Origin of the sequence: Maribacter corallii, from assembly GCF_047345415.1 — a bacterium.
Classification (GTDB): domain Bacteria; phylum Bacteroidota; class Bacteroidia; order Flavobacteriales; family Flavobacteriaceae; genus Maribacter_C.
Map to the genome: position 1 here is coordinate 713,043 of NZ_JBLFEP010000001.1, position 115,343 is coordinate 828,385.

At 42.6% G+C, this 115,343-nt stretch carries 110 protein-coding genes (1 of these 110 only partly in view); 52 read left to right on the plus strand and 58 right to left on the minus strand.

Annotation, left to right across the window (positions count from 1 at the left end; genetic code table 11):
* Nucleotides 1–266 precede the first annotated feature (266 nt).
* Complete coding sequence (locus ACKWCA_RS03275) at nt 267–2,741, plus strand: hybrid sensor histidine kinase/response regulator (RefSeq protein ID WP_413976704.1); 2,475 nt, start codon at nt 267–269, stop codon at nt 2,739–2,741.
* Here ACKWCA_RS03275 and ACKWCA_RS03280 read toward each other — a convergent pair.
* From ACKWCA_RS03280 to ACKWCA_RS03315, 8 genes are all read right to left on the minus strand, one after another.
* The gene (locus tag ACKWCA_RS03280; protein WP_413976705.1) at nt 2,716–4,074 is read right to left on the minus strand and encodes a sigma-54-dependent transcriptional regulator; all 1,359 of its coding nucleotides are present in this window, start codon (nt 4,072–4,074) and stop codon (nt 2,716–2,718) included. The genes ACKWCA_RS03275 and ACKWCA_RS03280 overlap by 26 nt on opposite strands.
* Before the next feature lie 299 nt (nt 4,075–4,373).
* Nucleotides 4,374–4,679, minus strand: coding sequence for a hypothetical protein (locus ACKWCA_RS03285; protein ID WP_413976706.1), 306 nt, complete (start codon nt 4,677–4,679; stop codon nt 4,374–4,376).
* A gap of 309 nt (nt 4,680–4,988) precedes the next feature.
* Nucleotides 4,989–5,294, minus strand: coding sequence for a hypothetical protein (locus tag ACKWCA_RS03290; RefSeq protein ID WP_413976707.1), 306 nt, complete (start codon nt 5,292–5,294; stop codon nt 4,989–4,991).
* A 315-nt stretch (nt 5,295–5,609) separates the two neighbouring features.
* Complete coding sequence (locus ACKWCA_RS03295; RefSeq protein WP_413976708.1) at nt 5,610–7,151, minus strand: DUF4301 family protein; 1,542 nt, start codon at nt 7,149–7,151, stop codon at nt 5,610–5,612.
* Nucleotides 7,148–7,711, minus strand: a complete 564-nt coding sequence (locus tag ACKWCA_RS03300; RefSeq protein ID WP_413976709.1) for an AAA family ATPase — start codon at nt 7,709–7,711, stop codon at nt 7,148–7,150. The genes ACKWCA_RS03295 and ACKWCA_RS03300 overlap by 4 nt, the downstream gene beginning before the upstream one ends.
* Nucleotides 7,672–8,304 (minus strand): nicotinamide riboside transporter PnuC, encoded by a 633-nt coding sequence (pnuC, locus tag ACKWCA_RS03305; RefSeq protein WP_413976710.1) that lies wholly within the window; start codon nt 8,302–8,304, stop codon nt 7,672–7,674. The genes ACKWCA_RS03300 and pnuC overlap by 40 nt, the downstream gene beginning before the upstream one ends.
* Entirely contained in the window at nt 8,288–8,548 is a 261-nt protein-coding gene (locus ACKWCA_RS03310) for a hypothetical protein (protein WP_413976711.1), read from the minus strand. The genes pnuC and ACKWCA_RS03310 overlap by 17 nt, the downstream gene beginning before the upstream one ends.
* Nucleotides 8,549–8,627: 79 nt before the next feature.
* The gene (locus ACKWCA_RS03315; protein WP_413976712.1) at nt 8,628–9,260 is read right to left on the minus strand and encodes a 4'-phosphopantetheinyl transferase family protein; all 633 of its coding nucleotides are present in this window, start codon (nt 9,258–9,260) and stop codon (nt 8,628–8,630) included.
* Between the two features lie 85 nt (nt 9,261–9,345).
* On the opposite strand from ACKWCA_RS03315, the gene ahcY reads away from it, so the two are divergent.
* Nucleotides 9,346–10,662: an adenosylhomocysteinase gene (ahcY, locus tag ACKWCA_RS03320; protein ID WP_413976713.1), complete on the plus strand. Its 1,317-nt coding sequence runs from the start codon at nt 9,346–9,348 to the stop codon at nt 10,660–10,662.
* A 52-nt stretch (nt 10,663–10,714) separates the two neighbouring features.
* Here the strand turns inward: ahcY and ACKWCA_RS03325 are convergent, their stop codons facing one another.
* Complete coding sequence (locus ACKWCA_RS03325; protein WP_413976714.1) at nt 10,715–11,473, minus strand: LytR/AlgR family response regulator transcription factor; 759 nt, start codon at nt 11,471–11,473, stop codon at nt 10,715–10,717.
* Nucleotides 11,474–11,495: 22 nt separating this feature from the next.
* Entirely contained in the window at nt 11,496–12,581 is a 1,086-nt protein-coding gene (locus tag ACKWCA_RS03330) for a sensor histidine kinase (protein WP_413976715.1), read from the minus strand.
* A gap of 235 nt (nt 12,582–12,816) precedes the next feature.
* Between ACKWCA_RS03330 and ACKWCA_RS03335 the strand changes: the two genes are divergently transcribed.
* The 15 genes from ACKWCA_RS03335 to ACKWCA_RS03405 all read left to right on the plus strand — a co-directional run bounded on the left by ACKWCA_RS03335 (nt 12,817) and on the right by ACKWCA_RS03405 (nt 23,776).
* Nucleotides 12,817–15,204 (plus strand): TonB-dependent receptor, encoded by a 2,388-nt coding sequence (locus tag ACKWCA_RS03335; RefSeq protein WP_413976716.1) that lies wholly within the window; start codon nt 12,817–12,819, stop codon nt 15,202–15,204.
* Between the two features lie 13 nt (nt 15,205–15,217).
* On the plus strand, nt 15,218–15,349 hold the full coding sequence (locus ACKWCA_RS03340; protein ID WP_413976717.1) for a hypothetical protein: 132 nt from the start codon (nt 15,218–15,220) through the stop codon (nt 15,347–15,349).
* Between the two features lie 19 nt (nt 15,350–15,368).
* Nucleotides 15,369–15,605: a hypothetical protein gene (locus tag ACKWCA_RS03345; RefSeq protein ID WP_413976718.1), complete on the plus strand. Its 237-nt coding sequence runs from the start codon at nt 15,369–15,371 to the stop codon at nt 15,603–15,605.
* 172 nt (nt 15,606–15,777) lie between these two features.
* Complete coding sequence (locus ACKWCA_RS03350) at nt 15,778–15,948, plus strand: Lacal_2735 family protein (protein ID WP_413976719.1); 171 nt, start codon at nt 15,778–15,780, stop codon at nt 15,946–15,948.
* Between the two features lie 62 nt (nt 15,949–16,010).
* Nucleotides 16,011–16,232 carry a hypothetical protein gene (locus ACKWCA_RS03355; protein ID WP_413976720.1) on the plus strand — a complete coding sequence of 74 codons (222 nt, stop codon included), beginning with the start codon at nt 16,011–16,013 and terminating at the stop codon, nt 16,230–16,232.
* A gap of 52 nt (nt 16,233–16,284) precedes the next feature.
* The gene (locus ACKWCA_RS03360) at nt 16,285–16,824 is read left to right on the plus strand and encodes a glutathione peroxidase (protein ID WP_413976721.1); all 540 of its coding nucleotides are present in this window, start codon (nt 16,285–16,287) and stop codon (nt 16,822–16,824) included.
* A 15-nt stretch (nt 16,825–16,839) separates the two neighbouring features.
* Complete coding sequence (locus ACKWCA_RS03365) at nt 16,840–17,265, plus strand: DUF2452 domain-containing protein (protein WP_413976722.1); 426 nt, start codon at nt 16,840–16,842, stop codon at nt 17,263–17,265.
* Nucleotides 17,266–17,278: 13 nt separating this feature from the next.
* Nucleotides 17,279–17,548, plus strand: a complete 270-nt coding sequence (locus ACKWCA_RS03370) for a TIGR03643 family protein (protein WP_413976723.1) — start codon at nt 17,279–17,281, stop codon at nt 17,546–17,548.
* A complete protein-coding gene (locus ACKWCA_RS03375; protein ID WP_413976724.1) occupies nt 17,549–18,664 on the plus strand; it encodes an FAD-binding domain-containing protein in 1,116 nt (371 codons plus the stop codon).
* 1 nt (nt 18,665) lies between these two features.
* A complete protein-coding gene (locus tag ACKWCA_RS03380) occupies nt 18,666–19,301 on the plus strand; it encodes a flavin reductase family protein (protein ID WP_413976725.1) in 636 nt (211 codons plus the stop codon).
* Nucleotides 19,298–19,426, plus strand: a complete 129-nt coding sequence (locus tag ACKWCA_RS03385; RefSeq protein ID WP_413976726.1) for a DUF2256 domain-containing protein — start codon at nt 19,298–19,300, stop codon at nt 19,424–19,426. Before ACKWCA_RS03380 ends, ACKWCA_RS03385 begins: the two co-directional genes overlap by 4 nt.
* A complete protein-coding gene (locus ACKWCA_RS03390; protein WP_413976727.1) occupies nt 19,423–20,901 on the plus strand; it encodes a cryptochrome/photolyase family protein in 1,479 nt (492 codons plus the stop codon). Before ACKWCA_RS03385 ends, ACKWCA_RS03390 begins: the two co-directional genes overlap by 4 nt.
* A complete protein-coding gene (locus ACKWCA_RS03395; protein WP_413976728.1) occupies nt 20,898–21,311 on the plus strand; it encodes a hypothetical protein in 414 nt (137 codons plus the stop codon). The genes ACKWCA_RS03390 and ACKWCA_RS03395 overlap by 4 nt, the downstream gene beginning before the upstream one ends.
* Before the next feature lie 48 nt (nt 21,312–21,359).
* Nucleotides 21,360–22,463: an SDR family oxidoreductase gene (locus ACKWCA_RS03400; RefSeq protein ID WP_413976729.1), complete on the plus strand. Its 1,104-nt coding sequence runs from the start codon at nt 21,360–21,362 to the stop codon at nt 22,461–22,463.
* A gap of 32 nt (nt 22,464–22,495) precedes the next feature.
* Entirely contained in the window at nt 22,496–23,776 is a 1,281-nt protein-coding gene (locus ACKWCA_RS03405; RefSeq protein ID WP_413976730.1) for an FAD-dependent oxidoreductase, read from the plus strand.
* A 3-nt stretch (nt 23,777–23,779) separates the two neighbouring features.
* Here the strand turns inward: ACKWCA_RS03405 and ACKWCA_RS03410 are convergent, their stop codons facing one another.
* Complete coding sequence (locus tag ACKWCA_RS03410) at nt 23,780–24,157, minus strand: nuclear transport factor 2 family protein (RefSeq protein ID WP_413976731.1); 378 nt, start codon at nt 24,155–24,157, stop codon at nt 23,780–23,782.
* 143 nt (nt 24,158–24,300) lie between these two features.
* On the opposite strand from ACKWCA_RS03410, the gene ACKWCA_RS03415 reads away from it, so the two are divergent.
* From ACKWCA_RS03415 to ACKWCA_RS03450, 8 genes are all read left to right on the plus strand, one after another.
* Nucleotides 24,301–24,981 (plus strand): helix-turn-helix transcriptional regulator, encoded by a 681-nt coding sequence (locus ACKWCA_RS03415; RefSeq protein WP_413976732.1) that lies wholly within the window; start codon nt 24,301–24,303, stop codon nt 24,979–24,981.
* 242 nt (nt 24,982–25,223) lie between these two features.
* Nucleotides 25,224–25,856, plus strand: a complete 633-nt coding sequence (locus tag ACKWCA_RS03420) for a hypothetical protein (protein WP_413976733.1) — start codon at nt 25,224–25,226, stop codon at nt 25,854–25,856.
* Nucleotides 25,857–26,251: 395 nt separating this feature from the next.
* Nucleotides 26,252–27,970 (plus strand): purine-cytosine permease family protein, encoded by a 1,719-nt coding sequence (locus ACKWCA_RS03425; protein ID WP_413976734.1) that lies wholly within the window; start codon nt 26,252–26,254, stop codon nt 27,968–27,970.
* A gap of 2 nt (nt 27,971–27,972) precedes the next feature.
* The gene (locus tag ACKWCA_RS03430; RefSeq protein ID WP_413976735.1) at nt 27,973–29,451 is read left to right on the plus strand and encodes a mannitol dehydrogenase family protein; all 1,479 of its coding nucleotides are present in this window, start codon (nt 27,973–27,975) and stop codon (nt 29,449–29,451) included.
* A gap of 237 nt (nt 29,452–29,688) precedes the next feature.
* Nucleotides 29,689–30,267: a Crp/Fnr family transcriptional regulator gene (locus ACKWCA_RS03435; protein ID WP_413976736.1), complete on the plus strand. Its 579-nt coding sequence runs from the start codon at nt 29,689–29,691 to the stop codon at nt 30,265–30,267.
* Nucleotides 30,268–30,351: 84 nt separating this feature from the next.
* Entirely contained in the window at nt 30,352–30,798 is a 447-nt protein-coding gene (locus ACKWCA_RS03440) for a nuclear transport factor 2 family protein (RefSeq protein WP_413976737.1), read from the plus strand.
* Nucleotides 30,799–31,279: 481 nt separating this feature from the next.
* Complete coding sequence (locus tag ACKWCA_RS03445) at nt 31,280–31,519, plus strand: hypothetical protein (protein ID WP_413976738.1); 240 nt, start codon at nt 31,280–31,282, stop codon at nt 31,517–31,519.
* A 201-nt stretch (nt 31,520–31,720) separates the two neighbouring features.
* Complete coding sequence (locus ACKWCA_RS03450; RefSeq protein WP_413976739.1) at nt 31,721–32,242, plus strand: 5' nucleotidase, NT5C type; 522 nt, start codon at nt 31,721–31,723, stop codon at nt 32,240–32,242.
* 53 nt (nt 32,243–32,295) lie between these two features.
* Here the strand turns inward: ACKWCA_RS03450 and rpmA are convergent, their stop codons facing one another.
* The 3 genes from rpmA to ACKWCA_RS03465 all read right to left on the minus strand — a co-directional run bounded on the left by rpmA (nt 32,296) and on the right by ACKWCA_RS03465 (nt 33,861).
* Nucleotides 32,296–32,556: a 50S ribosomal protein L27 gene (gene rpmA / locus ACKWCA_RS03455; RefSeq protein ID WP_413976740.1), complete on the minus strand. Its 261-nt coding sequence runs from the start codon at nt 32,554–32,556 to the stop codon at nt 32,296–32,298.
* Between the two features lie 53 nt (nt 32,557–32,609).
* Complete coding sequence (gene rplU / locus ACKWCA_RS03460) at nt 32,610–33,311, minus strand: 50S ribosomal protein L21 (protein WP_413976741.1); 702 nt, start codon at nt 33,309–33,311, stop codon at nt 32,610–32,612.
* A gap of 94 nt (nt 33,312–33,405) precedes the next feature.
* Entirely contained in the window at nt 33,406–33,861 is a 456-nt protein-coding gene (locus tag ACKWCA_RS03465; protein WP_413976742.1) for a DUF4199 domain-containing protein, read from the minus strand.
* A gap of 177 nt (nt 33,862–34,038) precedes the next feature.
* Between ACKWCA_RS03465 and ACKWCA_RS03470 the strand changes: the two genes are divergently transcribed.
* The gene (locus ACKWCA_RS03470) at nt 34,039–35,364 is read left to right on the plus strand and encodes a M16 family metallopeptidase (RefSeq protein ID WP_413976743.1); all 1,326 of its coding nucleotides are present in this window, start codon (nt 34,039–34,041) and stop codon (nt 35,362–35,364) included.
* A 1-nt stretch (nt 35,365) separates the two neighbouring features.
* Complete coding sequence (locus ACKWCA_RS03475; RefSeq protein WP_413976744.1) at nt 35,366–37,429, plus strand: M16 family metallopeptidase; 2,064 nt, start codon at nt 35,366–35,368, stop codon at nt 37,427–37,429.
* Between the two features lie 67 nt (nt 37,430–37,496).
* Here the strand turns inward: ACKWCA_RS03475 and ACKWCA_RS03480 are convergent, their stop codons facing one another.
* Together ACKWCA_RS03480 and ACKWCA_RS03485 are read right to left on the minus strand one after the other, a co-directional pair.
* The gene (locus ACKWCA_RS03480) at nt 37,497–38,243 is read right to left on the minus strand and encodes a head GIN domain-containing protein (protein ID WP_413976745.1); all 747 of its coding nucleotides are present in this window, start codon (nt 38,241–38,243) and stop codon (nt 37,497–37,499) included.
* A gap of 66 nt (nt 38,244–38,309) precedes the next feature.
* The gene (locus ACKWCA_RS03485) at nt 38,310–39,227 is read right to left on the minus strand and encodes a DMT family transporter (RefSeq protein WP_413976746.1); all 918 of its coding nucleotides are present in this window, start codon (nt 39,225–39,227) and stop codon (nt 38,310–38,312) included.
* Nucleotides 39,228–39,281: 54 nt separating this feature from the next.
* Between ACKWCA_RS03485 and ACKWCA_RS03490 the strand changes: the two genes are divergently transcribed.
* The 3 genes from ACKWCA_RS03490 (at nt 39,282) to ACKWCA_RS03500 (ending at nt 41,386) form a co-directional block, all read left to right on the plus strand.
* Nucleotides 39,282–39,695, plus strand: a complete 414-nt coding sequence (locus tag ACKWCA_RS03490; RefSeq protein WP_413976747.1) for a hypothetical protein — start codon at nt 39,282–39,284, stop codon at nt 39,693–39,695.
* Between the two features lie 83 nt (nt 39,696–39,778).
* Nucleotides 39,779–40,801 (plus strand): transporter, encoded by a 1,023-nt coding sequence (locus tag ACKWCA_RS03495; RefSeq protein WP_413976748.1) that lies wholly within the window; start codon nt 39,779–39,781, stop codon nt 40,799–40,801.
* Nucleotides 40,802–40,954: 153 nt separating this feature from the next.
* A complete protein-coding gene (locus tag ACKWCA_RS03500; protein ID WP_413976749.1) occupies nt 40,955–41,386 on the plus strand; it encodes a hypothetical protein in 432 nt (143 codons plus the stop codon).
* 29 nt (nt 41,387–41,415) lie between these two features.
* Here ACKWCA_RS03500 and ACKWCA_RS03505 read toward each other — a convergent pair whose 3' ends face one another.
* The 11 genes from ACKWCA_RS03505 to mutY form a co-directional block, all read right to left on the minus strand.
* Nucleotides 41,416–42,351, minus strand: a complete 936-nt coding sequence (locus tag ACKWCA_RS03505; RefSeq protein WP_413976750.1) for a threonine/serine dehydratase — start codon at nt 42,349–42,351, stop codon at nt 41,416–41,418.
* A 70-nt stretch (nt 42,352–42,421) separates the two neighbouring features.
* Nucleotides 42,422–43,483 carry a hypothetical protein gene (locus ACKWCA_RS03510; RefSeq protein ID WP_413976751.1) on the minus strand — a complete coding sequence of 354 codons (1,062 nt, stop codon included), beginning with the start codon at nt 43,481–43,483 and terminating at the stop codon, nt 42,422–42,424.
* A gap of 96 nt (nt 43,484–43,579) precedes the next feature.
* Complete coding sequence (locus ACKWCA_RS03515; RefSeq protein WP_413976752.1) at nt 43,580–45,292, minus strand: serine hydrolase domain-containing protein; 1,713 nt, start codon at nt 45,290–45,292, stop codon at nt 43,580–43,582.
* 36 nt (nt 45,293–45,328) lie between these two features.
* Nucleotides 45,329–45,754 (minus strand): nuclear transport factor 2 family protein, encoded by a 426-nt coding sequence (locus ACKWCA_RS03520; protein ID WP_413976753.1) that lies wholly within the window; start codon nt 45,752–45,754, stop codon nt 45,329–45,331.
* Between the two features lie 151 nt (nt 45,755–45,905).
* Nucleotides 45,906–47,609, minus strand: a complete 1,704-nt coding sequence (locus ACKWCA_RS03525; RefSeq protein WP_413976754.1) for a serine hydrolase domain-containing protein — start codon at nt 47,607–47,609, stop codon at nt 45,906–45,908.
* A gap of 26 nt (nt 47,610–47,635) precedes the next feature.
* The gene (locus tag ACKWCA_RS03530; RefSeq protein ID WP_413976755.1) at nt 47,636–48,418 is read right to left on the minus strand and encodes a type 1 glutamine amidotransferase domain-containing protein; all 783 of its coding nucleotides are present in this window, start codon (nt 48,416–48,418) and stop codon (nt 47,636–47,638) included.
* 111 nt (nt 48,419–48,529) lie between these two features.
* Nucleotides 48,530–49,570 carry a helix-turn-helix domain-containing protein gene (locus ACKWCA_RS03535; protein WP_413976756.1) on the minus strand — a complete coding sequence of 347 codons (1,041 nt, stop codon included), beginning with the start codon at nt 49,568–49,570 and terminating at the stop codon, nt 48,530–48,532.
* 74 nt (nt 49,571–49,644) lie between these two features.
* Entirely contained in the window at nt 49,645–50,199 is a 555-nt protein-coding gene (gldD, locus tag ACKWCA_RS03540) for a gliding motility lipoprotein GldD (protein WP_413976757.1), read from the minus strand.
* Nucleotides 50,192–51,502, minus strand: a complete 1,311-nt coding sequence (locus tag ACKWCA_RS03545) for a gliding motility-associated protein GldE (protein ID WP_413976758.1) — start codon at nt 51,500–51,502, stop codon at nt 50,192–50,194. Before ACKWCA_RS03545 ends, gldD begins: the two co-directional genes overlap by 8 nt.
* A 26-nt stretch (nt 51,503–51,528) precedes the next feature.
* On the minus strand, nt 51,529–51,990 hold the full coding sequence (locus ACKWCA_RS03550; RefSeq protein WP_413976759.1) for a single-stranded DNA-binding protein: 462 nt from the start codon (nt 51,988–51,990) through the stop codon (nt 51,529–51,531).
* A 35-nt stretch (nt 51,991–52,025) separates the two neighbouring features.
* Nucleotides 52,026–53,072, minus strand: coding sequence for an A/G-specific adenine glycosylase (mutY, locus tag ACKWCA_RS03555; protein WP_413976760.1), 1,047 nt, complete (start codon nt 53,070–53,072; stop codon nt 52,026–52,028).
* A gap of 178 nt (nt 53,073–53,250) precedes the next feature.
* Between mutY and ACKWCA_RS03560 the strand changes: the two genes are divergently transcribed.
* From ACKWCA_RS03560 to ACKWCA_RS03575, 4 genes are all read left to right on the plus strand, one after another.
* A complete protein-coding gene (locus ACKWCA_RS03560) occupies nt 53,251–53,541 on the plus strand; it encodes an HU family DNA-binding protein (RefSeq protein WP_038236075.1) in 291 nt (96 codons plus the stop codon).
* Between the two features lie 267 nt (nt 53,542–53,808).
* A complete protein-coding gene (locus tag ACKWCA_RS03565) occupies nt 53,809–55,356 on the plus strand; it encodes an Rne/Rng family ribonuclease (protein ID WP_413976761.1) in 1,548 nt (515 codons plus the stop codon).
* A gap of 159 nt (nt 55,357–55,515) precedes the next feature.
* Nucleotides 55,516–57,915: an alpha-L-rhamnosidase-related protein gene (locus tag ACKWCA_RS03570; protein ID WP_413976762.1), complete on the plus strand. Its 2,400-nt coding sequence runs from the start codon at nt 55,516–55,518 to the stop codon at nt 57,913–57,915.
* Between the two features lie 32 nt (nt 57,916–57,947).
* Nucleotides 57,948–58,427 carry a regulatory protein RecX gene (locus ACKWCA_RS03575; RefSeq protein ID WP_413976763.1) on the plus strand — a complete coding sequence of 160 codons (480 nt, stop codon included), beginning with the start codon at nt 57,948–57,950 and terminating at the stop codon, nt 58,425–58,427.
* 6 nt (nt 58,428–58,433) lie between these two features.
* On the opposite strand, the gene ACKWCA_RS03580 is transcribed toward ACKWCA_RS03575, so the two are convergent.
* Complete coding sequence (locus ACKWCA_RS03580) at nt 58,434–59,291, minus strand: cupin-like domain-containing protein (RefSeq protein ID WP_413976764.1); 858 nt, start codon at nt 59,289–59,291, stop codon at nt 58,434–58,436.
* A 76-nt stretch (nt 59,292–59,367) separates the two neighbouring features.
* Nucleotides 59,368–60,459: a biotin synthase BioB gene (gene bioB, locus ACKWCA_RS03585; RefSeq protein ID WP_413976765.1), complete on the minus strand. Its 1,092-nt coding sequence runs from the start codon at nt 60,457–60,459 to the stop codon at nt 59,368–59,370.
* Between the two features lie 228 nt (nt 60,460–60,687).
* Here bioB and ACKWCA_RS03590 point away from each other — a divergent pair, with 228 nt between their 5' ends.
* A complete protein-coding gene (locus tag ACKWCA_RS03590) occupies nt 60,688–61,938 on the plus strand; it encodes a family 16 glycosylhydrolase (RefSeq protein ID WP_413976766.1) in 1,251 nt (416 codons plus the stop codon).
* 72 nt (nt 61,939–62,010) lie between these two features.
* On the opposite strand, the gene ACKWCA_RS03595 is transcribed toward ACKWCA_RS03590, so the two are convergent.
* The 3 genes from ACKWCA_RS03595 to ACKWCA_RS03605 are packed head-to-tail and all read right to left on the minus strand — an operon-like array spanning nt 62,011 to nt 65,294.
* Nucleotides 62,011–63,450, minus strand: coding sequence for a flotillin family protein (locus tag ACKWCA_RS03595; protein WP_413976767.1), 1,440 nt, complete (start codon nt 63,448–63,450; stop codon nt 62,011–62,013).
* 4 nt (nt 63,451–63,454) lie between these two features.
* Nucleotides 63,455–64,036, minus strand: coding sequence for a hypothetical protein (locus ACKWCA_RS03600; protein ID WP_413976768.1), 582 nt, complete (start codon nt 64,034–64,036; stop codon nt 63,455–63,457).
* A gap of 58 nt (nt 64,037–64,094) precedes the next feature.
* On the minus strand, nt 64,095–65,294 hold the full coding sequence (locus ACKWCA_RS03605) for a beta-ketoacyl synthase N-terminal-like domain-containing protein (RefSeq protein WP_413976769.1): 1,200 nt from the start codon (nt 65,292–65,294) through the stop codon (nt 64,095–64,097).
* Between the two features lie 64 nt (nt 65,295–65,358).
* Between ACKWCA_RS03605 and ACKWCA_RS03610 the strand changes: the two genes are divergently transcribed.
* On the plus strand, nt 65,359–65,787 hold the full coding sequence (locus ACKWCA_RS03610; protein WP_413976770.1) for a cytochrome c oxidase assembly factor Coa1 family protein: 429 nt from the start codon (nt 65,359–65,361) through the stop codon (nt 65,785–65,787).
* Here the strand turns inward: ACKWCA_RS03610 and bioA are convergent.
* Nucleotides 65,779–67,089: an adenosylmethionine--8-amino-7-oxononanoate transaminase gene (bioA, locus tag ACKWCA_RS03615; protein WP_413976771.1), complete on the minus strand. Its 1,311-nt coding sequence runs from the start codon at nt 67,087–67,089 to the stop codon at nt 65,779–65,781. The two genes, ACKWCA_RS03610 and bioA, sit on opposite strands and share 9 nt — an antisense overlap.
* Nucleotides 67,090–67,205: 116 nt before the next feature.
* On the opposite strand from bioA, the gene ACKWCA_RS03620 reads away from it, so the two are divergent.
* Nucleotides 67,206–68,696 (plus strand): ArnT family glycosyltransferase, encoded by a 1,491-nt coding sequence (locus tag ACKWCA_RS03620; RefSeq protein ID WP_413976772.1) that lies wholly within the window; start codon nt 67,206–67,208, stop codon nt 68,694–68,696.
* 1 nt (nt 68,697) lies between these two features.
* On the opposite strand, the gene bioD is transcribed toward ACKWCA_RS03620, so the two are convergent.
* From bioD to ACKWCA_RS03635, 3 genes are read right to left on the minus strand one after another with little or no spacing between them, the layout of a single operon-like run.
* Nucleotides 68,698–69,315: a dethiobiotin synthase gene (gene bioD / locus ACKWCA_RS03625; RefSeq protein ID WP_413976773.1), complete on the minus strand. Its 618-nt coding sequence runs from the start codon at nt 69,313–69,315 to the stop codon at nt 68,698–68,700.
* Nucleotide 69,316: 1 nt separating this feature from the next.
* On the minus strand, nt 69,317–69,700 hold the full coding sequence (locus tag ACKWCA_RS03630) for a putative signal transducing protein (protein WP_413976774.1): 384 nt from the start codon (nt 69,698–69,700) through the stop codon (nt 69,317–69,319).
* 3 nt (nt 69,701–69,703) lie between these two features.
* On the minus strand, nt 69,704–70,864 hold the full coding sequence (locus tag ACKWCA_RS03635; protein WP_413976775.1) for an aminotransferase class I/II-fold pyridoxal phosphate-dependent enzyme: 1,161 nt from the start codon (nt 70,862–70,864) through the stop codon (nt 69,704–69,706).
* A gap of 63 nt (nt 70,865–70,927) precedes the next feature.
* Between ACKWCA_RS03635 and ACKWCA_RS03640 the strand changes: the two genes are divergently transcribed.
* Nucleotides 70,928–72,736, plus strand: coding sequence for a M61 family metallopeptidase (locus ACKWCA_RS03640; protein WP_413976776.1), 1,809 nt, complete (start codon nt 70,928–70,930; stop codon nt 72,734–72,736).
* Between the two features lie 74 nt (nt 72,737–72,810).
* On the opposite strand, the gene ACKWCA_RS03645 is transcribed toward ACKWCA_RS03640, so the two are convergent.
* The 10 genes from ACKWCA_RS03645 to ACKWCA_RS03690 form a co-directional block, all read right to left on the minus strand.
* Nucleotides 72,811–73,371, minus strand: coding sequence for a hypothetical protein (locus ACKWCA_RS03645; RefSeq protein WP_413976777.1), 561 nt, complete (start codon nt 73,369–73,371; stop codon nt 72,811–72,813).
* Between the two features lie 11 nt (nt 73,372–73,382).
* A complete protein-coding gene (locus tag ACKWCA_RS03650; protein ID WP_413976778.1) occupies nt 73,383–73,988 on the minus strand; it encodes a DUF3575 domain-containing protein in 606 nt (201 codons plus the stop codon).
* Nucleotides 73,989–74,080: 92 nt separating this feature from the next.
* On the minus strand, nt 74,081–74,602 hold the full coding sequence (locus ACKWCA_RS03655) for a hypothetical protein (protein ID WP_413976779.1): 522 nt from the start codon (nt 74,600–74,602) through the stop codon (nt 74,081–74,083).
* Nucleotides 74,603–74,669: 67 nt separating this feature from the next.
* Nucleotides 74,670–74,945 carry a F0F1 ATP synthase subunit epsilon gene (locus ACKWCA_RS03660; RefSeq protein WP_413976780.1) on the minus strand — a complete coding sequence of 92 codons (276 nt, stop codon included), beginning with the start codon at nt 74,943–74,945 and terminating at the stop codon, nt 74,670–74,672.
* 73 nt (nt 74,946–75,018) lie between these two features.
* Entirely contained in the window at nt 75,019–76,527 is a 1,509-nt protein-coding gene (atpD, locus tag ACKWCA_RS03665) for a F0F1 ATP synthase subunit beta (protein WP_413976781.1), read from the minus strand.
* A 177-nt stretch (nt 76,528–76,704) separates the two neighbouring features.
* On the minus strand, nt 76,705–78,342 hold the full coding sequence (locus tag ACKWCA_RS03670; RefSeq protein WP_413976782.1) for an SGNH/GDSL hydrolase family protein: 1,638 nt from the start codon (nt 78,340–78,342) through the stop codon (nt 76,705–76,707).
* A 22-nt stretch (nt 78,343–78,364) separates the two neighbouring features.
* Nucleotides 78,365–81,169 (minus strand): TonB-dependent receptor, encoded by a 2,805-nt coding sequence (locus ACKWCA_RS03675; RefSeq protein WP_413976783.1) that lies wholly within the window; start codon nt 81,167–81,169, stop codon nt 78,365–78,367.
* 209 nt (nt 81,170–81,378) lie between these two features.
* On the minus strand, nt 81,379–83,226 hold the full coding sequence (gene glmS / locus ACKWCA_RS03680; protein WP_413976784.1) for a glutamine--fructose-6-phosphate transaminase (isomerizing): 1,848 nt from the start codon (nt 83,224–83,226) through the stop codon (nt 81,379–81,381).
* 177 nt (nt 83,227–83,403) lie between these two features.
* Complete coding sequence (locus ACKWCA_RS03685; protein ID WP_413976785.1) at nt 83,404–85,281, minus strand: DUF4270 family protein; 1,878 nt, start codon at nt 85,279–85,281, stop codon at nt 83,404–83,406.
* Nucleotides 85,282–85,286: 5 nt separating this feature from the next.
* Nucleotides 85,287–86,096 (minus strand): glycogen/starch synthase, encoded by an 810-nt coding sequence (locus ACKWCA_RS03690; RefSeq protein ID WP_413976786.1) that lies wholly within the window; start codon nt 86,094–86,096, stop codon nt 85,287–85,289.
* 102 nt (nt 86,097–86,198) lie between these two features.
* On the opposite strand from ACKWCA_RS03690, the gene panC reads away from it, so the two are divergent.
* From panC to radA, 5 genes are all read left to right on the plus strand, one after another.
* Nucleotides 86,199–87,044 (plus strand): pantoate--beta-alanine ligase, encoded by an 846-nt coding sequence (panC, locus tag ACKWCA_RS03695; RefSeq protein ID WP_413976787.1) that lies wholly within the window; start codon nt 86,199–86,201, stop codon nt 87,042–87,044.
* Nucleotides 87,045–87,057: 13 nt separating this feature from the next.
* Complete coding sequence (gene panD / locus ACKWCA_RS03700; RefSeq protein WP_138657260.1) at nt 87,058–87,408, plus strand: aspartate 1-decarboxylase; 351 nt, start codon at nt 87,058–87,060, stop codon at nt 87,406–87,408.
* Nucleotides 87,409–87,410: 2 nt separating this feature from the next.
* Nucleotides 87,411–88,376 (plus strand): lysylphosphatidylglycerol synthase transmembrane domain-containing protein, encoded by a 966-nt coding sequence (locus ACKWCA_RS03705; RefSeq protein WP_413976788.1) that lies wholly within the window; start codon nt 87,411–87,413, stop codon nt 88,374–88,376.
* Between the two features lie 32 nt (nt 88,377–88,408).
* Nucleotides 88,409–89,551, plus strand: a complete 1,143-nt coding sequence (locus ACKWCA_RS03710) for an alpha/beta hydrolase (RefSeq protein ID WP_413976789.1) — start codon at nt 88,409–88,411, stop codon at nt 89,549–89,551.
* Between the two features lie 115 nt (nt 89,552–89,666).
* Nucleotides 89,667–91,028 (plus strand): DNA repair protein RadA, encoded by a 1,362-nt coding sequence (gene radA, locus ACKWCA_RS03715; RefSeq protein ID WP_413976790.1) that lies wholly within the window; start codon nt 89,667–89,669, stop codon nt 91,026–91,028.
* A gap of 104 nt (nt 91,029–91,132) precedes the next feature.
* Here radA and ACKWCA_RS03720 read toward each other — a convergent pair whose 3' ends face one another.
* From ACKWCA_RS03720 to ACKWCA_RS03730, 3 genes are all read right to left on the minus strand, one after another.
* Nucleotides 91,133–92,173 carry an aldo/keto reductase gene (locus ACKWCA_RS03720; protein WP_413976791.1) on the minus strand — a complete coding sequence of 347 codons (1,041 nt, stop codon included), beginning with the start codon at nt 92,171–92,173 and terminating at the stop codon, nt 91,133–91,135.
* Nucleotides 92,174–92,224: 51 nt separating this feature from the next.
* Nucleotides 92,225–92,989 (minus strand): exodeoxyribonuclease III, encoded by a 765-nt coding sequence (locus ACKWCA_RS03725; protein ID WP_413976792.1) that lies wholly within the window; start codon nt 92,987–92,989, stop codon nt 92,225–92,227.
* 137 nt (nt 92,990–93,126) lie between these two features.
* Nucleotides 93,127–95,070: a glycoside hydrolase family 3 protein gene (locus tag ACKWCA_RS03730; protein ID WP_413976793.1), complete on the minus strand. Its 1,944-nt coding sequence runs from the start codon at nt 95,068–95,070 to the stop codon at nt 93,127–93,129.
* 75 nt (nt 95,071–95,145) lie between these two features.
* On the opposite strand from ACKWCA_RS03730, the gene ACKWCA_RS03735 reads away from it, so the two are divergent.
* Nucleotides 95,146–95,937, plus strand: a complete 792-nt coding sequence (locus ACKWCA_RS03735; RefSeq protein ID WP_413976794.1) for an NUDIX hydrolase — start codon at nt 95,146–95,148, stop codon at nt 95,935–95,937.
* Nucleotides 95,938–96,048: 111 nt separating this feature from the next.
* Nucleotides 96,049–98,124 (plus strand): TonB-dependent receptor family protein, encoded by a 2,076-nt coding sequence (locus tag ACKWCA_RS03740; RefSeq protein WP_413976795.1) that lies wholly within the window; start codon nt 96,049–96,051, stop codon nt 98,122–98,124.
* Here ACKWCA_RS03740 and ACKWCA_RS03745 read toward each other — a convergent pair.
* Both ACKWCA_RS03745 and ACKWCA_RS03750 read right to left on the minus strand, forming a co-directional pair.
* The gene (locus ACKWCA_RS03745; protein WP_413976796.1) at nt 98,121–99,668 is read right to left on the minus strand and encodes a glycine--tRNA ligase; all 1,548 of its coding nucleotides are present in this window, start codon (nt 99,666–99,668) and stop codon (nt 98,121–98,123) included. The two genes, ACKWCA_RS03740 and ACKWCA_RS03745, sit on opposite strands and share 4 nt — an antisense overlap.
* A gap of 94 nt (nt 99,669–99,762) precedes the next feature.
* Nucleotides 99,763–100,659 (minus strand): hypothetical protein, encoded by an 897-nt coding sequence (locus tag ACKWCA_RS03750; protein WP_413976797.1) that lies wholly within the window; start codon nt 100,657–100,659, stop codon nt 99,763–99,765.
* A 41-nt stretch (nt 100,660–100,700) separates the two neighbouring features.
* On the opposite strand from ACKWCA_RS03750, the gene ACKWCA_RS03755 reads away from it, so the two are divergent.
* Both ACKWCA_RS03755 and ACKWCA_RS03760 read left to right on the plus strand, forming a co-directional pair.
* Nucleotides 100,701–101,414, plus strand: a complete 714-nt coding sequence (locus tag ACKWCA_RS03755) for a ComF family protein (RefSeq protein ID WP_413976798.1) — start codon at nt 100,701–100,703, stop codon at nt 101,412–101,414.
* A 207-nt stretch (nt 101,415–101,621) separates the two neighbouring features.
* Nucleotides 101,622–103,235, plus strand: a complete 1,614-nt coding sequence (locus ACKWCA_RS03760) for an Ig-like domain-containing domain (protein ID WP_413976799.1) — start codon at nt 101,622–101,624, stop codon at nt 103,233–103,235.
* On the opposite strand, the gene ACKWCA_RS03765 is transcribed toward ACKWCA_RS03760, so the two are convergent.
* Nucleotides 103,219–103,995, minus strand: a complete 777-nt coding sequence (locus ACKWCA_RS03765; protein WP_413976800.1) for an amidohydrolase — start codon at nt 103,993–103,995, stop codon at nt 103,219–103,221. The two genes, ACKWCA_RS03760 and ACKWCA_RS03765, sit on opposite strands and share 17 nt — an antisense overlap.
* 11 nt (nt 103,996–104,006) lie before the next feature.
* Entirely contained in the window at nt 104,007–104,483 is a 477-nt protein-coding gene (locus ACKWCA_RS03770; protein WP_413976801.1) for an ankyrin repeat domain-containing protein, read from the minus strand.
* A gap of 186 nt (nt 104,484–104,669) precedes the next feature.
* Between ACKWCA_RS03770 and katG the strand changes: the two genes are divergently transcribed.
* From katG to ACKWCA_RS03790, 4 genes are all read left to right on the plus strand, one after another.
* Entirely contained in the window at nt 104,670–106,916 is a 2,247-nt protein-coding gene (gene katG, locus ACKWCA_RS03775) for a catalase/peroxidase HPI (protein WP_413976802.1), read from the plus strand.
* Between the two features lie 242 nt (nt 106,917–107,158).
* Nucleotides 107,159–107,608: a DinB family protein gene (locus ACKWCA_RS03780; RefSeq protein ID WP_413976803.1), complete on the plus strand. Its 450-nt coding sequence runs from the start codon at nt 107,159–107,161 to the stop codon at nt 107,606–107,608.
* Nucleotides 107,575–107,763 (plus strand): hypothetical protein, encoded by a 189-nt coding sequence (locus ACKWCA_RS03785; protein WP_413976804.1) that lies wholly within the window; start codon nt 107,575–107,577, stop codon nt 107,761–107,763. Before ACKWCA_RS03780 ends, ACKWCA_RS03785 begins: the two co-directional genes overlap by 34 nt.
* A 160-nt stretch (nt 107,764–107,923) precedes the next feature.
* Nucleotides 107,924–108,277: a hypothetical protein gene (locus tag ACKWCA_RS03790; RefSeq protein WP_413976805.1), complete on the plus strand. Its 354-nt coding sequence runs from the start codon at nt 107,924–107,926 to the stop codon at nt 108,275–108,277.
* Between the two features lie 11 nt (nt 108,278–108,288).
* Here the strand turns inward: ACKWCA_RS03790 and ACKWCA_RS03795 are convergent, their stop codons facing one another.
* Together ACKWCA_RS03795 and ACKWCA_RS03800 are read right to left on the minus strand one after the other, a co-directional pair.
* Nucleotides 108,289–109,662, minus strand: a complete 1,374-nt coding sequence (locus tag ACKWCA_RS03795; RefSeq protein WP_413976806.1) for a DUF5689 domain-containing protein — start codon at nt 109,660–109,662, stop codon at nt 108,289–108,291.
* Between the two features lie 3 nt (nt 109,663–109,665).
* A complete protein-coding gene (locus ACKWCA_RS03800) occupies nt 109,666–112,389 on the minus strand; it encodes a carboxypeptidase-like regulatory domain-containing protein (RefSeq protein ID WP_413976807.1) in 2,724 nt (907 codons plus the stop codon).
* Between the two features lie 118 nt (nt 112,390–112,507).
* Between ACKWCA_RS03800 and ACKWCA_RS03805 the strand changes: the two genes are divergently transcribed.
* Nucleotides 112,508–113,560, plus strand: coding sequence for an endonuclease/exonuclease/phosphatase family protein (locus ACKWCA_RS03805; RefSeq protein WP_413976808.1), 1,053 nt, complete (start codon nt 112,508–112,510; stop codon nt 113,558–113,560).
* A 68-nt stretch (nt 113,561–113,628) separates the two neighbouring features.
* Here the strand turns inward: ACKWCA_RS03805 and ACKWCA_RS03810 are convergent, their stop codons facing one another.
* The 3 genes from ACKWCA_RS03810 to ACKWCA_RS03820 form a co-directional block, all read right to left on the minus strand.
* Nucleotides 113,629–114,216 carry a 3-keto-disaccharide hydrolase gene (locus ACKWCA_RS03810; RefSeq protein WP_413976809.1) on the minus strand — a complete coding sequence of 196 codons (588 nt, stop codon included), beginning with the start codon at nt 114,214–114,216 and terminating at the stop codon, nt 113,629–113,631.
* A gap of 60 nt (nt 114,217–114,276) precedes the next feature.
* Nucleotides 114,277–114,714 (minus strand): hypothetical protein, encoded by a 438-nt coding sequence (locus tag ACKWCA_RS03815; protein WP_413976810.1) that lies wholly within the window; start codon nt 114,712–114,714, stop codon nt 114,277–114,279.
* A 91-nt stretch (nt 114,715–114,805) separates the two neighbouring features.
* Nucleotides 114,806–115,343, minus strand: the final stretch of a protein-coding gene (locus ACKWCA_RS03820; protein WP_413976811.1) for a TonB-dependent receptor. It continues 2,036 nt past the right edge of the window; 538 of the gene's 2,574 nt are visible here — the last part of the coding sequence; its start codon lies off the right edge, out of view; its stop codon occupies nt 114,806–114,808.

The window sequence follows — 115,343 nt, forward strand, 5'->3', positions numbered from 1 at the left end:
AAACTTTTTCAGCGCAACATTGTAGTACCTAACGGCTAAAATTGCCTCCCTTGGCAGCATTACCTGCCCAGGTTCATTGGGTATAATCTCAGCCTTTCTTTCTAACGTATTCCGTCATCTAAAAAAGCACCCCTTTGAGATGGTGTAAAGATACCACTAGATCTACTAATCCTCCCAAGAAAAACAACAAATAATTAACTTTCCTAAAAAGTCAAAACTTCTGGCATCTACGTATCTATATTATCGATATCTTTCAAGATCACCCCATGAATAACAAACCAAAGAACAAGTTTACGGTGAAAATCATTTTGAGCTATGCCGTTCTTGCCTTTTTAGCGGCTGTCTCAGGTTACTTTATTTATACCGAGATACGAACCTATACTTCATCGGAAACCGCCCTGGAAAATGACATCAAACTTTTGAAGACAGGCGCTTTTCTTACGGAACTGTATGAAGCGGAGGGCCTCTCAAAACTGGCACTTCAAACCAAAACAAGAACCAACTTTACCAGCTACACACAAAAAATCGATTCTATCTTTTTACAGATCGACACCCTGAAGCAGCTGACCTCAAGTGCGAATCAAAAAACCTTATTGGACAGTGTTCAGACATTACTTAACCAAAAGGTGGCCAACAGCAAAGATCTCATTTCGCTCAAGGTAAATACAGACCCCAATAGATCTATAGACAAGGCCTTGGAAGAGTTCAAGAAAATGCAGGCCTCCTATGGGAAACTCACGATAGAGAACTTTGAAAAAAATCCGGAACAGCTTACCCCGTACAAGAGAAAAGTACTGGCCGATTGGGTGGCCTATCTCAATGCCAATATTCCTGCCGATTCGGCCGCCGTGCCCGATGCCAAAACCATTGATTCCATAATCGACGCTTCAAAATCACTTTTGGCCCAAGCGAAGATCAACAATACCAAGACGCAACGATCACTTACCGAAAAGGAAATCGACCTCAGCCGGAATGATCTGGAACTTTCCAAACAGCTGCAGACCATTATCAGTGCGTTTGAACAAGAAGTCGTAGTCAATACCTATAACGACAATCAAAAGAAACAGGCTGCCCTAAAACGAAGCATTCGCTTAGCCGGATTCGCAGCCTTGTTAGGCTTGCTCATCGTATCGTTGTTCGCCTTTTTGATCAATCGTGATTTTTGGAAGATCCAGACCTATCGCCAAAAGTTGGAAAAGGAGAAAAAGTATTCCGAATCCCTGTTAAAAAGTCGCGAACAATTGATTTCAACGGTCAGTCACGATCTTCGTACTCCCTTGAATACTATAGGAGGATATACGGACCTACTTGAAAACACCGATCTTAACGACAAACAATTAGGATATGTGAAGCATGTCAAATCTGCATCGGGCTATGTGGGTAATTTGGTCAATGACCTTTTGGATTTTTCAAAATTGGATGCCGGAAAACTTAATATCGAACAGGTGCCCTTTGTCGCCGCCCATCTTATTCAAGAAACGGCAGAGAATATCGAAGCCTTGTATCGCGATAAAAAATTAAAACTACATCTTGAAATAGACTCTCAGCTCGACAAACCCGTTTTGGGCGACCCCTTTCGTATTCGCCAGGTACTCTCTAACCTTATTGGCAACGCATTTAAATTTACAGAGGAAGGTTTTGTAAAAATCAAGGCAAACGGAAAAAGTGGTAAAGGCAATGCCCTAGAACTAAAAATAACCATTGCCGATACCGGAATCGGTATTGCCAGCGACAAGCAAGAATTGATTTTTAAGGAATTCACCCAAGCGGAGACGGATACCGAAAAAAGATTCGGAGGGTACGGACTCGGACTAACGATATCCAAAAAGCTGGCCGAATTACTCCATGGCTCCCTTGAATTGACAAGTAAAGTTAACGAAGGAAGTACGTTCACGTTGACCCTTCCCCTGAAATTGAGTGAGAAGCCTGTGAGGCAAAAGGAAAAAGAGGCGCCCTATATGGCAAAAAAATTACGCCTTCTTATCATTGATGATGATACTTCGCTTTTGCAGATGTTGAAAGAATTGGCCGAGAGTATGGGTATTGTTGCGCATACGTTCACCAATTTCCTCAAAGTAGAGCACGACTCACATTTAGATTATGACCTGGTGCTCACCGATATTCAAATGCCCCAAGTGACTGGTTTTGAAGTACTGGACAAACTAAAATCAGGATTATACTCCCATTACAAATCACAACCGGTCATTGCAATGACCGGCCGAAGAGACCTTGAACCGGAAGCCTACATCTCTATCGGATTCGATCAGGTGCTGCAGAAACCGTTCTCTAAAGGCGAACTGGTCGCTGCCCTAAAGCTATTAGGTGTCAACACCGAACAAAAGGTGTTGCAAGAACAACCGGCCCGCCGGATAAACCATGAATCGGATATTTATAATCTTGACATTATCCATTCGTTTCTTGGGACCAACGAAGATGCGATATTCGATGTCTTACAGACCTTCTTGAGGGACACCCGAACCAATATGGAACTACTAAAAGAGGGTATTGCTATCGGCGATTATGCGCACATCAATCAAGTGGCCCATCGAATGCTACCGATGTTCAGACAATTGAAAGTAAATAGCTGTGTCCCTATTCTAGAAACTATGGAGCTAGCTAAAAAACAAACCTTAGGAGACCATGCGCTACAGCAATTACATAAGAAATTGATACGACATGTCGATGTACTGATTGCTGCTCTGGCAACGCGTTTGGCTACAAGTCCAAGTTATAGTGATTGATTCTGTTGTAGAGTGTTTTGCGGGTGACCTGAAGTAGTTTTGCGGCCTTCGATTTGTTGAAGTTCGTTTTTTTCAGCGCCTTGATAATCCGGTCTTTTTCAAACTCGGATTTCGAAAATCCCTCCAAGGTGTTGGGCTTGTTTACAGGATGAACCAATTCTTTAGGCAAGGCTTCCGATTGCACTTCATCAGAGGTAGTCAATAAAACCGCTCTTTTAATGACATTTTGAAGCTCCCGTAAATTTCCGGGCCAATGATACTGATTGAATATTTCCCAGACGACGTCTGAAAATCCGTGTACTTCCTTTTTAAGATCAGCGTTCGCTTTCTCAAGAAAGTAATCCGCAAAAAAAACAAGATCCTCCAAACGTTCTTCCAAGGAAGGTAAATGGATAGAGAACTCGTTTAGCCTATGATATAGGTCTTCACGAAAATCACCTTTTTCAACAGCTTCATGTAAATCTTCATTGGTCGCGGTGATGATACGTACATCGACTTCGATCTCTTTAGTACTGCCTATTCTTTTGATCTTTCTTTCTTGTAATGCCCGCAACAACTGTATTTGATTTTCATACGAGAGGTTACCTACCTCATCTAAAAATAAGGTTCCTCCATTTGCTGCCTCAAAGTTTCCTATCTTATCTTCAACCGCACCTGTAAAACTTCCTTTGAGGTGACCGAAGAATTCGCTCGTCGCCAATTCTTTAGGGATGGCACCACAGTCTACCGCAATAAAATTATACTTGCTTCGATGACTATTGTCGTGTATCGCTTTTGCAGTCACTTCCTTGCCAGTACCACTTTCCCCGGTGACCAGTACTGACATATCCGTAGGTGCGACCAACTTTATGTACTCATCCAATTTCTTTGATGCCTCACTGATTCCTGTGATTTTCGTATTGGTTTTGTTTTGTCCAGATTCCGAGGTCTTTGCCAGTGGGGATTTGACAACTTCTTTAATGGATGCTTTGGAGGGGGCATCGAGCGCTTTCTCGATTAATTGTACGATATCATCAGGGGTAAAGGGTTTCGATATATAGTCGAATGCACCTTTCTTCATAGCATCTACCGCTGAGGCTACCTCCGCATAACCCGTCATTAATATCACCTGGGTTTGAGGATTAACGGCTTTGATGTCTCCCAGTAACTGAATGCCGTCATAATCAGGCAAACGAAGGTCTGTCAAAACCAAATCGAAATTCGTATTCTTGAATTTTGATTTCGCCTCGGGCGCATTGAAGCTGGTTTGAACGTCGTATCCACGTTTGGTCAAGAAACGCTGCAACATCTGACAGAATGCTGCGTCATCCTCGATAATCAAGATGTTTGGCATAAAAACAAAGTAGTTTTATCTATCTACGTAAAATTAGGACATGAGAGCTATCTCGATTCTAAATTTATCATAAAAGATGTCGAAATCAACCTATTTTTCAACACCATCCAGGACCCGAATCTAGGCACATGTCAAAAGAAAAAGACCCCACTTTACGTAGGGTCTATTTGCACTGGCGAAGTAAATTCAAATGGTATGATTAGGGGTCAGATTGTTCGATACAAAAAAGAAAGGGAATGTTAAACATTCCCTTTCCGACCAAACCAACTTGATACAAAACAAATAACTCAAGTTTACTCTTATAATTCTATCCAGTTACCTTCAGCATCAGCATACAAAGTTCCTGAAGTACCATCTTCCAATGAAACTTCCAACTTGAACTGCTGGGCTTCGTTTACATAGGCCTTATCGATTGTAGCTGTTGGGTAGTTCTTCGCTACCGCCGCCGTTACCGCTTCCGGTAATTCAGCAACCGCCATCTCTGAAAATTCATCTTGGGTTGCGGCCGCTTCCGTTGCTACTTCTTCAACAGAAGTCTCGGCATCTTGTGCAAACGTGGTCAAACTTCCAAAAACTAATGCTACTACTACTATTATTTTTTTCATGATTTTAATTTTTACGTTCATAATTAAACTTGTCAATTCTATTGAAAATATGATACCAAAACCATTGATTTTTGTAACTCGCTGAATTTCAAAACATTATTTCCAAGCCTCATTTTTAGCGGTGTATAATTGTGTGTAGTCATCCCGCGAAACGTGTAAAAAGTAAACGAAAGGATCTAGCCAATTTTAAGAATATCCTTGATAGGATTATCTTGAATTCGGTATTTGAATTAACAAAAAAGCCCTACCAATGAAGGCGGGCTTTAAACAATCAAACTAACTCGTGTATACGTATACGCCGTATACTAACTACATTTCAATCCAGTTACCTTCGGCATCAGCGTAAAGCTCAACTGATTCACCATCTTCTTTGGCAACCTCTAATTTGTACTGTGCTGCTTCATTCACATAAGCTTTGGAAATTGTCGCACCGGGATGCGCGGCTTCCAATGCCGTGGTAATCGCCTCCGGTAATGCTTCAAGGGCGATTTCGGCAAAAGCTTCTTGCTCTTCCATTACTTCAGTTGCTACAGATTCTACCGCAGTTTCTTCTTCTTGTGCAAAAGCAGTCATTGTTCCCAAGGAAAATGCTGCCATTAATACTACTTTTTTCATCTTACAGTGTTTTAAAAAATTAGATTTTATTTGTTTTGAAAATCACTTAGATATATGGGAAAATGATGCCATGTGGGTTTCCTACCTCTCAAAACACTCAATTATCTGAATATCAGGTTATTAGAAAATAAATGTTTGTGAGCTAATTGTATAGCAGTGTGTAATTAAACAGAAAAGTGTGTAAGTCTTACACACTTTAATTTCGGCGAGGTATTGAGGGACAGGGAGTTATACTATAAACCCTATCTTCTCGGGCGGGTCTAAAATTGATTGGGATCGAACTCGATCAAATGCCTGAAGTTCGCTATGCCTGTTCTAGCTGACCTGATGAGAGAGCTTAAGTAAATCGTTCACGGTTTTTACAGGATTAAAAGTGGCTGAAGCTACCTCAACAAAAAGCGTGTTCCAAAAGGCCATTCCCCCATTCCAGAGCCCTGGAAGTTCAAGTGCCTTCAAATCTTTACCATCTTTCGTCTTTGCCGTAATGAAGCCTTGCTTATGATCGACGAAATTTAAAAGATTATACTTCTTTCCTTGAAAGTCGCGCACCCCACAAACCAAATCAACCGGATTAAAGTGCGTGGCGTTCTTTAAGATGCCCATTTGTGCGTCATCGGCCGTATCGATTTGGGCGGACTCGATAATCTGTAACGAAACATTTCCGTTGGCATCCTTAATCCAAAATGGCCCTCCACCGGGTTCTCCTTCATTTTTGACCATCCCACAAATTCGAATAGGACGATTGATTTTATCCTTTAATACCTTCACCTTGTTTTCAGTAGTCAAAGAATCATAGGTGTTCGAAAAACGAACGTTTAAATTCTCCTCTAGAAAGTCCTTGATTTCCCCCAAATGAGCGTCACTGACTTGATGGGCCTCCAATAACTTGGCATAGGCGAAGGTTTTTTTCTGCATTTTCATCAATAAGCCCGCCAACACTTTTTTACTGTGTGTAACCGCAGCCGTATTTTCAGGAACAACCACATTATCGATATTCTTGATAAAAATGATATCGGTATCCTGTTCATTGAGGTTTTCTATAAGGGCTCCATGGCCACCTGGTCGGAACAATAAGGAACCATCCTCGTTACGAAAGGGCGTATTATCCATATTCACGGCAATGGTATCCGTAGAAGCCTTTTGATAGGAATAGTCTACGTCAAAGGCTGTATCCGTTGCCGCTGACACACGTTCCCATACGGTATTATACTCGGTTGAAAATAGTTGCGTATGTTGCTCCGATATCGTGAAATGTAGCATTGCCCTACCGGCCGATTTCGCGTAATTGGCCCCTTCTTTCAAATGTTCTTCAAACGGCGTAGCGGTATGCTCTCCATACTTGTGAAAAGGCAACAATCCTTTGGGATAAAAACCATAGTTCAACGCATTATCGGAGAGCAGTTCCTTTACGAAAAGGTAGACCTCCTCGTCATCTGAATTCGCTTCACCCGAAATTCTATTTTGAACTAGATCATAGAAAGGGAAGTTTTGGCGGTGCTGCGAAAATTGTTTCATGGCGGAATCCCCTGTTCGGTCTATATAGGCAGCCATACTTTCTTCGGACGGGTCATAGGCATCCAAAAAGTTGAAAAGTGCTTTGAACATCCGGGATGCTGCCCCCGAGGCCGGAACAAATTTCAGTAGGGAAAGATTGTTTTTTGATTCCTCGAAAGTCTTGATCAAATCCGCTTCATCCGCAGAGGAAAACTTTGAAATTCCATCGCCAACAATGGCTGCTTTTTCCAAATCAACGAAGGGAATACCTTCTTTGAAGGTTTCAATTTGGGCATTGACTTTTTCACGTGATATGCCCTTTTGTTCCAATGTACGTAAGTCGTTTTCTGAAATTCCACTCATTTTTTCAATAGTTTATCAATGTGTTCCACTGCAGTTTCCAAGCGTTTCTTTTTCCCTCCTTTTACAAGTATATAATTACGATGGTACTTTTCCAAAGTATTTTTAAAATAGGCAAACATTTCTTGACGTTGATTGGGCTTGTCCCTCAAGTCATCGCCTTCCCAAGGCACATCGATATAGGTTAAAATGTACAGATCATAACGGTTTTCAAGAGCGAACTTCTCCAGAACAGGGTCGCAATGTCCAACGTAATAGGCTTCAGAGTATACTTTTGTCTCCAACAGATCCGTATCACAGATAAGCACATCCGTAGCTTTCTTTGTCAATTTATTTTCCAGAAGCATTTGTCCGGCAGCAATAGGTAGCAGATCATGGGGCTCACAGGTCTTCCGTTCGTTATTCCACTTATCCTGTAAATACTCACGCGCATATTCGGGAACCCATACGGTGTGATAATGTCGGGCGAGCTGTTCGGAAAGGGTCGTTTTTCCGGTCGATTCAGGGCCGAACAAAACCACTTTTACGATATCTGAAGGCTCTTGTCTATACTTTTTTTCCATGCAACATACGCCTGAATAGCGAGTACGGTAAAGATAACATATTGTAAGGACAGCATACCCCAACCACGATAGGCATATAAGGGTATGGTAATCAAATCGGCGATAATCCAAAGGGTCCAATTCTCCAACTTCTTCAAAGCCATATACCACATCGCGGTAAAGAAGAGGCCAGAGGTAAAAATATCGATATAGTTCGAAGGCGCAATTTCATAGCCAAATACGCGATATACTCCGAAGTTGATGGCCATGGTCGCCAAAAATAAACCTACGCCTATGCCTTTTTCCTTAGGGGTCGTTCTTGAAATTTGCACTACTTTTTGATTGTCTTTTTTCCGAGACCAGTTCCACCAGCCATATATACTCATGGCCGACCAATAGAAATTCATCATCATATCGCCCAATAGCCCGTCACGAAAAAAAAGGTATACGGTGATTACCGTGGCCACCAGCCCGGTCGGATATACTAAAATATTCTCCTTTTTCGCGTACCAGACACTCAAAATACCGGTAAAGAAAACAATGCCCTCGAGTATGATGATATAGGTTTCCTTTCCACGATACGCATCGAGGAAAAAATCAAAAATGTGGTTCATAATCGCTACGGTCGGTTTTTACGATCTTCATAAACAATAGCCCTTTATCCATTAATTCAAAGGCCGTTTTTATTTCGGCGTTCAACACACCCATTACGGTGTCGTAGTTACCATACACTTGAGTACTCAAGGGATTTTCCATCACGGTCAAGCCCGAACTTCTCAACTTTTTGATGAAAGCTATAATGTGATCTTCAAAATCATTTTGTAAAGGGGAGAATGTCAATTCTATTGAGATATTCATATATCAAGGTTCAAAAAAAGTGTTCAATATCAGTATGAAAAACAGGGCTCATTTGAATACGAATGGCCTTTGTCATTTCTTAGGTATTGTGTGCATATACTAAGGTAAACTCTTCAAATTCCATAAAGGAAATGACATATTCGGAGCGTTGCCCTTTATAGAGAATCTCTCCGCGCGTTCGGGTATCCGTCAATGAAAAATCGGTGATGCTGATATGGTGTAAAAAACTAAGTCCGGGTTCGGCATATATTTTATACAAAGCCTCCTTACAGCCCCAAACAATGGTCAATTTACGTATCAAAGCCTCGGTATTGGCAATAGTCCGGTATTCGGATATCGGAGTAAATTTATGGGCAATCCTGAGTATTTTGTCACGTTGTTTTTCAATATCGATGCCTACTTCATACATATCACTAACAATGATACCGGTAAAATGATTCGAGTGGGTAATCGATATTCGTTTGCCATCCTTTAAGTGTGGTTTACCATGATCATCATAGTACAGATCGGCGTCTACATAGCCAGCTTCGGCCATCAAATGACGAATACTGAGAAAGCCTCTGCGGTGCATCTCTGATTTCATCCCATGCATACGCTGCTGACAATGTTCAGTAAGCGTGACGTCTTTCGCAAGGGCAGCCTCCGTTTCTTCAATTTTCCAAAGGTACACCGTGGTACTTGGGCCAACCGTTAATGTATTGTAAAGCGGCATTTTGTTCTTCTATAGTTTTTGTACCTTTGCAAGCGCAAAAAGACCAGGAATCACTGGTACAACGAAAGTAAATATAAAAAAGAATATGAGCACGCAAACCCTTCCTTACGTACCGTATAAAGTAAAAGACATTTCCCTCGCTGACTGGGGACGGAAAGAAATCAATTTGGCCGAAGCCGAAATGCCAGGATTAATGGCGCTTCGTGAGGAGTACGGTTCCGAACAACCACTCAAAGGTACGCGCATTGCGGGATGCCTGCACATGACCATTCAAACAGCGGTTTTAATAGAGACCTTGGTAGCACTCGGCGCGGAGGTCACCTGGAGTTCTTGTAATATTTTCTCCACTCAAGACCACGCCGCGGCAGCCATTGCAGCAGCTGGAATTCCGGTATACGCTTGGAAAGGAATGAACGAGGAAGAATTCGATTGGTGTATCGAACAGACGTTGTTTTTTGGGGAAGAGCGCCAGCCTTTGAATATGATTCTGGATGATGGAGGTGATCTGACCAATATGGTTTTAGACACCTACCCTGAATTGGCTGCAGGAATCAAAGGGCTTTCAGAAGAAACCACTACAGGAGTTCACCGCTTATACGAACGCGTAAAAAACGGAACCCTGCCAATGCCGGCGATTAATGTAAACGATTCGGTAACCAAGTCTAAATTCGACAATAAATACGGTTGTCGTGAAAGCGCGGTAGATGCTATTCGAAGGGCAACGGATACCATGTTGGCGGGCAAACAAGTTGTGGTGGCAGGTTATGGAGATGTGGGTAAGGGTACCGCCGCTTCATTTCGAGGGGCCGGGGCCATCATCACCGTGACCGAAATCGATCCTATTTGTGCCCTACAGGCCTGTATGGATGGTTATGAGGTAAAACGATTAGAAAGCGTATTGCACAAGGCCGATGTGGTCATCACTACTACAGGAAACAAGGATATCATTCAAGGGGAGCACTTCAAAGCAATGAAAGACAAAGTCATTGTCTGTAATATCGGTCACTTCGATAATGAAATAGATATGGCCTGGTTGAATGAAAACTATGGCAGCACCAAAGACGAAATAAAACCACAGGTAGACAAATATACCATTGAAGGGAAAGACATCATTGTCTTGGCAGAAGGACGTCTGGTCAACTTAGGGTGCGCAACTGGCCACCCAAGTTTTGTGATGAGTAATTCCTTCACCAACCAGACCTTGGCGCAAATCGAACTATGGAAAAATAGTGACAACTATAAGAATGAGGTATACATGCTGCCAAAGCACTTAGATGAAAAGGTAGCCAAGTTACACCTATCTCGCCTTGGAGCAGAGCTTACCGAATTACGACAAGATCAAGCGGAATATATCGGGGTAACCGTAGAAGGGCCCTTCAAGCCTGAATATTACAGGTACTAGACAAGGCCTTATTAAGCTTCGAGACCCTCACCAATCGTGAGGGTTTTTTTAGCTACATATCGAGCCATTTTTTAAACTTCGTAGTCCGTTCTCGAGAGACGATTACCTGTTCTTCGACCTTGGGTAATATCTTGAGCTTCAATCGACTGTTGAAATAGGTGTGGATTTCCTCCACAGAATTGACCGAGACCATAAACTTACGGTTGATCCTAAAAAACTGAACAGGATTCAATATCTCCTCCAACTGATCTAGGGAATACTCAACAGGATAGGCCTGACCTGTAAACATATGAAGAAAAATCAACCCCTCATTCGATTTAAAATAGGCAATATCCGAAACGTTGAACGATTTGAACTGATTACCCACCTTCACCATAAAACGATGTTTGTACTCTTTTTGAAATAGGTTACGGATCTGTTCGAGATTTTGATTGTCCCATACTTTTGGCGAAGTCCCATTGGTCCTTCGAAACTTGGACAAGGCTGTGCGGAGATCGTTCTTGTCGATAGGCTTTAAGAGGTAATCCAATCCATTGTACTTAAAACCTCGAATCGCATACTCGTTATAAGCAGTCGTAAAAATGACAGGTGGATGCTCTTGCAACTGATCTAAAATATCAAACCCATAACCATCATTGAGTTGGATATCCAAGAAAATCAATTGCGGCAAAGGATTGTCCTTAAACCATGCTAAACCATTTTCCACGGAAGTAAGTTGCCCTACGATTTCAATTTCAGGCGCTAGCTCTGAGATCAGCTGGGCCAACCTTCTAGAGGCGATATGTTCGTCTTCAACGATAACAGCTTTCAAATCATAGGTCTTTTTAGTATATCTATCCAGAAACCGTTAATACGGGACTTTCCAAAACACTTCGATCCAATAAGGGCATGGTAACCCTAAAACAAGAATCATCTGACTCAACAGTGACCTGCTGGTTGGTATAGAACGAATATCTTTTTTGAATGTTCTTGATTCCCAATTGGGTCGATTCTTCTTTTAGTTCACGTTTTCTTAGGGTATTTTCTACCACAAGGGCGATTTTACCTACGGTATACACTTTGATATGCATCGGTTTTTCATTCGAAAAATAATTGTGCTTCATGGCATTTTCCACCAACATCTGTAATGACAGTGTCGGAATAGAATAATCCGAAGCCCCAACCCCGATCTTCGTCTCGATACGGATTGAATCGGTATGGCGTACGTTCATCATGAAGATAAAGGAATCGAGAAAACCCAATTCTTTCTCTAGGCTGACCACATCGGCTTCCTTATTATCCAAAATATAACGGTAACTGGAGGCCAAACGGGTTACAAAATCCGAGGCGATATCTCGGTCTTCGTACATCAAAGAAGTCAATGTATTCAAGCTATTGAACAAAAAATGCGGGCTGATCTGACTTTTCAACGATTTGTATTTTGACGTCATGATCTCTTTTTGAAGCTGATCCATCTTCAGCTCCAAGTCTTTTTTTTGTTTCGTAGCGAAATAGAAGCTATTGAAAACGATGATCGTAAGACCTAAGAGTAACGCCCGAATCCAGTCCACTCGAAACTGCAAGCCTTTATCAGCGGCATTGATCTGACAGATATGATCGAGTTCGTAAATACCTAGGTAATAGACAAAAGCAGAAACTGGAATCAAAAATACCATGGTCATCGCTAGAATTTTCAAACTGTTTTGAAAATCCAATCCTGTACGGGTCTTCAGCTGCCTTTTGATCAAGAAATCATTGATTTCCCAAGTGAAAAGGGTCAAAAAGAGCGCAGAAGAGAAGTAAAATAAGGAAGCCGGATTAAACAAGGCCTCCTCTTCACCATGGTTGATTGTCAGCTTGACCCCAAAAAAGATAACGAGCACCACTAAAAAGCGAAATCCGAATTTACGTATCGATTTGTTTTTAAATATTCGAAGCATAGTACCCTAAAAATAGGTATTCGTTGCAAAACCATCTCGCTGACCACGCTGTAATGTTGAATATCATTTTGAATTGTCATAAATACGCCTTGACCTGAGAAAGCGTATCCATATGAGAATTCATTGCAGGTCAAAAGCGATATTCAACAGTCCAACGCTTTAAATAACAACTACGGTTTCTTTATTAGGAATGCGAAAGTTCTGAGTACATATTTGGTCATCTTAAAAAAATGAAATGATGAAGAACTATCTATTTTTACTTGCAATTGGACTGGTCACAATGGGCAAAGCACAAACCGGAACCATCAAGGGTGTTGTCAACGACAAACAATCTGAAAGCCCGTTAATGGGCGCCACAATCGAACTATTGAATACTACCGATGCAAAAGGAGTCGTTACCGATGAGAATGGCCGCTTTAGCCTAAATGCTGTTCCCACTGGAAGGCAGGTCATCCGCATTAGCTATATCGGATACGAAAGTTATACCGTACCTAATATCGAAGTGACCACCGGCAAAGACGTTTTTCTCAATATCGGTCTCACCGAGGCTTTTGAACAGCTCGAAGAGGTAGTGCTCACCAGCAATACCAATAAAGACCAACCGTTGAATAAGATGTCGACGGTATCGACCCGGCAGTTCGGACTTGAAGAGGTCACCCGTTTTTCGGGTGGTAGAAGCGATGTCGGTCGCTTGGCCGCTAATTTCGCGGGGGTATCTTCCCCTGATGATAGCCGGAACGATATTGTGGTCAGAGGAAATTCTCCAACCGGTCTACTATGGCGTTTAGAAGGAATTCCTATTCCAAGTCCTAATCATTTTGGCACTGCAGGAACCACTGGCGGACCCGTGTCCGCCCTCAATCCGAACATGCTTAAAAACTCTGACTTTCTGACTTCGGCCTTTGCTGCTGAATATGGCAATGCCCTTGGAGGTGTTTTTGATCTGGGTTTTAGAAATGGAAATACCGATGATTATGAATACACCTTACAATCGGGCATCTTCACCGGTCTTGAGGCCATGGGTGAAGGTCCACTCGGAAAAAAGAACGGGTCTTTTTTGGTCGCGATTCGCTACTCGCTGATCGGATTACTTGGTGTAGGGGCGGGAGGTACATCGGCCGCTCCGAACTACACGGACCTTTCGTTCAATGTAAACTTTGGAAGAGGTAATCTAGGTATGCTCTCACTATTTGGTATCCTTGGGTCTTCGGATATCGATTTTTTAGGGGATGACATCGATCCCGATGACCTTTTCGCCGCAGAGGATGAAAATACCTTTGTCAAATCACGCTTTGGCGTAGTAGGTCTAAAACATCAAATCAATATTGGGGATAATTCGTATTTGAGGAGCATTGTCTCCACTTCATTTTCCGGAAATGATTTTAAGGTAGACCGTTTCGTCAACATCGATACTCCTCAAGAAAGCACCATCCGCTACACCTTGGCAGATGAGTCGGAAAATCGCTTGACGTTTTCCACACTCTTCAATTCAAAGTTGAATAATAAGAGTACGCTGCGTATGGGAGTACTAGCCGAGAATTTTAGCGTAGAAAGCCTGTTACAAGATCGCACGGAACAACCCGATACCGATGGTGATGGCAATCCTGACCTGTTCACTTTTAGGAATATCGATGAAAATGTGCTACTGGTACAACCCTTTGTTCAAGCACAATTCAGATTGACCGAAAACCTGACCCTGAACGCGGGACTACATTCGCAATACAGCAGTCTTAACGATCAGTTCGCTTTAGAACCCAGGGCGGCCATGACCTACCAAGTTGCGCCCAGCCACACCCTCAATCTGGGGTACGGCCTTCATCAACAACAGCTACCCTTGCCCATTCTGTTTCTAAACGAAAACGTCAATGGCAACTTGATTCAGACCAATAAAGAACTCGATTTCGTGCGGAGCAACCATTTTGTTCTTGGGTATGATGTGAAACTGGCCCAAAACTGGAGAGGGAAACTTGAAGTGTATTACCAAGATATTGATAAGGCAGGGGTAGAATCGTTTCCATCAAGCTATTCCACCTTGACCGAGGGAGCCGATTTCGGGTTCGATAACGATAGGGTTTCCCTTATCAATGAAGGTACGGGCTACAATCGTGGTATCGAGCTTACGCTAGAACGGTTCTTTAACAAGGGCTATTACGGACTCTTGACCGGATCATTTTTTCAAAGTAAGTATACGGGAAGTGATGGTGTTGAGCGCAACACGCCGTTCAATAACGAATATGTGGTCAATCTATTGGCAGGACGCGAATTCAAGGTGGGAAAGACCAGGAAGAACATCTTATTTCTTGACACAAGGTTAACCACGTCTGGGGGACGCTACTATACTCCTGTTAATTTACAGGCCTCACAACAATTCGGTTTTGAAGTTTTGGAAGACGGCTTAGCGTTCAGCGAACAATTCGACCCTTATTTTCGGTGGGATTTCAAGTTCGGTCTGAAAATCAATAGCTCTAAAAAGAAGCGATCACATCAATTCTACGTCGACTTACAAAACGTAACCGCCAACGAAAACATTTTCACCAGACGGTATAACCGCTTGACCAATCAGGTGGATCAAGTAAACCAAATCGGATTCTTTCCTGACTTTGGATACAAATTTCAATTTTAAATGTAACAACACTATGGAATCAAAGTCTAATAGCAAGATGAAGGTAGTGACCCTTTCCGACAGTAGAAGAAGAAGATTGTTGGAAAGCTTGCAAAAAACAATTTGGTGGAGCGGTAGCTTGTCCATTGAACGCAAAAAAGCATAACAAGTCAATTGAAAATGGCATGAAAAACACGGTCGTAGAAAATAAGGAAATATCAATCTTCAGAACTTCCGTAGTGGATACGGGCGATATTCAAAAAATCGAATACTTACTTAATACCATAGTAGGTAAAAGGAATTGGAACTTCGATCTAGAGGATAAGGACAACATTCTGCGCATCAATGCAAGCCTATCCGTCAATTCATTTTTGGCCCAAGAACTTCGCAAATCGGGCTTTGAATGTACGGAACTATGGTAAAAACCAACTCGTCCATAAGATCTACGACGGCCGGTGATTCCATTCTGTCCCGAACAGATCAGGCTTTCACAGCGTTAAAAATCTGTTATTTTGTTTAATAAAATATTTAAATCATTAAACGTTTTGTATATTTACACTTCTAGAGTAGGATTATTCTTGTAAATTTTTTACTATGCCGCTATTTAATCTTTTTAAGAAAAAATCGGAAAAAGAAGTACTTCAAGACAAGTACAAGAAATTGATGGGCGAAGCGCATAAGCTTTCGACCTCAAATAGAAGGTTAAGTGACGAAAAAGTAGCGGAGGCTGAAGAAGTTCTAAAACAAATGGAAAATTTAGCTTGAATTTGAAAAAAATTAGCTTTATTTAGCCTTAATTTAGAGTATTTACAAGAAAATAGTAGTATATGGATTTAATGGAAAGAGTGGCCGAATTTGAAGGACGCAAAATGTCCGGAATGACCACAAGTGATCGAGTTTCTTCCTCAAGGGAAGTAAAAGCTCTCATCTTAGAAATAAACGAGATTTATAAAGAGACCAAAGAGGTCGAATTGATGGATATCATGAAGCGTTTAACTGTTTTGAAGAAAAAAATAGAAAAGCGGCTGAAGGGTAATCCGACAATTTAAGCTGTAAAGTAGTGGCCGTGGTGATGCCACGGTCTTCTTCTATTTTTTTGATATGAAATTACTTGAAAAATTAAAAGTCCCATCTTCCCCCAACATATCAAAAACCGCGTCCCGACCAAAAGCTCATTTTTACCATATCGCACTTACCGACCTACAGGGCGAAGCCGTGCAACTATCCGATTTTAAGGGAAAGCATATCCTCATAGTCAATGTTGCTTCAGAATGTGGTTTCACGACGCAATACCGCGATTTACAAGAACTCAATGATACCTACAAAGACCAGCTCGTAGTAATCGGCGTTCCGTGCAATCAATTTGGCAAGCAAGAACCTGGATCGGCAAATCAAATACAATTTTTTTGTGAACGTAATTTTGGTGTTACTTTTTTATTGACGGAAAAAGTCGACGTAAAAGGACCCCAGCAACATCCACTTTACAAATGGTTGACCCAAAAAGAATTGAACGGCGTCAAAAACAGCTCGGTCAAATGGAACTTTCAAAAATATTTGATTGATGATAAAGGTAGCTTGATAGATTACTTCTACTCTATTACCAAACCCATGAGTTCGAAGATTACGAAACACTTCAGCTAGTTCTAAAATCCGTACATGTCTACCAAAAAGAAACCCGACAATGTCGTTTTTGACGAAATAACACAGCGTTACGATGCCTCACTCAAACCGTACGCTTCCGACGTGGGCGCCCCGGCGATCACCACTACCGATACCGTGGCCTGGAAAAACAGGAATATCCATGCGGTCAACAAGCAGATCAATGCCAAATACCTTGAGCTCAAACAAGAGTACGATGCATTGATCGAACGATTTGAATACAATAACCTGGTCTACAGCGCGAAATTCAATTTCGAGCCTGTTGTGGGCAACACCTACCACCTCTATAGAAATAAAAAGCAAGAGGCATTTTTATCGGTGATCGCACCTCAGGAGTGCAATTTTGACTACGTGGGCACCTTCAAATTAAATGCCGATAAATTATGGGATCGTATAGAAATTCAAGTTCAAACAGCGGAATAAGAGGTATTAACCTATGACAGAAAGAGAATTAGATCGAATAATCGAAATGGCCTGGGAAGATAGAACCCCATTTGAAGCCATTGCATATCAGTTCGATCTTCCTGAAAAGGAAGTCATCAAAGTGATGCGTAAGCATCTAAAACGCAGTAGTTTCAACCTCTGGCGAAAACGGGTAAACAGCGGTGTCAGCAAAAAGCATTTGAAAAAGCGTAATCCCGAAATCGATCGCTTCAAATGTTCGCGTCAAAAACTCATTTCAGGGAATAAAATCAGTAAGCGTTAAATGACCTTGTTCGAGAATGACATAGTCCATTTTCCGACCTCTTATGCAGAAATCGTTGAGCGTATTTCGCAAGTGGAGCCCATACCCTATGGCCGGTCGCGCAATTATATCGATGGTGCCGTCACCTATCTCTCCCCCTATATTTCTCGAGGGGTCATTTCAACAAAGCAAGTTTTTGCCTATGTGATGGAACAAGGATACCCGACAGCACAAATTGAAAAGTTTATTCAAGAACTGGCCTGGCGCGACTATTGGCAGCAAGTTTGGATTGCCAAAGGAGCTGTCATCGATACCGACTTAAAAAGGCCACAAGAACGGGTCTCCAATCACGGCATACCAAAAACTGTGGTGAATGCCAGCACTAAAGTTCAGGCGATAGACGCGGCCATATCCGAATTTTACGAGACTGGTTATGTACACAACCATGTACGTATGTATCTCGCCGCAATTTGCTGTAATATGGGGCAAAGTCATTGGCACTACCCCGCCCAATGGATGTACTATTACTTACTTGATGGTGATTGGGCCAGTAATGCCTTGAGCTGGCAATGGGTAGCGGGCACCAATAGTTCTAAAAAGTACGTAGCCAACCAAGACAACATCAACACGTACTGTCATACCCGGCAAAAGGGTACATTTCTCGATGTTGACTATGATCAATTTTCCGAAATGGAAATCCCGGAAGAACTAGAAGCGACCACTAAGGAAAAGTGGGTGACCCCACTTCCTCAAAAACTTGCCATTGAAGTTGATTCGGAGCTACCGACTTATATTTACAACTACTATAACCTTGATCCAAAATGGGATTCGGAAATCAAAGCCAATCGCATTCTACTTCTAGAACCCGCTGTCTTTGAACGTTACCCGATTTCAAAAAAAAGCGTTGACTTCATGCTTGAATTAGGAAAAAATATTCCTGGACTCCAAGTCTTCGTTGGGGAATTCGACTCTCTTGGCAAAGAATACAATTTAGGGGCCGTTCATTTCAAGGAGCATCCGTTAAACACCAATTACAAAGGGACTGAAACAGCACGCGATTGGATGTTCGATGTCGCAGGCTATTATCCGTCGTTCTTCGGGTTCTGGAAAAAATGCAAAAAACAACTGATCTATTGATATGCACTATACCAAAAAAGATATTGCAGAAATGGACCGCATTCAGCGGATAAAGTACATCAACTCCGTTTCGGGAATAAAACCTGCAAACCTCATCGGTACTATTTCAGAAGAAGGCGAGACCAACCTAGCCATTTTCAGTTCGGTATTTCACTTGGGCAGTGACCCGGCCCTACTGGGCTTTATTACCAGACCCACAGATGAGATCCCAAGACATACCTATGAAAATCTGATGCAAAATCGGCAGTATACCATCAATCATATACCCAGTAGTTTGGTAGCAAACGCACACTATACCTCGGCAAAACTGGAACGGGATCAATCGGAATTCGAGTCCTGCGGGTTCACGCCACAATTTCTACCCGATTTCAAGGCCCCTTTTGTTCAGGAAAGCGTTTTAAAATTAGGAATGTCGTTTCGGCAAACCATACCCATTGAACTTAACGGAACTATTTTGGTTATCGGTGAAATTGAACACCTTATATTACCAAATGCCGCAATCGATACCGAAAATGACATCAATCTTGCCCATATCAACGGTGTGGGCATCTCGGGTCTGAACACCTATTACGGTTTATCAAAAATCGGCCGCTTTCCGTATGCCCGACCTGATGAAATTCCGGATTTTAAAAAATGAAAAAGAACCAACTGCCCGAAAAGATATGCCCGGTTTGTGACAGACCCTTTTCGTGGCGTAAAAAATGGGAAAAAAACTGGACGGATGTTACCTATTGCAGTGAAAAATGTAGACGAAATAAATGAATGCCGTAAATCTGATATTTCCGCACCAACTATTCGAAAAGAGTGTATTGATCGATAATGGGTTACCTGTATATCTAGTCGAAGAGTTCCTCTACTTCAAGCAATATCCTTTTCATAAGCAAAAAATCGCCTTCCACAGGGCGACCATGAAGTATTATGAAGCTTACTTGATACAGAAAGGTATAAACGTCAATTATATAGAGGCCATAGAGTCGACTGCTGATATCCGACAATTAATTCCGGCCCTAGCCGAAAAAAAAATCGATCATATAACGTATATCGACCCAATCGATGATTGGTTGCAACGACGCATTCAAAAGGCCTGTGCAGCGCATGAAATGGAGATGACCAGCCACGAATCGCCGATGTTCTTGAATACCAATGAAGAGCTGTCCTCTTTTTTTAAACCGGAAAAAAAGAAATTCCACCAAACTAGTTTTTACACAGACCAGCGAAAAAAGCGCAACATCTTACTGTACGACGATGGGAAGCCTGAAGGTGGAAAATGGACCTTCGATACCGAAAACCGAAAGAAGTATCCAAAGAAAAAAACACCCCCTACAATACAATACCCCGATAACACATCTTACTTTGAAGAAGCCCAAATTTATGTAGCACAACATTTCGAGGAGCACTACGGCAAACTTAATGGGCAACCCCTGTATCCGGTTACCCATCAGCAAAGCCAAGATTGGTTAAGTCAGTTCTTGAAACAGCGTTTTGCAGAGTTCGGTGCCTATGAAGATGCCATAGTCGCCGAGCATACCATCTTGAATCACAGCGTACTGACGCCTATGTTGAATGTAGGCCTGTTGACACCAGAGGAAGTTGTTGAAAAGAGCCTCGTTTTTGCTTCGGAAAACGAAGTGCCTGTGAATTCAACGGAAGGTTTTATTCGTCAAATTATCGGATGGCGCGAATTTATCCGTGGCATTTATGTGACGAAAGGCCGCTATGAACGCACCAGGCACTTTTGGAACTTTACTAGAAAGATTCCCCCATCGTTTTATGACGGTACAACAGGGATTTATCCCATTGACAAAACCATCAAAAAAGTATTGAAAACAGGATATTGCCATCATATTGAACGCCTTATGGTGCTCGGCAATTTCATGGTACTCTGTGAATTTGACCCTGACGAAGTATATCAATGGTTCATGGAATTGTTTATCGACGCCTATGATTGGGTCATGGTACCCAATGTATACGGCATGAGCCAATTCGCCGATGGCGGACTGATGTCGACCAAGCCTTATATCAGTGGAAGCAACTATTTGATGAAAATGAGCGACTATGACAAGGGCGATTGGCAAGACATTTGGGACGGTCTTTTCTGGCGATTTATGCATACGCGTCGTGACTTCTTTTTGTCGAATCCGAGACTGGGAATGCTCGTACGTATGTATGATAAAATGTCAAACGAAAAAAAGCGCGAGCATATTGAAAATGCCGAAGTCTTCTTAAAAGAACTATGATGACACTATATCTCTTACGTCTCTTATTTGATTTCGGTTTGGTCGTACTTATTTGGGCGGTGCAGCTCATTATCTATCCGAGCTTTCAATATTATGGGGCAGCACAGTTGCTTCAGTGGCATCAAAAGTATACGGCAGCGATTTCCTTTATCGTGATCCCCCTGATGTTCGGGCAACTCATCACAGCTGCTTCACAATTGATTTCGGACCGAAATCTTTTTACCATTGGAAGTCTTATACTGATCGCTCTGGTTTGGCTGAGTACATTCACCCAATTCGTTCCGATACACGGAGCCATTTCATCAGGAAACGACTCTCCGGAACTACTAAAACAACTGGTTTCCAAAAACTGGATACGAACTGTTTTATGGACAGCGATTTTCTTGTGGACATTCCTCAGAACACGCTAAAATCATGTATCTTATGAGAGCTATGATAACGAACCTAAAATCGAATAAATGAAGCTTATCCTCACGGGAGCTACGGGGACCCTCGGCTCTCAAATTTTATTTTCATTGCTTGAGCAAAAATTTGAGCGTATTCAGAAGATTTACCTTCCTGTACGAAAAAAGGCCACGGCCCAGCCCCTACAACGCATTCAAAACATGTTGGGAAGCACGAATGTGCCCAAATTCATACGCGACCGGCAACATGCCATCCTAGAAAAAATCGAGGTTGTGGACGCGCAACGGATTCTTGAACCAGAAACATTTTTGAAGACCGAGCGTATCGATTATTTCATTCATTCGGCAGGCTATGTAAACCTGTCTACGAATCCCCAGGCTAGGGCAGCCGTTTTTAAGGAAAATTTTGACTTCACCAAGGCTATTTTTAATAGCTATAGCCATCTGATAAAAAAATTCGTTTATATCAGCACCGCATTTTCCTTCGGAGATGTGGGCGGAACACTCAAGAATGACCAAGACGAAAATCGTACCGGAAACTACCGCAACCACTACGAAGCCTCAAAACGGGCGTCCGAAGAGTTTTTGTTACAGCAAGGAAAGCTCAAAAATATCCCTATCCAAATTCTAAGGCCCAGTGTTTTAGGTGGGAACATTGAAGAGGCCCCTAATTTTTTCATCTCAAAATATATGGTCTTCTACCTCTTCGCGAAGTTCTTTTACAACAATTCCTCTAAAGATAAAATCCGAATTACCACCGATCGTAGCACAGGACTCAATATCGTTCCCACTGATTATGCGGCCAATGTCATCGTAAAAGTCTTGGAGAAGGATATTGAGCAACTGAATATCGTGCATACCCATGAGACGAACATGATCAAAGGGATTACCAGGGTATTGGATGCCGTCGGATTTTCAAACTTCACCTTTACGGAAGAGCGAATCACTAAGGCCACCGGGTTCACTTCAAAATTGGAGGAGTTCTACTATGAAACGATAGGGGTGCACCTTCACCCGTACCTGAATTCAAAGCCCAGTGAATGGGATACCGCTTTACTGGAAAGTATTCTGCCCATGCCCCATTATAATTTGGAAGAGTATCTATTGCAAACCGTGACCTTTGCCAAGGCCGCCAACTTCAAGAACCAAAAATGGTAACGGAGGCCTAAAGTCTTTTTAATTCGAATAGCGTGGACAAGACAGCATACAAAATTCATATCGTAGGAGGAGGTCTCAGCGGATTAATCGCTGCCAAAGTGCTGGAAGCGAATGGCTATCACCCTACGGTAATTGAAGCTTCCGGTCGCCTCGGTGGCCGTCTGAAAACGGATTTGATCGAAGGTTATCAACTCGACCACGGTTTTCAAGTGTTGCTTACGGACTATCCTGCAGCTAAAAAACATCTTGATTTCGAGGCCTTGAACTTGCAGCGGTTTTATTCAGGAGCGGTACTTTTCAACGGGGGAAAACCACAGACTATTGGCGACCCTTTACGGGATCCTTCTTTACTCTTTAAAACCCTTTGGGCCAATGTGGGAAGTGTTGCCGATAAATTGAAAATCTTGCGATTGAACCGTATGTTGAAGCAAAAACCGCTCGAAACCATCTTCAACACCAAGGAAACGACCACTTTGGACTATTTAAAGCAATTTGGTTTTTCCGATTCCATCATCCAATCGTTTTTCCGGCCCTTTTTTAGTGGGATTTTTCTAGAACCTCATTTAGCGACCTCGAGCAGAATGTTCGAGTTCGTTTACAAAATGTTCGGTTCAGGCCATGCCGCACTTCCCAAAAACGGTATTCAAGCGATTCCTGAACAATTGAAAACCGAACTAAAACACACCACTTTTAGGCTCAACACCCGCGTACATGCGGTGAAAGACGATAAAATCATTTTAGAAGATGGTAAGGAGCTCCCCTCCCATTTCACCATTGTAGCTACGGCCCCGGAGCAACTGATTTTCAACCTTAAAAGTCAAAAATTGGGGTGGAAAAGTTGTGAAACCTTCTATTTTGAGACCGAAAGTCGTGTAATATCCAAACCGTTGATCGGCTTGATTTCGAATACCGAAGCCCTTATCAACAACATCTTTTACCACACAAGTCTCAAGACTTCAGGCAGTGCGAAGAAAGAGTTGCTCTCCGTAACAGTTGTAAAAGATACCGACATGGATGATATTGGTTTGCGAAAACAGGTCGTTCAAGAATTGAAGGACCATTGTAAGATCGAGTCGGTTCGTTTTTTAAAACAGTATAGCATTCCTTATGCACTGCCCGACCTTAAGAATATCCAATATGACATTGCTCCAACCGAAACCAAGATAAAGGATACGATTTTCTTGGCCGGTGACCATTTGTTGAACGGCTCATTGAACGCAGCCATGTTATCGGGAGAACGCGCCGCACAAGGACTCATGGAAGTATTGGAAGAACGTCCGGATTTGGCCCACTTCACCTCCGATTCCCTATAGCAATCAATACATGGTATTTGCGTTGGCCGACTGTTCGGGTATTTGCTGAATCGCGTCCCAATGCTCACAGATCTTTCCGCCTTCGTTAAATCGAAAGAAGTCCATAGTCACGTATTGGTCATTGGCCGGCCACGTTTGATGCGTATGTAGGGCTACAAGATCCCCTTCACCGATACAGCGCACAAATTCAATGGATTTATCGGGATATTTGGTCTGCATCCGCTCGAAATAGTCAATAAAACCTTGAAGGCCATCCGCCACATCAGGGTTATGCTGAATATATTCATCGCCGACATATAGTGCTACGGCCTTTTTTGGGTTGCCTTCATACGCCATCCGGTAAAAGGCGATAGCGTTTTGTTTGTTTTGTTGTACGTTCATGGTTGTTATTTTAGATTGGCATGTACCGTCAAAGCATATAATTAAACGGATTTGTTTAAATTCTACTACATATCAAATATGGTGACTTATTACTATTTACGATCGTCAGGTAGAACTGAAGAAAACCGAGCAAAAGAAAATGAATGAATAGAATTGACCGACTTGTTGCTATCCTAACTACCTTACAATCAAAAAAAAAGGTAACAGCTAAATTTATTTCCGATAAATATAAAATTAGTGAAAGAACAGTTTATAGAGATTTAAAAGCACTTGGAGAGATTGGTGTCCCTATAAGTTTTGAACGCCATAGCGGATATTCAATCCTTCAAGGGTTCTTTTTACCTCCCATTTCATTGACAAGCGAAGAAGCGAATTCACTAATACTGATATCAAAGCTATCAGAGAAATTTACTGACAAGACCACCAAAACTCATATTGAAAATGCAATTGCAAAAATAACGGCGAGCTTAAGAGCCGATAAAAAGGAAAAAGCAAGTTTTCTACAATCACAAATCAAGATTTACAATCCTCCAAATACATTGGATATTTCCAATTACTTAACTGAAATACAAAATGCAATAATTACCAAACAAATTTTAAGTATAGCCTACATCAATACTAAAGAAGAAAAGAGTATTCGGGAAATAGAGCCAATAGGTTTAACCTTCTATTCCAACCAATGGCATTTAATTGCTTGGTGTTGGAATCGAAACGCGTACCGAGATTTTAAAATCAAAAAGATAAATCATCTAGAAAGTTTAAGAACCCCTTTTAGAAAAAAGGCGCATTTGGATGTAGATGACTATATAAAATTACTGGAGTAAAAATAAATTAAAAAGCACTGACATAGGGTTGTCAGTGAACTACTTCATCTTTGTGAAAATAAGTATTGTTGTAGCAATTTAAAACTGTCAGAGCTTCGAATTACCTCTGAAAAATTGTCAACCTATGGAAAGCGAACACTGATGGTGTACTTAGAAAATCCCTTTGTATTCATTGCTAAGAGAATGAGACTTATGATGTCCCTTTTTGTAAACTAGTCCGTTAAAAAAACGAATCTCAAACGATGGAAAAAAAAGTAAACATTATCGCAAATTTAGCCTCTTCACTTAATCGGAGAGATGAAGTGCCTAATCAGGAACTTGCCAAAGAAATTATGCTTTCAAAAAATAAAAAAGCTGTAAAAGAATTGGTTGAGAATCTATCCAACAAAAAAGCCATTCAAAACGACTGTATAAAAGTGCTTTATGAAATTGGAGCGCAAGAACCTAAACTCATTGCCGATTACATCAATGAATTTGTACTACAATTGCACAGTAAAAATAACCGACTGCAATGGGGCGCAATGATTGCTCTTGGTACAATCACAAATGAACGACCAAAACAAATTTATGCGATGCTTCCAACTATTCTTGAAGCTGCGGACAAAGGCTCGGTTATTACAAAAGACCATGCCGTAAACATTTTAATAAAATTGTGTGCTACAAAAAATTACGCCGATAGTGCTTTTACACTACTAATGGAACAGCTTTTGAAAAGTCATACGAACCAACTTCCTATGTATGCTGAAAGAGCAATCCCGGTAGTTAATGAAAAGAACAAAAATCTTTTTGTGAAAACCCTTTCCTCAAGACTAGACGACATTGAAAAAGAAACAAAAAGAAAACGTGTGGAAAAAGTTATAAAAAAATTCCGCTAGCAGAAAAGCCGAACCTAACAGCACATATAATTAATGAAAGGTTTATGGTAAAATTCGATGTTTATTGATTTAATAGCACTTTTCCAATATTCAAGAGCATACTAATCTGTATGCTTTTTATGTTTTAGACATCCATATAAGTATTCCTTCTTACAAGGACATCAGTTTAAAGAAAATCAAACTTAGGACATAAATAAAGAACAAAAACGGGTCATTTACGAAAACGTTCACAAACCTTTAAATAAATTTCGTAGAATTGTCCGAGCGATACGATTTATATCCAAAGTAATTGGAGTCGACCTAGTGAACTCGTCTTGGGTACATGTTTTAATAAAAAGAAAAATCAGACCGCAAAAAATTTGTACGAACCTAATTTCCAACGCCAACTTAAAAATATGAACACTACTGAAGATTTTAAACAGTTTGCAGCTCTGGACGAAGAACAATTACCGGTCGCTAAACATAAATTACATGATTGGACCCATTTTGCAGGACTCTACGCTGCGGAACACGTAGCAGCGACGGAGTTTGTCATCGGGGCAACCTTTGTGGCCCTTGGTGCCAAGACAATGGATATTATCCTCGGCCTTTTAATCGGTAATATTCTGGCTGTGCTAAGCTGGCGCTTCATCACCTCCCCGATTGCCGTTGATACACGCTTGAGCCTCTATACGTATCTGAACAAGATTGCGGGCGATTCGATGACCCAATTGTACAATTGGGCCAATGTCGTCATCTTTTCGGTAATCTCTGCCGCCATGATAACAGTCTCAGCAACAGCGGTCCGTTTTGCTTTTGATATTCCCGCGCAACTCAATTGGTACCCTACCAATGCCTGGTTTATTCTTATTGTTTTGGCCGTAGGCATCGTAGTGGTGTCCATTGCCCTCTATGGTTTTAATGCCGTTTCTGAATTCTCGGGCATCTGTGCACCTTGGTTATTTGTCATGTTTACCAGCGGCGCTATGGTGCTCCTCCCTGCGTTGTCGTTAGATGTTCTCGATAAAACCTTACCGGCAGGATGGGCCGATTTTATGACCCTCGGCGACCAGAGTATCTGGACGGGTATTAACAGCGATGGCGAACCGGGAATCGGATTGGTCGAAGTCATCGGCTTTGGTTGGGCTGCCAATACCATCACCCATTTCGGATTGATCGATATGGCCCTCCTGCGTTTTGCAAAAAAGAAGAACTATGGATATGCAACCAGTACCGGGATGATGTTCGGTCACTACGTCGCATGGATCGCTGCCGGAATCATGGGTGCCGGTGCTGCCGTTATCTTAGGAAAATCAATTGTAGAACTCGACCCGGGCGACGTGGCCTATTATGCCCTTGGTTGGTCAGGTTTTGTCATCGTGATTGTCGCAGGTTGGACAACCGCAATTACCAATCTGTATAGAGCAGGTTTGGCCGCACAAGCCATTTTCAATAAACACTCCCGAAAGAAAACGACCATTGTCGTCGGTTTCATCACCGTTGCCATTGCCTGTTTCCCCTTTGTGTTTTCACAGATACTGCCGCTACTGACCTATGCAGGGCTGTTGGTCGTTCCTGTGGGCGCCATTGTGTTTGCAGAACATCAGATTTTCCCTAGAATTGGCTATACACGCTACTGGTCCTCGTATCGTAAGCTGACCTTCAGCATGCCTGCCGTTGCCGCTTGGGGTTTGGGGCTCATCTTTGGTTTCGGACTGAATGCCTTGGATGTGATTTCCTTCTACTACCTGTTTATCCCTACCTGGTTTTTTACCATCGCGGTCTATACCCTATTTGCCTCCAGATATGGAGCGAAAGAGACCTACACCGAAGAAGCGGCGGCGGAAGAACTTCGGAATGAAACCATCGAACGTTTTCAAGAACAGCAGGCAAAAGAGGAGCCCGTGATTTCCAAAGATGTTTCTTTGTTCTCTAAGGGATTGAAATTCATAGCGATTTCGGCATTGGTAGCCACCTTGATTTTGGCCTGTAATGTGCTATTCGGGAGCGCTTCGGAAGCCAGTTACATCGAAAATCGGGAACTCTTTTATACCTATGGATTCCTTTGTACCCTCATTTATTTCGTGTTGGCCTATTGGGCGCTAAAACGCGGAAAATCAAATACCACAACCTAAACATGGCAACACCGATACAACTTAATCAAGCCAATTTACAAGAGGTGGGTAGCCAGATGCCCGTGCCTATATACGAACGTTCCGCGGACAAAACCGATATCGTACACATCGGGGTCGGAGGCTTTCACAGAGCCCACCTTGCCTACTACCTACACCTATTGAAAAAAGACGGCGAGGCCTCCTCGCTCTGTGGGATTGGTTTGCGTGAGGCGGATACCAAACTCCACGCTATTTTCAAAACCCAAGATCACTTGTATACGCTGATGGTCAAACACCCCAATGGAACAATCGAACCCGAAGTCATCGGATCCATCGTAGATTTTAAAATGGGCACTACGGACCCCAAGCCTGTCATCGAGCGCATGGCGCATGCAAGTACTACAATTGTGTCGCTGACGATTACCGAAGGAGGTTATAATTTTAACCCCACAACAGGGGAGTTCAATTTTGACAACCCAGACATACAACACGAGTTACGACACCCCCAAGATCCCATAACGGTTTATGGCTTTTTAACGGAGGCCTTAAAAAGACGTCGCGATGCGGGATTACCCGCTTTTACCATTTTGTCTTGTGATAATATCGAGCATAACGGTGATATGATGCGTAAGATGTTGGGCGCCTTTGCCGAGGCGCAAGACCCTGACTTGGCCGTATGGATCACACAAGAAGTCAGCTTTCCCAATAGCATGGTCGACCGTATTACGCCGGTAACCACGCAAGCGGATATCGAAACCCTAGCCCAAAACTATGACGTAGCGGATGCTTGGCCCGTCACCTGCGAACCTTTTATACAGTGGGTAGTAGAAGATAAATTCTCCAACGGAAGACCTGCCTTTGAAAAGGTCGGTGTGCAATTCGTACCCGATGTGGGGCCTTACGAGAAAATGAAATTGCGACTGCTCAATGCTGGGCATTCGGTCTTAGGGCTATTAGGTGCGCTTCATGGTCACCCCACCATCAATACCTGTGTAGAAGATAAGCTCTTCGCGACCTATTTGCGTGCCTTTTTAGACCAAGAGGCCACTCCCATTCTAGGAAACATTGAAGGCATTAATTTGGAGGACTACAAAAACAGCCTCCTTGAACGTTTTGCCAACCCCAATATCAAAGATAGTGTCAGCCGTATTTGCTCGGAAAGCTCGGCCAAACTGCCCAAATTTTTGATTCCGACGATACATGAAAATTTAGCGGCGGGTGGAAGCATTCAATTTGCCACCTTGGTCATTGCGGCTTGGTGTTATTATAGCGATAAAGAAGAGGACCAAAACAGACAGCCATTAGAAATTATCGATGCTTTGCGTGGTAAGCTACACGATGCAGCGAAAAAAACCGAGAAAGTGCCTTTGGCTTTTGTAAAGCAGGAAAGCTTGTTTGGTGCCCTTGCTGAAAATAGGCGTTTTGCGGAAATTTATACTTCGATGGTGCACAAACTGTATCAGGGTGTTCCTATTAAGAAGTTAATGCAGGACTTAGGTTAACAAAATCACAATTCAAAATTCATTGCTAGCAGATTTCCTAATCGGAAATCACGAGCAAAACGCTAACTTTGAGTTCGGCTGGATTGTCCTTCAGACGAACCGTTTGCCAGAATCATGACCATCAAGAAAAATCGTGCCCAAATCGAAATTCAGTGTACCCCATACAGATTGTGACGATAATCACAGAAATAGAAGTCGGAATTGAATAGTATTACAGTGAATCAAAACGGTAAGTAATTGTACTCAGAAAATGACATCATACTACGAAAAACATTAGACAAATTTAATGTCCTAAACGATACGGAGTTTTCAGATTTTTTGGATGTCTGCGAGTATAAGGAGTTTGCTAAAAAACAATACCTTTTGAAAGCTGGTAATTACAATCACGGAATTTACTTTCTAATTTCAGGGGCGGTCGGACTTTTCGAGCTAATTGACGGGAAGGAGATGTATCAAAATTTCTTTTTGGAAAATGAATTTGCCAATGAACTAAAAAGCCTGACCACCAAAACACCTTCTACGAAAAATCTTATTGCATTAAGTGACACTACCTTGTTCCACTTAAGCAGAAAAGAACTTCTCAAACTCTATGAAAAATCTGTTTCATTTGAGCGGTTAGGTCGCAAACTCTTGGAACATTTATTGAACGCTCAAAATGAAATATCATATGTTCTTCAATCTTTAAAACCCGAAGAGCGGTACGCATATTTAGAGAACAAAAGACCAAATCTCTTAAATACCATACCACTAACCTATTTGGCATCTTATTTAGGTCTGGCAAGAGAAACACTAAGCCGCATACGGGCAAAAAGATAACGTTTCAACCGATTGTGATTTTGGTCACAGATTTTCTTCATATCCAAAGATAATTTTGGTTCATAATTCAAACTCGAAAAAATTATGAAAAGATTATCAATGGTGCTACTTACAATGACCTGCTTTAGCTCAATGAGTTGTAACGCCCAAAAACCAAACAATTCAATGAAAATGGAAAAAGAGATAAAAAGAGTGATCGCAACTTTTGTTAAAGCTGGCGAAGAGCGAAATGTAGCATTGTACAACGATATTTTACACGAAAATTTTCGAGTGATTGCAAACAAATACCCAACGCCCGATAAAACATCGATAATTCCAGCAGAAGGCTATAAAGCACTAATTACCAAAGAAGTCATTGGTGGAACTAAATACGAGCTAGTCTTTAAGAGCATTGATATTGCAGAACATTCAGCCACGGTCAGAGCGGAACTGAAAGCGGAAAAAGGTGGACAGTCAGTTACGTTTCTCTTGGTTCAAAACAAGGAAAACGAATGGCAAATTATTGCCGATATGGCTACGCAGAGAAAATGATTGCAACGTTCAACAGCGGAAAAGGGCATTAAACAACAAGAGCTATACATACATTGCTTGCTGCCTGTCGGTAGGCAAGCAAGGTTAAATACTGGCGCATACAAGTACTAATAGGTACGCTGTCAAAAAACCAGTCTCTTCCTAAAATTTTAGTTTTTAAGCACCTTATGATATGTTTCGTAATCAGAAACTGAAAATATTTCACAGATGGCCCTCAACCTAATGGAACCATTATAAAAGGCACAGAATACCGGTAGTTTAAAAAAGTCGCTCTTTCCATAGTCATTACTAAAATGGCACTACGCATCCGACCAAAAGCACCTTTCCACCGGTCAACTGTTTTTAGGGTCGAATACCGTTATCGGTGCTTTTTTACACTTTATCCGAAGTTGGGTCGGTTAACGACTATTTTGTCTGGTTGGGCGAACGAAACCCCGATAAAATAGGGTCTGCGAGTTTTATATATATAAAACAAACAGTCATGAAAACTATCGCAACTTTAATCTTTGTTCTTTTTATCGGAGTTACTGCTCAAGCACAAACTAACACTGAGGAGGTTAAGGTCGAGACCATTGAAATGACTGTAGTAGATGCCACCGAAAACAACGAGACTACTTTAGAGACCGCTCAAGAAGTTGCTCGTTTGTACATGTACAGCAACGCACGTGTAAAGAAAGCCTTGTCTTTTACTACCAAGAGAAATAAGGCTAAAATGGCGTAATCGAGCTTCGCTCCGATACGCATTACAACACCACAACGGCATACACAATGTATTCTCCTAACATGATTGGGGCTGTCCCTATCCCAAGTGAATCTCAAGATGTTCCAAGGGGACTAGGGCCATGTTAATTTAAAGACATCTTTTGCCTTATCATTTCAGCCTTTTATCATATTTGACGTACTTCGCAGAAAATTGCTTCAGATGATTGTATTTATTGATATGGATGAGGTCATAGCGGACACCTACGGGGCGCATATCGAAATCTATAACAAAGACTTTAACGACCAGCTTACCGTTGCAATGTGCGAGGGTAGTGAGGTTTGGCAAAACGTGCCCGTTGAGCGACAGGCCAGTGTCCGAAAACACGCAACACTTCGCGGATTCTTCCGCAACCTTAAACCTATCGCAAACAGCCAAAGGGTGCTAAAGGAGCTCTCTGAAAAGCACGAGGTGTATATCGCTTCCGCCGCTATGCAGTTTCCGAATTCCCTAGAGGAAAAAAGCGATTGGTTGGATGAGCATTTTCCGTTTATACCATGGCAAAATAGGATACTCTGCGGACACAAACATATTTTATCCGGTGATCTTTTGATCGATGACCGTAGCTACAATTTAGAACACTTTGATGGCCGAACCCTTTTATTCACCTCTCCGCATAATGTGAATACCCAAGGCTTTGAACGTGTTGATTCTTGGGATCAAGTAGCCGAAAAACTATTGTAACAAAAAACCCTCTCCGGTGACGAAGAGGGTTGTGTTTTCTATAGCTAGTACGCCTATGCCTCAAATGGCTCGATGGAAACGAAAGACTTTCCACCTGATTTCTTGGTGAACTGTACAATACCATCAACCTTGGCATGCAATGTATGATCCTTACCAGCATATACATTCTCACCAGGATTGTGCCTGGTACCTCGTTGTCTAACGATGATGTTGCCTGCGATTGCCGCTTGGCCTCCAAAAATTTTCACACCTAAGCGTTTCGATTCCGATTCCCTACCGTTTTTAGAACTACCTACACCTTTTTTATGTGCCATGATATTTTAGTTTTACCCTGAACTCTGTTCAGGATCGGTTATACTTTAATTCCTTATGCCTTGCCGCCGTCAAGCTCGTCTTGCCATTTCTTCAACTCATCCCATTTTCCTTCGGCAGCCAATTTTGCTTGTGCTGGCCAAGTGTCCGTAACGTGATTTCCACGTACGTCGGCAATAATTTCGGAAATTTTAGCTGGTTTTGCTTTCGCCAAATCAGCAAAAGTAGCAATACCTGCATCTACAAGCGTTGAAGCGATCTTGGGTCCAATACCTTCGATTTTTTTCAAATCATCAGCTTTTGCCGGTTTTGCTTTGGGTGCAGCAGCTTTCTTAGGTGCTGCTTCCTTTTTAGGAGCGGCTTTCGCTTTTGGGGCTTCTACCTTTGGTGCAGCCTCCTTTTTCGGAGCTGCTTTCTTAGGCTCGGCCTTTGCTTTTTTCGCGCCCTTGGCAACGATACTTTCGATTACGATTTCAGTCAATGACTGACGGTGACCGTTCTTCTTGCGGTACCCTTTTCGTCTTTTCTTGTGAAAGACAATCACTTTGTCACCTCTAAGGTGCTTAACGACTTTCGCCTCAACAGCGGCTCCGTCTATAGCCGGGGCGCCAATAGTCACGTTCTTTCCGTCATCTAGAAGAAGTACGTTGTCAAAAACAACTTTCTTGCCTTCTTCGGTCTGTAAACGGTGAACATACACTTTTTGGTCTTTCGCAACTTTGAATTGCTGCCCTGCCATCTCTACAATTGCATACATAGCGTGTATATTAAATTTGGTTAACGCTCAATTTTGCTTAAGCGGATGCAAATATACATGTAAATGGGTAATTCACAAGGGTTTTGAGAAGATTTTAAGCCGATTTTTTCTTCAGATTGTTCGAAGCCTTGAAAAGTTGCATAAAGCTTAAGGTAAGTACCAAGGTGGTGGCCAATCCCATAATCGCTACGGTTACAAATACGATACCTTCAAAATTGCTATAATCCTTCGCATAGGCAGAAGAAAGTTCCCCTAAAAAAGCGGTATTCAACTCTGTGGAATACAGCGCAAAGAAAACAGTAAAAATCAAGGTGGCGACGCAGCCCGTAATCACTCCGGTTACAAAGCCTGTTCCATAGTTGAACCGCTCCGCGTTTCTAAGACGAAAATATTTGATAGCTTCATAAATTCCGAACCCGGTAATAATTCCATTGAACAAACTGTAAAAGACATCGGTATGCAACCCCAACAATGATAAGATCAAAAAGTAGGCTATGAGGCATCCACTTGTGGCAATACCAAATCGGATAGGTAGAGCATAGTTCTTCATAATAAACGCCGTGATTTTCCCTTTAAATTATTGAATCAAAACCAATTATGCCAATAAATGCTGTTAAAACATTGTTAGAGTTTCCTACAATTTGAACTAAAAATATATATTCGCCGTAACACAGACCCCATAAATGATACTAACGGATGATTGTACTACACTTTTAAACCTTTCAAAATGAAAAAACGATACTTAAGTGTTTCTCTTTGTCTTCTTGCTATAGGGTTTTCTTTCGGGCAGCAAGTTACCTTTGAGGAATACGATTTGGACAATGGACTACATGTCATACTCCATCAAGACAATGCTACTCCTATTGTTGTTACCTCCATCTCCTATCATGTTGGGGCAAAAGATGAAAATCCTGAGCGAACCGGCTTTGCCCATTTCTTTGAACACTTACTGTTCGAGGGCACCAAAAATATCGGTAGGGGCGAATGGGATAAAATAGTCTCATCCAAGGGAGGAACGAACAATGCCACGACCAATGACGACAGAACCTATTATTATGAGGTATTTCCCTCAAATGCATTGGAGACCGGCTTATGGTTGGAATCGGAACGCCTCTTACACCCCGTCATCGAACAAGTAGGGGTAGATACGCAAAATGAGGTGGTCAAGGAAGAAAAAAGACTACGGGTCGATAACCAGCCTTACGGCAACCTTCTGAGTGAAATCAAAAAGAACCTCTTTAAAGTGCATCCGTATCGTTGGTCTACCATAGGTTCTATGGAGCATTTAGATGCCGCAACACTTGAGGAATTTCAAGCTTTTAATAAAAAGTTCTATGTTCCCAATAATGCGACCTTGATCATTGCTGGGGATTTCGAACCCAAAGCAACCAAAAAAATGATCCAAGCGTATTTCGGGCCTATTCCAAAGGGCGAAGTATTCAAAAAAGACTTTCCTAAAGAAGAACCGATTACCGAAGAATTTAAGGCAACGGCCTACGATACCAATATTCAAATACCGGCCATCGTTGCCTGTTATCGTACCCCATCATTTAAAACCCGGGATGCGCGCGTGCTAGATATGATCTCTACCTATTTGAGCGACGGTAATAGCTCTAAACTATACAAGAAATTGGTAGACGACAAAAAAATGGCCCTCGCGGTACAAGCGGTCAACCTAAGCCAAGAAGATTACGGTATTTATGCCCTTTTCGCCTTGCCTTTAGGAGAAACCACCCTAGACGCCCTTGTCAAGGAATTCGACGAAGAAATCAAAAAGTTACAGACCGAGCTGATTTCCGAAAACGACCATCAAAAACTATTGAACCAATTTGAGAACCAATTTGTGAACGCGAATGCCACACTTGAAGGTATCGCATCATCTTTAGCCAATTACCATGTGCTTTATGGAGACACTGACTTGATCAACACGGAAATCGAATTGTACCGTTCGATCACAAGAGAGGAAATCATGGAAGTAGCTCAAAAATATCTGGGTTCGAATCAACGCTTGCTCATGGAATACTTACCCAAAAACAATTCAGAAAACCAGTAAGATGAAAAAGATAATCACGATACTATTTTTATTCGCACTGCTCGTTTCGAGTGCACAAATAGACCGAAGCAAAGAACCAAAAACAGGGCCTGTACCTGAACTGAATCTTGGAGTACCCCAGAGTTTCGAATTGAGCAATGGCCTAAAGGTCATTGTAGTAAAGAATACCAAGTTGCCCCGGGTTTCATTCACATTGACAATTGACAATCCCCCATCCGTAGAAGGTGATAAGGCCGGAGTAGGACAGTTAATGGGGAGTCTTTTAGGTAAGGGTTCCGCAACTATCGAAAAAGACGCCTTTAACGAAGAAGTTGACTATATGGGTGCCTTTATCAGTTTTAACGCTTCCGGCGGGTTCGCTAGAGGACTATCGAAATATTCCGGTCGCCTCTTGGAACTCATGGCTGATGCTGCGCTCAATCCGAATTTCACTGAAGAGGAATTTAAAAAGGAGCAAAACATTTTGTTGGACGGTTTGAAGTCCAACGAAAAAAGTGTCTCCACAGTTTCTGGGCGGGTATCCGCTGCACTCGCCTACGGCACTAACCATCCGTACGGCGAATTCGTATCTCAAGAAACCGTGAAGAACGTCACCTTAGCGGATGTTCAAAAGTATTATAGAAACTACTTTGTACCCAAAAATGCCTATTTGGCCGTTGTGGGCGATGTTGATTTCCTAAAGCTCAAACAAGAGATTACCACGACCTTCGAAGCTTGGAAAAAAGGGAGTCCACCTGTAGTTTCCTTGGCTATCCCAAGGGATGCGCAGTACACACAGATCAATTTTGTGGATATGCCCAACGCAGTGCAATCCGAAATCGATGTGCAGAATATCATGGATTTGAAAATGACGGATTCCGAATATTTTCCCGCCTTGTTGGCCAATAAGGTTTTGGGCGGAAGTTTTCGAAGCTACCTCAACGCCAGCCTTCGAGAGGATAAAGGGTATACCTATGGCGCCGGTTCGCGAATGCGTGCCGACCGTTATGCTTCCCGCTTCACCGCTTCTGCCAGCGTTAGAAATACGGTAACCGATAGTGCCGTTGTCGTTTTTATGGGTCAATTGGAACGTATTAAAAACGAGAAGGTAGATGCACAAGAATTGGCCATTGCCAAAGCGGAATACGTCGGTGAGTTTGTAATGGCACTAGAACGGCCAGAGACGATTGCACGGTATGCATTGAATATTCTGACCGAAGATCTTCCTGAAGACTTCTACACGACCTATTTAGAAAAAATCAATGCCGTGACCGTGGATGATGTGCAACAAGCGGCACAAAAATTCATCAATACGGACAAGGCGAAAATAGTAGTCGTCGGAAAAGGCAGCGAGGTATTGGAAAACTTAGAAAAGGTACGTTTTAAAGGGAAGACGATTCCGATCAAATATTATGATCCGTATGCCATTGCCACCGAAAAACCGGATTATAGTGCCGATTTGCCTGAAGGTACAACGCTCGAAGCCGTATTGAACAAATATATTGAAGCAATTGGAGGAAAGGATAAATTAGAAGGTGTCGAAGCCTATTCCATATTGGCGGAAGCTGAAATGCAAGGAATGAAATTGAACCTTGAAATGAAAAAAACATCCAAAAACCAATTCATGCAAGATGTAAAGGTCATGGGTAACTCAATGAGCAAGCAGGTCATTAACGACGGTGGCGGCTATATGGTCATGCAGGGCCAACGAAAAGATATGGAGGAAGAGGAATTGAAAAAGGCCCGGGAAGAATCAGCGCCCTTTCCTGAATTGAACTACCTGAACGGTGGTGTTACCTTGGAAGGAATTGAAACCATAGATGGCAAAAAGACCTACAAAGTGAAAGTGTCGGATGAGAAAACCTCCTTTTACGATATGGAAACGGGACTAAAAGTGCAGGACCTTACGAGTGGCGAAATGCAGGGACAACAAATGACCAGTACCATTACCTATACCAACTATCAAGAGGTATCTGGTATACTTTTTCCCTTCGCAATCGGCCAAACCATGGGACCTCAAATGCTAGAATTCATCGTAAAGGAAATAAAGGTCAACGAAGGAGTCTCTGACGCGGATTTTGAATAATACCATATGATACCATATAAAAAAACCTGCCTAATGGCAGGTTTTTCTGTTTACAAATAAATGAGGCCTATCCGATTTTTCTAATCTTTGCCTCACCGATCACAATGCCTTTATCTACATGGGCATCGCCTTTGTAATTCACGGTAGTCTCACCGTAGCAAGTAATCTTTAAACGGTCGGAAACATTGACCCTGAAATTACTTTCGCCATAGGCCGTAATCCTGGTAGATCGATTCTCCATTTCGGTAGTGTTCACTTCACTTTCCCCATAGGCGCGATAAACTTGACGATCGACGGAACCCGACTCTACTTCCAAATAACTCTCGCCATAAATAGAGACCGTTAATTCTTTTGTAGTTAGGGAATTGAAATATACTTTGGATTCACCGTAAATAGCTAATTTCAATTTATCTTGATCCATTGGGCTCAATGCCTTAACGATCTCTTCCCCTCGAATGGAAAGTGCCTTTAATTTTTTGTAGGTTATGGTCGCCCGCATCATAGTACCATTATAAATGGATTTTTTCCATTTGCCCTGACCATTTTCCACTTTTTCGGATTTCGTTATCGTTTTTGCACCATCCAGGTAAATCCTGAGGGTTTTTCCTTCTACTTCGATATTGATCTTATCTTCTGAAACCTTTGCATTCTCGATTTTGACCGACTCTTCATCTCCTGCAACAAGGTTGACCTCGATATGCGGACTGATGATGATCTTTTCAAAATTCTTTACGGAAACGGTCTTGTCTTGAGCAGTTGTTTTCACCGTTGCGGTAAGAAAAAGTAGTACGATTGGAAGAATTATTTTTTTCATGATTACATAGTTTTAATGCCAATGTTACTATTGACGAAATATATTGTTTTTTGATGAATTGCCGCTTTAAAGACTATTGCTTCTTTCCTTTGTTACAGTACGTGCCTTATTTCGCTTCTTTTTGTTTACCAGCCACACACCAAAAAGGATGATCCCACCACCCAGTAATTGATATAGGGTAATGCTCTCTCCATCCCAAAAGCCCCATAGAACAGCAACCAAGGGTATCGTATAAGTGACGGAGGCAGCAAACACCGGACTTGAAATATGAATTAATCTATTGAACAATATGTTTGCCCAAGCCGTACCCAAGACCGCCAGCGCCAATACGTACCATATGGTGTTGTGCATTTCAACATTGTGCAGTATCTCTCCAAAAAAGCCAGAAAAAATCACGATAATCACTGCAGGTATAAAAGCGACTCCAAAGCTTGCCGTTGTTATGGTCAAAGGGCCCAAGTGTGCCAAATGTCTTTTGATGATATTGATATTGAATGCGTAGCCCAAAGCGGAAAGAAATATAAAAACAGCATACCAATAATTCTGATCGGGAGTAAACTCCATACCGGTCAAAATCAAAACAGCGGTACCTATAAGACCGATAAAAACCCCTAAAACCTGTCTGCCGGTAATAATGGCCCCAAAAAGTGCGATGCCAACCAAAGTGGTCATGAGCGGTACTGTAGAGTTGAAAATGGACGTGATACCACTATCCAGTTCGGTCTGCGCTATAGCGAACAAAAAAGGAGGAAAAAAAGAACTTGTGAGTCCGGCAATGAACAACCACTTCCAATCGGCCCTTTGAATTTTCGACATGCTCCGAAACCCAAAAGCAAATAAAGTCAGTGATGCAAAAATAATACGCAGCCCCCCAAGCTGTATGGGTGAGAAGCCAACCAGGGCCTTTTTAATCAGAATAAAGGAAGACCCCCAAATAAGGGAAAGCAGTATAAGGTAAAACCACTTTTTTTGATAATCGCCCACAGCTAAATAATTTTCAGCAAATGTGGTATTTTTTTATGATTAATAACATACGTGATGGATCATTACACTGTAACTTTACAGAAATTTAGCGTCTTGAAATCACTTTCGGCGACATTCTTAGTACTGCTCTATATTTTGGCCATGTTACGGCCCGTAATTCCGCTATTCGAGTACGTGATTAATCAAGACTACATTGCTGAATTTCTTTGTATCAATACCGATAGACCCGAACTTGCCTGTAATGGAAAGTGCTACTTAATGCAGAAAATAGCGGAACAAAACGAGGAAAAGAGGCAAAACCTCCCTCGAATTGCCATGGAAGAATACCCCATCGGATTCGTCACCATTAGTTCTTTTGACACCTACGAAGCACTGGCGAACAAGACCTTCAACCTACTTGGTTATCACAATGATTACAGCTTTTTGTATTGTGATAGCAGTTTTCATCCACCCACACACACTTCATAGTTAGTATTTATGCTTATTTGAGCCTCATACTCGGAGGATATCGAATAGCAATCCAATTTATTTTAAATCTAAAGCACGCAACTATGAAAATACGATTCGCTGCCTTTTTTATAATGGCAGCAATGGCGCTATGCGCACAGGAAACAACGAACACAACAATAGACAAATGGTCTGCAGGAAGACCAGATGGCCATGCACCGATATCGGTCATGGGAGACCACATGCACAATCAAGGTGAATGGATGTTCAGCTACCGCTATATGTTTTTGAATATGGCCGACCTCAAACGAGAAAATGACGATGTTTCTTTCGATAATGCATTGGTCGACTACATGGTTACACCAACCGAAATGCCGATGCAAATGCATATGTTGGGAGGGATGTATGCCCCAAGTGATGCTATCACTATAATGGTCATGGCCAATTATGTGAACATGACCATGGACCATCTAACCCGAATGGGAGGAACGTTCACCACTGAGGTCTCAGGTCTTGGGGATGTTTCCGTATCAGGATTGTTTCGCCTTTTCAATCGGAACAAAAGTACCATGCATGGTCAGTTCGGGGTCTCTATTCCTACTGGAGGTGTCACTGAAATGGATGTGATTCCCGCATCGGCCCCGAACTCGGTCGTGCTTCCTTATCCAATGCAATTGGGCAGTGGAACCTTTGATGCGAATTTGGCCATGACCTATCTATGCCAGGGCGAACTGCTCTCTTATGGTGCTCAAGTACGCGGCGTAGTGCGGTTAGGAAAAAACGAACGCGATTTCAGGTATGGTAACCGATTGGGCTTGAACAATTGGCTCGGCCTGAAAGTAGCGAACTGGCTGAGTTTTTCAGCACGTTTAGAAGGCTTGTTGGCAGGAAAAATCAATGGTGTAGATCCCACTTTGAATCCCGATATGGTCATCACGGCAGATACTGAAAATTCTGGAGGCACCTACCTGAATTCAGGTCTAGGGTTTAATCTTTATGCCCCGAATGGAGCACTCAAGAACTTAAGGTTAGGTTTCGAATTCGCGTATCCTTTATACCAAAATTTGAATGGAGTTCAGTTGAAAAACGAAGAGACATTAACCCTCGGGTTGCAGTATTCCTTATAGCAAACTATAGGGGTTCCGAAAAACCGATTTGGAACCCCTATTTTGAATTCCGCTAATCTTAAAAACCAATTTTAACGTACATAAGGAAGAATGGGACAAAACTCCACATTCCGATAAGAATATTGATTAATTTCGAAAAAAAGTAAAATTCCAATGAAGAATATACTCGTTTTATCCATTGTGCTATCACTTTGTATGATAGGCTGCAAAGAAGAAAAAAAGACTGAAGCCGCACCAATGGTCAGTAATCAAATGAAAGAAGTCATGGCAATTCATGACGAGGTAATGCCAAAAATGGGAAAAGTAGGAAGACTGGTCGGAAAACTCAAGCCCATGGTGGATACCACAGCACAAGGCAAGCGCTATGAAAAAGCGATGAAGGACCTCCAAAACGCCAATACGTCGATGATGAAATGGATGCAAGATTTTGGTGATCAATTCGATTCAGATGAAATCATGAACGGCAAGGAACTCTCGGAACAAAAGAAGCTATTGTTGAATGTAGAAGAGGAGAACATCAAAGTGGTCAAGCAGCAAATAGAAAGCAGTATCACCAATGCAGAGGCATTGCTTGGCGAAAAATAGTCGCCCGATTACAAGGGAGCTATGGCACTCTAGAAGGGGAGATGGTCCAAATCCACATTACCCCCTGAAATGACGATACCGACTTTTTGATTCTGAAAGGCCGCTTTCTCACTGATAAGAGCGGCCAACGTCACGGCGCTTGAAGGTTCAATGATGATTTTCATGCGTTCCCAAACCAAACGCATCGCCGATATGATTTCCTCTTCGGTAACACGGGTAATCCCAGCCACGTACTCCTTGATTATTGGAAAGTTCACATCGCCTAAGGTCGTCTTGAGCCCATCAGCAATGGTATTTACGGTTTCGTTTCCTTCTATTTTTCCACTTTGTAGTGAGCGATAGGCATCATCGGCCTCATAAGGCTCTCCGCCATTCACTTTGCAATCGGTTGCAAAATACTGTGCTGCCAAAGCGGAACCGGCGATGAGTCCACCGCCGCCAACTGGACAGAACAAGGCATTCAAATCAGGATGGTCTTCAAAAAGCTCCATAGCCGCAGTACCTTGGCCCAATATGACTTCCCATTGATTTGAAGGGTGCAAAAAAACCGCCCCAGTTTCACGGGCGATACGATCGGCCATTTCTTGCCGAGCTTCCAATGTGGGCTCACATTCATAGATTCTGCCGTTGTATTGACGCACCCCTACCTTCTTTACTTTAGGTGCGGTGGTAGGCATTACGATATGAGCGGTTACACCTAAACTCTGGGCCGCTAAAGAAACAGCTTGTGCAAAATTTCCCGAGGAATGGGTCACTACCCCTTTGCTACGTTCTTGCTCACCGAGCTGCATTATGGCATTGGTCGCCCCACGCATTTTATAAGCGCCTCCACGTTGGAAATTTTCACATTTGAAAAAGACCTCCGCGCCGACATAAGCGTTGATCAATCTAGATGATAAGACCTCCGTTCTATGAATGTAAGGGGCGATTCTGGCGTGACAAGCCACTAATTCTTCTTTATGCATGATATGAGTTATCCATGCAAGATAAATGTTTTATCGAACCCTGATTCGGAGGTCTTAAAAAAATCGACCCTTATTTTCCATGGATCTTCAACCTGATATAATCCGATAGTTCATTTGAATCGTGTCCGTTAGCCTTAGCTCTTTTAATATAGTTTGCCGTCAAGCCATGGATCTTGGCCTTTTTAAATGTGGAAGCGTCAGGGTCGTTGATGCCAGTATCTCGAATGGACTTGATATACTTGGGGCTGATATCATGTATAGCAAAGTTTTTTAGCATATTCGGGTCAAGATTGGCAAAGCCTACTTCCGATAAACCATTGATATAGTCTAACGAAATGTCGTGAACGGCAAATTTCTTGATCATATTTGGATCTAGATTGCTATACCCTATATCGGTGAGACCTTTGATATAATCCACACTAATGTCATGAATAGCGAACTTTTTCAACATGTTGGCATCGATATCTCCGTACCCGACTTGCTCAAGGTCTTTGATATAATCGATCGTAATATCATGAATAGCGAACTTTATGAGCATGTCAAGTTCCAATCCTTCGTACTTTGTACCGTTCAAGGCATTGATATACCCTAAATCGACATCATGTATTCCGAGTTTACCCAACTGTTTTAGGGTAGGGCGATACCCGTGCCGCTTTATTCCAAGAACATATTCTTTTGAAACATCTCCCAAAAACAGTTTGAAATAATTATACCGGTCATCCCCGTCGGTGAGAATGCCCTCTTGCTCAAGAAAAGACTCGAAAGACTTGTTTTTCTCGAAGGTGAAATCACCTGTTGATTTGATATTCGGAAATTGCCCCTGAAACTTAATTGTTCCCGATGGTTTGATGAGTTCAAATCCCCCAGCATTTTGTGTGAACTCCTTTTCAGGAATGCAAAGGCTGATCATGAATGATGGATTGCTTCTATTCTCGGCATCCATAAGCTGTATACATACCTTGTTTTTTTGCAGGGTAGCAAACCAAATACCCTCTTTGATTTCGGACCGATGATTAAATGTGGTAAACGAAACACTGGTTTCTTCTTTCGCGTTCTGTTGCCCCAAGGCCCACTGAAATGATACCAAAAGCATCAAAAAGACACTTATTTTCCAATTGATAGTTGTTTTCATTCTGCTGTTTTTTAATGATGTATACTAGGATAACTCCTCCTTTGGAAAAAGGTTACAGCATAGGCTGAAAAAAATGTTAGTGTCTTCTACGAATTCTCATCTTGCCTCTGTGGTAGGTATTTTTTCAAAAACAAGATGGTGTACTCCATCGGTATCCATGGTAAAACCAACGATGGTATCCGATTTGTCCCGAAGAAATTCCAGTGCATTAAAAAAGGTTGACGTACTTGTAAATACATCTTTTTTTACAGGCCTAAACTTGATTTCTTGGTGATTTAAATTCGTTGCGATCAATTCACCGTTTTCAAGGCGAAACGAGAATAGTGTCGCATAGGGGGCGTTGTAATATGTTCCCTCGTATAGTCGTAAAGATTGATCCGAGTGATGCGCAGGTTCATATCTCTCCATAATATCAGCCTTGCTCTCGTTGAAAGTAAAGAAGAGCTTCATCCCTTCTCCATCTCTTTTAAACTTAAAAAGTCTGATATCTTCATTTGCTCCTACCTGCTGAAAAGTATCATCGGAAAGTGGAAGCAACTTTTGTGATCGCTCGCTAAAAATCCATCGAGACCGTAGGGTATCGTTTTCTACAAATAGCTGTGAGGCATACCCGCCTTTCTTAAACCAATAGTGGCCCTCCAAAGCCTTTAGCTTTTTAGTGCTCAATTTTTTGGTCTTTAGAGCACTATAATCAATAGCGGGCGGTTGCAGATATAGATCTGTAACAAATGGTTCTATGGCACCCATCGCCAAAGCCCCATTATACTGGTTGCTATTACCCAATGCGAAGGAAACAATGTTTTGATTAAGATAGCGAAATACATTGGTACCATACCCCCCTTGCAAACCAAAATTCCAAAATATGGGAAGCCCTCTTTCCGGGTGGGTAAATTCACGACCAATAGCCATTTCCCCCCAGTAATAACTAAACTTTTCACCAGTAGAAAGTTGAACAGGCCGATCTAACCTTCGAATCAATTGCCCAAGATTGCCTTTAGGGTCTGCGTAGTTCAAGTACCATTTCGCAAGATCTTCGGCCGAACAGTAGGCATTGATGGCACCTGTAACGCCACTGCGAACCTCAAGCTTCTTAAAGCCTCCACTTTCCATTTTTTGATAGGGTTGGGCTACTCCGGCCAGTATCGTATTACTGTCATCTCGAATTGTCGAGTTCTCCATTCCAAGAGGTTCGAAAATATGGGCCTTAACGAATTCCGCAAAAGACAAACCTGAACTCCTCGCCACAATTTCGGCCATTAGTACTGATTCGGTAACAGATTCATGAAAAGAAAAATCGGTTCCTGGCTCAAAAGAAAGTACTTTTTGAGAAGCAACTAATTTTAGTGCTTTTGCTTGGGTCGAGATAGTTGTGGTGCCCTCAATAACATTGTTTATCCGATTGATATCGTGAAGGCCGCTCGAATGGTTCAACAAATGTGCTATGGTAACAATATGGGCATACTCAGGTAATTCTGGCAAGTACTGGCGAATGTCTTCATTTAGGGCAATTTTTCCTTGTTCTTCTAAAAGCAAGATGGCCAGGGTGGTAAATTGCTTGGACATTTCCCCAAGTTGAAATTTCGTTTGGGGCGTTATTAATTCGTTGGTCGTCAAATTGGCCGTGCCGAATCCTTTCAGGTATAAAACTTTCCCGTCTTTTAGTATTGCTGCCGCTCCTCCCGGTTGATTTGAGGTATTCCACACCTTAAAAATCGAATCTGAATGCTTTTCTAGATGATGAGGAATTTGAGCAACGTTTACTGTACTTAATAGTAGTGTTATGAATACTAAGATCAGTGTCTTGTCCATTTTTAGAACTTCAGTTTTTGTGCTAAACATGATATACTACTCAGGATAATTAACATAGGTATACGACTTATGAATAATCGTCCACCGACCTTGATATTTTAATAACATGAGGTAGTCGGTATACACTCTTTTCGCATTCGGCATTAAAATTTCAATTTTCGCCATGGCTGCATCATTTTCGTAATCGATCGATACGATTCTGCCAATACGATTGCTTTTTTTGCCTTCTGAAATGCCTCCGGTATAGTCTTGACCGTACCATACATTCACACTATCGTTTCTGATACTATAGAGGTTCAATTCTGGGTGAAAAGCTCTTTTCACTCGATCCGGTTCCCCATTCGCTGTACCTTCGATATAATCCATTAGCGTACTTGTTATACCTTCTAGCTCTGTTTGTGCACTTATCAGCTGTAGACCTAAGACCAATAGCACAAGACATGCGATTCTTTTTTTCTTCATTTTTTCGGTTATTTGTTTCATTCGTAAGGTTTCTATTCGGTTGGCCCCTAAAGGCCCAAAGTGATGATCATATGTAGCAATAGCCTATCCTTTGGTATTGTTTATTGAAAACGACCTTCGTTGCCTACAATTACTTGCGGTCAAGTGGATCTCATTTGGTTTTCATTCCGTTTTCACGGGAAGTCGTTTCCTTTTGAAACCAGATATCGGCTATCCCATTGGTAGCTAAGTGAAATCCTAAGATGGTTCCGCTTGGACTTCTCTTGAAGGTCATGGAGTCAAAATGACGGCGGTCACCGGTAAAAACATCGGGTATTCTTGGGTCTAATTGTACGGGGTCTAACCTCCGATGGGTTAGGATGAGCTTTCCTTTATCAATGCGCAAAGAATAGGAGGTATCTAGTGATGAGGCATAATAATTTCCAGTGAAATCATTCAAGTTCTTTCCCCAACTTGCATTGGCATCATACGCTATGGAATGAAAGCTATTCTCCCCAACTGTTACAGACATGGTCTGTGGGACCGCCTTCGAATCAAAATGTACAATGACCTCTCCGGGGGCGATCATGCTAAAGCTGTTCTTAGTCAGGGGCAAAAGGGCACTTTCATTTCCCGGACCTCTAAAGTACCTAAGGGTGTCATTGACGATATGAATTTTTCGAGTGGAGTGATTGGAACTATCCCAATAGTCACCTACAAAGGTCGAAAGTTGTTTTTCGGACAGTTTTTTAAAGACCATATCTTCAGATTCGTTTGATATGGGCTCTAAAAAGTCTTCGATATATAAGGCGCTTGCCTGTGTTCCGGCATAACCGTTATAGGCGCCATCATTACCCATAATTACGACGGCAAGGTCATAGTCGGGATAGCGGATCAATTTACTGGCATAGCCGCCGGCTACTTCCGTATGATACAGTTTTTTGGTTCCTCGAAAATTCCAAAATCGATGAGCCCCCGTATACAGTGCCGTATTGGCTTCCTTTACGTTTTGCCCATTGACTATGGAAAGACTTTCAAATTTTTGGACCATTTTTTCGGTACCGACTTTAGGGTTTCTAAGTTCTTTGGCCCAGAGGCACATGTCACCGACCGTAGTATATACATCTGACAAAATCGTATGTGTATGGTTGACCGTAGTATTGGAAAACCCCTTATCCCCGGCAAAATATCCTTGTGCCTTTTTAGGGATTACATGGCCGTCATCGAACACTGAGTTTGTCATTCCCAATGGTTCAAAAATCTCCTCGGTCACAAAATCCGTATAGGTCATGTTCCCCACCTTGGCGATGAGATCTTCAAGTACCATAAAACCAGCATCTGAAAAACGTTGTACGACTCCGCTGTTCGTTTCTGATTGGGTTTGGTTCCGAATCATTGTATACGCTTGTTCCCTGGTATAAATATCTTCGGTTCTCCATCCGGCAAGAACCTTGGAAACCTCCTCGTTGTTTAATCCGCTCGTATGGTGCATCAATTGCATAATACTAATGGACTGCGGAAAGGACATCAATTTGGGCATATGCTTCCGAACATCGTCATTCAAAGAGAGTTGACCCCGCTGCTCTAAGAGCAAAAGGGCATAGACCGTGAACTCCTTAGCCAAATCCCCAATATGGAACCTGGTTTCCGGACTTATTGGTATCCGATGTTCCAAATTGGCCAAACCATAACCTTTCGTATACACGATTTCACCATCGTTAAGGATTCCCACGGCAATTCCAGGCCTATTCGGTGTATCCCATTGGGAAAAAACCGCATCTATCTGCGAAGGGGCAATTTGTCTTTTTTGAATGTCTTGTGAAAAAGTAGTGGTGGTGAGTACCAATACGGCTACTGTTGCGAATAAATTTTTCATTTCTTTGGATTTACCTAAGTATGCTATTATTGTTTCAAAGTTTCAATGACCTTTTCAGCGACCAGACCTGCAGCTGAGGGGTCTTGCCCGCTAATTAATCTTCCGTCCGATACGGTAAAACCATCCCACCCTTTTTCAGAAAACCGAAAATCACCTCCTCGTTGCACAATGGTCTCTTGAATCGAAAAAGGAAAGGTTTTATAATATTCCGCATCCATATTCTCAAAAGAATCAGGAAAACCGTTTACCTTTTTACCAGCAACCAAGTAGGTACCATCTTGAGTCTTAAGATTCACAATGCCCGCGGTACCATGGCAAATAGCGGATATAATCCCTTCATGTTCCTCATATAACTCCATGACTATTTTTTGAATGTCCCCATTTTCAGGCACTCCGAACATAGCGGCTCCGCCTCCTCCATAATACACCGCCTTATAATCCGATGGTATTACTTCATTCGGTTTTTTTGTCGTTTCGAGGATATCCATGAAATCGTTATCAAAGAGGTATTTCTTTTGAAGCGGATCTGAAGTACTGATATAACCGATCGGGATTGCCCCTCCTTCAGGACTTACAAAATCTATTTCATACCCTGCCCTACGAAATACATCATAAGCCTGAACTATTTCAGAAAAATGATTGGAGGCGTTGATATCTGAATTCCCATAAAAATGAGCATTCGAAACGATGAATAGAATACGTTCTGCTTGATTGGCAACCATGTTTTTGTTCGATGGTATTGCTGGCTTTTGTTTACATCCTACACCTAGGAAAAGGATTAGAACAAGGGAATACATAGTATACTTCATTAGGATTCTTTTGGTTTCTTGAACAATACTAAGTCGAATCGAAATGAAAGTAGGTTTTACTTATAAATCGGGAGTACTGATTTATAAATCAAGAAGGCATTTAAGGAATCTTTAGGAAATGCTCTCCTTATATTTTGCGGGAGTGGTATTGGTTATTCTTTTAAATGCGGAATAGAAAGTTGACTTCGAGTTAAAACCACAATCATACCCCACCGCTTCCAATTTAATTTGGTCATTAGATCGGATCAGGTTTTTGGCCTCTCGAACTCGGTATTCGTTTATTAAAGAAGTAAAACTCTTTCCCAAGTTGTCATTGATCAATTGGGAAAGCGTATGCGGCAAAATGTTCATTCTACTGGCAACATCGGACAGCTTAAGATCGGCATTGGTGTACATTTTCTCATTTTCCATCAGGTAGTTCAACTGTGTCGAGAGATTTTCAGCTTCCGTAGCTTCTATTTTTCTGTTAGAATACTTTGATGGATTACCAAAAATAGCCCCTTTGGTCCTTCTGAAATGAATCAATAAGAAAAGCAAGTAGAAGATGAAGGAAAAGGATAACGCCCCAACAATATACGAGGTATAAGAACACGTTTTGTAGGCGACCCAAATGATAGTGTTCCCTAGAAAAACACTTAAGACCCAGAAATCAAAGTCGGATAATTTCGCGGTACGCTTAAAAACTTTACCAATGGTATGCCTAATCATCCACCCGGCAGCAATGATATAGCCTAACCAAATCGTATAGATAATCGTCATCCAGCTAAGTCCTCTTACAATCCAAGGATCGTGTGTTTCCGGAAATAAAAAACCAATTAGGATCGATACGCCCAACCATAATACAAAGTGAAGTTTCCAAAAACGTATTTTGGAATCGGGTCGCACACAAGATTTGATATAAAAATAAAGCGCGGGTCCGATCAATATGCAGGCGGCCAGACCGACCTTGATAAAGATTTGAGCCAAATCGGAATTGAAATAATAGAGGACCGACTTGCCTACCCTAATGGCCAACATCAAAAGTAGAAACCCTAGAAAAAAGTTGGATATACTCTTGGGTTTTTTAGCAAAAAAAAAGTAAAAACTGATCAACAAGGCATTAAAAACACCCAGTGCACTAAAAAAGAAAAGGAGCTCATCAGAAATATTCATTGCCGATCATTCTTTTGTATGCCATTTTCAAAAATAAGTAAAATTAACAGGGGGCCGCAAATCAGCAATAAGTATTATTTCCACCGTAAGGTTTCCATAATATGCCCGATATCTTGCTGTAAATAGGCAGCGGCGGGGTAAATGGAATCATAGTTGGGCTTGACCGCAAAATAGAGTGACCCTGTAACAAAATGTGCTGTGCTATCGGTAACATAGAACTGCGCTTGTGATGCGGCATCACCTACCACCTCGAAAAAAGTACCATATACCCCCTCATCGGAATTTTCATAGACTCGGGCCCTGATATCATCCGCTTTTACCGCATGTTCATAACTCAGTCGTTCGGCATCGGTGATCAACTGCTGTAAATTGTCGCTTACCTTTTTGTAGCTAATAAATATCGCAGCCTTCATCTCAGGATACTCTAATCGTAAAGATGCACTATTCTGCTTTTTGACCTCAGCACTTTGATTGTAGTTAAATTTAAAATTCTCCATCTCGGCATCGGCCATGATAGGTCTGGAATACTCAAGGCGGAGCATCGCTTTCGGCTTGGGCAAGACACTTTCTTCACAACCCAGAAAGGCCATGAGCACACAAAATAGAATGAAAACACTTGCTTTATTCATGGGGTAACGTCACTTTGATTTGTTTCAACCGTTTTTTGTCCAAACTTTCCACTAAGAACTGATATTCTTTGAAAAACACGCGTTCTCCTTTTTTTGGAAAATTCCCTGCAATTTCAAGCACAAAACCGGCAATGGTCTCCGATTCGCCTTTTTGTTCTTCGAAATCTTCTTCGTCCTCTATTTTTACCACACGGTAAAAATCCTTAAGGGTGGTCTTACCTTCAAAGACGTAGTTGAAATCATCCAATTTGGAATACACCAAATCCTCATCATCGAACTCGTCGCTGATATCCCCAACGATTTCCTCAATGATATCTTCAAGGGTTACGATTCCAGACGTGCCTCCATATTCATCGACCACCACTGCCAAATGACTCTTCATCTCTTGAAACTCCATCAGCAAATCATCCAGTTTTTTATTCTCGGGCACAAAATAGGGCTCTCTTATCAGCGACATCCAATTAAAGGTCTTCCGATCGATATAAGGCAGTAAATCTTTAACATAAAGTACGCCCAGAACATTGTCCATGTTCTCCGAGAACACAGGAATACGTGAATAACCGTTTTTTTTGATCTCGGTCAACACTTCCGAAAATTTCATTTCTTCATCTAGGGCAAAGATGTCGATACGGGGTCTCATGACCTGTTTGGTATCCGTATTACCGAAAGAAACGATGCCTTCTAAAATCTTTTGCTCCTCTTTTGTGGTATCGCCCTCCGAGGTGAGCTCCAATGCCTGCGAAAGGTGGTCTACACTTAGGCTTGACTTCTCTTTACCCAACTTATCATAAAGAAAAATGGTGCCAGACCGCATCGGAAGACTTAAAGGGGAAAAAATAAAATCGAGCGCCTTAAGCGGGTAGGTCATAAATAGAGAAAAACTGATTCGATTTCTGTTGGCATATACTTTTGGCAGTATCTCACCGAACATTAAAATCAAAAAAGTGATGACTACCACTTCAAGCAAGAACCGAACCCAAGTTGTGGTGACATCTGAAAAAATGGTATTCCCGATAACATTAAATAAAAGTACCGTACCGATATTGATCGCATTATTGGCAATCAATATGGTCGCCAATAGTTTTTTAGGCCGTTCCAGTAACTTTACCACAATACCGCCACGAGTGGTTTTCTGTTGGTCTATTTCGTTAATGTCGGTAGGCGAAAGCCCAAAAAGGGCTACCTCGGCCCCTGAAATCAGGGCAGAACATAAAAGTAAAAGAAAAAGCATACCCACCTTTAGCAAAAACGCGACATTCATTGAGCTAACGTATGGGAGTAAACTAAGGGGGTCAGGATCCAATAGTCAAGATTTAGTTTTAGGTTGTTTTAGAAGGGCAAATCGTCTTCTTGATCGGGTTCGGAAACCTTATCGGCCGCATTAACTTGGTTCATAGTATCGGACATCTCTTGCGGTTGCGGTTGACTCGTCTGAGCATTTACCATACTTTCCTTTTTCGTGGAAAGAAAGGTAAAGTCTTGTACTTGAACCTCGGTCGAATAACGGGTATTGCCATCTTCGCCCTGCCATTGTCTATTTTTCAGCCGGCCCTCTACATAAATCTTGTCACCTTTGCTCAAGTATTTTTCACAAATTTCGGCCGCCTTATTGCGGACAACAATATTGTGCCAATCGGTATTACTGATACGTTCTCCCGTCTGTTTATTCGTGTAGGTTTCGTTGGTCGCTATCGGAAAGCGGCCGATGCAGTTGCCACCCTCGAAATAGTGCATCTTCACCTCATCTCCCAAATGTCCGATCAGCATCACTTTGTTTAGGGTTCCGCTCATATTTTCTTAATTTTTGTTTAGGTGAATTTCAATGGCTAAAAGTACAAATTTTTAACCGTTTTGATGAAATCGGCGATCAATACCGGTACAGGGTATTGGTCGATTTCCGTCCAGCTTATTCCGTCTTCTAGCTCAAAATCGCCCTTAGCGATCCAGAAATAGGAATGCAAGTGTTGATGTGAAAGTTTATGTACTATGGTCTTTTCGTTGAACCTGTAAAGTTCGGTCACATTTTTTAACCGCAGTACCTCTTTCAACTTCTTTTCTACCTCATTGATAGGCAACTCCTTATCGGATTCCAAAAGTGGAAATTCCCATAGGTTTTTCCAAATGCCCTTTCCAGTACGCTGCTTTAGGATGGTCTGATTGCTTGAATCAAGTACCACGAGATAGTTGAAATAGCGATTTCTCACTGTTGTCTTTTTCAATTTTACAGGTAATTGGGCAACAAGACCCTGTTGTAGGGCTTTGCAATCTGTATGAAGCGGACAATGTAGGCAATATGGTTTTTTCGGGGCACATTGAATAGCGCCGAATTCCATGATACCTTGGTTATAATCCCGAATATTATCAAGATGCATTATATCACGCGCCAAGTTCTTGAATTGTTTCACCCCTTCGGTACTATTGATCGGTGTATCGATACCGAAGTAACGTGCCAATACCCTATAAACATTACCATCAACCACAGGTTGCCGTTCATCAAAACATATCGATGAAATGGCGCTGGCCGTATAATCACCTATTCCTTTTAGCTTCAACAATTCTTTATAGGAATCGGGAAACTGTCCACCATATTCATCGACCACCATTTTGGCGGTCGTGTGCAAATTGCGTGCGCGTGAGTAGTAGCCCAGGCCTTGCCATAACTTCAAGACTTTTTCTTCTGGAGCCTTTGCCAAATCGTGTACAGTGGGAAAATTTTCGATAAACCTTACATAGTATGGCGTTCCTTGCGCAATACGTGTCTGCTGCAAAATGATTTCCGAAAGCCAAATATTATAAGGATTTCTAGTGGAACGCCAAGGCAGGTCTCGCTTATTTTCATCATACCATTCAAGAATCTTTTCCGAAAATGTCATTGTCGGTATTGCTTTTGCGCAAAAATAACCGATAAATAGTTCACGACTCAAAAAATTGCCGGAACTACAGTGTTTTTAAAGGAATGAATTCACTTAAAATTAGTTCTTTACAAGTAAAGAATGAATTTAATTTATATATTTGCAAGCCAAAAAAAACTAAAGAAAACCCAAATTAATAATGACGAAAGCAGAAATTGTATCGAAAATCTCAGACAAACTGGGAATTGAAAAAGGAGATGTTCAAGCGACGGTAGAATCTTTTATGGAGGAAGTGAAATCTTCTTTGGAAAGCGGAGATAATGTTTATCTGAGAGGTTTTGGAAGTTTCATCATCAAAACACGAGCTGAAAAGACCGGTAGGAACATTTCTAAGAACACGACCATAAAAATACCTGCGCACAATATCCCGGCATTTAAGCCTGCCAAGGTTTTTGTAGAAGGAGTAAAAAGCAACGTTCAAGTAAAATAATAATTTAAAAAGCACACTTTATGCCGAGTGGTAAAAAACGAAAAAGACATAAGGTAGCGACCCATAAGCGAAAAAAGCGCCGGAGAGCTAACCGACACAAGAAAAAGTAGTTTTAAAAACTACTTTTTCATTTTATACGTTCTTTGACATAGAAAATTCCAAGTGAATTTCGGCAGGTTTTCATAGGCCTGTTTATGACCAATGTTTAATCTATTTGTTCGGTGGCAGATTTATGCCGTGTCCGAGCAAGTATAAATATAAATTCAGGTGAATAGAGAATTAATCGTAAGATCTAGTTCTGATGCCGTTGATTTTGCCTTATTAAAGGATGGAAAACTCACTGAATTGCATAAAGAGGAGGACAATAATGATTTCTCTGTCGGCGATATATTTCTCGCCAAAGTGCGGAAACCGGTTACAGGGCTCAATGCCGCCTTCGTAAACGTGGGTTATGAAAAAGATGCCTTTTTGCATTATCATGACCTTGGGCCGCAGTTATCCACTATGCTCAAATTCATAAAACAAGTAATTTCAGGAAGACTACGTGAGTATTCCCTGAAGAACTTTCCAACCGAAAAAGATATTGACAAACATGGCGTGATTACCGATGTAATCAAGGCCAACCAAAGTTTGTTAGTGCAAATCGTTAAAGAACCCATATCCACCAAAGGACCTAGAATCAGCTCTGAGCTTTCATTGGCCGGTCGCTATTTGGTCATGGTCCCTTTTTCAAACCGTGTATCGGTCTCTCAAAAGATCAGTAGTAAAGAAGAAAAAGACCGGTTAAAAAGGCTCGTAAAGAGTATAAAACCAAAAGGATTCGGAGTCATCATTAGAACGGTTGCAGAGGACAAAAAAGTAGCGGAACTCGACAAAGATCTAGAGAACTTGTTGGCCAAATGGTCGGCAATGTGCAAGAAATTAAATAAAGCGCGTACCCCATCAAAAGTATTGGTAGAACTCAATAGAGCCAGTAGTATTTTAAGGGATGTATTCAATGATTCCTATACGGGAATTCATGTAGACAACGAAACGCTTTATAATCAAATTAAAGATTATGTGCTGGAAATTGCACCAGCTAAAGAATCCATAGTAAAACTGTATAAGTCTTCCGTTCCGATTTTCGAAAAATTCGGGATCGAAAGACAAATCAAAACTTCTTTTGGCCGCACTGCCTCTATGAGTAAAGGGGCGTACTTGATTATCGAACATACCGAGGCATTGCATGTAATAGATGTCAATAGCGGTAACCGTTCGAACAAGGCCAAAAATCAAGAAGACACCGCACTGGAAGTCAACCTCTTGGCCGCAACCGAAATTGCAAGACAATTGCGATTGCGCGATATGGGAGGAATAATAGTGGTGGATTTCATCGATATGGTAAAAGCGCCACATCGCAGGAAGCTTTTTGATCATCTCCGTGATGAGATGAAAGACGACCGTGCCAAACATAAAATACTACCTCCAAGTAAGTTTGGCCTTATACAGATTACAAGACAACGGGTTCGGCCCGAAGTGAACATTAAGACTACGGAAGAAAACCCAAATGGCTCAGGCCAGGAAGTTGAAGCTCCTATCGTCTTGATAGACAAAATAAACGCCGACCTCCAAAAACTTTTGAAAGGCCCGAAAGCCGGTGACGGAATTATTTTGAATATACATCCGTTTATCGCGGCATATATCACAAAGGGCTTCCCTTCCATTCGTTCCAAATGGTATATGGAGCATAAAAAATGGATAAAAGTACAACCACGAGATGCCTATACCTATCTCGAGTACCGTTTTAAAAATAAAGACGGTAAAACCATTTATTAAGCCACAATGGCTATTAAGAACTTAAGCGACCTTTCGGCAACGGAGGTCGCTTTTTTTATATCAAAAAATCAAATGTTCAGCGAATTTTCACGCAATCGTTTCTTTTAGTTCGACCATTTTTTATTTAGTAAATTCGGAGCAAATTCCAATGTCCATACCATGAAACCCAAATACCTTTTCTTCACCATCTTAATCTTCTTTTTTATAGGTTGTAGAGAGGACGTAAAAATAGGGGCCTTTGTAGATGTCTTATCGGAGACGACATCGATTACGGGCAAGCCGGACTATCTTGCATCCCCATTCGTCACCCCCGGAAATCGTGTGTATATGGTAGGCCACCAAGATGGGTCGTTCCCGGAAATCGGATGGCATATCAAAGGGGAAATGGGCGGCATATGGAACCACCCGATCAAACTGCTGGATGGGTTCAGCGCCGAACTTATTTGGCCAGACAACACCATATCATTAGATAGTGCGGATGAATTTACAAACTATTCCATGGCCAATTCGCATCGGTATACTCTTAAAGAGCAAAATATGACCGTTGTGCGTACCCAATTCGTTCCTATGAATAAACAAGGTATCGTTGTAGAATACCTTTTAGAAAATATGGGGCAGGGGCAACAGGAATTCCAATTTTCATTTACCGGACATGCTGATTTGAGACCAACTTGGTTGGGCGAGCGTACCCAAATGATCGATACGACAGATGTAGCAGAGTACCTAGTAGACAAGGATGCCTGGCTGGTAAAGGATGCCAAGAATGATTGGTTCGTCTTGTTCGGAGCAAATCTGCCGTCGGTCAATCAGAAAAAAATAACGTCTAAAGCCTATAGGGGCCATGGGGCTTCCGGTCGGCTAAATTATGCCATTTCCGTTCCCGCGCAGACGACAAAAACAATCCGCTTTACCATTGCCGGGTCTTATGCTTCAAGAACTGCCGTTATAGACAACTATCTGGATATCAGATCGAACACCATGGGTTATTTGAAGCAGAAAAAGGAACACTATCAAACGCTTGCGGCCCAATCTAAGTTAACGATACCGGACAAGGATATCGAGGAGGCTTTCGAATGGCTCAAATACAATTGTGATTGGCTCGTGCAAACCGTTCCCGAAATCGGAACAGGCATTACTGCAGGTATTCCCGATTATCCATGGTGGTTCGGCGTAGACAGTGAATATGCGTTAAAAGGATATATGGCCATCGGTCAAGAGGAAACGGTATACCGAACCATTCAATTGCTCGACAGTGTTTCGAATGCCGTAAATGGCAATGGCAAGATCATTCACGAAATGTCGACCAACGGAGCGGTTTTTAACCTAGGTAATATCAATGAAACCCCTCAGTTTGCCTCCTTGATTTGGGAAATCTACCGATGGAACGGGGATGAGGCCTTTCTTGAAAACTATTTTCCGACCATCCAGAAAGGGTTGAACTGGCTCATGGATGAAAACGACACCAATAAAAATCTCTTCCCAGATGGCTTCGGAATGATGGAAATACACGGGCTTGATAGTGAAATGATCGACGTGGCGGCCTACACCCAACGTGCTTTTTCAGATGCATCGAAAATTGCCCAAGTCTTGGGTAAGGATGCCCTTTCGAAAGAATACAAGAAAACGGCAGAGAAATTAAAGAACAAGATAAACGAGGCGTTCTGGTCTGAGGAATTCAATTCTTTTGCTGATTTTATCGGAACTGACGAACAAGCGCTCCACCTCATCGAAGATGCCATAATTAGAGCCGACACCTTGAATAAACCATGGGCCGTTGCGGAGCTAAAAGAAACGAAAAACAAAATTCTTTCGAACCCCTCGAAAAAGCCACGCCCTTTTGTTTTACATCATAACTGGGTCGTCAATACACCAATGGAAATGCAGATTCCCGATGCAACAAAAGCACTCAAAGCCTTGGAGACCGCCGAAAAATTCGTCAATCCGTTCGGGGTATTCGTCACCGGAATCGACCGTGATGATTCTGCCGGTTCTGATGACGGTTCCTTTAAAGGAAGTAAGGTGTTTTCCTATACCGGAGCCGTAATGACATTACCCACAGGGGTTCAAGTTGTTTCCGAAAATAACTATGGCCGCCCAGATAAGGCCTTGAATTATTTGAAAAGAATGACCCGGACCTTCAGCTACGCACTCCCAGGAAGCATCTATGAGGTTTCCCCTGACTATGGCATGATGACACAAGCCTGGAATATCTATAGTTATGCCGTACCGATAGTTCATCAATTCTTCGGTATTCAACCCGACGCAGCCCATAAAAAAGTAATCATACAACCTCAAATGCCAACGGAGTGGGATGTCGCTTCACTTGAAAATGTTTCCATTGATGGTAATTCGGTAGCCATTCATTACGATACTTCAGGGGGAGGCCTAAAATTGAAAGTAACCCAAACCCAACCAGATTGGACAGTTGAAGTAAGACTTCCTTATAAAGCTTCTGAAAGCTATGATCTCTCTGAAGGTATAGAACAAAGTAATGAAGAAGGGATTTCGATTTTTACCTCCAAAGAAAAACAAATCGAAATCGGAGTACTCCCAGATTAATTCCCACTATGTTTTCAATCTATTCGTAACCCATGCCATTTCAAAAAACCGAAACCTATACGCTAAAAGAAGCAACCCGAAAATTGGAAGGGTATTGCGCTTACCAAGAACGTTGCCATAAAGAAGTGGTTCAAAAATTAAAGGATATGGGTATGATACCACAGGCTATCGATGAAATCGTTTACCACTTGATCCGACAGAACTATTTAAACGAAGAACGCTTTGCAAGAAGCTATGCCCGTGGAAAATTCAATACCAAAAAATGGGGGCGCAATCGTATTGTTTCCGAATTAAGGCAACGTCAGATTTCAAGATTCAATATTGATACCGCACTCAAAGAAATCGATGACACCGCCTACATGGAGACACTTGACAGCCTGTCAAAAAAACGCCTTGCCCAAATCAAGGAGACCCATACACAAAAACGAAGAAAAAAGCTTGCGGATTATTTACTATACAGGGGTTGGGAGAGCCATTTAGTATATGGTAAACTCAAGGAATTGATTCCTTAGAAAGCACTAGGCCAGAACGCTATCCGTGCGCTTAATCGCCTTTTCATTCTTCCAGTCGATCCACTGTTGCCCTTTAAGTTTTCGCATGAGCACATCAAAATGACGCATGAACAGAATGTTATAGCTTGCTCTGGCCAAGTTTTTAGGGCTCCTTGCCAAGGCCCTTAGGCTCATTGAAAATCCAGGAGTAATGTATTTCATATGGTGCCAATAGCCCTCGGGCATAAATAACACCTCACCGTGCCTTAGACGGACCTTGTAACCGGTTGCCATTTTTAGTGCTGGCCATTGCGCATAATCCGGATTCGAAAAATCAATGCTCTCATGGGTAATCAACGAATGTGGGACTTTGTACAGATACTTTCTTTCCGATTGTGGGAATAAAATACATTCCTTTTCGCCCTGAAAATGAAAATGGAAGATATTGGCCAAATCAATATCGTAGTGCATAAACGTGTGCGAATCACGCCCACCAAAGAACAACATCGGCACATGCTTGAATAGGCGTATCCCAAAATCAGGGTATGTAAAGTCTTTTTGAAGTTCAGGTACCTCTTTGAGAATATTCCACAGAAAAATGCGATACTTGGTAGGCTCCCTTTCCAGCAAATCGATATACTCTGCCATGCGCATCTGGGCATGGGGCTCGTTAAAACCATCATCATGACGTACGGGGCGATCATCATATAAGGGAACGATCTTATCTCCGGCCACGGCTTTCATGTACTTCAAAGACCATTTGGAATGGGCAGGCCATGGCTCCTCGAGGCTTTCGATCACAACGGGCTTTTGAGGTTTCAAATAGTATTTTCGAAAGTCCTTTTTCGAGATAGACTTGACCCTTGGAACTTCAATTAACTTCAATGGTAGAGGGGTTGTTTATTGCCCAAATTTAAAAATCATAACAATAACTTTATCTTAAAATAAAATTAATGTAGTCTTATTCGCTAAGTCTGGCCGCTTTTGCAGCCTCATTGCGCTCAATGGTGTGCTCGGGGCGGCTCCATCTGGGTTTTTCCCCAAGTGGTTGTAGTTCAGAGTCCTTGGCCTCCACCGTCTTGGGTTGGGAAATTTTTGTAAAGGCTTTTTGCGGATTCAAACCCAATAATTTGAACATTTCCATATCCTCGTTCACATCGGGATTGGGCGTGGTCAATAATTTGTCGCCCGCGAAAATGGAATTTGCCCCGGCAAAGAAACACATGGCCTGCCCTTCGCGACTCATTTCGGTTCTACCTGCGGACAAGCGCACCTGGGTTTCGGGCAGTACAATTCGTGTGGTGGCTACCATCCGGATCATTTCCCAAATGGAGATCGGTTCCATCTCGGCCATCGGGGTTCCCTCAACAGCCACCAAGGCATTAATGGGAACCGATTCAGGTTGTGGGTTCAATGATGATAGCGCCACTAACATTCCGGCGCGATCTTCTAAAGCTTCACCCATGCCGATAATACCACCGCTACAGACAGTTACATTACTTTTTCGCACGTTTTCAATAGTTTCCAAACGATCTTCAAAAGCTCGGGTAGAAATGACATCTTTATAGTAATCTTCAGAAGTGTCCAGATTATGGTTATAGGCATATAGCCCGGCCTCGGCCAACCGTTTCGCTTGGTTTTCTGTCAACATCCCCAGCGTACAACAGACCTCCATGTCAAGCTTATTGATGGTTCGCACCATTTCGAGTACTTGATCGAATTCGGGGCCATCTTTTACATTGCGCCAAGCCGCACCCATACACACTCGAGAACTCCCCGAAGCTTTGGCCCGCAACGCCTGTGCCTTCACATGGGAAACGGTCATCAGGTCATTGCCTTCGATATCCGTATGATAACGGGCCGCTTGTGGACAGTAACCACAGTCTTCAGGACATCCTCCCGTTTTAATGGAAAGCAAGGTTGACACTTGAACCGTATTGGGATCATGATGTTCTCTATGTATGGTCGCCGCCTCATACAGCAGCTCCATCAAGGGTTTATTGTAAATATCCAGTATTTCCTGCTTGGTCCAGTTGTTTCTCACCTCACTCATATGCTCAGAATTCTTATGGGGTCAAAAATAGACCATTCAATCAAAAAAATCCAATATCCGGTCGTAATTATAGATCGAATCCGAAAGCTGTAGCATGAAATCACATATATCGGGTACATTTGATTTTCAGACCTTTTGGCATATAAAACACATTTGTGATAGATTTTGGGGCATTTAACCTCCCTAAGCGGTAAATGGATAGATACCTTGCGTCAGATACCTGATATTATGAAACTGATACTACTTGCTTTTCTATCCATAGTACCATCGATATACACAGTCAAAACGGATCCACCCGAACCGGAAATCGGAAAACGATGGGTCTTGAACCTGCAATATTCAGATGAATTTAACGGACAAGAACTGGATTCTAGAAAGTGGCGTAATAGTTATGTTGGTTGGGAGGGCAGGACACCTGGCTATTTTTCTCCGGATGCGGTTTCGGTAAACAAGGGAATGCTACAAATAAGAAATGGCGTCTTAGATTCAACTGTCAAAGAACATACAAAAGCGAAATACAGCATTAAAGGAGGCGCCGTGCAGTCGTTGGAAAAAACTGCTCATTTCGGGTATTACGAAGCGCGATTTAAGGCTTCCAGAATTCCCATGTCAACCACATTTTGGATGTCAAATGGAAAAGTACCGGTCGATTTTGCAACCAAAATCAGCAATGGTAATTGTGCCAAAGATGAATTCAGCCAAGAACTGGATATTGCCGAAAGTATTGGAGGGAATATCGGTATTGGGGATAAGTTCAAAAAAAATATGAATTTCAATACCCACTATCGCTACATTGACTGTGCCGGGGGGAAAGAAAAATTTTATTCGGCAGGAAACAATGCCATTGAGGGCAATGGACAACTGGTCAACGCAACCTTAAGTTCTGAATCTTGGGAAGATTTTCATACCTATGGTGCTTATTGGAAAAACCCTAATGAGGTAGCTTTCTATTCGGATGACCGATTCATCGGAGATGTTCAAGTACGAACCGATGTGGTCGACACCCCATTTCCGAGGCCTATGGGCATCAATATGGTAACGGAAACCTACGACTGGGCCAAGCCTTACCCGACCAATGAACAGCTCGTCAATAACGACATCAATACGTCATACTATGACTGGGTACGTTCGTATACATTGGTCGATATTGGGGAAACCGTACAGAACACTGAAAATTTCAACGGTCAAGGCAGCCAAATCTATACCGAAGAAATTCGTTTTTTTGAAGCCCCTCAAATTGCGAATGAAAAAGTAACTCTTCCCTATGTGTACAAGGCAAATACGAACAACCAAATAACGTTCAGCATGATGGATGAAACCGGCGCCGTAGTTTTCGAAACGTCGATTACCGTGCTAGCGGGCTATGGGAAAGATATCAAGACCTTAAATGTAGAAGGGATGAACTCTGAAAATCACACATTCAAAGCAGCCTTGACCAGTTTAGATGGAAAGACCATTTATGCCACTACCAAAGGTTAACCTCCAAAACAACACCCTCTGTATAAAAAGCCCAAGGCAACTTGTTTCTTGGGCTTTTAAAGCATCAAATCGTTATTTGTCCTCGCCTTTAGTCTTATTTTGAGTATCGCTCTTCGCTTTCTTTTTGTCTTCCTCAGAAGCGATATCTTTTCCTTTGAGGTATTCCGGCAATTGCATTCCGGCCATATTAAACATCTCTTGTAAGGGCGGTACCGATTTATACATCCCGGAAATAAAATTGGCGGTAGACCCTTTTCCATCCTCCGTTTTTGCACCGGAATCCCAAACTGTAACCTTGTCTATTTTAATATTCTTGATAGCCTCGGCCTGAGTTTTTACTAACTCGGGAAGCTTGTCGGCCACTAACAACAATACGGCATCCTTGGGATCGTTACCCGCAGCCTTTACTATCTCATCAAGACCTTGCGCTTGTTTGGTCAAGATCTCCAAAAGACCCTGTGCCTCGGCCTGTGCCTTAAAAAGAATCGCATCCGCCTCACCTTTAGCTTTTCTCCGTATTTGTTCGGCTTCTGCCTCCGCATCGATTTCAACTTTTCTTTTGTCGATTTCTGCCGGTACTACGATATCGGCCACTTGGGAACTGCGTACGCGCTCTGCCCTTGCGATTTCGGCATTTTTTTCAGCTGCATATGATTCTTCGAGCGCTTTCGCGGCCTGAACTTTTTCGGCTGCTATCGCCGTGCGTTCGGCTTCAGCTTCTCGCTGACGCCTTAAAGAGTCTGAATTGGCCACATCAATTTTTGCAATATTCTCACCTTCAACGGCTTGCGCGTTGGCAGCAGCAACCTGGGTCCGTTCATCTTGCAGGGCATTTGCTTCACCAATTGATCCGTCTCTGTTCTTTTCGGCCACCGATTTACGAGCGGCATTGATTGCATGGGCAGCGGCTTCTTTCCCCAAAGCTTCAATATAACCGGATTCATCAACGATATCCGTAATATTCACATTGATCAGCTTAAGTCCAACTTTTTTCAATTCGGATTCAACACTTTGAGAAATATTGGTAAGAAATTTGTCTCTATCGGAATTGATCTCTTCAATATCCATCGAAGCAACGACCAAACGCAATTGACCGAATATAATTTCCTGTGCCAGCTCTTGAATTTCATTTTGACCAAGCCCCAAAAGACGTTCCGCCGCATTCTGCATGATACCCGGTTCGGTAGAAACACCAATGGTAAACCTCGAAGGAACATTAACCCTGATATTTTGCTTACTTAAGGCATTGACCAAATTCACCTCTATGGAAATCGGGGTCAAGTCCAAAAATTGATAATCTTGGATTACAGGCCAGATAAATGCGGCACCACCATGTACACACTTGGCGGAATTACCACCTCCGACTTTACCATATACAACCAGAATACGATCCGACGGACACCGTTTGTACCTTCGTATGAAAGAAATAATAATGATGAAAAAGAAGAGTATTGCAAAGCCAATGGCCAATAATGAGGCGCTCCCGCCGAGTTGTAATGGAATCAAGATCATATGGTTATTTGTTTAATAGTTCAACAATTAATATTCCGTTATCGGTAATACTCTTGACACGGACAACATTGCCAAGAACAAGGTCTTTGTCTTCATCGGTAAGGGCTTCAAGCTCTCGCAAGGTACCCTGTACGGTAACACTCACCTTCCCGATACTTGCGCGATTGGCCCCTATGGTCAGGTAGACCTCGCCCACCTCGTTCAATGCATTTTTCAGTCTCAATGTACCACTACTCTGCAATTTTCCTAAGTAATAGAAGAGCGCAGCCATGACGAACATCATCAATAAGCCGCAAATAGTAGAAATCAAAACGGTCAAACCTGTAGACAAACCACTGTCAAGACAGGCGATACCAGACCATCCGAAAATGGTAAAAAAGCCCATAAGGTTCTTAAAGGACAAAAACTGAAATTCAATTCCCGTATCCCCATCAATATCGGCATCTACATCACCTCCGTCAAAATCTTCGGCATCACCACCAAGCAATGTCATGACGAGTAGAATCACAAATATTACGGATGAAATGAGAGCAATACCCCAATAGATTTTTTCAAATAGCGCCAACGCTGCGAACCATTCTTCCATAGCTAGTTTTTTAGTTTAAAATTGTAAGATAATACCTTTTACAGGAATACGTGTAAACTCAAATAGAAAGTAAAACACTTACCGCATTTCCGCCAAAACCGACGGCGTTGACCATCACTTTCTTAATCTTTGAAGGTGTTTGAAACTCATCGGTATAGGGAACCTTTATCACTTCTTGCTGTTGTAACATTAAAATGGCCATTTCAATACTCAACAACCCTGAGGCCCCAAAGGTGTGACCTACTTTCCACTTATTCGTAGTCAGAAAGGGAATTTTGTTACAAAAAACCTTTTGAATCGCAGTAAATTCAGAGCGATCACCCTTCACAGTGCCCGGCGCATGCATCACGACCACATCGATTTCCTCAGGCCTTAATTTCCCTAGGGCCATTGCCATAGATCGTTGAAAACACTTGGCATCGGTGGAAATAGAGACATTGTGCTCCAAGATTTCGGTAGCATACCCTAATCCTTCCACAACTGCCAGGGTTTTTTCTGAAACTCCCTTCTCCAAACAGGCCATGGAAGCGGCTTCCCCTAAAACCATAGCGTTTTGGGTTTTGCTAAAGTCCAGTGCACGGCAAGGGTAGCTTTGGCTGCGCTCCCCTACCTCAATATCTTGGTCGTTGAACGGAGCTGAGGGTACAGAAGAATAGATTTTCAATGCTCTCATCTGAGCAAGGGTAAAAGGGGTAAGCGGCGCCTCACTCCCTCCGACCAGAAATCGTTCTGCCATTCCGCTGCGAAGCCAGGCCACTCCGTTCAATAACGAATGTAAAGCCGTAGAGCACGTAATGGAGTGTGATATTTCAGGTCCTCTTGAATTCAGGTCGTGGGCCACCCAAGATGATATATTGCCCAAAGTAGTGGTCGGCGATGCCAATGTCGCTGCCTTCTTGTGAGTGATAAAGTCTTCGTGGTACTTTTCGAATAAGGTCGTTGCCCCTCTAGAGGAACCGATATTGATCCCAAAATCGTTTTCCGATTGCCAGTCCGCATCTATTATGGCCTTTCTAGCCGCGTAAATAGCAAAAAGAACACTATCGTCCAACATTTTATAATGGGCGGTCGACTGCTTCAATTGGGTCACTTCAGCCCTGATCTCTTCTGACAAAGGGGCCACCCACTCAAGATTTCCGTTGAACTCTTTTTGTCTGAAATGATGATCCGAAGTTCGATATGCCTTCCCTATTTCCTTTAAGGAAGCACCAAGTGGTGAAATCGAAGCGATACTGGTTATGGAAATCGGTGTTGACAATGCTGTACTATTTCCAGCAAAAATAAAGTTCTTATCTTCATCTAGCTAGTAAATGCATGAAACCATGAACAATGAATTGGTACCTCAACCGAGTTGGTGGAAAAGAAATTGGAAATGGGCGGTACCTGTTGGTGGTTGCCTCTCTATTCTGATTATCGGGGTTATTGCCATTGGTTCCATTTTCTATGGCGTAGCCAACGCGATAGAAGATTCGCAGCCCTATGAATATGCATTGGAAAAGATAAATACGGACGAAAATCTTATCAATGCCCTGGGATCACCCATAGAAAAAGAAGGTATGGTCAATGGAAGTTGGAATTATACCAACGGGCAAAAAGCGGCCAATATGAAAATTCCCATATCAGGCCCCAAAGGAAAAGGTACTTTATTCGTGGAGGCTACCGGTGAGGGCGATGACTGGACATATCAAGTTATTCGTGTGGAAATCAAAGACCAAGAACCTATCGATCTAAAAAACGATGTGCTAGAATAGCTCCAAAGCTTGCACTATCACATTGTAAATCTTTTGTAACTGTGCATCGGTAATTACATAAGGGGGAAGGGTGTAAATCGTATTGCCCAAAGGACGAAGGTTGACCCCTTCTTTCATAAAAAATGTGTAAAGTTCATCACGTAACGAACCATATCGATCACTTTTGATTTTTAAATCGACCGCGAGTATCACCCCGATCGAACGGGCGGATTCAACTTTGTCATGACCTTCTATTTTAGCGACGAACTCGCGGTGCGCCTCTTCAATATACTCACGGCGGTCAACAATTTCAGCGGCGTTTAAAAGTTCTAGGCTGGCTAGGGCGGCAGTGCATCCTAAGGGATGTGCACTGAAGGTATGGGCATGAAAAAAACCTTTTGACACCTCATCACTTAAAAATGCGTTATAGACCTGTAACGAACAACTGGTAATGCTCAGTGGAAACATACCCGCCGTCAAGGCCTTACTCAAACAAATAATGTCCGGTTTGTGATGCAAATGATCCGAGGCAAAGTTCTTGCCGGTTTTTCCAAATCCGGTCATGATTTCATCGGCAAGGGTCAGGATATCATTTTCACGGCACTTCTTTATGAGGGTATCAAGGCCTTTGGCCGAGTGGAACTTCATTCCTGCAGCACCTTGCACTAAAGGTTCGAACACAAAGGCAATACATGAATTTTCGGCAATAATCGTTTCAAGTGCTTGAATCACCTCATCAATGGTGTCTTCCTGGGGTACGGGTATCCGCTTTACCTGTAATAAAAAATCTTCGAAGGGTCCGTTGTAAGATGATAATCCCGAGGCACTCATCGCCGCAAAGGTATCCCCATGAAAACCGTTCTCAAAAGCGATCAAGGTGTTTCGCTTGATGCCCTTGTTATGATAGTACTGCATGGCCATCTTGATGCCAGCCTCAATAGCAGTAGAGCCATTATCATTGAAAAACAATTTTTCCTGATTTTTAGGAAGGAGTTCGATTAGTTTTTCCGACAAATCGATTGCGGGTTGATGTGTGAAGCCGCTGAACATTACAAAATCCAAGGTATTCATTTGCTTGGTTAGGGCATTCACGATATGCGGATGACAATGTCCGTACATCGCAGTATACCATGAGGCAATACCATCAATATATTCGTTACCCTCCTCATCCCAGATCAAAGCACCTTCAGCCTTGACGATTCCTAGACGTGGGGCAGCGGTTTGATGTTGTGTTAGCGGGTGCCAGATGTGTTTTTTATCACGTTCCGAAAGTTTTTTAAAGCCTGTATCACCCATGGAGTTTTCGATTTCTCTATCTTGCAAAGATGGGAATTCTTGCGGGAAGTTCGATGCTTGATGCTTGATATGCAAAAGCAAGAAACTAACCCAAAGAACACGATGTAATCGTATCGACCTAAATATCGTTTACCTTATTACCTATGCTTACTGATTTCATTGAAAAGCTTACCCTAAACTATGCCCGTCTTAAGCACAGCACTGTTTTTGGCATTCTCTTTTTGATTTCCTTCTTTATACGCCTGCCATTTTTCTTTCGAGATTATATCGATCGTGATGAGAGTACCTTTATCCTTATGGGACAATCTTGGGTAGAGGGTCACTTGCCCTATACCGAGCTTTGGGATCTGAAACCTCCTGTAACCTACCTGTTCTTTGCGGGCATTATTTATGTCTTTGGAAAAAGCTTCATCGCCATCCGTTTGGTGGGAGCCTTGGTTGTTGCCGTTACCGCATTTTACACGTACAAAATATCGCTGACCTGTACTACCAAAAAAGTGGGTCTTTGGGCCGCTATAGGCTCTGTCATGCTTTTGAGTATGTTCGGTAGCCTACAGGGGGTGATGTCAGAGCATATCTGTATGCTCTTTTTCATGCCTGCTTTGTACCTTCTGATGACCAAGAAAGGTGTCTTGTGGTATATCCTTTCGGGAATTCTAATGGGCCTATCCCTTATGACCAAGCTCAATTTGGCCTATGTAGTCGTAGCATTGGGGATGTATCTGCTGTTCGTCCATTTTAAAAATCAAAAGTATGGAACAGGCCTGTTAAAGGCTTTGTTTTTCAGCATTGGAATTGTTTTAGTGATCTTCTTGACCTTTTTACCATACTATCTCAGTCAGTACCCGGAGGTTTGGTGGAAATCGGTTGTGCTGGCTTCTCTGGAATATGCCGGCGCCCGCAGATACTCTATACTTGGGTTTCTACCCATCACTCTTATTATTGGCGCATTCCTCTATTTCTCGTGGAAACAGAATTACCTTGATTTCAAAAACCACAGTATCAAATGGCTGGTGCTGACCGTGGGAATCATCATTTTTTCCTTTATCAAAGGAGGTCGTATCAATGGACATTACCTGATTCAGTTCCATCCGATTTTCATGGTACTCTTTGCCATCTTCGTAAGTCGTATACCGCATCTAAAAAAATGGAACTATAGGCCCTATGCCTTTTTTCTCCTGCTACTAATGCCGGCGGAAAGTTATCTAGAATATGGCAATATCATCAAAACCAAAGTTACACGAGGTACCTTTTTCAATGGTGAGGGTATCACCGTACCCAATTATATCAGGGAAAAGCAAATCGACACCAAAAACATACTCTTCTTAGGGTATCATATCGGTTATTGGGGCCTTGATGCAAAACCTCCGGTTCAATCGGCAACCCATCCGAGCAATATCTGCAGAAACGAGCTTTTTCGTTTTTATGATAACCCTAGAAAGACCGCGGTCGAAGAATTGAAATATATTATGGAAGAAATACAACCCCGCACTGTAGTAATCCGAAAAAACCGTTCGATTTTCGACCCGCAACTTGTCGAAGAAAATGCATATATCAATGCCCGTTTAAAAAATGACTATGCTGCCCCGATTACTGTGGATATGGCAGAAATTTACGTTAAAAAAACACGGTGAATCAAAGCGTTTGAAGAATGGGCCTGAGTTTATCGGCATAGGCTTTGACCACCTTTTTATCAAAGACTTCTTCCTCATCGATTCTCCCAATCAAAGAAACTCCGGTTTTGTGCAAAATGATATTCTCGGTATGTGGATTTGGAGCCCCACTGAATAGAACGAAAACCTCATACCCTTTTTGTTTTAACCAATTGATCGTCAACAACGAGTGATTGATGCTACCTAAGTAGTGTCTTGAAACAACGATTACCTTATAATTGGGCATGATAATGTCCAATATGGTATCCTCTTCGTTCAATGGGACTAAAAGCCCCCCTGCACCCTCAATAACCAAATGATTTTCCGTTTTCGGTTCATGAATATGATGCCTGTCAATGCGAACACCGTCAATTTCCGCTGCGGCATGTGGACTCATGGGCGAAGTCAGTTCATAACTACTCGGATGGATTTTCGTTTTTGTATTCGACACCAGCTCAGCTACCTTATGACTATCGGTAGCGTCTAACTCCCCGGCCTGAACCGGTTTCCAATAATCGGCTTCAAGTGCTTCGGTGATGATGGCTGATGCTATGGTCTTGCCCACTTCCGTTGATATTCCGGTTACGAAAATTTGCTGCATACTATTCGGGTTTTGTAATGATTCCACAATTTAAGCATTTGTACTTTCGCTTTTCAAAAAATGGAAAAAGTTTATAAAATAGTCCTTTGCGCTCATAGTACGCTTCCGACCTTTGCGCTTTGCAATTTGGGCATATTATTGGTTCGCCATCATCCCCAACGGCGTAGGCTCTTATCTCATTATAGATTTGCAAGGCCCGATCTTTGTCTTTGGTATACACCTGTAATTTTACGCCACCTATGGCATCGCTGATGACAGGATCTGAATTTAGGGTATTCTCATCTTTCAAAAACACAGGTATGCCTTCAGATTCCAATTTTCCGCGAACAATTTGCACATCAGCTGGAAATTCAAATGCAGCAACGGTAAAAAACTTTTCTTCCATAAACTAATACAAGTGGTTCTTCAATAATTGCAACATAAACCCGATCTCTTCCTTTGTATTAAAACTGTGAAGACAGAATCGGAGCCTTTCTTTTCCCTCAGGTACAGTCGGTGAAAGAATGGCCTTTACGTCAAACCCATCATCGGACAGTCGTTTCGCAATGGATTTTACTTCATCGTTTCCTGAAATCACACAACTCTGAATTGCCGAATTGCTTGAAATGAAAATCGACCGTAGTCCCAGCTTTTCAATTTTCGAGTTAAAATAAGTAATATTCTCTTTTAGCGCCTTTTGTTGTTCGAGACCATTAGAAATACCCAGAAAGGTATACGCTGAAAAAATCGTCGCTATGGTATGGGGAGGAAGTCCTGTTGTATAGATAAAACTTCTTGCAAAGTTCAGCAAATAATCGATTAAGGCACCACTCCCTAAAACTGCAGCACCATGTGAACCCAGCGCCTTTCCGAATGTCACGATACGGGCAAAAACCTGTTCTTGAATTTTCAATTGCTGCACCAATCCGGTACCCTTTCTTCCGAAAACACCAACGGCATGGGCCTCATCGACCACCAAATAATATGCATTTTTCGAGCAATAGTCCGCAAGTGCCTCTAAATTTGGGGAATCCCCGTCCATTGAAAAAACGGATTCGGTTACAACATAAATATCCGCATCGGCCCCGGCTGTACTTTGATTACGTTCAATGGCGGCCTTCAAGTCTTCTATGTCATTATGATCGAACTTACAGCTTTTGGCATGGCCCATTTGAATTCCATCACGGATACTTGCATGAATCAACTCATCGTAGAAAACGAGATCCCCGCGTTGGGGAACGGCACTGAAGAACCCGATATTCACATCATACCCCGAGTTAAAGACCAAGGCTCGCTCTACCTGATGAAACGTAGCCAAGTAATTTTCTAAATCCGAATACAGTGAATGATTGCCCGAAATCAATCGAGACCCTGTCGCTCCATTATGCGAAATGCCCTTTCCCAAAAGATATTGAAAGGTATTGGCATAGATGTCCTCATTGGTTCCAAAACCTAAATAATCATTGCTTGAAAAGTCAATTTGGTTTTTGGGTTCAGGCAACGTTCTCAGCGCATTGGTCTTGGCTCTTTCTAAGAGCTTTTGTTCTAGTTTTTTGGGCAAATTAGGCATGCTACAAATGTAGCATATCCAGTAGTTATTTGTTTATATTCGTTTTATCAAACTCTCCTCATTATGAAATCTTTCTTCATCATTTTAACTCTTTTGGTTCTCAGCAGTAACATTCATGCTCAAACCAACTCCTACGAAATATCCTTTGAAAATGCCGTTCACCATGAGGCCGAAGTTGAAGCTGTTTTCCCTGATATCGAAACCGATACGTTGACCGTTCGAATGAGCAGAACTTCCCCAGGTCGCTATGCGTTACACGAATTTGCCAAGAACGTCTATAATTTCAAGGCTACAAATAGCCTAGGGCAGCCATTAAGGGTTCTAAGGCCAAATCCGTATGCATGGCAAATTGTAGGTCATGATGGCTCCGTAAAAGTAAGCTATACGCTCTTTGCAAATCGAGGTGATGGCACCTATTCACAAGTAGATGAAACCCATGCACATCTTAATATTCCCGCTACTTTTATGTACGCACCCGACCTTTCTAATCGAAAAGTAGAAGTGGATTTCAAGGTACGCGAAGACTTGAACTGGAAAGTGGCCACGCAGCTCCCTTTAGTTTCCGGTACGACCTATTTTGCCCCGAATCTTCAATATTTTATGGATTCTCCCACCGAAATAAGTAATTATGATCTACGTGAATTCGAAGTTGATTCCAACGGAAAGAAACAGCTGGTACAGTTGGCTCTACATCATAATGGTTCACAGGCCGAAACGGACACCTATTTTGAAAAAGTAAAAAAGGTCGTTCTGGAAGAAAAAGCGGTATTCGCAGAACTTCCTAATTTCGATTTCGACACCTACACATTTCTGGCCTGTTATATTCCCAATGCCTCGGGCGATGGTATGGAACATCGTAACTCGACTGTTTTGACCAGCACGAGAAGTTTGGCCGCCGGGGGAATGGATCGCAATATCGGAACGGTATCGCATGAATTTTTTCATGCTTGGAATGTTGAACGCATCCGCCCAAAATCATTGGAGCCCTTTGATTTCGAGGAAGCCAATATGAGCGGAGCCTTGTGGTTTGCCGAAGGGTTTACCAGCTATTACACCAATCTGATCTTATGTAGGGCCGGACTTATCAGCGCCGAAAAATATGTCGAGGGGTTAACGGGGACTTTCAATTATGTTTGGAACTCTCCGGCGCGACAGTTCTTCAACCCTATTGAAATGAGTTATCAGGCCCCTTTTGTGGATGCCGCGACCGCTGTTGACCCTGTCAATCGGACAAACACCTTCATCTCTTATTATTCCTATGGGAGCGTACTAGGCTTGGCTTTGGATTTATCGCTTCGTAAAAATGGGTTGAACTTGGACGACTACATGAAGTTGGTTTGGCAGTCTTACGGAAAAAACGAAAAGCCCTATCAAATCAAAGACCTTCAAGAACTATTAAACTCTTATGCAGGTGAAGAGTTTGGGAATGCTTTCTTCAATTCCTTTATCTACCAGAGCAAAATGCCCGATTACCAGTCCCTCTTACAATCGGTCGGTGTAAGCTTGAAGCAAAAATCGGGAACCCCTTATTCAGGATTTCGGGTGACCTATAATGACAAAAACCGAGCTGTCATAAGCGGAAATATCAAGATGGGTAGCCCGGCCTATAAAGCGGGTTTGAACAAGGGGGATATGATCATCGCCATCAATGACATCCCTATTACAGCGGATAAATCTTTTGACAGCTATCTTGAACCTCTTAAAATAGCCGATACCCTGGATATTACCTTCGAAAGGTATGGGAAGAAAAAATCCACAAGTTTGATTTTGGCCAAGAATCCGGAATATGCCATCTTTTTGAATGAAAAAGAGGGTGTAACACCTTCAAAAGCAGTATTGCGAATGCGAAAAAATTGGCTTAAAACCCAATAGTCATAACGTATGAAAATCGCTCTTCTCTTATGTTTTGGTAATCAAATAGATTTGGTTTTTCCCTAAAAAACACCTTACTCAGCAGACACTGTAAACTGAAAATTGGGTGGGGTACTTGAAAAATTATGAAGAATTTCAATTTCCACCTTATCCTCAAGATACGCGGTGCTGTACAAGTTGATAAATGTAAAATCCAGTTCAAAGGTACCCTCCTCGGCCAGTATAATCCCAATTCTTGATTCATATCGCGTTCGCTCGGGGTTCAGTTGTGCAGTGGCGGAGCCAAATCTGTCGGCCGTTCCCTTTTCTGCAAGGAGAAACTCTGGGGAGATTTCCACAGGTCGAAATCCCTCCGCTATATCAGAGTCCCTATTTAATCCGAAATCATAACGAAAGCTTTCCGCTCCGGAACTTTCGAAGATATCCAGTTTATTGGGATACCCCTCCTCATCGAGATACCGATCAAAATTTAACTCTACATAAATAGTATCCCTCAAAGTGTAGTTTTGATTGTTCTCGAAAATCACCGCATCTTGAATAGCTAGGGATATATACCTATTGGAGTCATCGTCTCTATAGCATGAAACCATTGCTATCAAAAGTAGCGTAAGTACTATAAAAGTTATTCTCTTCATCTTTCTACTGTTTAAAATCGATATCCTACTTTGATTCCGGTACGGACCAGTGTTCCATTTAGGATGATAAAATTGGGGTTGAAGTTGGTACGAACACCAAATTGCGCCTCTAGTACCAACCGGTTATCGAGAAATAAAAACCGATATCCATAGCCAAACCCTAGTCCACCAGCTGTATAATCGACTTCACCGCGTTCATATACCCCAAAGCCTTCCGAATTCGTATTCCGCTCAAATCGGCCCGATTCGGTCACCTGACTTAACGACCCAAAAAGTTCCAAAAAATGACTTTTGTTCTGCGCGCCTTGGAAATACACCCGAACAAAAGGCATCACTTCGTAATTGGTATCATACTTATTATTATAGGTGCCTTCGGTACTTAACTCTTGTATACGATCTCCATAAACGGCCCCTGCGATTCCGATTGCCCACTTATTAGCAATAGTGCGTTCGTAATTCACATCAAAGCTCTCGAAAATCGGCAGCATCAGATTGGTAGAAATTTGATTGCGATAAAGTGGCGGGGAGTTCTCATCTTGGGCAAGGAAAGAGTGGTGTATTATAAATACAAGTAAAAAGAGTACGAAAACGGAAATGGGATTTTTTGGTTCGGTCATCAAATGGTATTTAAACTTCTTTCAGTCGTAAGAATGACAACTAGCAAAGAAAAAACCCTTCCTCAACTCTATTTCATAACCTTTTCATAACATTAGTCTGGTGTTGCCCAGGTGAAATTGTGTGGATCAGTAGCATCTAGCAGCTTTACCTTTAATGCTTTTGCAATGTAGTGTCCCATTTCCCATGCAGGTGGTCTAGTGTCACTTTCGTACACATTGAAATGCTTGTTCTTGGAGTACCATAGATTGGCCTCAAAAACAAATTCTCCGTCTTGCTTGGGTTGCCTGAATACGGAAACATATTCTATTTTTGGTAATTTTTTCCATGTGCCAAACTTTAGGGGTCCAACGCGGTGCTGAATCTTGTACTTCTTGTTTTCCAAGTCAAAAAGTAGGTCTTTGACCATAGAAAAAGCCAAGGCACTGGGTAAGAGAAGTATGATTGCCTGAAGCAGATGAAAATTCCTTTTAATCGCTTTGGTCTCTGTGGTAAATTCCCATCCGGTAACAAAAAAGAATGCCAAGCAAATTATTGCCGTATAGTGTACGGAAGCAATTATCAATTGCCATAAAGGTCTGTTCCCCTCTGAAATGATCAATTTTCGGCTCTTCATCTATTATTTAAAACGAAAAAAGCCATACAAATTATTGTATGGCTAGCTTTTCATTTGATATTCTGGCTTAATCCGCTAGAACGATAATCTTATTGTCTTTCATCTCGATGGTACCGCTATTGATGGCCAAAATGGTTTTTCCGTCTTCCTTGGAAAATCGGCTTTCATAATCCTCTTCAATAGAAATATCCCCATCTATTTTGACTTTGCCCTCTTGAAGCAAGGAAACTATCGGAGCGTGATCTTTCAACATCTGAAACTCACCGTTGATTCCCGGTACGGTTATCGACTTCACTTCTCCAGCAAACAAAGTAGCTTCGGGCGATACGATTTCTAAATACATACGTTATCAGTTTGCAGTACACAGTATTCAGTCGGCAGTACAGAAAACCGCGACTGCTTGCTGCCTACTAGATTTATGCTTCGGCAAGCATTTTCTCACCTGCTTCTATTGCTTCCTCTATGGTTCCCTTAAGGTTGAAAGCAGATTCTGGAAGGTGATCCAATTCGCCATCCATTATCATATTGAACCCTTTGATCGTTTCCTTAATATCAACCAAAACTCCTGGGATACCTGTAAACTGTTCTGCTACATGGAAAGGCTGTGAAAGGAAACGCTGTACGCGTCTCGCACGACCTACGGCCAATTTATCTTCCTCGGACAGTTCTTCCATACCGAGAATGGCGATAATATCCTGTAGCTCTTTATAGCGCTGTAATAGCTCTTTTACACGTTGTGCACAATCGTAATGGTCTTTACCTAATATTTCGGCTGTTAAAATCCTTGATGTAGAATCCAATGGATCTACCGCAGGGTAGATTCCCAATTCCGCAATTTTACGTGAAAGTACGGTAGTGGCATCCAAGTGGGCGAAAGTAGTTGCTGGCGCCGGATCCGTCAAGTCATCCGCTGGTACGTATACCGCCTGTACCGAGGTAATAGAACCTCTTTTGGTAGAGGTAATACGTTCTTGCATCGCTCCCATTTCAGTCGCAAGCGTAGGCTGATACCCTACCGCTGATGGCATACGACCCAATAAGGCGGATACCTCAGAACCTGCTTGCGTAAAACGGAAGATATTATCAACAAAGAAAAGTACATCCTTTCCTTGGCCTTCACCTGCTCCATCACGGAAATACTCTGCAATGGTCAATCCTGAGAGGGCCACCCGAGCACGAGCTCCGGGAGGTTCGTTCATCTGACCGAAAACGAAAGTCGCTTTCGACTCTTTCATCGCTTTTTTATCGACTTTGGATAAATCCCATCCGCCATCTTCCATGGAATGTAAGAAATCGTCACCGTACTTGATAATGCCCGATTCCAACATCTCACGCAGCAAATCGTTTCCTTCCCTGGTTCGCTCACCAACTCCGGCAAAGACCGAAAGTCCACCATGTCCTTTGGCAATGTTATTGATCAATTCTTGAATGAGTACGGTCTTACCTACACCTGCACCACCGAAGAGACCGATTTTACCACCTTTTGCGTATGGCTCGATAAGGTCAATTACCTTGATTCCTGTAAAAAGAACCTCAGTAGAGGTAGATAAATCTTCAAATTTAGGAGCTTCACGGTGAATGGGAAGCCCATCCTTACCGGCTTTGGGTAAATCTCCCAATCCGTCGATCGCATCTCCGATTACATTGAATAAACGTCCGTAAACGTCATCTCCAATCGGCATTTGTATGGCCGCACCAGTTGCAACAACATCTGTTCCCCTGCTTAAACCATCGGTAGAATCCATGGAAATCGTTCGCACTGTATTTTCACCTACATGTGATTGCACTTCCAATACCAATTTAGAACCATCGGCTTTCGCTATTTCCAATGAATCATAGATTCTTGGAAGCTCATCCCCTGATTGGAATTCAACATCGACTACCGGGCCGATAATCTGAGAAACTTTACCTGTAACTTTTGACATTACGTACGTTTTATATATTAAGACTCTTTTTTATATAGAAATGGCATAAATACGCCTGAATTTCAGGCTGCAAAGATAGCCTTTTACCTTTACATTGAAAACTACTTTTTTGGTTTTTTGCAAAAGAAAAAAGGTGCTGAAGTAGCACCTTTTTCATTCTTTGTCCAAACCTGTATCCTATTGCAGGGCAGGCGAGTAATTGGTCGGGTAATCACCCACATTTACCATATTACCTGAGGCCTCAAAATTAGAACCATAAGTCGCATCGATCGCTTTCATGAATTCATTGGCCAGCAACGCATAACCTCTGGCAGTCGGGTGAATTCCATCGAGAGAGAACGCACTACCGGTGACCAAGTTGGAGGTGAGCGTAAACTCACCACTGGTAAGTCCACCATTTGCTAAATCATTTAGCAAGGCATTAGCGTCTACAAGAGCCAAACCGGCTTGACTTGCCGTGGCGGCTATAATCGTATTAAACGCTTCCGTTGCGGTGGCGATCTCTTCTTGTTCACTTGGCAAAAGCACCCATTTGTCTTCTAAAGGCAAGGTGATCCCCTCTACTGCAAACTGTCCGGCCAATTCTTGAGATAACCCTTGCGCCACCAAAGCAGCGACAGCGTCGGTATTAACCTCACCGATAATCGAAGAACTAGGCAAGACGAATAGATCATCAGCGGTAGCCTCTCTTGTCTGTCCATAGGTGTTTCCAAGCAAGCCTGCTACTAAAGGTGCAGCTTGCGCAGGCAAACCAAACGATTCTACAAAGGCTGGAAACGTAGGACTGGCAGCCAACACTCCCGCGATTTGAGCAGACAGGTCCGTTAAGGTCTCATCGCGTATGACTACTTCATTCGCTGCGGCGTTCGTAAATTCGATTGAACGTTCCGGCACACCTAAAAAGGCGAACACTTGATTCAACTGCCCGAAAATTCCGTTCAAGGTAGGAATCAGCGGTCCAAAATCAGGATTGGAAGGGTCTAGAGGGTTGTGGGGTACAGTTGTAAAATGTGGGATACTGGTCACATTGGGAATGTTGGCTACAACACCCTGGGCGCCTCCTGCGGTCAACGTGGCGATCAAAGCACCATAACTGCCATCAAATCCGACCCCGGGAACACCTGATACCGGCGTAAGCGGATTGGTTTCGTCACCACCTGTAGTTGCGTAACCCAATACATCATTGTTGCCGATCCACAAGGAGAAAAACGTAGGGGATTGACCAACGGCCAAATCCAAGACACTTGCATCTGGCGTCGTACCGGTCATTCTGACGAAAAACGGGTTCGCCAGACCTAGGGAAACATTACCTAAGTTACCATATCCGGGCGCCAACAAATGAAAACTCTTTGCTCCTGGCACGCCAAGATTATTAAAAGGGCCGGAAGGGTTATTTAATGCAATGTCAGTGGTTACCGTTACCGGACCTATAACGGTTTCAAGACCTACAGGACCAGCACCTCCAAAGACAAGTCTTGGATTTTGTATTCTGTCACCCCCTGCAGCCAATCCTCCAAAATTATCATTGGTCAAGGGCTGAGTAAAATCTCCGCCACCGATCATGGCGAACTTGGTCGAAAGGATATTTGGCAAAGAGTTTTCTTGAGCCGCTATGAACAAAGCCCCGTCCGTAAAACCGGCCGTTAGGGAATTTCCCAAGGAAACATAATTTGAAAAATCGGCCGAACCGGCTGTGAGTTCCGGCAGTTCTACTTCTACCATAGTAGCTGCTGGACCCAGATCCACATCTTCGGGTTCGTTACATGCAACAAAGGTCAAGACTAAAGTGACCAACCCTATATATTTTATTTTCATGATTTTCATGTTCAATTTAATTTTAGTTGTTGATTGTCCAAGATACATAGTACATTGACCCGATGAGGCCTGTACCAAAAGCAGTGAAATACTCGGTACCTAATATATTGGTGCCACCAACTTTGAAGCTGGACTTGATACTTGGTACGCGAAGATTCAATTGTGCGTCAAGGGTATGGAATTCCGGAACGACACCCTCCCCGAAAGTGGCTTCCCAGAAGTAGTCATCACTAAATCGATATGCCACGTTAAATCCGAAATTTTTGAACAGTTCGGCATTACCAAAATTTGCTTTGAACTTATGCTCGGGCGTATTGAAATTTAGCATTACATCAGGGTTTGCTTCGCGATCAAACTCAAGTTTCGTGAACGTATAGCTACCCCCTAAGTCAAAATTTCCAAAAACCTTCATGTTCAACCCTAGCGAAGCTCCATAAGAACTAACATCCGCCTCAGAGTTGGTGTACGCACTATAAGCTTGAAAGTCTCCATTGCCTATAGCAGCGACCGACAAGGCACCATCTCCTACTGCTCCATAGTAGGGCGCTATCACCACTTCTTGAGAAATGAAGTCTTTATACTGATTGTAATACGTGCTAAAATCGATACTCAGCTTTTCTATCTTACCTCGGTAACCGACCTCAAAAGAAGTTACTTGTTCAGGTTTTACCAAATCAGGATTGGCGATTTCCAAATCCGCTGGATTACCAGTTTCGCCTAAAGTTTCAACAGACCTACGAGTATATGAATTGTTATAAGCAACTGCTCCAGTTTGTGTAATGGATGCTGGCTGACCCAAAGCTTGGCCTCCACCACTGACATCGGTGAAAGTCCTCGAATACCTATCCAAGTTTTCCGGGGCCGACCCTACTAAAATAGCGCGGCCCGCATCTAAACCTATAAACAGGTCTTGTGTTGTCGGGTTTCGGAATCCAGTTTGTACCGAAGCCCTAATGTTATGGTTTCTATTTACCGTCAAACCTGCAGATAATCTTGGGGATAAGAAGCCATCAAAAAATTCCGATTTATCATATCGCATAGACCCTGTAAGCTTCAAGTTCATCTTTTCGTTCAAATCAAACGCCTTCTGAATTTGAGAATAAACACCAAATTCCGAATAGTTAATAGGGCCGTCTAAATCGGTATAAATGGTGCCTGATGAGTTTAGACTATACTGCCTGAACGAGCCACCTATTTGAATGTCAGCAAAATCCGTTAAGTGACTGAAATTGTAGTTCCCATCTGCATGGTAGTATTTGGAAGCATCCTGAAACTTGGACCCTGTAGAAAGATCGGGGTCGTTTATACTCCTATTAAAAGCAGATATAAATTCAGGAGATCCGGGTTCAAAACGACCTGTCTCGGCCGTAGCCCTACCTGCAGCATGTGCTTGTTCGTTCGTTCCACCGCCCAAAGTAGTCTGTACATAGGCCCCTACATACTCTCCAAACCACGTATTATCATCTTTCCAAGCCCTATTGATGTTAATCCCAGTAAAAACCATATCATACGAATCACCGGCCTTGTCGGCAACGACATAACCCCTTAGAAAAAAGTTGTCGTGGCGAACTTCCAATTTGTGCTGCTGTTGAAAGAAGTTATCGATATAGTATCTGTTCGTACCTTGATAAATTGTTGTTCCGGTACCCACTTTTCCGACGTAGGACAGTTCGAGGCTGTTATCTGTAATTGGTCTATAATACAAGCCCCAATCTGCTTTGATACTTTCCGCATTGTAGTCGGTTAGGTCACTTTCGTTATATCCGGTTCTACTCACCTCTACTGATGGAACCAAAGCATTTGCACCTGCCGGTAAAATTCCCAGTCCTTCCAAGGTCACGGCCACGCCTTTGATGTCAGTAGAAACCTCATCACCATACACATTCACTCCATCATAATTCAAATCGTTTTCCCTGGTTCTTCCAAATACACCAAAATTGTTCTCATCTTTTCCCTCGATATTGTTCGCCGCCCAATCCGTACCTCGTAGGTAACCAAAATTTACCTTTACAGCGAACTTATCACTAAACTTATGCGCAGCGCGTACCCCAACATCGGTATAGGAATTATCACCTGCAGCAGCTTGGGAAGTCATACCCCTCTTAACGGATGCGCTGATTCCTTGATAATCAAAAGGACTTTTACTGCGCATGAATAAAATACCATTAAAGGCATTTGCCCCGTATAGTGCGGATGAGGCACCTGGAAGTAGTTCAACGCTCAAGACATCGGTTTCGACCATCCCGACTAAGTTTCCTATGGGGAAGTTCAATGCAGGGGTCGAATTATCCATCCCATCGACCAGTTGCATAAAACGGGTATTGGCAAATGAAGCAAAGCCTCTTGTATTGACCGATTTAAAGGTTAAACTATTAGTGTTTACGTCAACGCCTTTCAAGTTTTCAAGGCCATCGTAAAAATCGGCCGAGGCCGTGTTCTTTATTTCATTGAGGCCGAATCTTTCAACCGTTACCGGAGATTCGAAAATCCGCTCGGGAGTTCGTGATGCGGATATGACAACCTCATCCAAAAACGTCTGTGTTTCGGAAACGACTATCGTAAAATTCTGATTGTTCGCCGTGACATCTTCAGTTGCATCGGTATAACCGATACTCGTGATACGTATCCGAAAAGGGGGTTCCTCAGTTGTTTCCAGTCTGAAATTTCCGTCAAAATCGGAAGTCGTTCCAATCGCCTTACCAACAATTACTACATTGGCCCCAGGGATAGGTTCATTGTTCTGGTCAACAACTTTTCCATTTACCACTGTTTGCGAAATACCTGAAAACGCGAACAATAGCAATGCTGTAGACAGTATTGTTTTCATGTTTAAATGTGAGTTTGAGTTAAGATAGTTACTAAGTCACCGGCAAGATACCGATTTTTTTAGCTTGTTAATCATAAAATGAAAAAAATTATGCATGCATAGTATATTTTTCATAAAAACGCCTACCCAAAAATGTATAATCCTCAAAAACACGAAAAAGGGCCACGAAAAAAAATCGAGGCCCTTTGAAAGAAAATTCTTTATTATTGTTATTCCACCGTAACCGACTTTGCCAGATTACGCGGTTGATCGACATTACATCCTCGCATTACGGCAATGTGATAAGACAGTAGTTGTAATGGAATTGTAGTTAGCAAAGGCGTAAGGCTCTCAAAGGTTTCAGGAACCTCAATAACATGGTCAGCAAGTTCGTTGACCTGTTCATCGCCTTCCGTCACAATGGCTATGATCTTTCCTTTACGGGATTTTATTTCTTGAATATTACTGACTACCTTTTCATAATGTCCTTTTCTAGTGGCTATTACGAAAACGGGCATTTGCTCGTCGATCAAAGCGATAGGCCCATGCTTCATTTCCGCTGCCGGATAGCCCTCTGCATGAATGTAGCTAATCTCCTTTAACTTCAAAGCTCCTTCCAAAGCTACAGGAAAATTGTATCCTCTACCTAAATATAAGCAGTTTGTAGAGTCTTTGTACACGTCCGAAATAATCTCGATCAGCGGATTCGATTCCAAGGCCTTCTCCACTTTGGAGGGGATGGTCTCCAATTCCGTCAGGTACTCATGGAACTTCGATTCTGAAAATTTACCCTTTTCCTTAGCCAGTTTCAGAGCGATCAGGGTCAGTACCGTAATCTGGGTCGTAAATGCTTTGGTAGACGCCACCCCTATTTCAGGGCCCGCATGGGTATATGCCCCTGCATGGGTCTCACGTGCTATGGACGATCCTACAACATTGCACACTCCAAAAACAAAAGCTCCGTTTTGCTTGGCCAATTTTATAGCGGCCAACGTATCAGCCGTCTCCCCCGACTGGGAAATCGCTATCAACACATCCTTATCGGTTATCACTGGATTCCGATACCTAAATTCAGAAGCGTACTCCACTTCAACCGGAATACGGGCCAAGTCTTCAAAAATGTATTCTGCTACCAAGCCAGCATGCCATGAGGTACCGCAAGCCACAATGATTATTCGATCGGCATTCATAAACTTTTCAAGGTGCTCGTCGATACCGGCCATTTTCACAAGTCCTTGATCGACCCGCAGACGCCCACGGTAGGTATCCATAATGGCCCGAGGCTGTTCATATATTTCCTTGAGCATAAAGTGGTCGTATCCTCCTTTTTCAATTTCCTCCAAATTCATTTGAAGCTCCAAAATATTCGGATAGGCTATCGCATCATCCTTGATTTTTCTCAATTTGATTTCTTTCCCTAGCCTGACTATGGCCATTTCTTCATCTTCCAAATACACGGCATTATTTGTGAATTCGATAAACGGAGAGGCATCGGAGGCAATAAAGAATTCATTCTCTCCCACACCTATAGCCAAAGGGCTACCTAATTTTGCCACAACGATTTCATCTGGCTTTTTCTTATCGAATACCGCGATTGCATAGGCGCCGACTACTTGATTCAATGCGATTTGAACCGCTTTGCCCAATTTCACATCTTCGGTTTTTTGCACCTCTTCTATGAGATTGACCAAAACCTCTGTATCAGTATCCGAGTGAAAGGTATAACCTCGTTTGGTCAGCTCCTTTTTAATGGCCTCGTAATTCTCTATGATTCCGTTATGGATAATAACCAAATCGCCCGAATTCGAATAATGGGGGTGGGAGTTCACATCATTGGGAACACCATGGGTAGCCCATCTCGTATGTCCTATACCCAAACTACCTTCGACCGAAATGGTACTTTCGGATTTTTTCTTGAGATCTTCTACTTTTCCCTTTGTCTTGGAAAGATTTATTGTATTACCGTCAAATATAGCAACACCTGCACTGTCGTATCCACGATATTCAAGTCTTTGTAAACCTTTTATGATAATAGGATAGGCATCTCTGTGCCCTATATATCCAACAATTCCGCACATAAATTAAATTTCATTATTGGGGTGAATCCAAATTTAGTCAAACTTAGGATATGCATCACAAAGCTGACACATATTATAGTGGTACAACGAAAAAAAAACGTAAGTGGTATATAAGTAAGGTAAGTTTAATACAGTCGGCAAAAAAACTACCTGAACTGATTTCTTTGCACTATTTAATCAATTGGGCTCGGTATAGGCTATTTCCAGCTTGAGCTTCATGTCTTCTTTACCTGCGACTTCCTCGCTACCGAAAAGCACCGTTCCCAAGGGGCTAATTGTCGAAATAACCGGTAAATCCTTTTCCAAATTATTGGGCAGCATCGCATTGACCGCACCCGTCGTACGTATGTCAGGGGTAATCGTTAGCCCTAAGGTTGCATTTGTAGAATCCCTAACAATCAAATTATTGATATGACTTGTAATCCCTACACTGTATTTAATGCCAGTATCATTTGAACCCAATTCTAAAAGACCATCGTAAAGCGGATAACTTGCTAATGTATTCGACTGATCTAATTGGTCTAACCTGTCATCGAACAAAGGTTGATTGGTTTCAGCATTATAGAGATATAGTCTTGGGGGTTCAAAGTTCCCTCCGGCGGCATCAAGCGTTTCACGATCTACATAAAACACCAGACTGGCCTCATTGATAATCCACTTATTCGCCTTGATTTCATTGATGACATCCCTTCCATTGACTTCGTCGAATAAATTGATTTCGGCATACGTAGTTCCGGCACCCTTGAGGTATATTCGTGCTGCATTTTCAACAACATCCAAGCTATTGGTTATTTCCAAGGGCAAGTCATCCTTGATAAAGGTGTTGACCGCATTGCCGATGACATTACCCGACGTATCCCCTTGTAGCAAGTTCATCGTAAACGTGCTTTCAGCCTTCACTATTTCATCATCGTCCCTATCCAACTGGGTTCCGTTGGTATCTACTCTATCGTATTCATACGTCAAACTCACGGTGGCCTGTCTTAGATCAAGAAGAAGGTAGTGGTTGCTTTCTGCATTCGGTTCTATAGACAGGTGAATTCCCCTTAAGAACTCATTAAAGTTTGCCTGGCTCAATAACTCGAGACCTCCTTCCTTTTTTAGGATATTTTCGGAAAAAAAGGCAGTGTCCAGTGCTATGCGTATACCAGGGTTCAGCTTATCGAAGGTCTCTGATTCATCGACATCGGTAGTATCGGGATCATCTTCATTAGGGAGAAGAATCTCGAATTCATCTATCGTCACCGGTACCGACACAGCTTCGTCCGGCAATAATGAACGGGTGGTAAAGTCAGGCGAAAAACGCTGGTTGGAGAAATATTCCTGTGATTCTTGAAAGTTCGAGTTAGGATCTAAATCCCTCAAAAAGAAAGTTGAACGCTCCACCTTCAAGTTGAACGGCTTTGAACGGTCGCCATAAATACTATCCAAATCGATTTTTTTGGCAAAGCTGGCATTCATATTGTCGTCGTCCAGATCATCATCGACACCGTCGCCATCAGTATCATTGTTCAAGGGGTCGGTTCCTCTTGCTTTTTCCTCATTATCGGTAAGGCCATCTCCATCAGAATCGCTATTTGGGTCTGAAGGGTCCACATCAAAGGTATCATCTACTCCATCCAAATCACGGTCTTGAAGTGCCGTAGGCTTGGTAAGATACGGAATGTAAAGAATCACTTCTTTTAAACTTTCATTTTCCTGTATCCTTGTAGGGTTGTTATCGTCTGCGCCTAAATCTTCATTTTGTTGTGAAAAATTGCCAAACTGCACGTTCCCTGGCGGCAAAATCAATTGGGAAGTGATTCGTGCTTCAATATTTCCGTATACAGGATCTTCAAAAGTACCTAGCTGGTATACGGGCAACTTGTTCGTTTGAACTGCTTCTACCTTCTTATTGAAAGCAAATACGTCATACTCTTGTTTTCCGATAACAAAGGGCTCGCTACCAACAACTTCGGACCCAATGGTAGTCAACTCCTGTTCACAGGAAATAAACGCCAAAACAAGCAAAATTCCTGCTAGAGCAGGAAATTTTATCCTATTCAAAAAATTCATGTAGATTATTTTAAAACTTCAGTGTTGTAAAAATTGGCATAAGCTTCTTCAAATTCCTGCAAAGAAACATACGGTAACACGGGTTTTTCAAGGTTGGAAATATGGTTTTGTAAATCGTCTGGAATATCTTCCGAGGCTAAAATAACGGCATCTGAAAAATCTACCGCTACTTTTAACAAATTATTATAGTTGGGATCCGCTAATGGGGCGATTTCATTTTCATCGACACCATCAAAGGCCACTTTTTTGATCATTTCTTTATCGAGCTCACCTTCGAAGGCTTTTCCGTAAACGGAAGTCACGATCTTACTGTCTCCGAACAAAGGCTCATCGGCATAGTATTTTTTCAAATACAAAGGTAGCAAAGAGGCCATCCAACCATGTACATGAATGATATCGGGTGACCAATTGAGTTTTTTAACGGTTTCAACCACCCCTTTCGCAAAGAATATGGCACGCTGGTCATTATCGGGAAATAGCTTGCCCTCGGCATCCGTAAAAGTGGATTTTCGTTTGAAATATTCATCATTATCAATGAAATATACCTGTATACGCTCTCGAGGGATGGATGCTACCTTGATGATCAATGGCATATCCATGTCATTGATGACCAGATTCATACCCGAAAGCCGAATTACCTCGTGCAATTGATGCCTGCGCTCATTGATATTGCCATATCTAGGCATGAATATCCGTATCTGACCACCATTGCTGTTGACCATTCGAGGTGTTTCATAAGACATTAAGGAAACTTCGTTTTCCGGTAGGTAGGGCACTAATTCAGAAGATACAAACAATATCTTTTTACCATTCATAAAGCTGCAATTTATGTGAAATATGAGCGTAGCTGCAAAACTACGAAAATTATAGAGATTAGTCGTAATTATAGTAAGTTTGCTAGCTTTTAAATCAGTTCGATGTCATTAATCAAAACAAAGAAAGAACTTCAAAGTCCCCTTTTGATAGCCAAGGAAAATGGAAGTTTGGGCCTAGTCCCTACGATGGGCGCATTACACCAAGGCCATATTTCATTGGTCAAAAAGGCGCTATCTGAAAATGATACCGTGGTGGTGACCATTTTTGTGAACCCCACGCAATTCGATAACAAAGAAGATCTGGACAAGTATCCGGATACCCTTGATGCGGACCGAAAGCTTTTGGGGGAAGTCTCGGAAAACCTCATTATTTTCGCGCCTCAGGCCAAGGAGATCTACGGTAGCGAAATCGAGTCGGAATCTTTCGACTTCGGTGGTCTTGATACTGTAATGGAAGGCGCCTTTCGAGAGGGACATTTTGAAGGAGTGGGCACCATCGTTGAAAAACTACTGACCTTAGTACAACCTGCACGGGCCTATTTTGGGGAAAAGGATTTTCAACAATTGCAGATCATCAAGAAATTGGTCGTCCTCAAGAACATCCCTGTCGCAATTATAGGCTGCCCAATTGTCAGGGAACCTTCGGGGCTGGCCATGAGTTCTAGAAACGAACGCCTTTCGAGCGAACTTAGAGAAGAAGCTTCCTTTATCTACAAAACCCTCTGTTCTGCCAAAGCTCGATTTGGCACGAAAAGTGCTCAAGTGGTTACGGAATGGGTGGAACGACAGTTCGAAGAACATCCTGATTTGGAACTTGAATATTTCATGATCTCGGATATCGAAAAGTTAAGACCCGTTCAAAGAAAACGACGAAATAAAAAATATAGGGGTTTCATCGCCGTATATGCGAAAGATGTACGACTAATAGACAATATCGCCCTCAATTAATTAACTTTGTACCATGCAAATTGAAGTAGTAAAATCAAAGATTCACCGAGTTAAAGTGACCGGAGCCGACCTTAATTACATCGGTAGCATCACCATTGACGAGGATTTGATGGATGCAGCCAATATCATACAGGGTGAAAAAGTCCAGATTGTGAACAACAACAATGGGGAGCGATTAGAGACCTATGCCATACCCGGTCCTAGGGGCAGTGGCGAAATCACCTTGAACGGGGCCGCTTCGAGAAGGGTTGCCGTTGGTGACATTCTCATTCTGATAACCTATGCGCGAATGGACATTGAAAAGGCCAAAACCTTCAACCCATCACTGGTATTTCCTAACGAAGAGAACAATCTGTTGAACTAATTTTGAATATCAACATAAAAAAGACCTTGAAGACAATACTCCCAATCGCCTTGGGAGTTTTTTTGGTTTGGTACTGGTATCATTCTACGGCCCCGGCGGATCGTGAAAAAATACTGTATTACATCAAAGAAGCCGACCTCTTCTGGATCGCTATTTCGCTATTGATCGGTCTACTCGGCCATATATCTAGGGCCATTCGGTGGAATTATCTCTTGGAACCCCTAGGATACAAACCGAGATTAATCAATAACGTTCTCATGATATTTATGGCCTACTTGGCCAATCTCGGTATTCCGAGAACAGGTGAGTTTCTTAGAGCTACTGCCTTGAGCACCTATGAAGGTGTTCCCTTCGAAAAAGGTTTCGGAACTATCGTAACCGAAAGAATTGTCGACGTATTCATGCTTTTGGTAATCATCACCATTACCTTATTGCTACAAACGGATATCATCATCGACTTCTTCGAGCAGCGGGGATTCAACCTAAACGGTATTTTTCTGTTATTGGCGGCAGGCATTGCGGGGTTTGTCATATTCATCGTTTTCATAAGAAAATCGAATTCGAAAATCGCCTTGAAAATAAAAGGATTCGTAAAAGGTTTGATGGATGGCGTTTTCAGCATTTTTAAAATGAGACGCAAGTGGGCTTTTGTCTTTCATACCCTTTTCATTTGGGTGTGCTATATCGCCATGATGTGGGTCATCAAATTCACCGTCCCGGAAACCACTGATCTCGCTTTGAGTGAAATCATGGTCGCTTTTGTCTTCGGGGCTTTCGCAATGGCCACAACCAATGCCGGTGTTGGTCTCTTTCCTATTCTTGTCAGCAAGGCCTTGGCCCTATTTGGCATCAGTACCGTTTCGGGCGATGCTTTTGGGTGGATCATGTGGATTGCACAAACCTTGATGAACGTGGTTTTTGGTGCAATATCTTTTCTGTTATTACCGTTATTGAACAGAAATAGATAGTCGGAATCGTTCGACTATTCCAAAAATCGAATATGCGACCTTTACTGATACTCATAGGCTTGTGCTGCTGTTTTATAAGTAATGCCCAAGTAACCCAAGAAATTTTCGAATCGTTCAAACTTCAAGAAAGACGAGATGTTCGGTATTACTTTCCGGAAGACTATGATGAAGAAAAAAAGTATCCTTTAATCGTTGTTTTGGACGGAGAGTATCTGTTCGATCAAGTAGTGGCCACTGCAAAATTCTATAGTCAGTTTCACGGTATGCCACAGAGTATTGTGGTTGGGGTCAACCAGAATGAACGAAGCATACGACTAGACGATTGTGAATGGGAAGAAGAGAGTGGACTCCCCACCGAAAAAGGCAAAAAATTCTTTGAGTTTCTTGGAATGGAAATGATTCCATATCTAGATTTGAACTATAGTACAGCTCCATTTAAAATGATCGTGGGGTACGATATTACCGCAAACTTTCAGAATTACTGGTTGTTCAAGGACAACTCGTTATTCAACGCTTACATTAGCATTTCCCCGACCCTAGCCCCTGAAATGGAAAATAGGGTTCCTGCGCGACTGGGCGCGTTCAACAAACAAATATTTTATCAGCTCATTCTTGAGAACGACAAAAGCAAGTATACTTCCCGAATCATGCAAATGGACAAAGCCATCAAGGCTATTGATAAAGAATCATTGCACTACTATTTTGATGAGTATGAAGGTGCAGACCATATCTCAATAGCTACCTATGGCATCGGAAAGGCCTTTGATAATATCTTTGGTATGTTCAAACCGATTAGTCCAAAAGAGTATAAGACGCAGATGCTAACCTCCGAGGAGCCCGTGTTCGATTATCTACAGAAAAAGTATAACAATATCGAGGATCTTTTCGGCATCAAAAAACAGGTCGAACTAAATGACCTTATGGCCGTCTACGCCGGAATTCGGAAAAAGGAAGACCTTGAATCGTTAAAACCATTATCCGACCTGTGCAAAAGGGAATTTCCCGGTACGATGTTAGGTTTTTACTTCGAAGCTGAATATTACGAGCAAAAGGGAGAGCCCAAAAAAGCACTAAAAACCTTCGAAAAGGCCTTTGGAATGGATGAAATCGATTTCTTGACCAAAGAAATGGCCTTAGAAAAGATAGATGCGTTGAAAGCCGATTTCGGGTACTAACCGGCATTATACAGAACAAAAAAAGGAGAGGCTTAGCGGCCTCTCTTTTGATTTTAAAAAGTCTCTCAAAAAATCAGGTAATGTTTTATCTTCGCCATGAACCGGTAATTAGGTTATGGCTAAAACAAAAACAGCTTTTTTCTGTCAAAACTGTGGCACCCAATATGCCAAATGGGTAGGGCAGTGTTCTGCTTGTAAGGAATGGAATACCGTCGTAGAAGAGGTTGTACAAAAGGAAGAGAAATCTGGTTGGAAACCTCCATCAAATACAAGAAAAAAGATAGCGAAACCATTGTTGGTCAACGAAATCAGTGTTGACAAAGAATTGCGCCTTAACACCTTTGACCTTGAATTCAATCGTGTACTTGGTGGAGGTCTGGTACCCGGAGCACTGGTACTTTTAGGTGGGGAACCCGGTGTCGGAAAAAGTACGTTGCTGCTGCAAATAGCGCTGAAACTTCCGTACAAAACCCTCTATGTTTCCGGAGAGGAAAGCCAAAAGCAAATCAAAATGCGGGCAGAGCGTATTTATCCGAATAGTGAAACCTGCTTTATCTTGACGGAGACCAAGACCCAGAACATCTTTCAGCAAATCGAGGCGACCGAGCCGGACATCGTCGTCATCGATTCCATACAGACGCTACATTCCGATTATATCGAATCGGCTGCCGGAAGCATTTCACAAATCCGGGAATGCACGGCAGAACTGATCAAATTTGCGAAAGAAACCAACACGCCTGTCATTCTTATCGGACATATTACTAAAGACGGCTCTATCGCCGGACCAAAGATCTTGGAGCATATGGTCGATACCGTACTTCAATTTGAAGGGGACCGCAATTATGTCTATCGCATTTTAAGAGCGTTAAAGAACCGTTTCGGTTCTACTGCCGAACTGGGAATTTACGAGATGCAAAGTGGCGGTTTGCGTCAAGTGAACAATCCTTCTGAAATATTGATCTCAAAAAATGATGAAGGACTTAGTGGTACGGCCATCGCTTCAACCGTTGAAGGTATGCGCCCGTTGATGATCGAGATTCAGGCCCTCGTCAGTACGGCAGTGTACGGTACTCCTCAGCGATCGACCACCGGATATAACGCCAAACGGCTGAATATGCTTTTGGCGGTCTTGGAAAAACGTGCTGGTTTCAAACTTGGGGCCAAGGATGTCTTTCTGAACATAACAGGTGGTATTTCGGTAGATGATCCTGCCATTGATCTAGCGGTAATCGCAGCCATACTTTCGAGCAATGCGGATATTCCGATTGAAAAAGGAGTCTGTTTTGCCGCAGAGGTTGGCCTAGCAGGAGAAATTAGGCCTGTTCAACGGGTCGATCAGCGCATTTTAGAGGCGGAAAAGCTTGGTTTTACGATGATTTACGTATCGAAAAACAATAAAATAGGGCTAAAAAATCCAAAAATCGCCATCGAACTCGTTTCACGAATAGAGGATGTGGTCAGCGGTCTGTTCGGCTAGCTTTTAGAATTGAACATCCGCGCCAAGACCATAAAAACTGCGATCACGAGAACAATCAGGGCCAATTGCCAAATTCCCACTTTTAAAAAATGCATGTTTTTCTATTAAGGTGAAGGGTTGGGAAATTCATTGTGAATCGCCTCGATGCCCTGAAGTACTTCTTCGCTCAATTTCACATCGATACTCGCCATATTTTCCTTCAATTGTTTCATTGATGTCGCCCCGATGATATTACTGGTCAGGAAGGGCCTCGTATTGACATAGGCCAACGCCATTTGCGCTAGGGATAAATCATTTTGTTGTGCCAGCTCATAGTACTTTTGGGTCGCTTTGACCGCTACTTCGCTACTATAGCGTTTGTAATTAGGAAACAATGTAATTCGGGCACCATCAGGTCTTCTATCTCCGAGATACTTACCGCTTAACACCCCAAAACCTAATGGAGAATACGCCAATAGGCCTATTTTTTCACGTAAGGAGATTTCCGATAGTCCAACTTCAAACTGACGGTTCAATAGGTTGTAGGGGTTTTGTATGGTAATCATTCTGGGCAGACTTGCATGTACCTTACTCTCTTCCAAAAATCGCATGGTTCCCCAGGGCGTCTCATTGGAAATACCTACATGTCTGATCTTCCCCTCACGTATCAGATCTCTAAAGGTTTCCAAAATCTGATGGATGTTGTCTTCCCAGTGATCAAGGGTATCGTGATTGTACCCGCGTTGTCCAAAATAATTGGTGTTTCGATCGGGCCAATGTATTTGATAGAGATCGATGTAATCGGTTTGAAGCCGTTGTAAACTACCTTCTACCGCTTCGATAATCGAATCCCTATTGATTCCGGTGGTTCTGATGAATTTTGTGAATTCGGCCTTACCCGCGATTTTACTGGCCAAAATAATCTTATCTCGATTTCCTGTTTTCTTGAACCAAGTACCGATAACCTTTTCCGTATTTGACTTACGGTCGGGGTGCGCCGGAATCGAGTATAGTTCAGCCGTATCGAAAAAGTTGACACCGTTTTCAAGGGCATAGTCCATTTGCTCATGGCCCTCGACTTCGGTATTTTGATTGCCCCAAGTCATTGTACCCAGGCAAATTTTACTGACTTCGATGTCTGTGTGGGGTAAGGTGCTATAGATCATTGATATTTCAAAGGGTTTTGGTGTGACAAAAGTACGTAATTAGGTGAAGGATCAACTATCTATTTCCACTAGAATCGGACAATGGTCACTATGTTTCGCTTCCGATAGGATTACGGCCCTTTTTAACCGATCTTCCAATGAATCGGAAACCATACCATAATCGAGCCGCCAACCTTTATTGTTGTTTCTAGCATTGGCACGATAGCTCCACCACGTATAATTATGCGGTTCTTCATTAAAATAGCGAAAGCTGTCTATAAAACCACTTTTGATAAAATTGCCGATCCATTCGCGTTCTACTGGCAGAAAGCCGGAAACATTTTTATTCCGTACCGGGTCATGGATATCGATGGCTTCATGGCAAATATTATAATCGCCCAAGACGATCAAGTTTGGGTGTGTTTTCCTCAACTCATCAGCATATTTCTGAAAATCGGCCATATAGGTCAGTTTGTGCTCCAATCGGGCCATGTTCGTGCCCGAGGGCAAGTACATGCTCATCACGGAAACATCGCCAAAATCAGCTCTAAGGTTTCTCCCTTCAAAATCCATATAGTCGATTCCTGTACCCACCTCGACATGGTCAGGTGCTTTCTTGGCCAATATGGCTACCCCGCTATATCCTTTTTTTTGGGCACTGAACCAGTAGTTATGGCCATATCCGGCCTCTTCAAAAATAGATAGATCCAACTGTTCTTCCATCGCCTTTATTTCCTGTAGACAAATTACATCGGGATCTGCGGATTGCAACCATTCGATAAAACCTTTGTTCAGGGCGGCACGGATGCCGTTTACATTGTAGGATACAATTTTCATATACTTCGTTTTCGTTCCCAACAAATAGGGAGTTTCGGCATTGTTGAAATACCATTACCGTGGAATTTACATTCCGCGATAGTTTTTGTCGAAAATAGGCATCTTACATTTTAGAGGAAAATTTGTGGACCATTAAATTAATAAGACAATCCATGTCCAAAAGCATATAATGGATCTTGCGAATCATAGGGCACATCCTCTAATTGTTTTTCAACCGCTTCCATAGAAGATGGTATTTCAATAGGAAGCTTTCCAGTGGGTTTGAATTTTCCGAAAATCAATTCTAGAATAATTTCATCTTCACAATCGAAATCCGCAATCACAGCCTTACTGGCCGCATTGATATCAGGCACTACGGATGGGCGATCTATCTTTAAGACCGTGACCGTTGGTTTGGAAGAAATCAGTTTTAGAATATCTTCTTTTTCATCCTCTGGAAAATCAAGTCTGCCTTGCGGAATGAACCGTTCCAATAAATCATCGCCTACAGGAGGAGAAGATGGGGTTTGAAGTTTTTTTATGATGACATCGGCATCGGACAGATCAGTAACAATTTGTGGATATGCCGTTACCAGGTTTTCCGACATTCCTTCTACATACACTTTGGTCGATGAAGACAATGGAAGAAAATCGTTATCGTTTTTCAGCAGCACCAAGGCCTTTCTTTGAGCCATCTTTCCCTTTTCAACGAAATTCGAGTTCCCGACAATATCCAATTTCTCTGTATCGACGTACGGATTATCGAAAAGACCGAGTGTGAACTTGTCCCGAAAGATACGTCGCAATGATTCATCCAATCGAGCTTCTGATACGGAGCCCTCTTCAACCAGTTGTATTATCAGGTCTGGTCGCGATTCGCCACCAAGCATATCGCAACCGGCATCCAATATTTTTTTGACCCGTTCTTTTTCGGACAATTGTTCGACCCCCCAGGCAGATGCCTTTTTAACGGGCATATCGCTTACTAGTCCCCAATCGGTACAGATAACACCTTTATATTGAAGTGAATCACGCAAGAGTCCCGTGATGATCTCTTTATTGAAGGCAAAACCCACTTCCTCGCTCGTCTGTCCGTTCGGGATACCGTAGTAGGGCATGATCTGAGCGGTTCCAGCCTTAAGAGCACCGTCGGTAAACGGAATGACATGGTAATCAAAATTGGAACCGGGATAAGCTTGTCCTTTACCGGAGGCGAAATGGGCGTCCCAGCCATCTTCTTGGGGGCCACCTCCTGAAAAATGCTTCGTCATACACGCTACGCTGGTGCTCGAGAGGCTATCACCCTGAAATCCCAGAACATATGCTTCGGTCAGCTTTGCAGCCAAGTGCGCATCCTCACTAAAACAACCGTTGACCCTGGCCCATCTCGGCTCCGTAGCCAAGTCTGCCATGGGGTGGAGAGCCAACCGTAAACCAAGGGCCGCATATTCTTGACGGGCGATATCTCCGAATTCACGTACTAGGGCAGAATCTCGTGTGGCACCCATGCCCAGTTGCGAGGGCCAACGGGAGTAAAAGTTAGAGGCCACGCTGGTACCCGCGTCAAAACCTGCCCCGTGCCTGGGATCTGTAGCAATCGTAACCGGAATCCCTAAACGGGTACATTCCGCTAATTTTTGAAGATTGTTGTTCCACCTAGCGGTTTCTAAAGCCGAGGGTGTCATCATAATGTTAAAGTGGTTCATCTTCTTTTTGAGTACCTGTTCGGGGGTGGTTTCGAGAAGTAATGAAAATGGATTGGTAATCGAAGGCACGGTGTTCAATTCACCACCATCGGCCATGACCGCCATATGTATGAAGAGTGCGCCGGCTTTTTCTTCCAGGTTCATCTGAGTAAGCAAATCATCGATTCGCGCATCGATATCCGCTTGTTTATTTTCATAAACATCCAGTTTTGCGTTCTTGTTCAAATCTCGAAATTGTCTGCCATTGTCAGACAAGACAGGAGCTTCTTCCCCGACCAAATCCATATGGGACGATGCCTGTATTTTCCATTTGATCCAGAAAATGAAATAGGTTAAAATCAAAAGCGCCAAAAGCACTCCTAAAATCTTACCGGCAATTTTTAAACCCCTTTTCATATTTTATTATTTTGACACAATAGTATAAAAAAATTATATTGTGTCAAAAAAATACAATAAAGATTATATTTGCGCATGACCAAGATTCAAGACCCTATGCTATCATTCGAAGAAGAATTGAACATGTACCTTGCCGGAAATTCTATTGACTGTGTCATTTTTGGTTATGAGCATCAAGAGCTCAAAATATTATTATTGCAATGGAAACATCATCCGGTCTGGTCATTGCCCGGCGGCTTTATCAGAAAAGACGAAGACATGAATGAAGCGGCCAATAGGGTTTTGATAGAACGCACAGGTCTCAAATCTGTCTATTTGAACCAGTTTCGCACCTTCGGTAGTGTCGCGCGCTCTGAGTTACATAAAAACGCTCAATTCATGCGCCTGGATCTTTTCAAAAAATCAGAGGTATTCAGTGCCAAAACCATAGCGTGGTTGACCAAAAGATTCATTACAACGGGATATTTTGCCCTTGTCGATATCGAAAAAACAAGTCCCAAACCTGATTTTTTGAGCGCCAAATGTGAGTGGAAGTCCTTAAAAGACACCCCCCCATTACTCCTCGATCACAATGACATTGTACAAAAAGCACTGGAACATCTTCGTATTCGCCTGAACTATCTTCCCATTGGAGCTTCACTTTTACCGCATAAGTTTACGATGCAAGACCTTCAAAAACTCTACGAGGCCATTTTGCAGAAACCCTTGGAGCGAAGTAATTTCCAAAGAAAACTACTCAAGCTTGATTTTTTAAACCGTCATGAAAAGCAAATGACAGGTGCGGCCAATAAAGCGCCCTACCTATACAGTTTTGATATGATCAAATACGAAAAACTGATTAAGCAAGGTATTGGTTTCTCCTTTTAGATGCTGGCCTGTAACTTAGGGTTTCACAAAATAGGTTTCCTTCAACCTAGGAAGTATGTTGTAATTTAGATTTCGTTTTTAAATCCTATTTTAGTGCTTCATTAGAATTGCATGAAGCGACTACCTCTGATTATATTTTTTTTCAGCGTACTTACGCAAGCTCAAACTCCCAAAGACAAGGACAGCATTACCCAGTTAGATGAGGTCATCTTGCTCGACGCCCTAAAGAAGAAAAATGCGGCAGGCATTGTTCCATCAGAGGTTATTTCGGCAAAGGTCTTTCAGAATTACAGCCCGGTTTCCATGGTCAACTCCTTAAACCAGATTCCTGGGGTCTATGTCTTTTCAGGAGCCTTGAACACTAATCGTATCACCATGCGCGGTATAGGGGCACGCACCCTATTCGGTACCGATAAACTAAGGATGTATTACAATGACATCCCCGTAACCGATGGCTCGGGCTTCTCATCCATTGAAGCCTTCGATTTAGAAAACCTTAGTCAGATTGAAGTGATTAAAGGTCCTAAGGGCACCACATATGGCGCTAATTTAGGGGGAGCCCTGATTTTGAATCCGAAAGAAGCCCTGGGTAGGTCGACCAACTTTTCCAATAATTTGACGGCAGGTTCATTCGGTCTCCTAAAGAACAATCTTTCCTTCAATCATTTCGATGGCAAATTCAGGTTGGGCCTTCAATACGGACATATGGAAACGGACGGTTATCGACAGAACAGTAATTTTGAACGGGATGGTTTTTTGTTGAATGCCTCCTATCAAATCAACGCCAAGGATAACATCAGCCTGTTGATCAATCACATTGATTTTACGGCTCAAATTCCAAGTTCCTTGGGCGCAACGGCTTTCGCCGAAGATCCGCAACAAGCGACTTTTACCTGGCGTGCCTCGCAAGGTTTCGAAGCTAATAACTATACCCTTCTAGGGGTGAACTATTCGCATCGGTTTACAGATAAACTAGAAAATTCCACGAGCATATTTTATACCTATCTGGACAAGGATGAAGCACGGCCTTTCGGAATACTGGATGAAATCACAAAGGGTTTTGGTTTTCGCACACGCTTCTCGGGAACATTCGATTTCTTAGAGAAACAGGCTGATTTTTCCTTTGGCGCCGAGCTTTTCAAGGACGAGTACGACTGGGACGAATTCCGAAACCTTTGGGAGGACAATGATGGTAATGGGAGTCTTAAGGGCGAACAATTTGCCCGGAACAAAGAATTCAGAAGCCAATGGAACGCTTTTGGTACTTTGTTATTCCCGTTTTCGGATCGATTTTCGGCACAATTGGGCCTCAACCTCAATAAGACGGACTACGACTACCGAGATCTGTTGAACTCGGGTACAGAGAACAGAAGTGCCGAACGAAATTTCAAGGCCATTCTATTGCCCAGTCTGAATCTTGAGTATGTATTCTCGGAGGACCATCAGTTATATGCTAATGTCAGTCGTGGGTTCTCGAATCCAACCTTAGAGGAAACCTTAACCCCTGATGGTGTAATCAACCCGGATATTGCCCAAGAAACCGGGGTAAACTATGAACTGGGCACTAATTTGTATTTGGACCAGAAGCGATTTCAATTGAATCTGTCCATATACCAAATGAATATCCAAAACCTCTTGGTCGGGGAACGTGAAAGTGAAGATCGGCTCGTTGGTAAAAATGCAGGCAAAACGAGACACCGCGGACTGGAAATTGCGATGAGCTATAATTGGACGATTTCCAAAAACATTCAACTTTCACCTTTTGTCAATTACACCTTGACCGATCATAGTTTTGTGGAATTTATTGATGAAGGTGATAATTTTTCGGGAAACCCACTCACGGGTGTTCCCGAACAACGCAGAACGGCCGGTATTCAGATGCGCCTCTTTGAACACTTTTACTGGAACATTACCCATCAGCATGTGGGTGAAATTCCGTTGACCAATGCCGCTGATCTTTACAGTGACCCGTTTACCGTCTTCAACACACGAATGGGCTATTTAAAAAAACTATCGGAACATTTCACGTTGGGTATCGATTTTGGTGTCAACAATGTGCTCGACAAAGTATATGCACAATCGGTGCTGATCAATACCCAAGGTTTCGGCGGGCGTGAACCGCGCTATTTTTATCCGGGGGACGAACGGAATTATTATGGGGGGCTGAAAATAGGATATTCTTTTTAACCCTTAATCTTCCGCAACCATACCCGCATATCCACTTCTTCATGGATGATGCTCCTTAACTCGGTGATTGCCACGCGCTGCTGCTCCATGGTATCGCGATGACGAATGGTGACGGTTTGATCCTCTAGCGTCTGGTGATCGACGGTAATACAAAAAGGTGTTCCATTGGCATCTTGCCTGCGATAGCGACGACCCACGGCATCTTTTTCATCGTAGAGTACGTTAAAGTCCCATTTCAGATCCGCGATGATCTCTTTGGCGATTTCGGGGAGTCCGTCTTTTTTGACCAACGGAAAAACCGCTGCTTTTGTCGGTGCCAGAACAGCAGGTAATTTCAATACCGTTCTAAAAGTTCCGTTCTCCAGTTCTTCTTCTTGAAGCGATTTGGAGAATACGGCCAAGAACATCCGGTCGAGTCCGATAGAAGTTTCTAAAACGTAAGGCACGTAATTCTCCCTGGTTTCCGGATCAAAATATTGCAACTTCTTGCTTGAATACTCTTCATGTTGTGAAAGGTCGAAGTCGGTACGAGAATGAATACCTTCCAATTCCTTAAATCCGAAAGGAAAGCGAAATTCAATATCGGAAGCGGCATCGGCATAGTGCGCCAGTTTCTCATGATCGTGAAAACGATAGTTCTCCTCGCCCATACCCAATGACAAATGCCATTTCATGCGATGTTCCTTCCAATGTTCGTACCACTCTTTTTGAGTGCCTGGTTTGATGAAATACTGCATCTCCATTTGTTCGAACTCGCGCATACGGAAAATAAACTGGCGGGCTACGATTTCATTTCGAAAAGCCTTTCCGGTTTGGGCAATTCCAAAAGGAATCTTCATACGCCCTGTTTTCTGAACATTGAGAAAGTTCACGAAAATACCTTGGGCGGTTTCCGGTCGCAGGTAAAGGTCCATGGCGCTTTCGGCCGAAGCACCGAGCTTCGTGCCGAACATCAGATTGAATTGTTTGACATCCGTCCAGTTTTTGGATCCCGACATCGGACAGGCAATGTCCAGTTCCTCGATCAGTTTTTTGACGTCGGCCAAATCCTCGTTCTCCAAAGATTTGCCCAATCGCTTTAGAATACCGGTAGCTTGCTCTTGATACCCCAACACCCTTGGGTTGGTAGCCAGAAACTGCTCTTTATCGAATGCATCTCCAAATCGTTTGGCAGCCTTAGCGACCTCTTTTTCGATTTTGTTCTCGATTTTTGCCACATGGTCTTCGACCAGTACGTCAGCACGATATCTTTTCTTAGAGTCTTTGTTGTCAATAAGGGGGTCATTAAAGGCATCTACGTGCCCTGAAGCCTTCCAAGTTGTCGGATGCATAAAAATGGCGGCATCGATACCCACAATATTATCATTGAGTTGCACCATGGCCTTCCACCAATACTCTCGTATGTTCTTTTTGAGTTCGGCACCGTTTTGGCCGTAGTCGTACACAGCACTGAGGCCATCGTATATTTCACTTGATTGAAACACGTATCCGTATTCCTTAGCATGTGAAATCACCTTCTTAAAATCGTCTTCCTGTTTTGCCATTTGGCAAAAATAGAATATTCTCCGATTCTAGTCTGAATAAAAAATATACTTTGTGAAAAATGTTACAAGGAGTGCAGAAACCGAACAGAAAACCTTACTTCAATTGAAACTCAGCGGTCTGAAGCAAACGTTCATCCTCAAAAACATTGAGCGTATACGTACCGCCTTCCAATGAGCCCTCGGGTAAGGTAATGAAATCGGAAACCTGAGTGGTCTCGCCATTAAAAACAAGTTCGATACGTTTACTGTATACGTTGCCATTTACGGTAATGGTATTGGCATTATCTTCGATAATACCCATATTCGGGCCCAAAAATTGAAAATACAATACACGTTCTTGGTTCGCCAAATTCGCATCCCCTTCAATATTGACCGTTCCTCTCAGTTTTTTAATAGTAGAAGCCTTGTTTGACTGAATAAGCTTACCTGATCGAAGTCGGTATGCACTCCCACTGGCATTCTCGATTTTCAGGTATTGCTTGGTCTTGAGCTCTTCATTTAGCTCACGCATCTTCTTTTTCTGGAGTGATTCGGCCTCAGTTATGGCCCTATTTGCCTGTCGAAGGCGTTCAATCGTTCGTTGACTTTCATCATACTTATCGGCCAATTGCATATTATTATACTGCAAAAAATCGTTCTTGATCTTCAGACTGTCGTTCATTGCTTCCAACCGACTAAGCTCTGATTTGAATTCCCTCAGTTTTTCGATGGTAAAACTTAGTTTTCCAACCGAATCCAATAGATTATCGATTTGATATTTCGAATCTTGTAGCTCGATGTCATTCATCTCCTGCAAAGCGGAAAGACGATCCACATCGGCTTTCATCAAGGTAAGGTCCTTCACTAAAAGTTCCTTCTCCTTCTCCAAATAGCCAATTTGCGTCTTTGACTGCGCATAGCTATAATAAAAGGCGATTAAAATGCCGATTATGACAGCAAATAGCGCTGCAAGGATTACTTTGTAGTTAAATTTGGTATCTTGATTATCCATTAGGAGAATAAGATTAAGTAGGTTAATATAAAGTCTAGGACTTGTCGATTATCAATCTAACAAAGATACTAAATGACATCAATAGGGTGCTACTACCCCCGGTGTGTTTTGGATGTAATGCCCATTTAATCAGGGGAGAGCATTACCTCTGTACCGTTTGTCGAAATGATTTGCCTCTCACCGATTATTCCTTTAACGAAGAAAACCCCATTGACCGTATTTTTTATGGTAGAATTAACGTAAAAAAGGCCAGTTCTTTCCTATTTTTCACGGAAAATGGAATTGTAAAACAACTTATTCATCATTTGAAATACAAAAATCAAGAACACATAGGGCGCTTTCTCGGCGACTGGTACGGCCCTCTTTTAAAACAAAATCAAGCCCTTGATGTTATCGATGCGGTAGTACCGGTGCCCTTACATAAAAGAAAGTTGAAAAAACGAGGATACAATCAAGTGGCCTTGTTTGCAGAGCGATTGGCCTTTCACCTGAATACGGATTATGTTGACCATATCCTTTTCAAAACCGCAAATAATAAGACCCAGACCACCAAAGGACGTATCGGTCGGTGGCAGGGAAAAACATCGCTCTATGCGCTCGCGGATACCAGTTATCTCAAAAACAAGAATGTTCTCTTGGTCGATGATGTTATTACCAGTGGTGCCACTATGGAGATGTGTGCTGAGGCGTTGTTACAAACCGAGGGAGTATCAGTTCGAATTACCAGTATGGCCACCGTAGCCCAATTTCAATGAGCGGATTGCCCCAACTCGAAAATCGATAGTAGTATGTCACTCGTTTTATCTTTGTTCAATTGTAACCCCACAGCCATAGTTTAACCCATGTTAGACTCGGCCAGCATTACATCGAAAATGAAAAAAGGAAATTTCCCTAAATTCCGGTGTTCGGAAAACGCAGCTATTCAAATTAATCGTTTCTTTGTCCACTTAGATTAGTACTACATGTTTCAACGACTTCTCGCCTTACTGTTTTTGATGTTCATCGGTGTTGCTTTGGTTCAATGTGGAAGAAGAGGCACCTTGACCGGGGGGCCAAAAGATATAGATCCTCCCATATTATTGAGGGCCGAACCAGAAAACATGTCCATCAACTTCAAGGCAAAGAAAATCAGGTTATACTTTGACGAATACATCAAACTTCAAGATGTTCAAGAACAACTTATTGTGTCACCGCCATTAAAGTACCTCCCAGATATCACTCCTCAAGGTGGGGCCTCTAAATATGTCGAAATAAAAATCAAGGATACCTTAAGGGAAAACACGACCTATACTTTCAATTTCGGACAGAGCGTACAAGACAATAATGAGGGAAACCCGAGTAGCTTTTTAACCTATGTTTTCTCAACCGGTGATTACATCGATTCTTTGCAGATTTCGGGTGTAGTCAAAGACGCATTCAATAAAAAAGCCGATGAGTTCATCAGTGTAATGTTGTATGAGCTCGACACTGCTTACACCGATTCGACGATATTTAAAAAGCCACCGAACTACATTACGAACACCTTAGACAGCACGGTCATTTTTAGGTTGAATAACCTCAAGGAAGGCAAATACGCCCTTTTTGCCTTAAAGGATGCCTCCAAAAACAACCTCTTTGACCAAAACAGTGACAAGATCGGGTTTCTTAAAGATACCATCTCACTACCGACGGACTCTACCTATTTGTTGACCCTGTTTAAGGAAATTCCTAATTATGCTGCTTCGGTGCCCAGTTTCACTTCGAAGAACAGAATTATCTTCGGTTATTTCGGAGGTGATGAAACGGTAGCGATTACTCCGCTGACCGCAATGCCCGATACGGTAAACACTTTATTCAGAAAACAGCCTGAAAAAGACAGCATCGATTTTTGGTTTACCCCGTTTGAATTCGATTCCCTTGTATTTACGGTAACCAATATGAAACAAAAGGTCATCGATACCTTTACCGTCAAAAGCAGAAAAGTAGAGCTTGATTCCTTGCTCCTTACCCCTAACCAGCGTGGATCGCTCGGTTTCAATGACACTTTTCATATCTCTGCGACAACGCCATTGGTGGCTACAGACTCTACCAAAATAAAAATGATCAACAAAGATTCTCTTGATGTCGTTCTCCGTACCCAATTGGATACCATTGGTAATAAGGTCGATTTCGGTTTTCCTTTAGAACCCAATGAAAATTACAGTTTAGAGTTACTACCCGGAGCCATAACCGACTTTTTTGGGGAAACCAATGATACGCTTACCTATACGCTTTCCACACAAAGCCTTGCCGATTATGGCAACCTTACCGTAAATGTTCAGGGAGCGGTTACCTATCCAATTATTGTACAACTGACAGATGGAGATGGGAAAATGCAGTTGGAAATCTATGCTGAGGAAGAACAACCATTCGAATTCAATAATCTAGAGCCCGCGACCTATCTGATTCGGGTGATAGAAGATCGCAATGCGAATCGCAAATGGGATACGGGTAATTTTCTCAAGAATTTGCAACCTGAAAAGGTAAGGTATTACCCCGAGGAGATAGAGATTCGGGCGAATTGGGAGAAAATAGAGACATTCACCCTCCGAGAGTGAACGTATCCCGGTCTTCCAAGAATCGAAGTTTCTCCCTGGTTTTTTTTACATGAGCTTTACTCAAGGTAGCATAACAAATTTCCTCTTTCTGGGAAAAAATCAACTGCGTACCGAGGCAGTCGTACACTGCTGAATGTCCTGAATACTGATGCCCCAGGTCATCGGCACCAATTCGGTTTACCCCAATACAATAGGACATGTTCTCAATAGCGCGCGCCTTGAGCAAGGTATCCCATGCCTCGACTCTCGGTGTCGGCCAATTGGCAACATAGAGCAGTACATCGTAATCCACCGTATTTCGGGCCCAGACCGGAAATCGCAAATCATAACATATTAAAGGGCAGATTCTAAATCCTTTATAATCTACGACCAATCTTTCGCGTCCAGCGACATACACCTTGTCTTCACCGGCCAAAGTGAACGTATGGCGCTTGTCATACTGAGCATAGTTCCCATTGGCCTGAACAAAAAACAGCCGATTGGAGTAGGTCCCGTTTTCTTGATAAGGCATGCTTCCGACTAAGGCCATATTCTTCTCTGTGGCTACTTTTTGCATCCATTCCAAGGTTCTCGGGCCTTCTTCTTCGGACATTTTAGCTGGAGACATTGTAAACCCTGAAATAAACATTTCCGGTAAAACGATGATATCGGTATTCGAAGGGATTTCCTTTAATTTTTCGGAAAATGCAATTCTGTTTTTTTCCGGGTCCTCCCAGAAAAGGGAAGTTTGTACCAGTGCGACGCGCAGTTCTTCTTTCATTGCAAAGAGACTTAGTGGGATTCTATCAAATCAATGAGTTCGGGCATACCTTGTAATTTTGCATGGTCCAAGGCGGTGTTGCCCCTACCATCCCTCATGGTTGTATCCGCTCCATTTTCCAATAGCAATTTTGCAATTTCGGGCTGTTTGAAGGTGACGGCATAAATCAATGCCGTGGCCCCCATACCATTTTGGATATTGATGTTGGCACCCCTTGAAATCAATTTTTTGGCAATAGCCGTATATCCCTTGAAACAAACGCCCATCAGGGCTGTATTGCCAGAGCCATCAAGCGCATCGATATCGGCACCTTTATCCACTATATAGTCAGTTACCTCCTCGTGACCATAATATGAGGCTAAAATCAAGGGGGTAGACCCCCTTTGATCTTTTGTCACTAATAAACCCGGGGTCTCCTCAATGAGTTTAGCGATAGCGTCCAAATCGCCCTTTCGTATTTCACCAAAAAAAGCTTCTGTTTTTTCCATACATCCAATGTATAAAATCTTGCCGGTTTAACCGTTGGGGAAGTGCCTTTTTCTTTACTTCCCTAGCTCAAAAGACTCCATAGATATTATCGATACTAAAATAACGTAAAACAAGATTTTGATTATGTATTTCAACCGACAATTTGGTAGTTTTATAGTCTTAAGAAACAAAAAACTGTAAATACGATGGATAACAACGAGAACAACCCCCACGGAAATGCCATGGAAATTAACGATTCAGGCAAATGTCCCTATTTAGGAGGGACGATGAAACAAGCTGCCGGCGGCGGCACAACAAATCAAGATTGGTGGCCGAACCAATTAAGGCTAAATGTACTTCGTCAAAATTCGGAATTATCCAACCCGATGGAAGAGGGTTTCGACTATGCTAAGGAATTCGAATCTTTGGACCTCGCGGAAGTAAAAAAAGACATTATCGAGGCATTGACCACATCACAAAATTGGTGGCCGGCCGACTATGGACATTATGGTCCTTTCATGATCCGTATGGCTTGGCATAGTGCAGGTACATATCGCATTGGGGATGGACGTGGTGGTGCCAGCTCTGGATCGCAGCGATTTGCTCCATTGAACAGTTGGCCTGACAACGGCAATCTCGATAAGGCGAGGTTGTTACTTTGGCCGATTAAAAAGAAGTACGGTAAAAAACTTTCCTGGGCCGACTTGATGATCCTGACTGGAAACTGTGCATTGGAATCCATGGGATTCAAAACTTTCGGTTTTGCTGGTGGACGTGAGGATATTTGGCAGCCCGAAGAAGATATTTATTGGGGCTCGGAAACGGAGTGGATGGGCAATGATGCTCGTTTTTCCGATGGGGAGTACGTATTGGAGGCAAATCTCGGTGCTTCTCACATGGGCTTAATCTATGTAAACCCTGAAGGACCTAATGGGGAATCGAACCCGCTGGGAACAGCAAAACTGATGAAGGAAACCTTTGGGCGTATGGCGATGAACGATGAGGAGACGGTCGCCTTGACTATTGGTGGTCATACTTTCGGAAAGGCACACGGCGCGGCGAATCCTGATGAATTCGTTGGTCCGGAACCTGCAGGTGCCACTATGGCGGAACAGAGTATGGGTTGGAAGAATTCTTTTGGTACTGGAGTGCTTGATGACACTATTACCAGCGGAATCGAGGGTGCATGGACGCCAAATCCGACGCAATGGGACCATGACTACTTAAAAGTACTATTAGGATATGAATGGGAAGCTACAAAGAGCCCTGCCGGTGCCAACCAGTGGAGACCTACGGCAGCCTCAGCGGCCAAGCAAGCACCACGTGCCGGTGATGCCACCAAAACGCAAGACTTGATGATGACCGATGCGGATATGGCGTTAAAAGTAGATCCTGATTATTTGAAAATCTCCCAGCGGTTTCATGAGCATCCAGAAGAACTAGAGGATGCTTTTGCCCGTGCTTGGTTCAAATTGACCCACCGCGATATGGGCCCCATTTCCCGATATTTAGGAGCAGAAGTACCTCAAGAAGAACTGATTTGGCAAGACCCTTTACCGAAGGTCGACCATGACTTGGTAGACGGCGGTGATGTTGCCGAGCTAAAAAAGAGACTCTTGGCATCTGGTCTATCAATTTCCCAATTGGTGACCACCGCATGGGCCTCTGCATCGACCTATAGAAATTCTGATAAAAGAGGAGGGGCCAATGGCGCACGAATTCGGTTGGAGCCACAGAAAAACTGGGAAGTGAACAATCCAGCTGAACTTTCCAAAGTGTTGAGCGTTCTAGAGGGTATCCAGAACGAATTCAATGAGGGGCAATCAGGAAATAAAAAGGTTTCCCTTGCCGATCTAATCGTTCTTGGCGGAAGCGCAGGAGTTGAAGAAGCCGCCCGAAATGCTGGCCACGATGTTGAAGTGCCTTTCACTGCAGGTCGAACGGATGCTTCGCAAGAACAGACCGACGCCTATTCTTTTGAAGCGCTGGAACCTGCTGCCGATGGGTTTAGAAATTACAAGAACTCCGATTATAAAGCCTCTGCCGAGGCGCTGTTGGTCGATCGTGCGCAATTGATGAAGCTTACCGCACCGGAAATGACGGTTTTAATTGGGGGAATGCGTGTTCTCGATACGAACTATGATCAATCACGCCACGGTGTATTTACTGATCGTCGCGAGGTTTTGACCAACGACTTCTTTACCAATCTTCTCGATTTAAGCGTGAAGTGGGAAGACACCTCAGATAATGAGACCTTATTTGCAGGTCGTGATCGAATGTCCGGTAACATCAAATGGACCGGTACAAGGGCTGATCTCATCTTTGGTTCAAATACGGAATTACGTTCGTATGCCGAGGTATATGGAAGTAACGACTCCGAGGGTAAATTCATAAAGGATTTTATAGCCGCTTGGACCAAGGTCATGAATCTTGATCGTTTCGATTTGTCATAAGCATCGTAAGAACAGATCCTTAATTCAGCACAGCAGGTGGTCAGAAATGGCCACCTGTTTTGTTTATGAGACCTGAGAACAACTAAAACAATGGTCATACCTAGCCTCGTAGCGCAGGCTACAGCACCTTATTTTCCAGTTTTTTCGAAAATAGTTCATGGAACTGTCCAAACAGGGCAGGTCGAAACGTTATTTATATATACACAGAACGAAAAATCAGTATAAATCTAAACACTTTTCAAATGAAAAAAATCATTTTATCTTTAGCACTACTTGCCGTAGTAGGCTTCGGCATAAGTAAATCAGGACTTTCGGATGGGGAACGAAAAATGACTGCTGACCACTTGACGGAAACCTTGAACCGACTTACCAGTACCGTAGACGGTCTTAGCGATACGCAATTGAATTTCAAGGCAACGCATGAATCTTGGTCGGTCGCCGAATGTGTCGAACACTTGGCCATATCGGAAAATATGTTCAACGGCATGTTACAAGGGGCTTTAAAAGAGCCTGCCAATCCGGCAATGCGTGATAGCGTGACCACGGGTGACGAAAAATTGATTGGGTTTATCAGTGTACGAAACACCAAAGTGAAAACGCGCGAACCCTTTGAGCCCAGTGGAAAATTCGGAACACACGAAAAACCTTATCGGCATTTGTGGCAAAAAGGAAAGAACATATTGCGTATGTGAATACGACCACGGATGATTTGCGCAACCATTATGGCAAATTGCCATTTGCTACCATTGATGGGTTGCAAATAATTCTATTCATGAGTGGACATACGGAACGTCATGTAAAACAAATGGAAGAAGTTATGGCTCACGACAATTTCCCGTCCAAATAATCGGCCGTACATTTCAAGTAGTGGTCCATTGTGTTTCCGCATACAATGGACTACTTTTTACACTTCTATTCAAGTTATCACATTTCATCGTTAATAAATAGTTGATAATTCGCACATATAGCCAGATGGTTCTCTTCTAGAATAGATGTAACTTCAACTTATGAAAGTAACTGACCATACCAATACTATTACCTTTAAAGGAACGCGACCTACCATCGATCTGTCCGATATCAAGATCACTACGGTGCCCAAGTGTTCTTTTTCAGGAATCAAAGCGGATTATTACATTGGCCTCTCTTCGAAATCTTCCGATAACAGTGTTCGTATTATGGGAGCGGTCTCCACTGAGATGGTAGAGACCGGAATCAATAAACTTCTTGGCCAAGGGTGGGACGATATCAAATGGCCCGTCGTACTCGACATGCAAAAAAAAGTGCTTTACCATTCGTATGAAGCCCATAAAAATGGAGCTTCAGCGATTCTTGGTTGGCAAGAGTACTTTTCAAAACTATAGTTTTTTACAGCTTAATTTCTAAGTCCGGGCGTAAAATCGTCAGGGGCTAATTGTGGTTGTTCCATAGTGCCAAAGCCTCCCGAATCGTTGTATACGGTCCACTCGTTCAAGTCGTATTGGGAATTCCCTCGTATCACTTCGGGGTTTCGTAACGCCCTTCCGTCTTCAAACTCATGACTGGTACCACTACCATCCTCGCCCACGACACCAAAGATGTCTATAACGGTGCCTAATGGGTCTACAAGTTCAATGGTATCATCTCCATTGGAATCGGCCGCGGTATTCGTACCTACTTCCATGTCGGGAAGAAAACCATAAACCGCTTCAAATTCTTCTGAATTTGGGGAAAGAACCAAGGTAGAATGTGATTCGATACGCTCATTCGATAAATCGATGGTGGAACCAACCGTACTGTTGTCATTTGTATAACGTCTTAATACCCATCCATTTAAAGGTACTGGGGCCTCTGATGCATTGTATAACTCAATAAAGCGGGCCTTAGGGTTATTTTCAGGATCGGCCAATTCCGAAATAATGATGTTTTTAGTAGTGATAGTGGTTACTTCTTCTTCACATCTCATCTGTTCAAAATCAATATCTTCCAAGGTACGTATGGCCAATTTGAAATCGCTCTTCTCGCGAAGCAAAACCCCCGTAATCGATCCGTTTCCCGCTGGCAGCTCAGCTGATTGAAAGTCGGAAAACCCACTGTTCAACAATTCGATAGTATGCTTCTGACAGTCGACCAAGGTACGTGTCGTTTCCTCCCTGGGCACCGCGAAAGGTTGCCCTAGTTCGCCTTCAATAATTTCCACTTTAGAAAATTTTACCAACGTATTCGTAAGGTTTGGGGTCAGTTCATCAATAGTCAATTCCCTAGGCTCTAAAGCAACCTTGTCATTACAAGCCACAAAAATATGCTGGTCCATTACCGAAGTTGGCAGTCTTCCTACCGAAGTATTCCCAAAAGAGGTGAACGTACCACCCAATTTAAAAACATCCTTACTTTTCCCTAGATACAGTCCCTTCAACTTGATATATAGCTTGGAGCCTACGGGATAGAATAGATAGGAGTCACGCATATCGATTTCGATTTGGAATCCCTCTGTTGGGTTTGAAAGGTTATTCTGGATGTTGAGTACACTAAAAAAATTTCCTTTTTCGTCCGATGATATCACATAGCCTTCAATAATTAAATCTTCTTGTATCTGAACGGTTTCATCGACATAGCGATTTTTTACTTCGGAATACGTAGCATTGGAGGTCAAGTCTGCAAAGCAAACACCTTCAGGCGGGTCAAATTCACGACTTTTTACGCATCCAAACAACACGCCTATACAGCAAAGTGTTATCCAGAGTTTGGTTTCTTCCGGTCTTTTCATCATCTCTTAAAAACTATAGGCCAGATTCAAGAAAAAGGTCCGTCCGTAGCCATACCAGTATTTCGGGGCAAAAGAAGGGGTTCCGCTCAGACTGTCACGGTATAACTGACCAAAGTTCCCATTTCTACTTTGTTCATAACCTCCTGTTCTAAAAGTAGCGTCGAACAGATTGTTGATACTGGCAAAAATGCTGATGTATTTCCCTTTTCTGAGCCATGATTTTCCACCGACCAGATTCAAAAGGTAAAAACTATCCAAGGGTTCTTGACGTAACAGTTTGGCTACATTTTCCTCCGTAGCATCCGGAAAAGGGTTTCCTGTATCAGGATTCAAATAGAAACTTGATGTTCTTATAATCGTTGAAATATTGGCATAATTGTCAGTTAGGTAATTGGTAGTTGCACTTACCCACCAATAGTTAGGGTCGCGGTAATGGACACCGAACGAATAGGCCTGCTGAGGGCCTTGTGCAAGTTTGTAATCCTTGATGCGAGCCCTCCCCAAATCAACAACCCCCTCTTGATTAATATGATTTTCTTCCGCACCAGCAGTATCAAAATTTATGGATACCAACGGTTCGCTAGCAAAACTATATCTCGCCATAGCGGCAACGGCGGACAGTTTCACCATCGATGACACCTGATATTCAAGTCCCACCTCTATTCCTTTATGTAATTTATCCATGTCCGTTATCACCTCCTGTACAAAATCCGATCCTAAACCGGCATCCACAAAAAAGAAGTTGACATCCGTTACATCTTGAAATCGCGAATAAAAACCTGTTAAGCGCCCAGTGAGTTTCGGTAACCTTAAGTAATACCCGATATCCAAAGTCGTTATTCTTTCGCTCCTAAGCTGGGGCACCACCTGATTGTTTTCTCTAGGGTTGATGAAGCTATTCTGTAAAACTGGAGCTTTGGAGACTCGCGCAGCGTTCCATAGCAATGAATGTCTACCATTGAGCCTATAGCCCATCCCCCCTTTAAAATCGACATCAGTGAAACGCAGTTTTTCACTTTTGCCCAATGAATTTGAAGGGAAACGTTGATTTTGAAATCTTCCGTTACGTTGGTATGTGCTTTTAGTGTATTGTGTTGCTAAAAAGAAATCCCATCGTTTTTTGGAATAGCGCAATTGGGCAAACGCTTCAAACTTTAGCGCCGCGGTACCGTAATCATAACCAAATCGGTCGCCCTCTTTCTTCTCCAAATCGCCATTGATATCGTTTCTCGTATTGGAAAAGGCGTCGATGTCCATATGAGCATGTGCCCCTAAGAGATCCACAATGCTCGCATAGTTCTCCGCTTTAAATTGTTGATACGTTGCCCCGACATCAAGCTTCAAAGTGGGGCTTATCTTCATATTTCCGATAGTGTTCAGTACTATTTTTTTGGTATCGATAACATCATCTTGAAGGAGATAGGCCGCACGTTCTTCGTTAGCGGAATACACTCGACCCCAGTGCAATTGGGGTTGGCTTAGAAAACCTTGTTCTGCGGTACGTGCACTTGTAAAATTGGCACCAATGGGGCTATTGACATAAAAGCTGGGCAAATAGCGATAATACGTGGGGTCGGGGTTCGGCGCACTGAAGTAGGCTAGCCGACTTCTTTTGTTTACCCCGAATTGATATACTATTGCGGTGTTTAAGCCGAATTTTTTTGAAGTATAAAAATGATTCAGCATCCATAACGGTTGTTCTATTTTCCGTTCCCGCGAATTGCGAATCTTTCCATTTTGTTCTCCCCAATAAGGGTTATATCGTTTTCCTACCAAGCGAAATACCTCTTCGGTCAGGGCAGAAGAGCGTCCCCTTCGATTCGATGCCCATATGCCCGTAAAATTGAAGCTGTTTTGCGCGTTCAAGCGATATTCCAAAGCGCCAAAAATTGAATACGCATCGTAAAGCGTACCATCGATGTACCCTTGTTTGGCCCATCTACGGGATGCTGAAATACTATAAAAAAGGCGGTTTGTATTCGCTTTCGCGGTATATGTTGCCATCAGCCTACCGGCATAGGTTCTATTGGAAAAGGAGGAAGATAATCGTGTTCCCGGTCGCAGTCCGGAAGGTCGTGTATCGATGTTCGTGCTCCCTAGAATTCCACCAAAATTATATTCGGAAGGCTGTAGACCTTGGGTAAAATGTTGATTCCTGGTTACATCATTGAGTCCGCCCCAGTGATTCCATTGTGGTCTCCCATCTTGAAATGCATTCATTGGCACGCCATTGATACTTACTTGTCCATATTGGGAATCATAACCCCGTACTCTGAAGAAGGCTTGTCCAAAATCGAATGCGGATCGACTCAAAAACACATCGCGAGTCGCTTGCAAAAGTCCGGTAGAAATGGAGCTAAGCTCGTCGTCTAACAATTCTGAATCCGTTAGGGTAATGAGATTGTCCGCTTGCTCGGAACGGAAATCCCTTTCAAGAAATATCGAATTCAAATTCAGGCTATCCCCCTCAACGACCACCGGAATGCGTTGGATTACATAATCCGCCAATTCCAAATGAAGTATTTGCGTTCCGGAAGCCGAGCTATGCAGCCGAAACCATCCAGCAGAATCGGTTTGCACCGTATTCGTTGTGCCTTCAATAGTTATGAGAACTCCTTTTAACGGCTTCTTACCACGACTATCCAATACGGTACCTAGCACACTAGATTGCTGCGCATGGATTGCAAACAAGGTACAAAGCCAAAACAGAAACGTGGGGGAATATTTCATTTGGTCGGTTTGTTTTCAACAAAAAGTAAAATGCAATATAGTAATTAACTTACATAAATTAGATTAAATTCTTATTAATAATTTGTACTTTTGAATCTATCCTTTTGAAACACTTGTTTTGAACATAAAGCCCATTCTCTTTTTTGTATTAAGTCTAGGGGTACAAATCGGACTTTCCCAAGGTCAGAAGACATATCAAGTTCGTACGGTGGCTTTCTATAATTTGGAGAACCTATTTGATACGGAGAACGATTCCTTAACCTTAGACGACGACCGAACCCCTGCGGGAAAAGACCAATGGACCGTTAATCGGTATGAGAAGAAAATTGCCCATATGGCAAGGGTGCTTGCGGAAATCGGCAGGAACATCTCAACAACATCGCCTGATATCGTTGGGCTTTGTGAGGTAGAGAACAGGCAGGTTATCGAAGACTTGTTACAACATCCTTACCTCAGGGATAACGACTATAGTGTGATACATTACGACTCTCCTGACGAACGGGGAATAGATGTAGCCTTGATCTATAAAAAATCAGCTTTTATTCCCAATTCATTCAAGAGCCATCGCCTATTGCTCTTCAACGACGAGGGGTTTCGTGATTACACCCGAGACCAACTTGTGGTCGGGGGCCATTTGGACAATGAAGAAGTACATTTTTTAGTAAATCATTGGCCTTCAAGAAGTGGTGGGGAAGCAAGAAGTAGACCCAACCGAATCGCCGCTGCCAAACTCAACAAGCGCATTATCGACTCGATTACGGCATTTGACGCAGATGCCAAAATCATCAGTATGGGTGATTTTAATGATGACCCTATCAATGATAGCTTTAAAAAGATTCTTAGAACCTCGGACGGATCCAAAGCAGCTGTTGGGACTGTTGGCTTATTCAATCCCATGGAACGACTTTTTAAAAAAGGAGTAGGCTCTTTGGCCTATCGAGACAAATGGAACCTATTCGACCAAATCTACTGCACTATGAACTTTATTTCCGAGGATAAGAAAAAGTACTCTTTTTGGAAAGCAGGTGTTTACAGCCCTGAATATTTGATAGACCCTTCTGGAAAGTATAAAGGCTATCCGCTGCGCACCTATGCCGCAGGAAGCTATATTGGCGGGTATTCGGATCACTTTCCGGTGTACTTGTATTTGATACGAAAAGTGAAATCGTAAAGAGCGTATTTCTTCTAGTCAGAAGATCATAGATGATTTCAATTCCAGCTCACTATTCAATTAAAAGTTTATAGCTCTGTAATCATAAGATTGCGCCACTTCACTTTAATACCACCTCCATCATGAATCTGAAGGGCTACCGAGCCTTCGCCCGCACCGATTTTTTCATCGGTTAGGGTAATCATTTCAGTACCGTTGAGCCAAGACGTAATGGTCGCCCCGTCCACACGGATTTTCATGGTATTCCATTCCCCCTCTTTCAGGGCTTTGTCTTTTTCCGGTTCGGGTTTGATCAACCAACCTCTGCCATAGGACTCATAAACGCCTCCTGTGTCGTGACCTGGGGGGGCTACCTCTACTTGCCAGCCACTGACTTTTGTACCTTCAACAGTAGACCGGATAAATACGCCGCTATTACCGTCGGCTTCTTGTTTGAACTCAAACGTGAGTTCGAAATCTTTGTAGTGCTTATCCGTAGCCAAGTAGCCATATTGCTCTTCAGGGCCGCTTTCACAGATTAAAAGGCCCTCATCGACATACCACTTTTCGGTACCATAGATGGTCCATCCATCTAGGTTTTCACCATTAAAAAGTGATTTTTGTGCGGTTAGTTGTATCGAAAAGACAAGTACTATTAAGAAAAGTAACTTTTTCATTTTATCGTAGTGTTTTTGACTCAAAAGATTCCTACCGATGATGGAATGCCTTTGAAAGTTTTAATTGAACCATTGGCCCCAGGGAATTCGGCTCAAAATCAAGACAAGGCCTAGTCCGTAGAATATGGCAATACTTTTGAATTTCTTTTTCCCTTCCATAAACTTCTTATGTCGAGACCACCCCACCGTAATCAAGACAATAGCAATGATATTGATAAAAGGGTGCTCTACAGCCAATAATCGCGCTGCGGAGTTCATACCACCCATACCCAATTCTTGAACGGCTTGAAGGCCATTGCTAGAAACAAAATATAGAATCAGGCCAAGCACCAACTGTATATGTGACAGGATCAGTGCAAAGAGGCTCATACGATAGTCTTTCTCTAATGTAAACATCTTATTGCCCATAAGGCCGCTAATCGCGTTTAAAACAGCTAGTATCAGTATCGCCAGAACAGCATAGGCAAAATACGAATGAATGTTTTGTAGTATTTCCATTGGTTTATTTTAGAGAGGTAAAATACGAATTCTTAAGGCATAAAAAAACCCCGACATTGCTGTCGGGGTTCTTTATTCTATGATTAGTCGCCTAGAAGTTGTATCGTAGCGAAACATTATAGGTGATACCATTGGTATTGAACAGTCCAAATCTATCCGATTGTTGAATACGGACTTCATCGAAAAGGTTAAACACATTACCACGTAGGCTCAATTGGTTTTCCCCTAAGGCAAAGTTATAGGTAACTCCTAAATCGGTCAAAGAGTATGAATCAAGATAGCCTACATTCTCTACCTGCACGCTTGCTCCGTCATTCAACCACAAGCGGTCGAAATAATTCAGGTTTCCATCAAAGGAAAGTGCTTCCAGTGCTTGGTATCGAAAGCTCAGACCAGCAGTAAATTGAGGGGCATTGGTCACTTTAACACCTTCTCTATTGGTGCCTGGGTTTTCAGAAACCAACTGACCTGTATCATCGTTGTAAATGGCCACATCGGATGTGCCATCAAACTGCCAACTACCTGCAGAGAGGTATCCGTTGACTCTTAACTTTCCTTGAATATTATACTCCAAATCCAATTCGGCACCACGGTGAATTTGACGTACTCCCCTATCGAAAATATTCAAG

Excerpts from the sequence above, each read along its gene's own strand:
- ACKWCA_RS03275 (WP_413976704.1), top strand. The coding sequence starts at position 267 with ATGAATAACAAACCAAAGAACAAGTTTACGGTGAAAATCATTTTGAGC.
- ACKWCA_RS03280 (WP_413976705.1), bottom strand. The coding sequence starts at position 4,074 with ATGCCAAACATCTTGATTATCGAGGATGACGCAGCATTCTGTCAGATG.
- ACKWCA_RS03285 (WP_413976706.1), bottom strand. The coding sequence starts at position 4,679 with ATGAAAAAAATAATAGTAGTAGTAGCATTAGTTTTTGGAAGTTTGACC.
- ACKWCA_RS03290 (WP_413976707.1), bottom strand. The coding sequence starts at position 5,294 with ATGAAAAAAGTAGTATTAATGGCAGCATTTTCCTTGGGAACAATGACT.
- ACKWCA_RS03295 (WP_413976708.1), bottom strand. The coding sequence starts at position 7,151 with ATGAGTGGAATTTCAGAAAACGACTTACGTACATTGGAACAAAAGGGC.
- ACKWCA_RS03300 (WP_413976709.1), bottom strand. The coding sequence starts at position 7,711 with ATGGAAAAAAAGTATAGACAAGAGCCTTCAGATATCGTAAAAGTGGTT.
- pnuC (WP_413976710.1), bottom strand. The coding sequence starts at position 8,304 with ATGAACCACATTTTTGATTTTTTCCTCGATGCGTATCGTGGAAAGGAA.
- ACKWCA_RS03310 (WP_413976711.1), bottom strand. The coding sequence starts at position 8,548 with ATGAATATCTCAATAGAATTGACATTCTCCCCTTTACAAAATGATTTT.
- ACKWCA_RS03315 (WP_413976712.1), bottom strand. The coding sequence starts at position 9,260 with ATGCCGCTTTACAATACATTAACGGTTGGCCCAAGTACCACGGTGTAC.
- ahcY (WP_413976713.1), top strand. The coding sequence starts at position 9,346 with ATGAGCACGCAAACCCTTCCTTACGTACCGTATAAAGTAAAAGACATT.
- ACKWCA_RS03330 (WP_413976715.1), bottom strand. The coding sequence starts at position 12,581 with ATGCTTCGAATATTTAAAAACAAATCGATACGTAAATTCGGATTTCGC.
- ACKWCA_RS03335 (WP_413976716.1), top strand. The coding sequence starts at position 12,817 with ATGATGAAGAACTATCTATTTTTACTTGCAATTGGACTGGTCACAATG.
- ACKWCA_RS03340 (WP_413976717.1), top strand. The coding sequence starts at position 15,218 with ATGGAATCAAAGTCTAATAGCAAGATGAAGGTAGTGACCCTTTCCGAC.
- ACKWCA_RS03345 (WP_413976718.1), top strand. The coding sequence starts at position 15,369 with ATGAAAAACACGGTCGTAGAAAATAAGGAAATATCAATCTTCAGAACT.
- ACKWCA_RS03350 (WP_413976719.1), top strand. The coding sequence starts at position 15,778 with ATGCCGCTATTTAATCTTTTTAAGAAAAAATCGGAAAAAGAAGTACTT.
- ACKWCA_RS03355 (WP_413976720.1), top strand. The coding sequence starts at position 16,011 with ATGGATTTAATGGAAAGAGTGGCCGAATTTGAAGGACGCAAAATGTCC.
- ACKWCA_RS03360 (WP_413976721.1), top strand. The coding sequence starts at position 16,285 with ATGAAATTACTTGAAAAATTAAAAGTCCCATCTTCCCCCAACATATCA.
- ACKWCA_RS03365 (WP_413976722.1), top strand. The coding sequence starts at position 16,840 with ATGTCTACCAAAAAGAAACCCGACAATGTCGTTTTTGACGAAATAACA.
- ACKWCA_RS03370 (WP_413976723.1), top strand. The coding sequence starts at position 17,279 with ATGACAGAAAGAGAATTAGATCGAATAATCGAAATGGCCTGGGAAGAT.
- ACKWCA_RS03375 (WP_413976724.1), top strand. The coding sequence starts at position 17,549 with ATGACCTTGTTCGAGAATGACATAGTCCATTTTCCGACCTCTTATGCA.
- ACKWCA_RS03380 (WP_413976725.1), top strand. The coding sequence starts at position 18,666 with ATGCACTATACCAAAAAAGATATTGCAGAAATGGACCGCATTCAGCGG.
- ACKWCA_RS03385 (WP_413976726.1), top strand. The coding sequence starts at position 19,298 with ATGAAAAAGAACCAACTGCCCGAAAAGATATGCCCGGTTTGTGACAGA.
- ACKWCA_RS03390 (WP_413976727.1), top strand. The coding sequence starts at position 19,423 with ATGAATGCCGTAAATCTGATATTTCCGCACCAACTATTCGAAAAGAGT.
- ACKWCA_RS03395 (WP_413976728.1), top strand. The coding sequence starts at position 20,898 with ATGATGACACTATATCTCTTACGTCTCTTATTTGATTTCGGTTTGGTC.
- ACKWCA_RS03400 (WP_413976729.1), top strand. The coding sequence starts at position 21,360 with ATGAAGCTTATCCTCACGGGAGCTACGGGGACCCTCGGCTCTCAAATT.
- ACKWCA_RS03410 (WP_413976731.1), bottom strand. The coding sequence starts at position 24,157 with ATGAACGTACAACAAAACAAACAAAACGCTATCGCCTTTTACCGGATG.
- ACKWCA_RS03415 (WP_413976732.1), top strand. The coding sequence starts at position 24,301 with ATGAATAGAATTGACCGACTTGTTGCTATCCTAACTACCTTACAATCA.
- ACKWCA_RS03420 (WP_413976733.1), top strand. The coding sequence starts at position 25,224 with ATGGAAAAAAAAGTAAACATTATCGCAAATTTAGCCTCTTCACTTAAT.
- ACKWCA_RS03425 (WP_413976734.1), top strand. The coding sequence starts at position 26,252 with ATGAACACTACTGAAGATTTTAAACAGTTTGCAGCTCTGGACGAAGAA.
- ACKWCA_RS03430 (WP_413976735.1), top strand. The coding sequence starts at position 27,973 with ATGGCAACACCGATACAACTTAATCAAGCCAATTTACAAGAGGTGGGT.
- ACKWCA_RS03440 (WP_413976737.1), top strand. The coding sequence starts at position 30,352 with ATGAAAAGATTATCAATGGTGCTACTTACAATGACCTGCTTTAGCTCA.
- ACKWCA_RS03445 (WP_413976738.1), top strand. The coding sequence starts at position 31,280 with ATGAAAACTATCGCAACTTTAATCTTTGTTCTTTTTATCGGAGTTACT.
- ACKWCA_RS03450 (WP_413976739.1), top strand. The coding sequence starts at position 31,721 with ATGATTGTATTTATTGATATGGATGAGGTCATAGCGGACACCTACGGG.
- rpmA (WP_413976740.1), bottom strand. The coding sequence starts at position 32,556 with ATGGCACATAAAAAAGGTGTAGGTAGTTCTAAAAACGGTAGGGAATCG.
- rplU (WP_413976741.1), bottom strand. The coding sequence starts at position 33,311 with ATGTATGCAATTGTAGAGATGGCAGGGCAGCAATTCAAAGTTGCGAAA.
- ACKWCA_RS03465 (WP_413976742.1), bottom strand. The coding sequence starts at position 33,861 with ATGAAGAACTATGCTCTACCTATCCGATTTGGTATTGCCACAAGTGGA.
- ACKWCA_RS03470 (WP_413976743.1), top strand. The coding sequence starts at position 34,039 with ATGAAAAAACGATACTTAAGTGTTTCTCTTTGTCTTCTTGCTATAGGG.
- ACKWCA_RS03475 (WP_413976744.1), top strand. The coding sequence starts at position 35,366 with ATGAAAAAGATAATCACGATACTATTTTTATTCGCACTGCTCGTTTCG.
- ACKWCA_RS03480 (WP_413976745.1), bottom strand. The coding sequence starts at position 38,243 with ATGAAAAAAATAATTCTTCCAATCGTACTACTTTTTCTTACCGCAACG.
- ACKWCA_RS03490 (WP_413976747.1), top strand. The coding sequence starts at position 39,282 with ATGGATCATTACACTGTAACTTTACAGAAATTTAGCGTCTTGAAATCA.
- ACKWCA_RS03495 (WP_413976748.1), top strand. The coding sequence starts at position 39,779 with ATGAAAATACGATTCGCTGCCTTTTTTATAATGGCAGCAATGGCGCTA.
- ACKWCA_RS03500 (WP_413976749.1), top strand. The coding sequence starts at position 40,955 with ATGAAGAATATACTCGTTTTATCCATTGTGCTATCACTTTGTATGATA.
- ACKWCA_RS03505 (WP_413976750.1), bottom strand. The coding sequence starts at position 42,351 with ATGCATAAAGAAGAATTAGTGGCTTGTCACGCCAGAATCGCCCCTTAC.
- ACKWCA_RS03510 (WP_413976751.1), bottom strand. The coding sequence starts at position 43,483 with ATGAAAACAACTATCAATTGGAAAATAAGTGTCTTTTTGATGCTTTTG.
- ACKWCA_RS03515 (WP_413976752.1), bottom strand. The coding sequence starts at position 45,292 with ATGGACAAGACACTGATCTTAGTATTCATAACACTACTATTAAGTACA.
- ACKWCA_RS03520 (WP_413976753.1), bottom strand. The coding sequence starts at position 45,754 with ATGAAGAAAAAAAGAATCGCATGTCTTGTGCTATTGGTCTTAGGTCTA.
- ACKWCA_RS03525 (WP_413976754.1), bottom strand. The coding sequence starts at position 47,609 with ATGAAAAATTTATTCGCAACAGTAGCCGTATTGGTACTCACCACCACT.
- ACKWCA_RS03530 (WP_413976755.1), bottom strand. The coding sequence starts at position 48,418 with ATGAAGTATACTATGTATTCCCTTGTTCTAATCCTTTTCCTAGGTGTA.
- ACKWCA_RS03535 (WP_413976756.1), bottom strand. The coding sequence starts at position 49,570 with ATGAATATTTCTGATGAGCTCCTTTTCTTTTTTAGTGCACTGGGTGTT.
- gldD (WP_413976757.1), bottom strand. The coding sequence starts at position 50,199 with ATGAATAAAGCAAGTGTTTTCATTCTATTTTGTGTGCTCATGGCCTTT.
- ACKWCA_RS03550 (WP_413976759.1), bottom strand. The coding sequence starts at position 51,990 with ATGAGCGGAACCCTAAACAAAGTGATGCTGATCGGACATTTGGGAGAT.
- mutY (WP_413976760.1), bottom strand. The coding sequence starts at position 53,072 with ATGACATTTTCGGAAAAGATTCTTGAATGGTATGATGAAAATAAGCGA.
- ACKWCA_RS03560 (WP_038236075.1), top strand. The coding sequence starts at position 53,251 with ATGACGAAAGCAGAAATTGTATCGAAAATCTCAGACAAACTGGGAATT.
- ACKWCA_RS03570 (WP_413976762.1), top strand. The coding sequence starts at position 55,516 with ATGAAACCCAAATACCTTTTCTTCACCATCTTAATCTTCTTTTTTATA.
- ACKWCA_RS03575 (WP_413976763.1), top strand. The coding sequence starts at position 57,948 with ATGCCATTTCAAAAAACCGAAACCTATACGCTAAAAGAAGCAACCCGA.
- bioB (WP_413976765.1), bottom strand. The coding sequence starts at position 60,459 with ATGAGTGAGGTGAGAAACAACTGGACCAAGCAGGAAATACTGGATATT.
- ACKWCA_RS03590 (WP_413976766.1), top strand. The coding sequence starts at position 60,688 with ATGAAACTGATACTACTTGCTTTTCTATCCATAGTACCATCGATATAC.
- ACKWCA_RS03595 (WP_413976767.1), bottom strand. The coding sequence starts at position 63,450 with ATGATCTTGATTCCATTACAACTCGGCGGGAGCGCCTCATTATTGGCC.
- ACKWCA_RS03600 (WP_413976768.1), bottom strand. The coding sequence starts at position 64,036 with ATGGAAGAATGGTTCGCAGCGTTGGCGCTATTTGAAAAAATCTATTGG.
- ACKWCA_RS03610 (WP_413976770.1), top strand. The coding sequence starts at position 65,359 with ATGAACAATGAATTGGTACCTCAACCGAGTTGGTGGAAAAGAAATTGG.
- ACKWCA_RS03620 (WP_413976772.1), top strand. The coding sequence starts at position 67,206 with ATGCTTACTGATTTCATTGAAAAGCTTACCCTAAACTATGCCCGTCTT.
- bioD (WP_413976773.1), bottom strand. The coding sequence starts at position 69,315 with ATGCAGCAAATTTTCGTAACCGGAATATCAACGGAAGTGGGCAAGACC.
- ACKWCA_RS03630 (WP_413976774.1), bottom strand. The coding sequence starts at position 69,700 with ATGGAAGAAAAGTTTTTTACCGTTGCTGCATTTGAATTTCCAGCTGAT.
- ACKWCA_RS03635 (WP_413976775.1), bottom strand. The coding sequence starts at position 70,864 with ATGCCTAATTTGCCCAAAAAACTAGAACAAAAGCTCTTAGAAAGAGCC.
- ACKWCA_RS03640 (WP_413976776.1), top strand. The coding sequence starts at position 70,928 with ATGAAATCTTTCTTCATCATTTTAACTCTTTTGGTTCTCAGCAGTAAC.
- ACKWCA_RS03645 (WP_413976777.1), bottom strand. The coding sequence starts at position 73,371 with ATGAAGAGAATAACTTTTATAGTACTTACGCTACTTTTGATAGCAATG.
- ACKWCA_RS03650 (WP_413976778.1), bottom strand. The coding sequence starts at position 73,988 with ATGACCGAACCAAAAAATCCCATTTCCGTTTTCGTACTCTTTTTACTT.
- ACKWCA_RS03655 (WP_413976779.1), bottom strand. The coding sequence starts at position 74,602 with ATGAAGAGCCGAAAATTGATCATTTCAGAGGGGAACAGACCTTTATGG.
- ACKWCA_RS03660 (WP_413976780.1), bottom strand. The coding sequence starts at position 74,945 with ATGTATTTAGAAATCGTATCGCCCGAAGCTACTTTGTTTGCTGGAGAA.
- atpD (WP_413976781.1), bottom strand. The coding sequence starts at position 76,527 with ATGTCAAAAGTTACAGGTAAAGTTTCTCAGATTATCGGCCCGGTAGTC.
- ACKWCA_RS03670 (WP_413976782.1), bottom strand. The coding sequence starts at position 78,342 with ATGAAAATAAAATATATAGGGTTGGTCACTTTAGTCTTGACCTTTGTT.
- ACKWCA_RS03675 (WP_413976783.1), bottom strand. The coding sequence starts at position 81,169 with ATGAAAACAATACTGTCTACAGCATTGCTATTGTTCGCGTTTTCAGGT.
- glmS (WP_413976784.1), bottom strand. The coding sequence starts at position 83,226 with ATGTGCGGAATTGTTGGATATATAGGGCACAGAGATGCCTATCCTATT.
- ACKWCA_RS03685 (WP_413976785.1), bottom strand. The coding sequence starts at position 85,281 with ATGAATTTTTTGAATAGGATAAAATTTCCTGCTCTAGCAGGAATTTTG.
- ACKWCA_RS03690 (WP_413976786.1), bottom strand. The coding sequence starts at position 86,096 with ATGAATGGTAAAAAGATATTGTTTGTATCTTCTGAATTAGTGCCCTAC.
- panC (WP_413976787.1), top strand. The coding sequence starts at position 86,199 with ATGTCATTAATCAAAACAAAGAAAGAACTTCAAAGTCCCCTTTTGATA.
- panD (WP_138657260.1), top strand. The coding sequence starts at position 87,058 with ATGCAAATTGAAGTAGTAAAATCAAAGATTCACCGAGTTAAAGTGACC.
- ACKWCA_RS03710 (WP_413976789.1), top strand. The coding sequence starts at position 88,409 with ATGCGACCTTTACTGATACTCATAGGCTTGTGCTGCTGTTTTATAAGT.
- radA (WP_413976790.1), top strand. The coding sequence starts at position 89,667 with ATGGCTAAAACAAAAACAGCTTTTTTCTGTCAAAACTGTGGCACCCAA.
- ACKWCA_RS03720 (WP_413976791.1), bottom strand. The coding sequence starts at position 92,173 with ATGATCTATAGCACCTTACCCCACACAGACATCGAAGTCAGTAAAATT.
- ACKWCA_RS03725 (WP_413976792.1), bottom strand. The coding sequence starts at position 92,989 with ATGAAAATTGTATCCTACAATGTAAACGGCATCCGTGCCGCCCTGAAC.
- ACKWCA_RS03730 (WP_413976793.1), bottom strand. The coding sequence starts at position 95,070 with ATGAAAAGGGGTTTAAAAATTGCCGGTAAGATTTTAGGAGTGCTTTTG.
- ACKWCA_RS03735 (WP_413976794.1), top strand. The coding sequence starts at position 95,146 with ATGACCAAGATTCAAGACCCTATGCTATCATTCGAAGAAGAATTGAAC.
- ACKWCA_RS03740 (WP_413976795.1), top strand. The coding sequence starts at position 96,049 with ATGAAGCGACTACCTCTGATTATATTTTTTTTCAGCGTACTTACGCAA.
- ACKWCA_RS03745 (WP_413976796.1), bottom strand. The coding sequence starts at position 99,668 with ATGGCAAAACAGGAAGACGATTTTAAGAAGGTGATTTCACATGCTAAG.
- ACKWCA_RS03750 (WP_413976797.1), bottom strand. The coding sequence starts at position 100,659 with ATGGATAATCAAGATACCAAATTTAACTACAAAGTAATCCTTGCAGCG.
- ACKWCA_RS03760 (WP_413976799.1), top strand. The coding sequence starts at position 101,622 with ATGTTTCAACGACTTCTCGCCTTACTGTTTTTGATGTTCATCGGTGTT.
- ACKWCA_RS03765 (WP_413976800.1), bottom strand. The coding sequence starts at position 103,995 with ATGAAAGAAGAACTGCGCGTCGCACTGGTACAAACTTCCCTTTTCTGG.
- ACKWCA_RS03770 (WP_413976801.1), bottom strand. The coding sequence starts at position 104,483 with ATGGAAAAAACAGAAGCTTTTTTTGGTGAAATACGAAAGGGCGATTTG.
- katG (WP_413976802.1), top strand. The coding sequence starts at position 104,670 with ATGGATAACAACGAGAACAACCCCCACGGAAATGCCATGGAAATTAAC.
- ACKWCA_RS03780 (WP_413976803.1), top strand. The coding sequence starts at position 107,159 with ATGAAAAAAATCATTTTATCTTTAGCACTACTTGCCGTAGTAGGCTTC.
- ACKWCA_RS03790 (WP_413976805.1), top strand. The coding sequence starts at position 107,924 with ATGAAAGTAACTGACCATACCAATACTATTACCTTTAAAGGAACGCGA.
- ACKWCA_RS03795 (WP_413976806.1), bottom strand. The coding sequence starts at position 109,662 with ATGATGAAAAGACCGGAAGAAACCAAACTCTGGATAACACTTTGCTGT.
- ACKWCA_RS03800 (WP_413976807.1), bottom strand. The coding sequence starts at position 112,389 with ATGAAATATTCCCCCACGTTTCTGTTTTGGCTTTGTACCTTGTTTGCA.
- ACKWCA_RS03810 (WP_413976809.1), bottom strand. The coding sequence starts at position 114,216 with ATGAAAAAGTTACTTTTCTTAATAGTACTTGTCTTTTCGATACAACTA.
- ACKWCA_RS03815 (WP_413976810.1), bottom strand. The coding sequence starts at position 114,714 with ATGGAAATACTACAAAACATTCATTCGTATTTTGCCTATGCTGTTCTG.